This is a genomic window from Cupriavidus oxalaticus (assembly GCF_016894385.1).
Taxonomy (GTDB): domain Bacteria; phylum Pseudomonadota; class Gammaproteobacteria; order Burkholderiales; family Burkholderiaceae; genus Cupriavidus; species Cupriavidus oxalaticus.
Genome location: NZ_CP069811.1, coordinates 1125249 through 1238657, shown reverse-complemented (window position 1 = coordinate 1238657; position 113409 = coordinate 1125249). Strand labels below are relative to the sequence as shown.

Below are 113409 nucleotides of genomic sequence, written 5' to 3'. Positions count from 1 at the left end.
GCGGCGCCGAGCGCGACACCGCCGCCAGCGAGATCGACCAGGCGCTGGCTCGGCTCGACACGGCGCTGGCCGGCGTGCGCCAGGCCAATGCCACGCAGGCCGGGCCGCTGCTCGACGCGCGGCAACGCGCCGCCGAGCTGGTGCAAGGCTATGTCGCGCTGCTGCGCAAGCAGCCGCTCGATCCGCTGCAGTTCGACAGCGCGGTCTCGGTCGAGGGCCACTTTGTCACCGAGCAATTGCAGGCGCTGAGCCTGCGTATCGAGGCGGTGCGCGTGCGGCAGGAGCGGCAGGCCGCCGCCACCGTGGCAAGCGTCGCCAGCAGCCAGCTGCGCGCGCAAGCGTGGATGGTGGCCCTGCTCGGCGCCAGCCTGCTGGCCGCTGCAGGGCTGGCGTGGATCGCGGCACGCAGCCTGCGTGCCGAACTGGGCGGCGAGCCGCGTGACGCCGCCGAGATTGCGCGGCGCATTGCCGCCGGCGACCTGACCGCCACGATCGCGCTGCATCCCTCCGATCGCAGCAGCATGCTGCACCACGTGGCAGGCATGCGCGACCAGCTCGCCGGCGTGCTGGCACGCATTCATGGCTCCGCGCAGGAGATCGCCGCGGCCAGCCAGCAGATCGCCGCCGACAATCACGCCTTGTCGGCCCGGACACAACTGCAGGCCAGCGCACTCGATGCCGCGGGTGCCAGCATGGAGGCGCTGGCGGGGCGCGTTGCCGACGCACACGCCCAGGCGACCGAATCGAGCCTGCTGGCCGACCAGGCGCGCACCGCCACCGATGCCGGCGCAGACGTGGTGCGGCAGATGCGCGGCGCCATGGACGCGCTGCACGGGCACTCGCGCCACATCGCGGAAATCGTCAGCGTGATCGAGGGCATCGCGTTCCAGACCAATATCCTGGCGCTCAACGCCGCCGTCGAGGCCGCCCGGGCGGGCCCGGCCGGACGCGGCTTTGCCGTGGTCGCGCAGGAAGTGCGCGCGCTGGCCCAGCGCAGCGCCGATGCCGCGCGCGAGATCGGCGGCATCATCGGCACGGCCACGCATGAAATCGGCATGGGCGCGCGCCTGAGCGGCGACGTGGTGGCAGCCATGGAGCGTATCGCCACCGCGGTCCGGCACAGCCATGCGCTGGCCGGAACCCTGTGCGCGCTGGCCGACCAGCAGGCCGCCAGCGTGCAGGCGGCTGCAGGATCCGTCACACAGCTGCGCCAGACCGCCCAGCAGAATGCCGCGCTGGTCGACGAACTGGGTGGACAGGCCGGACGCCTCGATCACCAGGCCGCAGTCCTGGCCGACGATGTGGCGCGTTTCCGCTTCTGAGCGTCAAGTTTCAGCGCTTTCCGGTCTTGCGGATAAGACAGACAGATGTGTCTGCGCGAAACATTTGACATGACGAAGTAACCGGCATTTACGTCTTCCTCGACAAAGTTACAGATCTGTTTCAACTGAAGCGGTGCCAGTTACGTGCAGGCCGCCGGCTGCCTAGTAATCTTGCCGCACACCAACTGAACTGGCATCCGCCCAGGAAACCATGGCTGAACGACTGATCATGCTGGACGTACCCGGCGTCCTGTACTCCGACCGCTCCCGCGCCCGCCTCGGCGGCATTCCGGATTCAGGCACCCTGCGCGATGTCAGGTTCTTTGACCCGATTGCGCTCGGCTTCGTCCGCCGCCTGTTCGGTGTCGCCGGTGCGCGCGTGGTGGTGTCCGATGCCTGGCGTCGCGGCACGCCGGCCGCGATCCTGCAGCAGCTGGACCTGCAGATCGAAGCCATGGCCCCGGCCGCCACCGGCGGTCACGGCGCAGAGATCGCCGCTTACTTTGCGCAGGCCGCGGCGCCCGTCCATTACGTGATCCTGTCGTGCGCCGCGCCCGAATCCATGCCGGAAGCCATGCGCGATCACCTGGTCAGCGTCGATCCGGCGCTCGGCCTGACGCTTGAAAACTTCCAGCAGGCGCTCGGCATCCTTGGGGTGGCCTGCCCGTCGACCGTAATGCCCGCGCCCAAGCTCGATGCCGGGCTGAAGGCCAAGCTGGAACAACTGCAGCAGCTGGCGCGCGAGAACCCGGCGCGTTTCGCCACGGAGCAGGCTGCGCAAGTCATGCGCGAGTACGTCCACGCCTGATCCGCAGCCACCTTTGCGGCAAGCCAAGCGGGGCGCCTTCGGGCGCCCCGTTGCATTCCACGTGGCGCGCGATCCCCGCTTGTTCCCGTATCATGCTCGCTTTCGCCGGCATTCCCGCCGGCAACATCGCCAGGATCATCCAGGATACCGCCATGCCCCACCTCGTCATCGAACTCACGGAAAACACCCGCCTGAACTGCTCGCAGGAAGAGTTGCTCGATGAAGCCAACGCCGCGCTGCTGGCGTCGGGGCAGTTCCAGGAGGCCGATATCAAGTCGCGCTGCATCACGCTGTCGACCTACCGCCAGGGCGTGGATGCCGCAGATCGCGCGTTCGTCCATGCGCGCCTGTCGATCCTCGATGGCCGCGACACTGCCGTGCGGCAGGCGCTGGGCCAGGCCGTCTGCGACGTGATCGCCGATGCCGTGCGCACGGGCGTGGAGGGCGGGCAATCGGTGCAGGTATCGGTGGAAGTGTGCGAGATGCAGCGCGCGACCTACGCCAAGCAGGTCATTGCCTGAGCCGCGATTGCGCCCCAACACTACGCACCAACGATTGCCGAACCAATAAAAAACCCGCGACCTTCTCAGGCCGCGGGCACCAGCTTCGGGGAAGACGCCGAAGCCTGTCACGGGGAGCGCCCCCGCACCCATGACGTCTGGGATTCTAGGACGATGCCCGCGCTGGCGGATTGACCTGGATTAAATGCTCCGCATTGTCCGAGCCATGAAAAAAGGAGCCGCGAGCGGCTCCTTTTTTCATTGGGACAGGCTTTGGCGCAGATCAGGCCGCGGCGTCCTTCAGCTTCTTCAGCGGGCGCACCTTCACCTTGACGCTGGCCGGCTTGGCCGGGAACCAACGCTCTTCACCGGTGAACGGATCCTTGCCGAAGCGCTTCTTCTTTGCCGGAACTTGCTGCGCCGTCACCTTCAGCAGGCCCGGCAGCGTGAACTCACCAGCGCCCTTCTTGTTCAGCGCGCTGACGATGGTGTTTTCCAGATGGGCCAGAACCGTCTTCACGGTCTTGGCTTCCAGTTCCGTCTGGGCTACCAGGTGAGCGACCAGGCTCGACTTGTTGAAGGTGTCCTTCAGCGGGCGCGCAACGGGCGCAGCAGCGGAAGCAGCCTTCTTGGCCGGCGCGGCCTTCTTGGCGGCAGCCTTCACGGGTGCCTTGGTTGCCGCAGCCTTCTTGGCAGCGGGCTTGGTTGCAGTCTTCGCGGTCGGTTTCGCTTTGGTCGCCATATCGATATACGTAAGTTGAACGATGGATGCCGGCTCATCGTTTTGCATCGCTCAGCAGCGCTGCGCAAAACGCCTTGTCGGCGCCCACTGAATCATAGCGGAAACAGCCGTAAGTCAAGGGGTTTTCGTGCATGCGATGCGCAAAACCTCGTGAAAACCCCGTGAAAACCCCGGTTTTTGTCGCGGCTTTGCCTCAGTGAAAACGCGAAGAGGGCCTACGTACCCCCGTTTTGGCGCTTGCGCGCGCAGCACGACGCGATCACGCGGACCATTTTCCGTGCCTCAGTCGCGCACCGAAAACGCAAGCAACGGGCCCGCAAACAACGTGCCGAGTGCGTGCAGCGGCAGCGATGCATCGGCCTGCGCCCATGCATGCGACAGCGCCGACAGCCCGGCCTGCATGCCGAACACGCTGGCCACGCACAGCAGCGAAACCGGTACGACAGCGGCAAGCGCCAGGGCGCGCAGGCGCCTGCCGCGAAGGGTCGGCGAAAGGCTGGCGAGGGGCTTGAGTCGGGACATGTCCGGGTTCCTTGAATGGGATGAGGGCATTGTCGGCAGCGCCGTCTGAACCCGGGCTGAGCGTTTCGTTCAGCCCGCGTTCAGGCTTTTTGATGCAAACTTCGGGCCATGAAGCATGTTCCTGCGCCGCTGCCGCGCGCTGCCCGCCTGCTGTCCGCTGCCGCACTGGCTGCGCTGCTGGCGCTCGCGGCCATGCCTGCGGCGCATGCCGACAAGGATGCAGACCGAGCCCGCGCCGCGGTGCAGTCGGGCGAAATCCTGCCGCTGTCGCGCATCCTCGAGACCGTCTCGCGCCAGTATGCCGGCGACGTGATCGGCGTCGAGCTGGACCGCGACGACGGCATCTGGCAATACGAAGTCAAGCTGCTGCTGCCCGGCGGCTCGGTGGCCAAGCTCGAATACGATGCGCGCACGGCCGCGCTGATCAAGGCCAAGGGCCGCGGCCTGGAAGAGGCGCGCAAGAAGCCGTGAGGGCGCGCAAGAAGCCGTGAGCGCGCGCCGGCCGCCAACCTGCCCACCGGAAGACACTGATGCGCATCCTGCTGGTTGAAGACGAAGCTGCCCTGGCCGCGCAGGTCCGGGCCAGCCTGGCCGACGCGGGCTACGCGGTCGACGTCGCCACCGACGGCATCGATGCCTGCCACCTGGGCGAGCACGAACCGTACGACGCCGTCATCCTGGATCTGGGCCTGCCCCGGCTCGACGGCCTGACCGTGCTGCGACGCTGGCGCTCCGCGCAAGTCAATGTGCCGGTACTGATCCTGACCGCGCGCGACAGCTGGACCGAAAAGGTCGAAGGCATCGACGCGGGCGCCGACGACTACCTGGCCAAGCCGTTCCGCATGGAAGAACTGCTGGCGCGGATCCGCGCGCTGATCCGGCGCGCGCACGGCATGGCCGTGCCGGAGCTGCAATGCGGGCCGGTGCGGATGAACCCGCGCGCCGGCACCGTCTCCGTCGACGGCGCGACGGTGGTGCTGACCTCGCATGAATTCCGCGTGCTGGACTACCTGATGCACCACCCGGGCGCGATCGTCAGCAAGACCGCGCTGACCGAACACATCTACGCCCAGGATTTCGACCGCGACAGCAATACCATCGAGGTCTTCGTCGGCCGGCTGCGGCGCAAGCTGGGCGTGGACGTGATCGAGACGGTGCGCGGCCAGGGTTACCGGCTGCGGCCGCCGCCGGGCCCCGGCAACGCCGACGCGCCTTCGACCCGCGCGTAGATGCCCGCCCGCCTGCGCCGTTCGCTTGCGCTGCGCCTGCTGGCGCTGGCCGCGATCTGGCTGGCCGCGGCGCTGGGCGGCAGCGGCTGGCTGCTGTCGACCCTGTTCGAGCGCCATGTCAACGATACCTATGTGCGCCAGCTCGACCACCAGCTGGCCAGCCTGGCCGCCGCGCTGGACTGGAGTGCCAGCGGCAAGCTGGTGCTGACGCGCGCCCCCGCCGATCCCCGTTATGAATTGCCTTACTCCGGCGCCTACTGGCAGGCGCGCGCGCCGGGCGCATTGCTGCGCTCGCGCTCGCTGTGGGACACCGAAATGCCGGCGGCAGTGGAGCGGCGCCTGGCCGGCACACAGGCCGAAGTGCGCCCCGGTCCCAACGATCAGTCGCTGCTGGTGGTATCGCGCCGCCTGGTGCTGGCCTCGGCGGATACCCCGGTAGAAGTCTCGGTCGCGCTGGACCGCACCGAACTGCGCGCCGCCCGGCGCAGCTTCAACCGCATGCTGGCGTGGTCGCTGACCGCGCTGGGGCTGGGCCTGATGCTTGCCGTGGCGGCACAGGTGAAATTCGGCCTGGCGCCGCTGGCACGGCTGCGGCGCGCGCTGGCAACGATGCAGTCGCGCCGCGAGGCGCGCCTGGGCGGCGACTGGCCGACGGAGGTGGAACCGCTGGTCAGCGAAATCAACGCGCTGCTGGCGCGCAACGCGCAGGCGCTGGAGCGCTCGCGCCGCCAGGCGGCTGACCTTGCGCATGCGGTCAAGACGCCGCTGGCGGTGCTGGCCAATGAGTCCGCGGCGCTACCGGGCAGCGCCGCCTCGGCCGTCGCCGCGCAGGTGGAAGCGATGCGCCGCCAGGTCGACCGCCATCTGGCGCGCGCCCGTGCCGCGGGCGCGGCAGGCGCGCGCGGCATGCGTACCGAGGCCGGGCCCGCCGTGCGCGAGCTGGTGCGGGCACTGTCGCGGCTGCATGCCGCGCGCGCGCTGGCGCTGGAAGTCGAAGGCAACGGCCATTTTGCCGGCGACCGGCAGGACCTGGTCGAGATGCTCGGCAACCTGCTGGACAACGCCTGCCAGTGGGCGCGCACGCGCGTGCACATCACGCTGCGCGAGGCCGGCGGGGAACTGGAAATCCTGGTCGAGGACGACGGCCCGGGCATGCCGCCCGAGGTGCGCGAACTGGCCGCCGCCCGCTTCGGCAGGCTGGACGAGGCGGCTGCCGGCAGCGGGCTGGGCCTGGCGATCGTCACCGAGATCGCCGCCATGTACGAAGGCAGCCTGGCGCTGGCGACCAGTCCCCTGGGGGGACTGTCGGCGCGGCTGCGGCTGCCGGCGGGCCTGCCCTGACGCCCGTCGAATTCTCCTGTCAGTGCGCGCGTGCCGCCATCGCGTCGCGCGTGTCGCGCGCCAGTCCCAGCGCGAAGGCGGTCTCGGCGACCAGGAACAGCGGGCCGATCAGCAGGCCCGCCAGGTCGTCGACAAACGCCGGCTTGCGCCCTTCATAGTAATGGCCGATGAACTGGATAATCCACCCCGCCACGAACAGGCCGAGGCCGATGGCCAGCCACGCAGCGGTCGGCATGGCGGCGATGTGCGCCCCGGCATAGAGGAACAGCGCCAGGATCGACGCCATCACCACGCCGAAGCCCAGCGACAGGCGCAGGTAGAACAGGCACGACAGGATATACAGCAGCATCGCCGGCGTCAGGTGGGCGGAGCCGTCGCCCAGCGGCATGGCCGGACGCGCCAGCAGCGTGGTCACCGCCAGCACGATCATCGGGATGCCGATGAAATGGGTGACGATATTGCGCGGATCACGGTGGTAGGCGGCGTAGTTGGCCAGGTGCTCGATCAGGGTTTTCACGGGACGTCTCCTTGTGTGCGCAGGCATGCGCGGAAGCTGCCGCCTGCTGCTGTCCGCGCTCGGGTCGCGATGTGGATTTATAGTAGTGGGCGCGTACCGGCGGGTCTGTCTGGTTTTTGACAATCCGCCGGCACACCGGCTTTGACGACCTTTCGCCCCAACAGGAGACCGTCATGGAATCCGCGCCCCCGCCGCACCGCCGCGCCCCGCTGCCGGATGACGACCCGCTGGCCGCGGTGCGCGCCGGTGCCTGGTTCAGCCAGCTGCCGCCGGCGTTGCGCCAGGCGCTGCTCGACGACGGCTGCCTGCGCCGGCTGGTGCCCGGCCAGACGCTGTTTGCCCGTGGCGACCGCTTCGACGGCCTGTACTGCGTGGCCAGCGGCACCGTGCAGATCCATGCCAGCGGCGAATCGGGCAAGGCGGCGTTGCTGGGGCTGCTCGAGCCCGGCACCTGGTTCGGCGAGATCTGCCTGTTCGACCGCCTGCCGCGCACGCACGACGCGCGCGCAGTCAGCGCCGCAACGCTGTGGCACGTGCCGCGCGCGCCGCTGGAGCGGCGCCTCGCGCAGCATCCGGCTTGGTGGCAGGCGTTCGGCCGGCTGCTTGCGGCAAAGACGCGCCAGGCTTTCGACTATGTCGAGGAAACGCAGCTGTTGCCGCCCGCGGCACGCATTGCCCGGCGCCTGGCGGCGATCGCGCATGGCTACGGCAACCTGCCGGCGCATGCCGACGCGGTGCTGCGCGTGCGCATCCCGCAGGAACAGCTGGCGCAGATGCTCGGGCTGTCGCGCCAGACCGTCAATCACGCCCTGCGCGAACTCGAAGCGCGCGGCTTGCTGCGGCTGGAATACGGCGGCATCGAGCTGCTCGACCTGGCCGCGCTGGAAGCGCTCGACTGAATCCACCACCGGGGAGCCTTGCCTGCCATGATCACACTCGATGCCGCCCAACTCGATGCCTATTGCGCGCGGCTGGGCATCGCCGCCCCGCCCTCGCCCACGCTGGAGGCGCTCGACGCCGTGCTCGGCGCGCAATTGGCCAGCATTCCGTTCGAGAACATCGATCCGCTGCTGCGGCGGCCGGTCAGCATCGATCTCGACGCCGTCTTCGACAAGCTGGTCACGCGCGGGCGCGGCGGCTACTGCTTCGAACTCAATACGCTGCTGGCGGCAGCGCTGGGGGCCTTCGGCTTCAGCGTGACGCCGCTGGCCGCGCGCGTGCGCTGGGGCGTGCCCGATGGGGTCGAGACCGTGGCATCGCATATGCTGCTGCGCGTGGAAGTGGCGCATCGCAGCTATCTCGCCGACGTCGGCTTCGGCGGACCCACGCCGTTCCGCGCAATGGCGCTGTCCGCACCTGCCGACGACGACTTCCCCTACCGGCTCGCCAGCTCCCCGCCGGAAGCCGCCGGCAGCGCGTTCCACAGCTTTGACCTGGAGGCGCGCGGCGTTGCGGGCTGGATCAAGGTCTACCGCTTCGACCTGACGCCGCAGCCATGGATCGATTTCGGGCCGCGCAACTGGTATGTCTCGACGCATCCGGACAGCGTGTTCCTGCGCCGGCTGACGGCCGCGCGCACCGTTGGCGGCACGCGCGTGACGCTGGCCGATGGCGACCTGGGCGAACGCGCGCCGGACGGCAGCGTGCGGCGCCAGCGGCTGGAAACGCCAGAAGCCGTGGTGCAGGTCCTGGACGAACGCTTCGGCATACGGCTCGACGATGCCCTGCGGCACGGACTGATGGCCGCGCTGCCGCCCTTGCTCGCGGCTAGCGCGCACGCATGACCGCATGAAACGCGCGGCGTGCGCGCCACCTTGCAGTGTTGCCGTGCCGCGCTGCACCAGACCTCCATGCACGCCGCGCATTGCCCGCAGAAAGAATGCTGATATGGCCGCCATCCGGGCCGCGGCGCTGTGGACTCGGCCGCCGCGGCACCACCATAATGTCCTGGCGATGCAGCGCTTGCGCCGCATCGCCAGGACCACAGCGCGGCAGATCCGCCGCCTGCATGAAGCCGGCCGCTGACGCCGGCGCAGCTATACAGGAGACTCCATGTCATTGTTCGATCTGACGGGCAAGGTTGCCATCGTCACCGGCTCCTCGCGCGGCATCGGCCGCGCCATCGCCGAGCAGATGGCTGTCCAGGGCGCCAAGGTAGTGATTTCTTCGCGCAAGGCCGAGGCCTGCCAGGAAGTGGTTGATGCCCTCAATGCACGCCATGGCGCCGGCACCGCCATCGCGGTGCCCGCCAATATCTCGTCGAAGGAAGACCTGCAGCATCTGGTCGACGAAACCAACCGCACCTTCGGCAGGATCGACGTGCTGGTCTGCAATGCCGCGTCCAACCCGTACTACGGGCCGATGGGCGGCGTCTCGGACGACCAGTTCCGCAAGGTGCTGGACAACAACGTCATCTCCAACCACTGGCTGATCCAGATGGTGGCGCCGCAGATGATCGACCGCAAGGACGGCTCGATCATCATCGTGTCGTCGATCGGCGGCCTGCGCGGCTCGCCGACCATCGGCGTGTACAACATCTCCAAGGCCGCCGATTTCCAGCTGGCGCGCAACCTCGCGGTCGAATTCGGGCCGCACAACGTGCGCGTCAACTGCATTGCGCCGGGCCTGATCAAGACCGACTTCGCGCGCGCGCTGTGGGAAGACCCCGAGCGCTACAAGCAGTCCACGCAGGGCGCGCCGCTGCGCCGTATCGGCGAACCCATCGAGATCGCCGGCGCGGCCGTGTACCTGGCCTGCGCCGCCAGCAGCTTCATGACCGGCCAGGCGCTGGTGGTCGATGGCGGCGTGACGATCTGACCGGCATCCCGGGTCGTACCTGAGCTTCTGACGCAAGCGTTGCGCGTGCGCCGGCCTGTCCGGCGCACGCCGCTTTCTTTGCATTGCCCTCAACCTGCAGCGCAGTTACGGGAGGCAGTCATGTCAAGCAATCCGCAAGTGGCCGGCACCTGGCCGGTCATGTCCCTGGCCGAGGCCCACGCCCGGCTGACCGCGCCCGGCTCGCCGTTCGAGACCGAGTCGCGCGTGATCCGCGGCATCCCCACCACTGTCTGGAAGCACGCGCCCGCGACGCTGTGCGACCTGTTCCACGCGACCAGTGCCTTCGGCGAGCGCACCTTCGTGGTCTACGAGGACGAGCGCGTTTCCTACGATGCCTTCCGCCGCGCCGCCATCGCGCTGGCGCATGCGCTGGTGCGCGACGGCGTGCGCAAGGGCGACCGCGTGGCGCTGGCGATGCGCAACCTGCCGGAGTGGCCGGTGGCGTTCTACGGCGCGCTGCTCGCGGGCGCGATCGTGACGCCGCTGAACGCGTGGTGGACCGGCGCCGAGCTGGAATATGGCCTGGCCGATTCCGGCAGCCGTGTGGCCATCGTCGATGCCGAGCGGCTCGACCGCATCCTCGAGCATCTGCCCGGCTGCCCGGCGCTGGAGCGTGTCTATGTTTCGCGCACCGGCGCGGCCACCGGCGATGCCCGCGTCGCCGCGCTCGAAAGCGTGATCGGCACCAGCGCCGACTGGGCCGCGCTGCCGCAGCAATCGCCGCCGCAGGTCGGGATCGACCCGGAGGACGATGCCACCATCTTCTATACCTCGGGCACCACCGGCAAACCCAAGGGCGCGCTGGGCACGCATCGCAACGCCGCCACCGTCGCGGCCGCCGGCAGCTTCAGCCCGCTGCGCAACCTGCTGCGCCGCGGCGAGCCGGTTCCGGCGCCGGATCCCGCGGCGCCGCAGAAAGCCATGCTGCTGGCGGTGCCGTTTTTCCATGTCACCGGCTGCATGGCGGTGCTCAACGGCGCGCTCGCTGCCGGCGGCAAGGTCGTGCTGATGCACCGCTGGGACACACTGCGCGGCATGGCGCTGATCGAGCGCGAGCGCTGCACCGCCGCCGGCGGCGTGCCCACCATCGCCTGGCAGATCCTGGAGCATCCGGAGCGCACGCGCTTCGACCTGTCTTCGCTGGAGAACGTCAACTACGGCGGCGCGCCGGCGTCGCCCGAACTGGTGCGGCGCATCGTCGACGTGTTCCCCATGGCCGCGCCTGGCATCGGCTGGGGCATGACCGAGACCTCGTCGACTTTCACCAGCCACAGCGCCGAGGAATACGTGCTGCGCCCGGACAGCAGCGGCCCGGCGCTGCCGATCGGCGAAATGAAGGTGGTCGACGGAGGCGGCCAGGCACTGCCGCCGGGCGAGACCGGCGAACTGCTGGTACGCGGCGCCAACGTCGTGCGCGGCTACTGGAACAAGCCCGAAGCCACGGCGCAGACCTTTGTCGATGGCTGGCTGCGCACCGGTGACATCGCGCGCATGGACGAGGAAGGCTATGTCTATATCGTCGACCGCATGAAGGACATGCTGATCCGCGGCGGCGAGAACATCTACTGCATCGAGGTGGAAAGCACGCTGTACGAACATCCGGCGGTGATGGACGCAGCGGTGGTCGGCATCGCGCACAAGACGCTGGGCGAGGAACCGGCCGCCGTGGTCAGCCTGAAACCCGGCATGCAGGCAACCGAAGCCGGACTGCAGGATTTCGTGCGCGAGCGGCTGGCGGCGTTCAAGGTGCCGGTGCGCATCCTGCTGTACCAGGAGATGCTGCCGCGCAATGCCAATGGCAAGATCCTCAAGTCGAACCTGCGCAAGCTGTTCGACCCGGCGGCCTGACCGGCCGGCGGGCAAACCATCACAACAAGGAATAAGAATTGACGCACCAAGCAAAGCGGGAACCAAGCCTGTCCAATCCCTTGCGCCTTGGCGCCGCCATGGCCGCCGCCGCGCTGCTGGCCGGCTGCGCGGCCGGCGGCACCAATCTGTCCGCGGTGCCGGAATTCCGCCCGGGCGTGCCGGCCGGCTACCTGGCCGCCGAGGCGCGCCCCGACAGCCTGAAGCTGCTGCCCGCCCCGCCGGCCCAGGGCTCGCCCGCGCAGGCGCTGGATGACGATGCGGCGCGCCAGGCCGGCACGCTGCGCGGCTCGCCTCGCTGGCAGGTGGCCGCCACCGACGCCGTGCTCACCTTCCCGCAGGCGGCCAGCGCGTTTTCTTGTGCGCTGGGCGTCCCGGTCAGTGCCAAGGACACGCCTTACCTGAATATCCTGCTGCGCCGCAGCCTGGTCGATGCCGGCCTGTCCACCTACGGCGCCAAGGACCGCTACCAGCGCACGCGGCCCTTCGTCGCCAACAAGACCGCGATGTGCACGCCAGACGACGCTGCCAAGCTGGAGAAGGACGGATCCTATCCATCCGGCCACAGCGCCATCGGCTGGGCCTGGGCGCTGATCCTGGCCGAGGTGGAACCGGCCCGCGCGGACGCCATCCTGGCGCGCGGGCGCGCCTTCGGCCAGAGCCGGGTGGTGTGCAACGTGCACTGGCAGAGCGACGTCAACGAAGGCCGCATGATGGCCGCGGCGACCGTGGCACGCCTGCATGCCGATCCGACCTTCCGCGCGGATCTTGAACAGGCGCGCCGCGAAGTGGCCGCGGCGCGTGCCGCCGGCGCCCGTGCGCCGGGCAATTGCCAGGCCGAAGCCGCGGCCCTGGCACCCTGACCGGGCCGGCAGCGCCTTATTTGACGGGAATCGCCGTGCCGGCCGGCACCGGCACGGCGGTCACGCTGTTCTGCGGGCTGCCGCTGACGATGCGGTCCGAATAGGTCAGGTAGACCAGCGTATTGCGCTTGCGGTCGACCGCGCGCACCACATGCAGGGTCTTGAACAGCACCGACATGCGCTCGGAAAAGACATGGTCCTGCTGCTTCAGCGGCCCCTTGAAGGCGATGGTGCCCACCTGCCGGCAGGCGATCGAGGCTTCCGGCGGGTCTTCCGCCATGCCCAGCTGGCCCTTGATGCCGCCGGTGCGGGCACGCGACACATAGCAGGTGATGCCGTCGACCTGCGGGTCGTCATAGGCTTCGATCACGACCTTGTCGGAGCCGGTCATGCGGAAATTGGTGCTGACGCTGCCGATCTCCTCGGCATGCGCACCGCCCGCGGCCGCCGCGCAGGCGGCCACGGCCAGGATCGTGCAGGATCGCTTCATCATGGTGGATGGCAACGCGTCAGGTCACCGACGACTTGATGTCGCCGTGGCGCTTTTCCATTTCCTGGCGCAACGCACGGCGCTGCTGGGCGGCCGCAAAACGCTGGCGCTCGACCTCGTCGCGCGGCTGCAGCGGCGGCACTTCGGCCGGGGCACCGTTGTCGTCGACCGCCACCATGGTGAAGTAGCAGCTGTTGGTGTGGCGCACCAGCTTGCTGCGGATATTCTCGGTCACGACCTTGATGCCGATCTCCATCGAGCTGCGGCCGGTAAAGTTGACCGAGGCCAGGAAGGTCACCAGCTCGCCCACGTGGATCGGCTGGCGGAACACCACCTGGTCCACCGACAGGGTCACCACGTAGCGGCCGGCGTAGCGGCTGGCGCAGGCATAGGCGACCATGTCCAGGTACTTCAGGATGGTGCCGCCGTGGACGTTGCCGGAGAAATTGGCCATGTCCGGCGTCATCAGCACGGTCATGGAAAGCTGGTGGGACTGGTCGTTCATGATGCGGAGCGTCTGGATTGCGGGGGCGGTCGCCCGGGCCGGCTGGCGGCATCCGGGCGCCGGCAGTTTAACCCGGATCGGCCCTGCCGTTGCCGCTCATCGCGGTGTGGCACACAACAAAAAAGCGGCCTGCCTGGCCGCCTTTTCACGCTGTGGACGCAAACTGCTTACTTCTTCTTGTTCACCGCGTCCTTGAAACCCTGTCCGGCGGAAAACTTGACCGTCTTGGCGGCCGGAATCTTGATGGTTTCGCCGGTGCGCGGATTGCGGCCGGTGCGGGCGGCGCGCTTGCCGGCGCTGAAGCTGCCAAAACCTACCAGCGTGACCGAATCACCCTTTGCCACTGCCTTCTTGATGCTGTCCAGCGCTGCGTTGAGCGCGCGCTCTGCGGCGGCGTTGCTCAGTTCTGCTTCCGTGGCGATGGCCGATACCAGTTCACCTTTATTCATGGCTGATTTCCCTTGTTGGTCGTCGTCACCGATGTGCTTGCCTGGCGGCAAAACATCGGATCGGCGCAGTCTAATCTGCCCCTTGTGCGTTGAGCAATCCCCAGTGGCACCAATGCAACGAAAAAACCCGCAAATCCTTGCTTGAGGCCGGTTAGCGGGCAATTTCCCGCGCTTTTCGCGCTTGTCACGGGCCGGATTTGCTGGACTTGCGTCGTTGTGCCGCAAGGCGGTGCCGGCGCCGCCCGGATGGGACAAATGCCCGAAATTGGGGCGACGCACCATAACGGGTCAACCGAGCTGCCGCGGACGCGCCATTCTGGCGCATTTCCGGCACAACTGGTGGCGCCGGCCCCTTGACGTCCCGCGTGCCCGGTTCCCTGCGCGCGGCATTCCGGTGCGGATCCTGCCCACTCCGGTGCAGTCGGCACCAGGATGCAGCCGGCACTGGAATGCTTTTTGCGTGCCCATGCGCCCATTTTGAGCATGAGATCACTATGGACAACTGGAAGAGCGGCACCGACGCCATGTTTATCCTGCTTGGCGCCATCATGGTGCTGGCCATGCACGCCGGCTTTGCTTTCCTCGAGCTGGGCACGGTGCGCAAGAAGAACCAGGTCAATGCACTGGTAAAGATTCTGGTGGATTTCGCAGTTTCCACGATTGCCTATTTCTTTATCGGTTACACCATCGCCTACGGCGTGCAATTCATGTCCGGGGCGGAAACGCTGGCCCAGAAAAACGGTTACGACCTGGTCAAGTTCTTTTTCCTGACGACTTTTGCCGCCGCCATTCCGGCGATTATCTCGGGCGGTATTGCCGAACGCTCGCGCTTCAATCCGCAACTGGTGGCGACATTCGTGCTGGTCGGTTTTGTCTACCCGTTCTTCGAAGGCATTGCGTGGAACCAGCGCTACGGGGTCCAGGACTGGATCACGCAGGTTGCCGGCGCGCCATTCCATGACTTTGCCGGCTCGGTGGTCGTGCACGCGCTGGGCGGCTGGATCGCGCTGCCGGCGGTGCTGCTGCTCGGCGCGCGCCGCGGGCGCTACCAGAAGGACGGGCGCATCAGCGCCCATCCGCCCTCCAATATCCCGTTCCTCGCGCTGGGCGCGTGGATCCTGGCGGTGGGCTGGTTCGGCTTCAACGTGATGAGCGCACAGACCGTCGACAAGATCAGCGGCCTGGTCGCGATCAATTCGCTGATGGCGATGGCCGGCGGCACGCTGGCGGCCTGGGCCGCCGGGCGCAACGATCCGGGCTTTGCCTACAACGGCCCGCTGGCCGGGCTGGTGGCGGTATGCGCCGGCTCGGACCTGATGCACCCGCTGGGCGCGCTGATCACCGGCGGCATTGCGGGCGCGCTCTTCGTCTACATGTTTACGCTGGCGCAGAACAAGTGGCATATCGACGATGTGCTGGGCGTCTGGCCGCTGCACGGGCTGTGCGGCGCCTGGGGCGGCATCGCCGCGGGCATCTTCGGGGCCAGGGCACTGGGCGGGCTGGGCGGCGTGTCGCTCGGCGCGCAGCTGATCGGGACGGTGCTGGGGATCGTGGTGGCACTGGTGGGCGGCACGCTGGTATACGGTGCGCTCAGGAAGCTGGTCGGCATCCGGCTCGATGCCGAAGGGGAATTCAACGGCGCTGACCTGACGCTGCACCGCATCTCCGCCACGCCGGAGCGTGAAACCAACTGGTAAGGCGGATGCGCCGCCCCGCGGCGCCTGGGCAAGCTGGCCTGCCGGCCCGCTTGTCTTGACAATTATTTGCTTGCACTTCCAGGCACGGCATTCCAATAATTGCCGTGCCCACGTATTGCGCCGCGTCAGCGCGCAGGGCTTGCACCACTCACCCAAATCGAGAGGACACGCCAATGGATGCCACGACTTTCGACAACCTCAAGACCCTGGTGGTCGCCTATGCGACGCAGTTCGGGGTCAAGATCCTGGCAGCGCTAGCGTTCTGGGTCATCGGCCGATGGCTGATCCATTTCGTGGTACGGATGGTGCAGAATGCGCTCACCAGACAGAAGGTCGACCCGACACTGCTGCGCTATGTGGGTTCGATCGTCACGGTCACGCTGAACGTGGTGCTGGTGATCGGCATCCTCGGCTACTTCGGCATCCAGACCACCACCTTTGCCGCGCTGATTGCCGCGGCCGGCGTGGCCATCGGCATGGCATGGTCGGGGTTGATGTCGAATTTCGCGGCGGGCGCCTTCCTGGTGGTGCTGCGGCCGTTCAAGGTGGGGGATTTCGTTACCATCGGCGGCGTCACCGGCACGGTGCGTGAGATCGGGCTGTTCGCCACCACGCTCGACACGCCGGACAACGTCCAGACCGTGATCGGCAACAACAAGATTTTCAGCGACACGATCCAGAACTTTACCGCCAACCCGTTCCGGCGCGTGGAGCTGAAGGCGCAGCTCGCATCCAGCACCGACGTGGCCGATGCCGTGGCGCTGCTCAAGTCGCGCATCGCGCAGATCCCGAACGTGCTGCCCGAACCCGCGGTCGACGTGGAGATACTGGAGTTCACGCTGGTCGGGCCGGTGCTGGCGGTACGCCCGTATTGCCACAACGACGATTACTGGCAGGTCTACTTCGACACCAACCGCATCATCCGCGAGTGCTTCGGCCAGGCCGGCTATGCCGCGCCCATGCCGGCACACATGGTGGTCGTACAGCAGGCCGCTGCCTTGCAGCAGGCTGCCTGATTCGTCAGGCAGCCGCCCGGCCAGCGCCGGAGCGGCCGTAGTAACGCATCAGCACCGCGCCCGCGCCGCATAGCGCCATCACCACGGCCAGCGGCAGCGCGGTGCCGTCGCGCCACAGGCTGACGGCCGCCCCGCCGAGCGTGCCCAGCGAAAACTGCAGCGTACCCATCAGTGCCGAAGCCGTGCCGGCGCGATGCCCCTGGTGCGCCAGCGCCAGCGCGGAAGCATTGGGCGTGACGCAGCCCAGCGCGCCGATAAAGACGAAGAACGCCGCCAGCAGCATCGGCAGCGTCGCCAGCCCGGCCAGCGCCGCCACGGCCAGCACCACGCCGGCGGCACAAGGCGCCAGCAGCGCCCGCCCCAGGACCTGGTCGAGCGTGCGACCGTGCACTAGCCGGCTGTTGAGCTGCGACATGACGATCAGGCCCAACGCATTGGCGCCGAACACGAAGCCATAGTGCGACGGCGCAATGCCGTGCAGCTCGATCAGCACGAACGGCGAACCCGAGATATACGCGAACATCCCCGCCGACCCGAAGCCTGCCGACAGCGAGTAGCCGACGAATTCACGGTCGCGCAGCAGTTCGCCATAGCTCCTGGCCACGGTGCCAAGCCGCAGCGGTGCGGCCTGGCGCAGGTCCAGCGACTCCTCCATGCGCCAGTGCACCAGCAGCAGGATGGCCAGGCCGGCCGCCGCCAGCACCCAGAAAATCGTGCGCCAGCCGGCCGCCGTCAGGATCGCGCTGCCGATGACCGGCGCGAGGATCGGCGCCAGCCCCATCACCAGCATCAGCGACGAAAACGCGCGCGCCGACTCATGTGCCTCGAGCCGGTCGCGGATCACGGCGCGCGCCATCACCATGCCGGCGCAACCGCCCAGCGCCTGCAGGAAGCGCCACAGCATCAGCGTCTCGGCACTGCGCGCCAGCGCGCATCCGATCGCCGCAACCACATAGAGGCCCAGTCCCAGATACAGCGGCGGCTTGCGGCCAAAGCGGTCGCTGAACGGCCCGTAGAACGCCTGCCCCAGGGCAAGGCCGACCAGGAACGTGCCGAGGGTCAGCTGTACCTGGCCGATATCGACGCCAAGATCGCCCGCAAGCGCGGGAAAGCTTGGCAGGTACATGTCGATCGACAGCGGCGCGATCGCCATCAGCGAGCCGCAAATCAACAGCCAGGCAGGAAAGCGCGCGGTCGAGGCAGCGCTCGGGGAACGGGACATGGAAGAGATCCGGTACACAGGGTTGCGTGGCGCGCACCGCCGCGGGCGATGCCGGGGCGCAGTCGCAAGCCGTTGGAAAGGCGCAATTGTTGCATAGCATAACGAAAGCGATGGCGCCGCAGGTTGCACAGGTTTGAAACACTCGTTCAGGAATATTGGCCCGCCAAGGTCGGGTTCGATGAAGTTGGCAAGCCTGGCAAACTTGTCAGATAGTGCAATCAAGCGAGCGGCAGCCCGGCATGCATGGCGTGCGTAGCGCTGACGCAAACCAGGATGGCAAGTGTGGCGCGCCTTTCACGCCCGGCAAGGTGGAGAGTACAATGCCAGCCTGTCGGCGTGAGTGTCGCGTGACATGCGCCGCCGGCCACGCAGAGACGGACGACAGTACCGCTCCCCGGCAACGTTAGCCTGCATGAGAACACGACACACGCCGATTTCCGCTTCGCCTGGCCTGGCCTCCCTTGCATGGGTGGCCGCGCTGCTGTTGCCACTGCCTCTGCATGCGGCGCCGGGGCCGGTGCCGGCGCGCAATGCCGCCGCGGCGTCGGCGCCGGCTCCCGCGGTCGACGAAGCCGAATCGCTGTCGCGCATGCTCAAGGGGGCGGCCACGGGCCAGAATACCGGGGCCGCCGGCGTGCCGGAGCTGTTGCGCAGCACCACTCGTCCCGATAGCGTGCTGGCGCGCGCCTGCCGCCAGCTCAACGATGCCCTGCCGATCGAAATCGACGGCGAGACGCGGCTGCGCCGCTGCCAGTCGGTGCCCGGCAAGCACGTCCTGTTCCAGCTGGAACTGACCAATTACCGCGGGCCGATGCTGGACCTGGCCAGCTTCGAGGTCAACTATGCCGCGCCCTTGCAACGCAATATCTGCGCCAACCGCGATGTGGAAATCCTGACCAAGCTCGGTGTCAGCCTGATGTTCCGATACATGACCCGCAAGGACCGCGGCGAGCGCCGCATCGGCGATGTCTACATCAACGCGCCGATCTGCACCTCGGCGCTGCGCTGAAGCACGCAGGAAACAAGAATCGGTTGCAAATGGCGTAGCTGGCGCCGGCGCCCTGCAAAATGAAAACGGCCCGCATCTGGCGGGCCGCAGCGTTTTCTCGCAGACTTTTCAAATGCTGCCGATTTACTCCCCTCTCCCATAAATTGTATGGACCGGGGACAAAGGTAACAGGTGTGCCAGGACATGGGTAACACTTTTCCCGCTTAGTCAGCGGGAGGACAACGTTGCCCTGGAGCCAAATCACCGTGAAGCAGCAAAGAGAAGAGTTCGTCCGCCTGGCACGCCAGGCGGACGCCAATATTGCGGAGCTTTGCCGCCGCTTTTGCATCAGTCGCAAGACCGGTTACAAGTGGTTGAACCGAGAAGATCTGGACGACCGAACTCGGCGGCCACATAGCTCTCCCGGCCGAACTCCAGCGGCAGTCGAAGAGAGCGTGCTAGCGATACGAGCCGAACATTCGGCTTGGGGCGCCCGCAAGATCGCACGCGTGCTGGAACGTGACCACTGCGTCCAAATCGCTCCCAGCACAGTCAATTGGGTGCTGCGCCGCCATGGCTTGATCGATCCGGCCGCCAGTGCGGCCGCTACAGCATGGCAGCGCTTCGAGCACGACCGGCCCAATGCACTATGGCAAATTGACTTTAAAGGCCACTTCGCCACCGACACGCAGCGGTGCCATCCGCTCACAGTCTTGGACGATCACTCCCGCTTCAATGTGCTGCTCAGGGCCTTGGGCAACGAACAGTTTGAATCCGTACAGGAAGCGTTAGAGAACGCGTTCGCGCGCTACGGGCTGCCCGAGCGGATCAATGCAGACAATGGCCCACCTTGGGGTTCTCCGGTGCCCCGGGCACTTACCACGTTGGGCGCTTGGCTGATTCGCCTGGGCGTGCGGCTCAGTCATAGCCGACCTCGCCATCCTCAGACCAACGGTAAGGACGAGCGCTTCCATCGAACCATGCAGGCAGAGCTGCTGGCCAACCAGCGCTTCCGGGATCTGGATGATGCGCAGCATCACTTCAGCCATTGGCGCCACGTGTACAACTTCAAGCGCCCACACCACGCGCTGGATATGGAGACACCCGCAAGCCGCTATGCGCCTAGTCCACGGGCGATGCCGCACGAACTCCCGCCCATCGAGTACGGCAGCGATGACATCGTGCGAAAGGTAGGCGACGGTGGGCGCATCTGCTTCCGAGGAAAGACGTTCCGGGTCGGACGAGCCTTGATCGGAACGCCCGTAGCGTTGCGCCCTCGCGTGGATCTGGACGGCACCTTTGACGTCTACTTCTGCCATCAAAAGGTGGCCACAATAGACCTACAGCAGGCCGACTAAACTGATGACTGGACTGTTACCCATGTCCCGGCACATGTGTTACCCATGTCCCCGGTCTATACAATAAATGGAAGAGGGGAGTAAACATTCTCAGCCTTGACTGCGCCACCACCGTCACGCCGCGCGGGGACGCAATGGCAGCACGTTGGCCGCCCTGCGCACCAGCATGCGCGTATCCTTCCAGCCGGCATCGGCCAGCGGCGAACCCCACACCAGCTCATGCAGCCGGGCCAGCGCGAACGGGTTGCCCAGCAGCAGGTGCTTCTGCGCCGGCGTCAGCGCGCGCGGACCATTCGTCAGCGCATGCTCGACCAGCGTTTCGTGGCGCCGGCGTGCCGCTTCGGGCTGCACCGGCCGCGCCGTCGCGGTCGCGCACATCAGCGCATTGGTGACGGGGTCAACCACCGCATCGACAAAGTCAGGCGTGTCCGCGGCGTTCTCGACATGCTGCTGCGTCTCGACGATCTCGCGCGGCACCAGCGTTTCTTCCGGGATCATGAACAGGCCCGCATTGCGCGAGGCACGGCCCAGCGACACGCGCGACAGCATCACCGACAACGGGATCGACAATGCCAGCGACCCGACAATCGGCAGCAGCCACAGCACGTACCACGGGTTCAGCCAGTAGACCAGCCCGCCCCACGCAAGCCCCAGCGCGGTATGCCAGCCGTGGCGGCGGAACGCCTCGCCCCAGGAGGTTTCGGCGTCTTCGCGCGGCGGCGATTTCCACGAGATACCCCAGCCGCTGTAGGCGGCGATCACGAACTTGGTATGGAACAGCATCCGCGTCGGTGCCAGCAGCGCTGACAGCAGCACCTCGACCAGCATGCTGGCAAACAGCTGCACCGCGCCGCCGTAGCGCCGCGCCTGCTTCATCAGCAGCACCACGCTGGCGAGCTTGGGCAGGAACAGCAGCGTGGCGGTCGCCGAGAACAGCGCCAGCGCCTTCTCCGGATGCCACTCGGGCCAGGTCGGGAACATCTGGTACGGCTGCGTGAAGTACTCCGGCGGCACCAGTGCATGCTTGGCCAGCATTGCCGTGGACAGCAGCAGGAACAACAGCCACAGCGGCGCCGACAGGTAGGCCATGATGCCGGTCAGGAACACCGCGCGGTGCACCACGTGGAAGCCCTGCTTGAGCCACAGCCGGAAATTCATCAGGTTGCCCTGGCACCAGCGGCGGTCGCGCTTGACTTCGTCGAGCAGGTTCGGCGGCAGCTCTTCGTACGAGCCTTCGAGGTCATAGGCGATCCACACGCCCCAGCCGGCACGGCGCATCAGCGCCGCTTCGACGAAATCGTGCGACAGGATCTCGCCGGACAGCGGGCCGCGGCCGGGCAGCGGCGCCAGCGCGCAATGCTCGATGAACGGCTTGACACGGATGATGGCGTTGTGGCCCCAGTAGTGCGATTCGCCCAGCTGCCAGTAGTGCAGGCCCGCGGTAAACAGCGGCCCGTACACGCGCGTGGCGAACTGCTGCACACGCGCATACAGCGTCTCGCGGCCCACGGCCAGCGGCGCCGTCTGGATGATGCCGGCACCGGGGTTGGCCTCCATCAGCCGCACCAGCGTGGCCAGGCAGTCGCCGCTCATCACGCTGTCGGCATCGAGCACCACCATGTAGCGGTACTTGCTGCCCCAGCGGCGGCAGAAATCGGCGACGTTGCCGGTCTTGCGCTTGACGCGATGGCGGCGCCAGCGATAGAAGATGCGGCCAAAACCGCCCACCGCGCGGCACAGTTCCATCCACGCGTCGTGCTCGGCGGTGCGCAGGTCCGGGTTGCCGCTATCGGACAGCACGATGAAGTCGAAATTGGACAGGTGGCTGGTGCGCGCCAGCGATTCATAGGTCGCGCGCAATCCCGCGAACACCCGCGTCACGTCCTCATTGCAGATCGGCATGATGATCGCGGTGCGCGCCTCGGGCGCTAGCGGCCCGTCGGGTGCGGCGGAGCGCGAGATCAGATGCCGGTCGCCGCCCTTGGCCAGCACCAGGAAGCCCATCATCGCGGTCCAGAAGCCCGCCGACACCCACGAAAACAGGATGGCGAACAGGCCCAGCACCGCGATCTCGAGCGGGTCGGCCCCGTGGTATGGCAGCACGCTGGTCATGAAGTAGGTGGCCAGCACGGTCTGGATCACGACCAGCGCCAGCAGGAACCAGCGGCGGTGCGAGCCGGCCGGGTGCCACTTGCCTTCGGCATCGGGGCCGTCGTGCAGCGTGTCCCAGGTTTCGGGCACGGGCGGGCGGCCCAGCATGCGGCGCCAGGCATTGCGCAGCCAACCGGTAACGATATGCGGCGGCCACTGGCGCGGCACCATCGAGCTGCGCTCGGGCTCGGGGCCGGTGTCGACCTTGACGGTGCCGTCTTCGCGCCGCTGCAGCAGCGGCTCGCCACCAATCTGCGGGTTGCCGTAAGCGATGGTGAAACGGCGGCCGACCGAAGCGTAGGCGCCGCCGCCCTGCACGGCGGGCGCGTCCTTGGCGGCAAGGCGCGACTGCAGGCGCGAGATCGCTTCCTGCGCATCGCGGCCGTCGCCGACCACCGGGATGACAGGGCTTGCCGGACTCACCGGCGCCAGCGATGCCACCGGCGCCGCGGCCGCGCCGGGCATATCGGCCAGCAGTTCGCTGCGGATTTCAGGCGATACGGGCAGGCGGTCGACATAGCGTTCGCATGCCGCTGCCTGGGCCGGTCGCTGCTTTAGCCTGGGGGTAAGATGTAGCTCCACGTCTCGGATAGGGTTGTATTGCCGTTGCGAAGATAGCCGCGCAACTCTACCGGCTTGGTTTCATCCTTGCGGCGCATCACCATGGTCATGCGCCAGCCGCCGGTCGCTTCATTGCGCTGTACCGACGTCTTCAGCAGTTCACCGTTGGCATCGGCCGAAACCACCGGGTCGATGCGAACGTCCGCGGGCAGCTTGCGAAAGCCCGGGCCTTCGAAGTCCACCACCAGCGAAAAGCTCGTGTCCTCCTTGCTGGCCGACTGGCCCTGGCCCAGCCGGGTCTGGCTCACCCACGACAGCGGCGGCAGCTGTTCGCCGTCCTTCTGCCACAGCAACCGGTACTCGTAGTCGAAGGGCTGCTTGGGCTTGGGCGGGTTGTCCGGCACCCAGTACGCGACGATGTTGTCGTTGGTCTCGTCCGGCGTCGGGATCTGCACCAGCTCGACCCGGCCCGAGCCCCAGTTGCCGCGCGGCTGCACCCAGCCGCTCGGGCGGCGTTCATACCATGCGCCGAGCTCCTGGTAGCTGTTGAAGCTGCGGTCGCGCTGCATCAGCCCGAAGCCCTGCGGATTGGTCGCCGCAAAGGACGTCACCAGCAGGCGCTTGGGGTTGACCAGCGGCCGCCATACCCATTCGCCGGTACCCAGGTGGATCGACAGGCCGTCCGAGTCATGCACCTCGGGCCGGAAATCCCGCGCCGGCGCCGGCTGGTTCTCGCCGAACAGATACATGCTGGTCAGCGGCGCCAGGCCCAGCTTGGTCACGTTCTCGCGCAGGAACAGGCGCGACTTGACCTCCATCGCGGTCTCGGTGCCCGGCTTGATGGTGAAGCGGTAGGCGCCGCTCATGCGGCGCGAATCCATCAGCGCGTAGACGGTGATCTCCTTGGCATTGGGGCCAGGCCGCTCGATCCAGTATTCAACGAAGCGGGGGAATTCCTCGCCGGAATTGAGCGCGGTGTCCACCGCCAGGCCACGCGCCGACAGGCCGTACCACTGGTCCTTGCCGAGCGCACGGAAATAGCTGGCACCGAGGAACGACGCCAGTTCGTCCTTGCGCTTGCCCTGGTTCAGCGGATACAGGATGCGGAAGCCGGCGAAGCCCAGGCCCTTGAGCTTGGCGGCGTCCACCTTGTGCGGCCCGTAGTTGAACGCGGCGGGATCGAAGCGGAATTCACGCACGCTGTTGCCCACTATTTCATGGATGCGCACCGGCTGGTCGAACACCATGCCCTCATGGAAAAACGACAGCTCGAACGGCAAGCGCGTGCCGCGCCAGGCGAAACGCTCGGGCTTGTATTCGATCTCGCGATAGCGCTCGTACGAAAGTTCGCGCAGTTCGCGCGGCAGGTTTTGCTGCGGCGCCTTGTATGGCGAGGCCGCGAGCTGCTTGGCACGTGCGGCGACGGTATCGAAGTCGAACGCCTGCGCCGTCATGGCGCAAAATGCCAGGACGCCACCGCCCAGCCATGCCGCGATCCGTACGCCGGCGCGCGCGCTGCGGCGGGCCGGCTCGGGGACAGGCACGGTAAATATTGCGGACAAGCGTGGCGTGGCGATCTGTGACATGTATGCCAGGGGAACAGTTAAAACGGGGTGACCGGCATCGGCGGTCGGGACGAAGAGCCTTGCAGGCGGCGCAGCAAGGCACGACACAGCCAGGGACAGACCCGGCCAAACTGGCGTGGTCCGCACACGGGTCTCGGCGCCCGCGGGGAGCCATGTCCGGTTTGTTGCGATGCGCAATAAACCATAACAATTCGAGACGCGAAAGTCACGTTTCGATCACGCAAGGTTTGAAACAAAATGTTGGTGAGGTTGCCCGAAAGCCGCTCCGGGCAAGGCTTTGCGGGCGTTCAGGTCACACCGGCGCAGGCGCAGGCGAGCACTAAGCTCACCGGCCTCCCGATCAGCGCGGTTGGCCGGGGTGCCGTCCCGGCACCCCGCGCTCGACACGTTTAATACGGTGTTACTTTTTAGCCCCGTCGCTGTAGGGATCGAACTTGCCGCTCTTGGCGCCTTCGGAATAGGTATCGAACTTGCCGCTCTTCATGCCACCCTGGCTGAATGAATCGAATTTCTGCGCGCCACCCTGGATCGGTTCCATCTGATCAGGCCGCGCACCGGGGTTGAGCGAGGTCACGTTGTCGCTTTTTGCGCCATCCGAATAGGGACTGAACTTGTCCTGCCTGGCCCCGTCCGTGTACGTGCTGAACTTGTCCTGCCTGGCGCCGTCGGTGTAGGGGTTGAACTTGTCGGCCTTGCCGGTCTGGGCATGCAGTGTGCCGAAGGCGTAGGCACCAGCCAGGCCGATGATGAGATAGCGCAGCTTCATGGGGTCTCCTCTCGGGGGAAAGGCGCTTGCCTTTGCGGTTTGCACCGCTGACAGCCGCTGCGGAACAAGGGATGGCAAGCGTTGGGGCAGCAATCAACGCTAGGTCAGCGCTACGCCGGTGTCAACCGCGCCGGCGCCGCCGCAATGCGGCAAAGTGGTCGTCGCCAGCCCGGCATTGCGCTTACAATGCCACCCAAACGACCCATCCGGCTTGCCCGCGCAATGCCTTCCCCCGGCTCGCGGCACGCCAACATGAAGCCAAAGGAATCGTCATGCTGCCTCGGCAAACAGACCGCCCGTTCCGCCCTGCCGTCCGCGCCGTCACCCGTGCCGCCATCGCCGGCGTGCTCGGCTCCACGCTGCTGCTCGCCATGGCCGCGCCGGCCCACGCGTACTTCGACAACTACCTGAGCGGATCCATCATCGGCACGCTCAACGAGAAGGAAGGTGCCTCGCTGTCGCAGTCGGTGCGCAAGGCGCTGAACGATACCGCCGACGGCCAGTCGGTGACCTGGACCTATCCGGCCAACGGCCGGCGCCCGCAGGTCGATGGCACCATCACCCCTGTCGAAAGCAAGACCGACAAGGGCCAGCAGTGCCGGCGGCTGGAGTCGGAGCTCAAGCGCGGCAGCTCGCAGGAGCACTGGAAAGGCTGGTTCTGCAAGCAGCCCAGCGGGCAATGGAAGGCCCGCCACGTCGACGGCTGAGGCAGGCGCCCGGTGCGCGTACGAGCAGTGCGCCGGCCGTGCTCATGCGGCGCGCGACGGCGCCCGGTGCGGCCGTGCGGCCGGATCGATCTGTGCGCTGCCCGGCTGCGCGAACCATCTGGCTTCGGGCACGTAGACGGCCTGCTCCGGCTGCGCCATGAAGTGCGGCGACATGATCTGCACGCCGTGCGTGTTGAACTGGTCCTGGATCGCCGCGTGCAGCGCGGATAGCGCGAAGAACCGATTGCGCGGATCATCCAGCGCGGCAAACAGTTCGTATTCGACATAGAAATCCGACAAGCCACGCTGCAGCACGAACGGCGTCGGTGACGCCGCCACATGTTCGGCCTGCGCGGCGGCGGCCAGCAGCATGGCATGGACCTGCCGCCATGGCGTGTCGTAGCCGATGGTGACCGAGGTCGAAATCATCGCGGCCTGCCAGCCCTCTGTCGTGCCGGTATCGCGCACGCTGCCGTGGCGGGTGTAGTTGTGGATCGCGCTGCCGACCACCACCGCGTTCGGCAGCGTCACCTCTTCGTTGCGCAGGTTGATGACCTTGACCGACAGCGCGTCGAGCGAGGCCACCGTGCCGACGGTGTCGCCAATGCATACCATGTCCCCGCGCCGCAGCGCGCGCGAGTACACCACCACCATGCCGCTCATCAGCTGGTTGACCACGTTGGCCGAGCCGAGCGTCACCATAAAGCCGAGCAGCACCGACAGGCCCTTGAACACATCGCTGTCCGAGCCGGGGATATAGGGGTAGGCAAAGGTGAAGCCCAGCGCCCAGATCAACGCCGCGGCCAGGCGCCGCGTGGCACCGGCGGTCTCGGCATGCAGCCCTGGCACCGAGATCTGGCCCTTCTGCACCGCCTTGAAGATGTTCGATACCAGCCGCTGCACAGCACGGGTGATCAGCAGGATCACCACTGCCGTCACCAGCCCAGGCACCGCCCCAACCATCGACAAGGCAATGTCCGACAGCAGGTGAAGGATGAACGCGCCCATGCGGTCGCCCATCGGCTGCGTCAGCGGAAACTGTTCGAGCGCGAACTCCAGCCAGGCAAAGACCAGCACCAGCACCACGCCCACGGCAACGATCTGCACCAGGCGTGCAACCAGCTGGAAGAGCGTGCCGGTCCAGTCGAACTGGCCGGCCCGGCGTTCGAGGTGCAGCGCCACGTGGCGTTGCAATGCCGTGCGCAGGCGCGCGCGCAGCGCCGTGCTTGCGCGCGAGACGCCCCAGGCCAGCACGGCCAGCACGCCCAGGCCCAACAGGCTCAGTGCCATCCCGCGCACCAGGTTGGGCCAGTGCAGGTGCGCGCGCCGCGCGGCAATGGCCTGGCGCAGCGCCGCCGCGGCCTGCGCCCCCGCAGCCTCCAGCGTGAGGTTGTCTTCCGGGGAAAGATCTTGCACGGCCAGGGCGAACAACAGCCGGTCGCCGAGCCGGAACGCGATCATCGGCGCATCGCCGAGGGTGCCGCTGAGCTGCCCGAGCGGCTGGGCCAGTTCGGCTTCGGTAAGACCGTCGAACAACTGCTGGGCGCGCGCTACGCGCATGGCCGGCGTCGCGCCGCCAATTGCTGCGCGCAGCATGGCGATGGGACGGTCCATCAGCCGCAGTTCCGCGACCTCGCCGCTGGGCACGGCGATCGGTACCGGCGCTGGTGCTGGTGCAGTTGCCTGCGTGGCCGCCCATGCCGGCAGGCACGCCAGCGCCCACAGGATTGCGATTTGCCGCCACCATGCTGCAAGCGCTGCCATGGACGCCTCCTGTCCGAGGGTTGCTTTGCGCCGGCGCAGCGCCGCACGCCAGTGCCGGGCACGATGCCCGCTAGCATAACGTGCGCGGGTGCGCACGCAAAGCTGTCGTGCAAGAACCCCAAAAAAAGGAGGCCGAAGCCCTAATGCTGTTCAGTTAACCACAGTCGTTCCCGCGAAGGCGGGAACGCAGTGACTTCAAAAGACGCTGGATTCCCGCCTTCGCAGGAATGACGGTGGGGCTTGATACCTTAACTGAACGGCATTAAGGCCGAAGCCCCCTGTCTCGACCCGCCGCAACGACCCTGCCCTTCCCCCCGGGAAGGCACGGCATCGCGTGCCACAAGGCTGGCCGTCGTCCGGCGCGGCAGCGCGCTCAGGCGCCTTTCTTCGTCATCGGGTCCTTGGTACCGGCAGGCCTTGGCCTTGTGCTGGCTGTCGGCCCTGGCCGGTGCAGCCTTGTCGGCAGCCGGTGCCGCCGGGGCGCTGAGATCAACTCAGCGGCACAGCCTGCGCAGCAGTTCACCCGCGATCGTGCCGGGGCCGGCAGGCTGGAAGGTGCCGTACTGTGGCGCACGGATCGTATAGAGCGAATTGCCGCGCGCATAGCGCTTGCTGTACAGCGTCTGCTCGACCACCGCGAACATCGACGTGGCACAGTCGAGCACCATGCGCTTGAGCGACGAGCGGATCGGTTCGCCGTTGGCGGTGCGGATCACGCCCGCCGGTGAATTGCGCATCAGCACGACACCGACCTGCGCGCCCTGGCGCCGGATCGCGGACTGGTCGAAGTACGAGATCACGCCGTTGGCACCCATCAGCGGCAACCAGCGCTGCGGATCGGGCGCGCCAGGGTCGGGCGCAGCCACCAGGTGGCAGCCTTCCCGGGGCGTGGAGCGGAACACGGTGCCGGCGCCCTGCACCTGGCATTCATAAAGGCCGGCTGCCGCGGCCGGAGGCTGGGCCGGCATGGCACTGCCTTCGGCATGAGCAGTCGGCACGGCCAGGCCGAGCATGCAGCCGGCCAGCGCGGCAGCATGCCGAAAAATGCGGAACATCATTGAATTGCCCTCATATAGACGGGAAAAGCGAGCCGCATTGTCGCACACGACACGCATGATCTGGCGGCTCTGCACCGGTTGCGCATGCGCGCGAACGGCATCGCGCCACACTGCCGGCCAGCAATGTGCGGACCCGTGTACTACAAATAGGATATGGAGGCCGGCCATGCGTGGCGACGCCCGTTGCGGCGCCGCCCCATGCGCGGTCCGACAGCAACGCAGCATCCCAAGCCTTGCTTCCCATGCCACGACAAGACCAAGAAGCCAGACAAGACCGCCATGCAAGTTGTTGCGACCTCCCTCCCGCGCCGGCAGCGCGCACCAGGCATCGGCGACATCGACAGCGCCCCTTTGCAGCGCGCTTAATGCCGCTGGTCGTGCGGCACGCCGCCGCGAGCCTGCTGGCCCTTCCCCTTTGCCTCGGCATCTCCCACGCCGCGCCGGCCGTGCAGCTGGGCTACGGCTTCGACGAGACCCATCACGTACAGAAGGCCGAGGTCGCCATGCTGTGGGATTCGGGCTTTGCGTGGGGCAATCCGCAGGGCTGGCTGGTCGACCTCCAATGGGAAGTCAATATCGCGCGCTGGAACAGCAGCAGCGACAACAATCCGCATGACCTGTGGGAGTTCGGCGCCTCGCCGGTGGTCCGCATCGGCTGGTGGAAGCACGCGTGGGCGCCTTTCCTCGAGTTGTCGGTCGGCCCGCGCTTGCTGACGGGAACACGCACTTCGGACGACCATGTCATTTCCACGGCGTTCCAGTTCTCTGAATACGCCGGCCTGGGCGTGACCGTCGGCTCGGATCGGCGCTTTACCGCGGGCTACCGCTTCCAGCACCTGTCCAATGCTGGCATCAAGGAGCCCAACCCTGGCACCACCTTCCACGTCATCTACCTGCGCTACCGCTTCTGAGCGCCGCTGGCTGCGCGGCGCCCAGCGTTTCAAACAGGGCGCGCGTGGGTTCGTCGGCGGGAAAGAAGGACTCGATACGCAGCTCCTGCAGCGTGATGTCCTGCGGAATGCCGAGCGTGGTCAGCGTCGAGAACAGCGACGCACGGAACGCGCCGGCATGCAGCACCACCGGCAGCACCGGTGGCGGCGCGCTTTCCGCGCCGTCGTCCTCCGGGAGCAGCACGCCGCCGGGGCCGACCATGTCGGGATGCCACGCGGCGATGCGATGGAAGATCGCGCGCGCGGCCTGGTCGTGCGCCTGCACCTGCAATTCCTGCCAGACGCGCCGCAACAGGTAGCGTCCGACCTGGCGCGCGTTCTCGATCACCGGCCACAGCCCTTGCGGATCGAACACCGACAGCATCAGGTTGACCTGGCGCGGCCCGCCGCCCTGCCCGCCTTCGCCCTCCAGCGACGCGGGCGCGCGTCCGTCGAGCAGCGTATCGAGCATGCGCCGGTAAGCCTGGTTGGCGTCGACCAGGTTCCAGAACCGGTCCAGCACCACGGCCGGGTACGGCTCCTGCTTGGACAGGATCAGTGCGATCGCCTGCTGCACCATCTGCAACGGCGGCGAGGCCAGCGCATGCTCGCTGTAGGCCGGCGCGAAGCCGCCCGCCAGCAGCATGCGGTTGCGCTGGCGCAGCGGCACGCCCAGGCGCTCGGCCAGCGCCAGCACCATTTCGCGGCTGGGGCGGGCGCGGCCGGATTCCAGGAAGGAAATGTGGCGCTGCGACACCCCGGCGGCCAGCGACAGCGCGAGCTGGCTGTAGCCGCGCTTGCCGCGCCAGTAGCGCAGCAGGCCGGGGAAGTCGAGCGTGGCTTCGGAGGCGGGAGTCAGCGTTTCCATGCGCTTATTACAGCATGGCCGGGCGCCGGGAGCGACTACCTGCCAGGTAATAGCGGCAATTCCCTGCCGGCTGTCGGCCTTGCTGGCACTGCGACGCAGGCATCACTGCGACGACTTCCTGTAACAGCCGGATGGTATGCTTGACCTCTTTGAACACCCCGCGCGCAAAGGGCGCGCACTTTGATGGAAATTGCCATATTACTGGCGCTGATCCTGCTGAACGGCGTGTTCGCGATGTCCGAGATCGCGCTGGTCACCGCGCGCAAGGCGCGCCTGCAGCGGCAGATCGAGAACGGCGACCGGGGCGCGATCGAAGCCGTCAAGCTGGGCGAGGATCCCACACGCTTCCTGTCGACGGTGCAGATCGGCATCACGTCGATCGGCGTGCTCAACGGCGTGGTCGGCGAATCAACGCTGGCGCAGCCCTTCGGCGCCTGGCTGCACGGCAGCGTTGGCATGGCAGAGTCCACCGCCGGCTACGTCGCCTCCGCGATCGTGGTGGCGGGCCTGACCTACTTTTCCATCGTGCTGGGCGAACTGGTGCCCAAGCGCCTGGGCCAGATGGCCCCCGAAGCGATTGCCCGCCTGGTGGCGCGCCCGATCTCCTGGCTCGCGGTGGCGTCCACGCCCTTCGTCAAGCTGCTGTCAAGCTCCACCCGGCTGGTGCTGCGCCTGCTCGGCACCAAGACCGATAGCGGCCCCGGCGTGACCGAGGAAGAAATCCATGCACTGCTGGTCGAAGGCTCCGAGGCGGGCGTGATCGAGCAGCACGAGCACACCATGGTGCGCAACGTGTTCCGCCTTGACGATCGCCAGCTGGCCTCCCTGATGGTGCCGCGCGGGGACGTCGTCTACCTGGACGTGGACGCGCCACTGGAGGAAAACCTGCGCCGTATCGAGGAATCCGACCACTCCCGCTTCCCGGCGGTGCGCGGCGGCATGCACGACATCGTCGGCGTGGTCAGCGCGCGCCAGCTGCTGGCGCGCCGCCTGCGCGGCGAAGAGGCCGACCTGATGGCCGTGGTGCAGCCGGCGGTATTCGTGCCCGAAAGCGTGACCGGGATGGAGTTGCTGGAAAACTTCCGCGCCTCGGGCGGCCAGGTGGCCTTCGTCATCGACGAATACGGCGAGGTGCTGGGGCTGGTGACGCTGCAGGACCTGATCGAAGCCATCACCGGCGAATTCAAGGCCGCGGCCGCCGGCGAGGAATGGGCGGTGCAGCGCGACGATGGCTCGTGGCTGCTCGACGGCCTGATCCCCATCCCCGAACTGAAGGACCGCATCGGGCTGCGCCAGGTGCCGGAGGAAGAAAAGGAGCGCTATCACACGCTGTCCGGCATGCTGCTGTTGCTGCTCGGACGCCTGCCGCAGATCGCCGACAGCGTCCAATGGGGCGACTGGCGCTTCGAGATCATCGACATGGATGGCAAGCGCATCGACAAGGTGCTGGCCTCGCGCCTGCCGCCAGAAAACGGTCCAGAGGAAGAAACGACCGGCTGATGCCGCGCATCTGGCCGGTCACCCCCCCCCCCGTTGCCCGATGCCGCCTTGTTGATTCCCGTCAAGCGGCAGGTGCGCAGTCCGCAACGTGTCGCAACTTGCAAGCGCCTGCCGCCCGGCTTGGCTTATGATCGCGCCTTGCAGTCCGGTTTGCGGCTGCAGCAGGTATGCACCGCTACACCTGACGACAGGAGCCGGCCCGCGCCGGCGGTCCTGCCAGGCGTGGAACACTGACAACGGGGAGACGCGGGACAGCGCCGCCAGCACGGCACCGCCCGCAAGACGATTCATGCATCCAGATGCCGACGACCTCGGCGGAACGCCAACAGGCGCATCGGGAAGCCCACAAGCGCCGTCCGATGCGAAGGTCCCGGCGCGGCCGGCCGAACTGCTGTGCGCGCTGGCCGCGCGCCGTGCCGAGGGCGCGGCGCCAGCCGCTGTGCTGGCGCTCCGGCTCGACCGCTTTGCCAGCGCATGCGAGACCCTTGGCCCGCACCGCGCCGCCCGCCTGCGGGCGTTGGTGCAGGCCCGCATTGCAGCACTGCTGCCGCAGGGAGCGGTCATGCACTGGGTGGCGGCGTCTGACCTGGGCGCGGTCACGGCACTGGCGGCCGGCTGCACCGATGCCGGGCCCATTGCCGAGCGCATTGCCGAGCGCATTGCCGCCGACCTGTCCCGTCCGTTCCTCCTGGATGGCTTCGAGCTGTTTATCTCCAGCAGCATCGGCATGGCCACCGACCACCCCGACGTCCCCGCCGAGCGCAGCGTGCAGCAGGCCTTCGATGCCATGCTGCGTGTCGTCCGCCAGGGCGGCGCCGGCCTCGCGCGCGCCGACAAGCCCGCTGCCCCGCCCACCGCTCCGCTGCTGGCCGCCTTGCCCGAGGCGCTGGAGCGCGGCGAACTGAGCCTGCAACTGCAGCCGCACGCCAACTTTGCAGGCGCCCGTGTCAGCGGCTATACCGTGCGCCTGCGCTGGCACAGCCCCGTGCTGGGGCGGGTGGCGCCGCAGGACTTCCTGCCGGCGGCGGAAACACTCGGCTTGGCTGGACGCATCGGCGCCTGGCTGCTCGACAGCGTGCTGCCGCTGGTGCGCAGCGCCGAAGCGCTTGCGCCGCTGCAATTTACGCTGCTGGCCTCAAGCGCGCAGCTGCACCGCCCGCAGATGGTCGATGCGCTGGCGCAGGCCATCGGCACAGGCGGCATCGCCGCGGAGCGCCTGTGCATCGAGCTGCCTGCCAGCGCGGTGCCCCAGGACGGCGGCATCCTCGATCGGGTTGCCGACTTGCGCCGCCTGGGGGTACGGCTGGCGCTGGGCGATCTCGACGACAGCTCCGGCAGCCGGCTTGCCCTGGAGGCATTGCGGCCTGACAGCGTCTCGCTCGATGTACGCCGGCTGGGCCATGGCGGCGCGCGCGGCGGCGGCGCGGACCTGGCCGAGCGGCTGCATGGCGCCTGCGTCATGGCGCGCCGCGCCGGCGCGGCGGTTTGCGCCAAGGGCGTGGAAAGCCGGCAGCAACTGGACGTGGTGCGCGCCTGGGGCTGCCACAGCGTGCAGGGCTACCTGCTGGCACAGCCTTTCCCGGCGGCCTGGCTGATGCAGACACACGCCGCCGTTCAACAGCGCGCCCGCGAGCTGCTGGCGCCGGCCGGCTGAAGCGGTCAAGCCGGCCCGCGCCATGGCAACTGTTGCATCAACTGTTGCACTAACTGTTGCACCGATTGCACGATTTACAAATTGGCACATACCAGATATCAACCGCGCCGGCAGCGACGGTAAAATCTGCGTCAAACCCTCAACCGAATGGAAAGGAGCCCGGCGTGAAGAAAGGTTGGATCTGGTGCGTTCTGTTTGCCACCCTGTTGGCTGGCTGCAACACGATGGCAGGACTCGGACAAGACATTCAGCGCGGCGGCCAGAAGCTGGAAAGCTCGGCGGACCGGCACAAGTAAGCCGGACCGCCAAACCGCGCAACGATGCGGCCTGGCCGCGTCGGCAACCAGAAACGGCACGCCGAGGGGCGTGCCGTTTTGCTTTGCCGGGCCAGCCGGCGCGCTCAGCCCTTGCTGCGCAGCGCGCGTGCCTGCTCGGCCAGCGAACGGATGTGGCCCCAGTCCTTGCCCGCCACCGCGTCCTTGGGCACCACCCATGAGCCGCCCACGCACACCACGTTGGGCAAGGCCAGGTAGGTCGGCGCCAGCGCGACATCGATGCCGCCGGTCGGGCAGAAGCGCAGCTGCGGCAGCGGTCCGCCCAGCGACTTCAGCATCGGCACCCCGCCGGCCGCCTGCGCCGGGAAGAACTTCAGGAAGGTGAAGCCGGCTTCCAGCGCCAGCATGGCCTCGCTGGCGGTGGCCACCCCCGGCAACAGCGAGATCCCCGCGCCCTGCGCGCCCTCCGCCAGCGACGGCGTCAGGCCGGGCGACACGGCAAACTGAGCGCCGGCATCGCGCACGGCATGCAGCTGCTCCACCGTCAGGACCGTGCCCGCACCCACGCACGCCTGCGGCAGCGCGGCGGCCACGGCCTTGATGGCTTCCAGCGCGACCGGCGTGCGCAGTGTGATCTCCAGCAGCGGCAGGCCGCCGGTGACCAGCGCCTCGCTCACGTGCAGGGCCTCGTCGACCGACTGGAATTCCAGCACGGGGATCACCGGCACGTCGGCCAGCAGGGGAAGCAGCGGGGAAGTCTGGTTTTGCATATCTGTCTCGGGGTGAAGGGTTCAGGAAAGCAAAGTCAGGGAATGCAGCGGGCTCAGCGGTCAGTTCAGCGGCCGGTTCAGCCGCCGATCACGGAGACCGATTCGGCCAGCCGGGCCATCACGGCCTGCGCATCGGGGATCGGCGCCACCGCGCCATAGCCGGTGGTGGACAGCGCCGCGGCCACGTTGGCGTAGCGCGCGGCCTCGAACGGGTCGGCGCCCGCCGCCAGGCGCGCGACGAAGCTGCCGCCGAAGCAATCGCCGGCACCGGTGGCATCGACCGGCTTGACCGGATACGGTGCCACCAGCGTGCGCGACTCGGGCGTGGCCACGTAAGCGCCCTCCTCGCCCAGCTTCAGCGCCACCAGGCCGATGCCGCAGCCGAGCAGGTAATCGACGATGGCATCGCGGTCATCCAGCCCCGTCAGCACGGTGATGTCGTCCCAGCTGGGCAGGCACACGTCGGTCAGCGCGAGCGCTTCGCGCATGATGCCGCGCGCGCGCGCCAGCGACCACAGCCGCAGGCGCAGGTTGGTGTCGAGCGTGACCTTGGTGCCGGCCTTGCGCGCGTGCTCCATCGCCGCCAGGCCGGCATCGCAGGCACTGGTGCTGATGGCCAGGCTGATGCCCGACAGGTGCAGGTAGCGCGCCGCGGCGATCGCGCCCAGCGGTAGCTGCTCATGCTGGTAGCGGCTGGCGGCGGAGCCTTCGCGCAGGTAGTCGAAGCGGTGGCCGTGATTGTCGTGCGAGACAAAATAGACGCCGGTCGGCGCGGACGGGTCCACATGGACGTAGCGCGTATCGACCCGCTCCTGCGTCCACAGCGCGCGCAGGCGCTCGCCGAAGGTATCGGCGCCCACCGCGCTGACATAGCCGGTGCTCGCGCCCTGCCGTGCCGCGGCGATGCAGAAGTTGGAGGTATCGCCACCAAAGCCCTGCAGGTAGCGGTCGGGATCGTCGGGCTGCTGGTTGAACTCCACCAGCGGCTCGCCGTAGGCCAGGATATCGATGCTCATGGGGCGGCCCGCCTCAGAAGAAGGTTTGCACGATGTCGATCACGCGCAGGTCTCGATCCAGCACCGGGATATGGCGCCACTTGTCGAAAGTCAGGCACGGGTGCGAGATATCGAACGCGATCATGTCGCCGACCTGGATGTCGTCGCCCGGCTTGACCTGCAGGTAGGCGTGCTGGTCCATCATGCCGGTCACTTCCCAGTGCGCGGGTACGTCGACCGGCGCTTCGCTGCCCGGGCGGTACAGCCGCGCGGGGATCGGCATGCCGGCATCGAAGGCCGCGTCGCGCTTGCCCATGCCGATGATGACGCGGTCCGGCTCGGGGATCGACTGCACGTAGGCCCACAGCTGCAGCGCCGGCAGCAGGCCCTCGCGCATCTTTTGCGCGACCGGGTTGCTGGCCAGGATGCGTTGCTGCGCGGCGCGGTAGATGCCGACGTCATGGGTCAGGTAGCAGCCGGGGCGCAGCACGATGTCGATCGGCGTGCCGATGTCGGTGCGCGCGAATTCCTCGGCGACCACGTCATACCAGGCCGAGCCCGCGCCCGACATCACCACCGGGCTGCGGCCGAAGCGGCCCTGCTGCGCCAGTTGCCGCGTCACGGCCACGGTGCGCTGCAGGAAGGCGCGGATATCGGCCTCTTCCTTCAGCACGCCCTCATAGATCTCGACACCCGCCAGCGACAGCGCCCGCGGCCAGCGCGCCAGCGCGTCGAGCACGGCCTGTTGCTGCGCGTCGTCGCGCACGCCGGTGCGCCCGCCCGCCACGCCCAGTTCCAGCAGCACCTGCAGCGTCTGCCCGCGCGCCTGGAAGAACTTGCCGAGCTGGTCGACCAGCGCGGCGGAGTCCACCAGCGCAAAGAACTCGAAGGCCGGATCGTCGCGCAGCAGGTCCGCAATGATTTCCATGTTGCGGCGGCCCACCAGCTGGTTGGCCATCAGCACCCGCTTGACGCCGTGCGCATGCGCCGCGGCGGTCTGGTGCGCGGTCGCCAGCGTGATGCCCCACGCGCCGGCGCCGAGCTGGCGCGCGAACAGCTTGGGCGCCATGGTGGTCTTGCCATGCGGCGCAAGCTGCACGCCGTACTCGCCCATGAAGCGGCGCATCCATTCCAGGTTGTGCGCAAGCCGGTCTTCGTAAAGCACCGCGGCCGGCAGGCTCAGTTCTTCCTGCAGCAGGCTCCAGCCGGTGCGGGCGGCGCCGGGCGCCAGGGGGGCTTCGAGTCGCCCCAGCGCCTTGTTGAGCGGATCGATCACGCCGGCCTGATACTTTATTTCACGCATGCTTGCCATCACCCTGAAAAAATCTGATTGACGTAATGATAGCCCTGAAAATAAGATATTTCATCCTTGTTATAAAGTAACACGCTGACAGCACACAGGGAACTGCGGAGACAACGCCCAAGGCCGCGCCCGTCACTGTTATAGCCCTTTCGGACAGCGCCTGCCGCCTGCGTCACTTTGCCTCCGGGCCCTGCCCAGCCACCAGCCATGACCGCACCCTTCGACATCCTGACCCGCATCGCCGAGCGCGGCCCCGCGCTGCGCCTGGCCGAGCAGAAGGTCGCGCAGGTGGTGCTGGAAGACCTGGCCGGCGCCGCCGCGGCGAGCATCAATGAGCTGGCGCGCAAGGCCGGCGTCAGCGAGGCCAGCGTGACCCGCTTCGCCAAGGCCATCGGCTGCCGCGACGTGCGCGACCTGAAGCTGCGGCTGGCACAGGCCACCGCGGTGGGTGCGCGTTTCCTGCAACCCGGCGGCGCCGATGCGGCCGCCGAAGCCCCGGCGACGCTGGCCGACAGCATCCATGCCGACATCCTGACCGCGCTCGAAGTCAACCGCGGCCTGATGGATGCGCAGCGCATCGAAGACGCCGCGCGCCTGTTGCTGGGCGCACGCATGGTCTACGCTTTCGGCATGGGCGGCGGCTCGTCGTTCATGGCCGACGAGGCGCGCCACCGGCTGGCGCGGCTGGGCCAGCCGGTGGCGAGCTACCAGGACGGCCTGCTGCAGAAGATGGTGGCGGCCACGCTGAGCCGCGACGACGTGGTGCTGGCGTTCTCGGCCAGCGGGCGCGTGCCGGAGATGCTGGCCAGTTGCGAGATCGCGCGCGAATACGGCGCCAGGCTGGTCGCGGTGACCGCGCTGGGCTCGCCGCTGGCCGCGCGCGCCGACGTGCTGCTGCCGGTGCGCACGCTGGAGACGGATTTCATTTTCAAGCCGTCGGCGTCGCGCTACGCGATGCTGATGGTGCTGGACGTGCTGGCCACCCAGTGCGCGCTGCTGCAGCAGGACCAGAGCAAGGAGCGGCTGCGCCGGCTCAAGTACGTGCTGGACAGCCACCGGGGCGAGACCAGCCCCGGCCTGGGCCCTGACAGCCGCCAGCCGCTGGGAGACTGACCATGCCACACCTGTTCGATACCCTGATCCGCTTCGTCACGCTGATCGACGGCTCCGGCGCCGCCGCGCGCCTGGCCGACGTGGCGCTGCGCGACGGCCGCATTGCCCGCATCGATGAAGGCGGCGCGATCGATCCCGATGCCGCCGCGCACGTGGTCGAAGGCCACGGCCTGGTGCTGGCGCCGGGCTTTATCGACGTGCATACGCACGACGATACCAACGTGGTGCGCCAGCCCGAGATGACGCCCAAGCTGTCGCAGGGCGTGACCACCGTGATCGTCGGCAACTGCGGCATCAGCGCCGCGCCGGTGACGCTGTCGGGCGATCCGCCCGACCCGATGAATCTGCTCGGCCATGCCGACGCGTTCCGCTACCCCAGCTTCAAGGCCTACGTCGACGCCGTCGATGCCGCGCAGCCCGCGATCAACGTCGCCGCGCTGGTGGGCCATACCGCGCTGCGCAGCAACCATATGGACCGGCTCGACCGCGCCGCCACGCCCGCGGAAATCGCGGCCATGCGCGCGCAGCTGGAAGAATCGCTGCAGCACGGCGCGCTGGGCCTGTCCACCGGACTCGCCTACGCCAACGCCTTCCACGCGCCGACCGAGGAAGTGCTGGCGCTGGCCGAGCCGCTGGCCCATGCCGGCGCGCTCTACGCCACGCACCTGCGCAGCGAGTTCGCCGAGATCCTCGACGCGATGGACGAAGCCTTCCGCATCGGCCGCCATGCGCGCGTGCCGGTGGTGATCTCGCACCTGAAGTGCGCGGGCGTGGACAACTGGGGCCGCAGCACCGAGGTGCTCGACGCCCTCGACGGCGCGCAGCGCTGGCAGCCGGTCGGCTGCGACTGCTACCCCTATACCGCCAGCTCGTCGACGCTGGACCTGAAGCAGGTCACCAGCGACTTCGACATCATGGTGACGTGGTCCGAAGGCGCGCCCGAGATGGGCGGCCGGCTGCTGGCCGATATCGCCGCCGAATGGCAGGTCGACCTGCACGAGGCCGCGCGCCGGCTGATGCCCGCCGGCGCCGTCTACCACTGCATGGAAGATGCAGACGTCGACCGCATCCTGAGCCACCCCGCCACGGTAGTCGGCTCGGACGGCCTGCCCAACGACCCGCTGCCGCATCCGCGCCTGTGGGGCGCGTTCCCGCGCGTGCTGGGCCACTATGCGCGCGACCGCGAGCTGTTTCCGCTCACCGTTGCCGTGAACAAGATGACCGGCCTGTCAGCCGAGCGCTTCGGCCTGCATCGCCGCGGCTTCGTGCGCGATGGCTACTGGGCCGACCTGGTGCTGTTCGACGCCGCGACCATCCGCGACGCCGCCAGCTTCACCGACCCGATGCAGCCCGCCGAAGGCATTGCCGCGGTCTGGGTCAATGGCGAGCTGTCATGGCAGCAGCGCCAGTCGACCGGGATCCGCGCCGGACGCTTCCTGGCGCGCGGCGCGGACGGCGACACCTCTCCATCCACTACCGTCATTCCCGCGCAGGCGGGAATCCAGCGTCTTTGAAAGTCGCTGGGTCCCCGCCTTCGCGGGGACGACGAGCATTTGAAACCTTATTCTGAGGAGTACCCATGGACATCAAACGATTCGGCGTGGAAGGCGGCACCGGCCAGGGCGGCGCGCACATGCCCTTTGCCCGCGCCGTGGCGGCCGACGGCTGGCTCTACGTTTCCGGCCAGGTGCCGATGGTCGGCGGCGAGCTGATCGACGGCGGCATCGTGCCGCAGACCCACCAGGCCATCAAGAACGTGCTGGCGATCCTGGCCGAGGCCGGCTACGGCCCCGAGCACGTGGTCCGCTGCGGCGTGTGGCTGGACGATGCGCGCGACTTCGCCTCGTTCAACAAGATCTTCAAGGAATACTTCGGCGCCAACCCGCCGGCGCGCGCCTGCGTGCAATCGAGCATGGTGGTGGACTGCAAGGTCGAAGTGGACTGCATCGCGTACAAGAAGCCGGCGGCCTGAGCCAATCGCCGGCTGACGGTGTGCTCCCCTCTCCCATGAAATGGGAGAGGGGCCGGGGGTGAGGGCCGCGCGTATCAATCTTGCGCTGCCGGTCATTGAAACTCCCGCCCTCACCCCCTGCCCCTCTCCCGCGCGCGGGAGAGGGGAGAAAACAAACAACGAACATCTGCCGCACACAAGCGGCCCTTTCTTCCACACAAGGAGACAACATGGGTCCCGTCACAGGAACCACGCTCTTGGTGTATGCGCTGATCGCCGTGATCGCCCTGGTGGTGCTGATCGCGCGCTACAAGCTCAACCCTTTCATTACCCTGGTCGTCGTCTCGGTGCTGCTCGGCTTTGCCGTGGGCATGCCGATGGGCGACATCGTCAAGTCATTCGAAGCCGGTGTCGGCGGCACGCTCGGCCATATCGCGCTGGTGGTGGGCCTGGGCACCATGCTCGGCAAGATGATGGCCGAGTCCGGCGGTGCGGAACGTATCGCCAACACGCTGATCGATTTCTTCGGCGCGAAGAACGTGCACTGGGCCATGGCGACCATCGCCTTTATCGTCGGCCTGCCGGTGTTCTTCGAGGTCGGCTTCGTGCTGCTGGTGCCGATCGCCTTCAACGTCGCCAAGCGCACCGGCACGTCGATGGTGGTGGTCGGCATCCCGATGGTGGCCGGCCTGTCCGTAGTGCATGGCCTGATCCCGCCGCATCCGGCCGCGCTGCTGGCGGTGACCGCGTATGGCGCGGACATCGGCAAGACCATCATGTATGCGCTGATCGTGGGCATCCCCACGGCGGCCATCGCCGGCCCGATGTTTGCCAGGCTGATGGACCGCTACGTCAAGCTGCCCGACGTCAACCCGCTGGCTGACCAGTTCACCGAAGAGGATGAGCGCGTCAAGGAATCGCACCAGTTGCCGGGGTTCGGCATCACGGTGTTCACCATCCTGCTGCCTGTCGTGCTGATGCTGATCGGCAGCTGGGCCGACCTGTTCACCACGCCCAAGTCGTTTGCCAACGACTTCCTCAAGCTGATCGGCAACTCGGTGATGGCGCTGCTGATCGCCGCGCTGGTGAGCTTCTACACCTTCGGCAAGGCGCGCGGCTTCAATCGCGACACCATCCTCAAGTTCACCAACGAGTGCGTGGCGCCCACCGCCATCATCACGCTGGTGGTCGGCGCCGGCGGCGGCTTCGGCCGCATCCTGCGCGACTCGGGCATCTCCACCGCCATCGTCGACGTGGCCACCAGTGCGCAAGTGTCCGTGCTGGTGCTGGGCTGGCTGGTCGCCGTGATGATCCGCATCGCCACCGGCTCGGCCACGGTCGCCATGACGACGGCCGCCGGCATCGTCGCGCCGATCGCCGCCAGCGTGCCGGGCACCCGCCCCGAACTGCTGGTGCTGACCACCGGCGCCGGCTCGCTGATCCTGTCGCACGTGAACGACGGCGGCTTCTGGCTGGTCAAGGAGTACTTCAACATGACCGTGGCCCAGACCTTCAAGACCTGGTCGGTGTGCGAGACCATCATCTCGGTGGTGGCGCTGCTGCTGACGCTGGGGCTGGCCACGGTGATCTGAGGCGCGAAAGCCGTACCGCGCACCCCGTCCTCCGCAGGGTGCGCGCGGCGGTACCCGCGCCGCGCGGCGTGCGGGATAACGCACTGAAGCAACGGTTTACAAGGCTCCGGCCAGCGCCTAAGGTCAACCAGTGTATGACCCGCCTCGAACCGCTTCCATGCCAATCGACCGCCGCTCATTCCTGGCCCTGGCCGCCGGGCTGACCGCCACCGCCGCCGCCATCGCCCCACTGCGCGCCGGCGCCGCCACCGTGGCCGTCCCCATGCGCCGCAACATCCCCGGCACCACCGAGGCCCTGCCCGTTGTGGGCATGGGCACGGCCGACACCTTCAACGTCAGCAGCGAAGCCGCCGAGCGCAAGCCGCTGGCCGAAGTCATGGCAATGCTGTTGCGCACCGAAGGCTCGGTCATCGACACGGCGCCCAGCTATGGCAGCGCCGAGGCCGTGACCGGCGACCTGCTGCGCGCGGCCAACGCCCGGCAGCGCGTGTTCCTGGCGACCAAGATCTCGGCCCAGTCCGGCGCCCCGGCGCAGGCGCAGTGGGGGCGCTCGCTGGCAGACCTGCGCGTCGACAAGGTCGACCTGCTGCAGGTGCACAACCTGATCGACTGGCAAGGCAACCTGCGCTTCCTGCGGGAGTTGAAGGAACAAGGCCGCATCCGCTACCTGGGCATCACCCATTACCGCGACGACGCGCACGAGGCGCTGGAGCGGATCGTGCGCAACGAGCGCGTCGATTTCGTCCAGGTCAACTACTCGGTGGCCGAGCGCAATGCCGGGCGCGTGCTGCTGCCGCTGTGCCAGGAGCGCGGCGTGGCGGTACTGGTCAACCGCCCGTTCCAGGACGGCCGCCTGTTCCGCGCGGTCAAGGACCGGCCGCTGCCGCCGTGGGCCGGAGACATCGACTGCGGCTCGTGGGGCCAGCTGTTCCTGAAGTTCATCGTCAGCCATCCGGCGGTGACCGCTGCCATTCCCGCCACCTCCAAACCGCGCAACATGGCCGATAACCTCGGCGCCGCGCTGGGGCGCATGCCCGATCCGGGCCAGCGCGAGCGCATCGCCGCGCTGCTGGCCTGACGCGCGCCGGGCCGCATGGACGAACCCGAGCGCGACACGCCCGCCGGCGGCGGCCTGGCACGGCTGCGGCGCGGCTTCGGCATCCGCCCCGGCGAGGCCGGCGCGGTGGTGGCCGGCTTCCTGTTCTTCTTCTGCCTGTTCGCCAGCTATTTCATGCTGCGCCCGGTGCGCGAGACCATGGGCATCGCCGGCGGCGTGAAGAACCTGCAATGGCTGTTCACCGCGACCTTCGTCGTCATGCTGGCGGCGATCCCGCTGTACGGCGCGGTGTGCGCGCGGCTGCCGCGGCGGCGCTTCGTGCCGTGGGTCTATGCGTTCTTCATCGCCAACCTGCTCGCCTTTGCCTTCGCCACGCGCGCGTGGCCCGACAATGTCTGGCTGGCGCGCGTGTTCTACGTGTGGCTGTCGGTATTCAACCTGTTCGTGGTGTCCGTGGCATGGAGCCTGATGGCCGACGTGTTCCGGCCCGAGCAGGCGCGGCGCCTGTTCGCGCTGCTGGCCGCCGGCGCCAGCGCGGGCGGGCTGGCCGGGCCGGTGCTGGGCGGCTGGCTGGTGCCGCAGATCGGGCTGACCGGGCTGATGCTGCTGTCCGCCGCGCTGCTCGCCGCGACGCTGCCGGGCGTGGGCTGGCTGTTCGGCTGGCGCCGCCGCGCCGGCGCGGGCCATGAAGTGCCCGCAAATGCCGCCAGCGATCCCGCCAACCCGGTCGGCGGCGGCCTGTGGGCGGGGCTGGCGTTGTTGCTGCGTTCGCGCTACCTGCTCGGCATCGGGATGTTCGTGATCCTGCTGGCCACGGCCAGCACCTTTCTTTATTTCGAGCAGGCGCGGCTGGTGGCCGAGGTCTTCCCCGAGCGCACCCGGCAAACCCAGGTCTTCAGCGCGCTCGACGCCACGGTCCAGGCGCTGACCATCCTGGTCCAGCTGTTCTTCACCGGCCGCATGGCGCGGCGCTACGGCGTCACGCTGCTGCTGACCGCGGTGCCGCTGGCGGTCACGGCGGGCTTCGTCGTGCTGGCACTGGCGCCGACCTTCGGCGTGCTGGCCGGCGTGATGATCCTGCGGCGCGTGGGCGAATATGCGCTGCTGCGGCCCGGGCGCGAGATGCTGTTCACGGTGGTCGATCCCGAGACCAAGTACAAGGCCAAGAACGTGATCGACACCGCGGTCTATCGCGCCGGCGATGCGGTCAGCGCATGGGTCAAGACCGCCATCGACGCGATTTCCGGCCACCCTGCCACCGTCGCGCTGGCCGGTGCCGGCCTGGCGCTGGCATGGGCGGCGCTGGGATGGTGGCTGGGGCGGCGGCACGAAGCCGAGCTGGTGCCGCATGAGACAAGCCCGCGCGCCGGGGCGGCCGGCGCTACGACAACTTCGCGCTAGCCTCGCTTCAACTTTCATTCAATGAAATAAATTCTTCATTGTTTGACCGCATTTCCATGCTTGCCTAACATCTTCCACACAACAGTTTCATCCAACAAAATTTGCGCCGAGCCCACGGCGCCGCAGGAGACAGCCATGCAAGCATCCACCGTCCGGTGGCCGGCGGCGTTCGCCACCGCGTTCGCCACCGCCTACTCCCTGTTATCCGCCGCACCGGTGCACGCCGCGCGGTCCGCGGATGCGGAGGCAAGCTGGCCATCGCACCCGATCCGCCTGGTCGTCCCGTTCACGCCTGGCGGGACCACCGACATCCTTGCGCGCGTGGTCGGCCAGCGGCTCGGGCAAGTGCTGGGCCAGACCGTGGTGATCGACAACCGTCCCGGCGCCGGCGGCAATATCGGCGCCGAAGCGGTGGCCAGGGCCTCGCCTGATGGCTACACGCTCCTGATGGGCACGCTCGGCACCCAGGTCACCAACGCCTCCCTCTATGCGCGCATGCCCTACGATGCGGCGCGCGACTTCGCACCGGTCACGCTGGTGGCCAACTCGCCAAATGTGCTGCTGACCAACGCCACGCTGCCGGTGCGTTCGGTGGGCGAGCTGATTGCACTGGCGCGGCAACAGCCGGGGAAACTGAACTATGCGTCGACCAGCACCGGCGGCTCACCGCACTTGTCGGGCGAACTGTTGGACAGCATGGCGAGGGTCAAGATGCAGCATGTTCCATACAAGGGCGCCGCGCCAGCGATGACGGACCTGCTCGCCGGCCAGGTCAACCTCATGTACGACAACCTGCCCTCGGCGCTGGCGCAGATCCAGGCGGGCAAGGTGCGCGCACTGGCCGTGACCGGCCCGCAGCGCTCGCCGCTCCTGCCGGACGTGCCAACCGTGCAGGAATCCGGGCTGCCCGGTTATGTCGTCAACTCGTGGTTCGGCCTGCTGGCGCCGGCCGGAACGCCGGCTGCGGTGGTCGGCAAGCTGCAGCAGGCGGTGGCCGGCGTGCTGGCCGAGCCTGCAGTGCGCCAGCGCATCGAGCAGCTCGGCGCCGTGCCCGGCGGCGACAGCCCCGCTGCGTTTGCCGCCGTGATCCGCGAAGACACCGCCAAATGGTCGCGCGTAATCCGCGAGGCCGGGATCAAGCCGCAATGACATCGCATTCATTTCCATCAGGGCGTCCACACATGAACCTGTCCACGTCACGACCCACACTGCGCATCGGCTCCGGCTCCGGCTGGTGGGGCGACCGCGTCGAACCCGCGGCGCTCAGCGCGCGCGAAGGCCGCCTCGACTACCTGTGCTTCGAGACCATGGCAGAGGCCACCGTCTGCGCCGCGCAGGTACGGCGCAGGCGCGACCCCGCCTTTGCCGGCTACGATACTTACCTCGATGAACGCATGCGCGCCGTGCTGCCCCATTGCATCGCCAACGGCACGCGCATCATCAGCAACCAGGGCTGGATCAATCCGCTCGGTGCCGCGCGCCGCATTGCGCAGCTGTGCCAGGAACTGGGCCTGCCCGGTGTGAAGATCGCCGCCATCACCACCACCGACCTGACCGGCACCATCTGCGACCAGGACCTGCACCTGCTGGAGAGCGGCGCCCATGTGCGCACGCTGCGCGACACGCTGGTATCGGCCGAGCCGTACGAAGGGGCGCTGCCAATCGTGAAGGCGCTGGAGCAAGGCGCCCAGGTCGTCGTTACCGGGCGGGTGGCCGACCCGTCGCTGTTCCTCGCGCCGATGATCCACACCTTTGGCTGGCGCTATGACCATCCGCAGGACGTGCCGCTGCTGGCGCGCGGCAGCGCCATCGGGCATCTGCTGGAATGCGGCGCGCAAGTGACCGGCGGCTATTTCGGCGACCCGGGCTACAAGGACGTGCCCGAGCCCTGGAACCTGGCCTTCCCCATCGCCGAGGTCGAGCCCGATGGCAGCGCGGTGATCGGCAAGGTCGCCGGCACCGGCGGGCGCATCGACCTGCAGACCGTCAAGGAGCAGATGTTCTACGAGGTGCACGATCCCGCCCGCTACATCACGCCCGACGTGGTGGTCGACTTCACGACGGCGCAACTCGAGCAGCAGGATGCAGACCGCGTGCGCATCAGCGGCGTCACCGGTGCCCCGCGCACCGATACGTTGAAGATCTCGCTCGGCTGTACCGAGGGCTTTATCGGCGAGGACATGTTCTTCTATGCCGGCCCCGGCTGCCTGGCCAAGGCCGAGCTGGCGCGCACGATCCTGGAGCACCGCTTTGCCATGGCTGGCCTGCAGGCCGACGCGCTGCATATCGATTTTCTCGGCGTCAATGCGATCCACGGCCTGGCGTCGCTGGCGCCAACGGCCGAGCCCAACGAAATCGCGGTGCGCGTCGCCGCACGCGCGCGCACCCGCGAAGAAGCCGCCAAGGTCGGCCGCGAGATCGACAGCATGGCCGTGTGCGGCCTGGCCTCCACCGGCAAGCGCGTGCCGCACCAGGACCGCACGCGCGAAATCATCGGCGTGTGGTCTGCGCTGGTGCCGCGCACGCAGGTCCGCTCGCAGATCCACTTTCTCTGAGGCAGCCCACCATGATCGTTCCACTAAGGCGGCTGGCGCATACGCGCTCCGGCGACAAGGGCGACACGTCCAACACGGCCGTGATCGCGTATGACGCGGCTTTCTATCCCTACCTCCGCGAGCAACTGACCGCGGCTTCCTTCAAGGCGCTGTACGGCGGGCTGATCCGGGGCGAGGTCGAACGCTATGCCGTCGACGGGCTGCAGGTGCTCAACTTTGTCGCGCACGGCGCGCTCGGCGGCGGCGTCTCGCGCAGCCTGGCGTTGGACAATTACGGCAAAGCGCTGGCCAGTGCCGTACTGCGTTTCGAGGTCGAGATCCCCGACGCGCTCGCGCCCCTGCTGCGCGGCCCGGCGCAATAAGCCGCCGCGCGCTGCTCAGGACGGCACGGCGCGGCGCGTCCACGCCGCCGTGATGCGCCGCGCTTCTTCGCGCAGCCGGCGCGCCATGCGCGCCTCGCGCGCGAGGATGCGTTCGCTCAGCGCCGCGATACTGAGCGCGCCGATCGGGCGGCCTTCGTAGTCGAGCAACGGCACGGCGATGCCGCCCATTTTCTCCACCACCAGGTCCAGGAACAGCACGTAGCCGCGCTCGCGCGCCTGCGCAATCTGGGCGGCGATCACCTCGGGCGTGAGGCGCGGATAGCGTTGGCGCTGCTGCGGCGTCAGCCGTGCGCGCGCCGTACGTTCAGGTTCGGGCTTCCACGCCAGCACGGCCAGGCTGCCGGCACCGACGCCCAGCGGCCGGCGCGTGCCGATTTCCACGTAGTTGGCACGGATCGGGAACGTGCCGAGCTCGATATCCGAGCAGACCGACTCGCCGCGGCTGGCCTCGGTCAGGATCGCCGTATCCTCGAATTCCTCTACCAGCCGCTCCAGGCTCGGCCGGGCCAACGCGCGCAGGTCCACGCGGCGCTGCGCCACGTCCGCCAGCTGGAACACCTCCGGGCCGATGCCGAAGCGGCGCTTGTCGTCGCGCGTGACAAACCCCTCTTCCACCAGCACGTCGAGCAGCCGCGATGCCGTCGCCAGGTCCAGGCCGGTGGCGCGCGCCACGTCAGACAGGCGCCGCACCTGCGGGTCGGACAGCGCCCGCAGGATCCACAACGCGCGCTGCACGGGCGACGGACGCGCCGTCTTCCGCGCTTCGGGGTCAGCCTGTTCTTCGGCGGACATGGGGTAGCCTCACGACTGCGCAGGTTTTAGCGCGACTTCAGCGCCGCGGCTTGTTCGCGACGGGCAGCATCTCGCCGGAATCCGCCAGCGAGGACTTTGATCCGGGGGCGGAACGGATTGACTGTCATGCTCTTGTTCTGGGGTGGAGGCAAGGCCAGGGGCAATCCATCATGGCAATTGCCGCACAGCCGCGTCGGTGCACCGACGGATCTTACGGCAACGGATGGCGGGACTGAATACCTCCTTTTTGGTAATTGACCGTCCGATGCGGCTGGCCGAGGCCCTGCAGATGGCCGTATAGTCATGGCCTCGGGCGTTGAAGCATCGCCCAGGACATTCCTGACCCCGGAGGACCCCATGAAGACCAAAGCCGCCATCGCCTGGAAAGCCGGCGCCCCGCTGACCATCGAAGACGTGGACCTGGACGGCCCGCGTGCCGGGGAAGTGCTGGTGGAAGTGAAGGCCACCGGCATCTGCCATACCGATTACTACACGCTGTCCGGCGCCGATCCCGAAGGCATTTTCCCGGCGATCCTGGGCCATGAAGGCGCCGGCATTGTCACCGACGTCGGCCCCGGCGTGACCTCGCTGAAACCCGGCGACCACGTGATCCCGCTGTACACGCCGGAATGCCGCCAGTGCAAGTTCTGCCTGTCGCGCAAGACCAACCTGTGCCAGGCGATCCGCGCCACGCAGGGCAAGGGCCTGATGCCGGACGGCACCTCGCGCTTCTCGCTCGATGGCAAGCCGATCTTCCACTACATGGGCACCTCGACATTCGCCAACCACATCGTGGTGCCGGAGATCGCGCTCGCCAAGATCCGCCCGGACGCGCCCTTCGACAAGGTCTGCTACATCGGCTGCGGCGTCACCACCGGCGTGGGCGCGGTGCTGTTCACCGCCAAGGTGGAAGCCGGCGCCAACGTGGTGGTGTTCGGCCTGGGCGGCATCGGCCTGAACGTGATCCAGGCCGCGAAGATGGTCGGCGCCGACAAGATCATCGGCGTGGACCTGAACCCGGCGCGCGAGGCGATGGCGCGCAAGTTCGGCATGACGCATTTCATCAACCCGAAGCAGGTCGAGAACGTGGTCGACCACATCATCCAGCTGACCGACGGCGGCGCGGACTACTCGTTCGAATGCATCGGCAATACGCAGGTCATGCGCCAGGCGCTGGAGTGCTGCCACAAGGGCTGGGGCAAGTCGATCATCATCGGCGTGGCCGAGGCCGGCGCCGAGATTTCTACGCGCCCGTTCCAGCTGGTGACCGGCCGCGAATGGAAGGGCTCGGCCTTCGGCGGCGCGCGCGGCCGCACCGACGTGCCCAAGATCGTCGACTGGTACATGGAAGGCAAGCTCAATATCGACGACCTGATCACGCACACGCTGCCGCTGGAGCGCATCAACGAAGGCTTCGACCTGATGAAGCGCGGCGAGTCGATCCGCTCCGTGGTGCTGTACTGAGGACGGCGCCGAGATGGAACTGATCTCGCAACACGGCTGCCATGGCGGCGTGCAGCGCTTCTACCGGCATGATTCGGCAGCGGTCGGGCTGCCGATGCGCTTCTCGGTGTTCCTGCCGCCGCAGGCGCAGGGCGGCGCGAAGGTGCCGGTGCTGTTCTACCTGGCCGGCCTGACCTGCACCGAAGAAACCTTCATGATCAAGGCCGGCGCGCAGCGCTTTGCCGCCGAGCACGGCCTGATGCTGGTGGCGCCCGACACCAGCCCGCGCGGCGCGGGCGTGCCGGGCGAGGCCGATGCGTGGGACTTCGGCGTGGGGGCAGGCTTCTACGTCGACGCCACCGAGGCGCCCTGGAGCAGGCACTGGCGCATGGAAAGCTATGTTGCCGAGGAACTGTTCGACCTGGTCACCACCGCGCTGCCCGGCGAGGCGTCGCGCGTGGGGATCTTCGGGCATTCGATGGGCGGCCACGGCGCGCTGGTGCTGGCGCAGCGCCATCCGGAGCGCTTCCGCTCGGTGTCGGCGTTCGCGCCGATTGCCGCGCCGACGCGCTGCCCCTGGGGCGAGAAGGCCTTCACCGGCTATCTCGGCGGCGACCGGGGGGCGTGGGCGCAGTATGACGCCACCGAGCTGATGGTGCGCCAGCAAGGCGCGCCGTTCCCGGCCGGGATCCTGGTCGACCAGGGCCTGGACGACCAGTTCCTGCAGAGCCAGCTGCATCCGGACGCGTTCGAGGCCGCCTGCCAGGCCGTGGGCCAGCCGCTGACGCTGCGCCGGCACAGCGGCTACGACCACGGCTATTACTTCATCTCGACCTTTATTGCCGACCATATCCGGCACCACGCCGGGCAACTCTAGCGCCTGAGCGCCTGAGCGCACCCACGGCCCCGCACCGCCCCCCCCAAACAGGGGATGCCCGGTGCCGGGTCCGATCCCATAATTGTTGCTCGACCGGCCTCAGAGCCGGAACAAGAGGGGTCACATCATGAACCACGTCGTCTCTCTCGGCGGCTATATCCTCGGCTGCCTGGCAGCGCTGCTGATCGCGGTGCGATGGTTGTTGCGCAATGACCCGGTGCTGCGCACCGACGAGCCGCACGAACCGCCACGGCAGCCCGACTAGCCACGCGGCCGCGGCAGCCCCAATACCGGCGGCGGCAACCTCATATTCCACGGACAACGCGACGGCGCGCCCTTTTTTGGCACGCACAGGCGCTGCTCGCCCCGTATCATTACGGGCTGCGCCGGACCGGCGCATTCCCGTCACGCCGCAGCCAGTCCCGTCCGATGTCCGTCCCGTTTGCCCTGCTGACCATTACGGCCGCGCTCAGCGCCATGATGCTGGCCATCGTGTGGTCGCTGCGCCGCTGCGGGCTGCCCGGCGTGGGCGAATGGTGCAATGCCAACCTGACCGCGACCGCGGCGCTGGTGCTGTTCTCGCTGCGCGGCATGATCCCGGATCCGTTGTCGGTGGGCGTTGCCAACGCCGCGCTGGCGTGGTCGCTGGCGCTGTTCTACGCCGGCTGCGTCCGCTTCTGCGGCGGCGTGCCGCCGTGGCGGCGGCTGGTGGCGGCGACGGCAGTGACGGCTGCCGGCGTGATCGTCTGGCGCTATGCCGTCGACGTCTTCACCACGCGCGTCGTGATTGTCTCGGTCTTCCACGCGGTGCTGTGCGCGCTGGTCGGGCTAACCTTGCTGCGCCGCCGCCCGCGCGGACAATCGGCACGCTTCTTTATCACCACCGCCTGCTTTGCGCTGTTCTTCGCCACCGGCCATGCGGTGCGCGGCGCGCTGTCCGCGCTGCAGTGGCTGGGCAACCCCTACCTGCAGGAATCCATGTTGCTCAACACGGTGTTCCTGACCCTGGGCGCGCTGGTGATGCCCGCGATGACCATGGGCGCGGTGCTGATGATCCATGACGCCATCGTGCGCCGGCTCGAAGCGGTCGCCAATACCGACACGCTGACCGGCGTGCTGTCGCGCAAGGCATTCGAGGAAAGTGCCCGGCGCGAGCTGGCGCGCGCGGCCGGCGGCAAGCCGGCGCCCGCGCTGCTGATCGTCGACATCGACCATTTCAAGTCGGTCAACGACACCTACGGGCACGCGGCCGGCGATACCGTGCTGCAGGCGTTCGCAAGACTGGCGGCGGCGCAGCTGCGCCCCGGCGACCTGCTGGGCCGTCTTGGCGGCGAAGAGTTCATGGTGCTGTTGCCCGCGACCGGCGAGGCCGGCGCCAGCGCGGTCGCGGAGCGCATCCGGGCCAGCGTGCAGCGCCATGCGGTCACGGTCGCGTCGGACAGCGGCAGCCACACCGTGCGCTATACCGTCAGCGTCGGCACCGCGGGCTGGCATCCGGACCTGTCGCTGGCGCAGCTGAGCGCACGCGCCGATGCGGCGCTGTATCGCGCCAAGATGGGCGGGCGCAATCGCGTGATGGCGCACAGCGAGCCGCCCCCTGCGCAGGCGGTACCGGATACCATGCAGGCGCTTGACGCCTGAATCGCATCATTACCCGTCAGCCCCCCTCAGCCCCCCTCAGCACCGCTCAGCACCCCTCAGCCATCCTCGGCCACCCGCCGGTAGGCGCCGGGCCGCGAGCCGGTCCAGCGCCGGAATGCCCGGTGGAAAGCGCCCGGCTCGGCAAACCCGAGCTCCGCCGCAATATCCGCCACGGGACGCCCGGAGTGGCTCAGCGCCTCGATGGCAAGGTCGCGCCGCAGCCCGTCCTTCAGGTCCTGGTAGCTCACGCCCTCGTCCATCAGCCTGCGCCGCAGCGATGAGGCCGACAGGTTCAGGCTGACCGCCAGCGCCTCGAAGGTCGGCCACAGCTCGGGCCGCTGGTTGCGCAGCAGCCGGCGCACGCGCGCGCCGACGCTGCTGCGGTCGGAGTACTTCACCACCACGTTGTGCGGGGCATCGCGCAGGAAGGCCTTCAGGCTGCGCTCGTCCTGGCGCACCGCCTGGTCCAGCAGCGCGGCGTCGAACACCAGCGCCGTGGCGGGCTGGTCAAAGGCAAGCTGGCGCGAGTACATGACGCGGTATTCGGCGCTGTAAGGCGGCTCCGCGTAGTCGAACGCCGCCAGCCGTACCGGCACGCGCCGGCGCAGCAGCCAGCTCATCAGTCCATGCAGCATGATCAGCATGGTTTCCTTGGCGAACACGCCGGGCTGCCGCCCCAGCGCCGCATTGGGCGCGGTCAGCACCAGCGCGGCCTCGTCCCCATGCCGGTCCAGGCGCACGCCGATATCGTCCAGCAGCAGCCGGAAATACCGGGTAATGCGCTCCAGCCCCTGCCCCAGCGTGCGGCTGCCGACCACCGCGTGGCACAGCATGGCAAAGCTGCCGCACTTCATGCTGCGCGCATCCTGGCCGAAGAACTCGTCGTCCAGCGCCGCGGCCACCCCCAGCCACAGTTCGCTGTAGCTGGCCGCCGACACCCTGGCCTGCGGCACTGCCAGCAATTCGGGCGCGATGCCGGCGCTGCGCAGCACCGGCCCCGGGTCGATCCCGCGCGCCTGCAGCCCGGCGATGGCATGGTGGACAAAACAAAGCGCGACGCTGCCTTTTTCCATGGTCCGGCGGGTGGCAAACGAGTTCAGGAAGATTGGCGGATTTTGGCATAGGAGCCCGCCCCCGGCGTTCCTACACTGCCCGCAGGCCCAGACGCCGAGCGCGCATTCTGCCTCAGATGCCGCGCCGCGCCAACGCGCTTGACAGAAAGCCCCCCGCGGAACACCACCACGCCAACCTGCCATGCACAGCGACTACACCGAACAGCAACAGATGATCCGCGACAGCGCGCGCGCCTTTGCCAGCGAGCGCCTGGCCGCCGGCGCCGCCCAGTGGGACCGCGACGGCCGCCTGCCCGAAGAGGTGGTCGCCGAGATGGGCGCGCTGGGCCTGCTCGGCATGATCGTGCCGGAGGACTGGGGCGGCACCTATACCGACTATGTCGCGTACGCGCTCGCCATCGAAGAGATCGCCGCGGGCTGCGCGGCCTGCGCCACGCTGATGAGCGTGCACAACTCGGTCGGCTGCGGCCCGATCCTGCACTACGGCACCGATGCGCAGAAGGAACGCTACCTGGCGCGGCTGGCCAGCGGCGAACTGATCGGCGCCTTCTGCCTGACCGAGCCGCAGGCCGGCTCCGAAGCCCACAACCTGCGCACGCGCGCCCGCTTTACCGACAACGGCTGGGTGCTCAACGGCAGCAAGCAGTTCGTCACCAACGGCCAGCGCGCCGGTGTGGCCGTGGTCTTTGCCTCGACCGAGCCCGAGCGCGGCAAGAAAGGCATCTCCGCCTTCCTGGTGCCGACCGACACGCCGGGCTTTGTCGTCCACGCCCCGGAGAAAAAGCTCGGCATCCGCGCCTCGGACACCTGCGCCATCACGCTGGAAGACTGCACCGTGCCGCACGACGCGCTGCTGGGCGAGCCTGGCGAGGGGCTGCGCATCGCGCTGTCCAACCTCGAAGGCGGCCGCATCGGCATTGCGGCGCAGGCGATCGGCATTGCGCGCTCGGCCTTTGAAGCCGCATGCCGCTATGCGTCGGAGCGCATCCAGTTCGGCCGCCCGCTGCGCGAGCATCCGCCCATCGCCAACATGCTGGCCGACATGGCCACCGAGCTGAACGCCGCGCGCCTGCTGGTGCACCGCGCCGCGCGCATGCGCAGCGAGGGCCTGCCGTGCCTGTCCGAAGCCTCGCAGGCCAAGCTGTACGCGTCAGAGCTGGCCGAGCGCGTCTGCTCCAAGGCGCTGCAGATCCACGGCGGCTATGGCTACCTGGAAGACTACCCGGTCGAGCGCCACTACCGCGACGCCCGCATCACCCAGATCTACGAAGGCACCAGCGAGATCCAGCGCATGCTGATCGCGCGCAGCCTGTAAGCCCACCCTTGCTTCCCATACAACCACACCGTCCGGAGACAACCATGAGCGCAGTGCCCAAGACCGACAACGCCGTGCCGACCGTACCGCTGCTGATCAACGGCGAATGGGTGGAATCGTCCGCCACCGAGTTCCGCCAGGTGGTCAACCCCGCCACCCAGGAAGTGCTGGCGCGCGTGCCGCTGGCCACCGCCAGCGAAGTCGCCGCCGCCGTCGGCGCCGCGCACCGCGCCTTTGCCACGTGGCGCCACACCCCCATCGGCGCGCGGCTGCGCATCATGCTGCGCTACCAGGCGCTGATCCGCGAGCACAGCAAGCGCATCGCCGCCATCCTGACCGCCGAGCAGGGCAAGACCCTGGCCGATGCCGAGGGCGACATTTTCCGCGGCCTGGAAGTGGTCGAGCATGCCTGCTCGATCGGCACGCTGCAGCAAGGCGGCTTTGCCGAGAACGTTGCCGCGACCGTCGACACCTACACGCTGCAGCAGCCGATCGGCGTCTGCGCCGGCATCACGCCGTTCAACTTCCCCGCGATGATCCCGCTGTGGATGTTCCCGATGGCGATCGTGTGCGGCAATACCTTCGTGCTCAAGCCGTCGGAACAGGATCCGCTGTCGACCATGGAACTGGTCAAGCTGGCGCTGGAAGCCGGCGTGCCGCCGGGCGTGCTGAACGTGGTGCACGGCGCCAAGGACGTGGTCGATGCGTTGTGCACGCACCCGGACATCAAGGCGGTGTCGTTCGTCGGCTCGACCGCGGTTGGCACGCACGTCTACAACCTGGCCGGCACGCATGGCAAGCGCGTGCAGTCGATGATGGGCGCCAAGAACCACGCCGTGGTGCTGCCCGACGCGCACAAGGAGCAGACCCTGAACGCGCTGGCGGGTGCGGGCTTCGGCGCGGCGGGCCAGCGTTGCATGGCCACCTCCGTGGTGGTGCTGGTCGGCGCGGCGCGCGACTGGGTGCCCGACCTGGTCGAGCGCGCCAGGACCCTGAAAATCGGCGCCGGCGTGGAGCCCGGCACCGATGTCGGCCCGGTGGTCTCGGTGGCGGCAAAGGAACGCATCCTCGGCCTGATCGCCGCCGGCGAGCGCGAAGGCGCAAAGCTGGTGCTTGACGGCCGCAACGTGCAGGTAGCGGGCTATCCGCAAGGCAACTTCATCGGGCCGACCATCTTCACCGAGGTCGGCACCGACATGACGATCTACACCGAGGAAATCTTCGGGCCGGTGCTGGTGGTGATCGGCGTCGAGACGCTGGATGACGCCATCGCGCTGGTCAACCGCAACCCGTTCGGCAACGGCACCGGCGTGTTCACGCAGAGCGGCGCCGCCGCGCGCAAGTTCCAGAGCGAGATCGACGTCGGCCAGGTCGGCATCAATATCCCGATCCCGGTGCCGGTGCCCTACTTCAGCTTCACCGGCTCGCGCGGCTCCAAGCTGGGCGACCTGGGGCCGTATGGCAAGCAGGTCGTGCAGTTCTATACGCAGACCAAGACGGTAACGGCGCGGTGGTTTGACGATGCGACGGTGAATGACGGGGTGAATACGACGATCAGTTTGAAGTGAGGCGTGGCACGTCGCAACGGCCGACGGTCTGCTCCCCTCTCCCGCAAGCGGGAGAGGGGAGAAAACAAACGTTGTTCAAATACCTTCGCTGAAGGAGACACCCCATGCATATCGCCTTCATCGGCCTGGGCAACATGGGCGCGCCCATGGCGCGCAACCTGCTCAAGGCCGGCCATACCCTGACCGTGTTCGACCTCAACGCCGCCACCGTCGCCGCGCTGTGCGCCGAAGGCGCGGCCAGCGCGGATACCGCGCGCAAGGCCGTGGCGGAAGCGGATTTCGTCATCACCATGCTGCCCGCTGCCGCACACGTGCGCAGCGCCTACCTTGGCGAAGACGGCGTGCTCGCCGGCGTGCGCCCCGGCGTGCCGCTGGTCGACTCCAGCACCATCGATCCTGCCACCGTGCGCGAGCTTGCTGCCGCCGCGCAGGCCCAGGGCAATGCGCTGGCCGACGCCCCGGTCTCCGGCGGCACCGTCGGCGCGCAGGCCGGCACGCTGACCTTCATGGTCGGCGCCACCGAAGCGCTGTTCGAGCAGGTGCGCCCGGTGCTGGCCGGCATGGGCCGCAACCTGGTCCATTGCGGCGGCACCGGCACCGGCCAGGTCGCCAAGATCTGCAACAACCTGATCCTCGGCATCTCGATGATCGGCGTGTCCGAGGCGATGGCGCTGGGCGTGAAGCTGGGCATCGACGCCAATGTGCTAGCCGGCATCGTCAATACCTCGACCGGCCGCTGCTGGGCCTCGGATACCTGCAACCCCTGGCCCGGCGTGATCGAAACCGCCCCGGCCGGCCGCGGCTACAGCGGTGGCTTCGGCGCTGACCTGATGCTCAAGGACCTGGGCCTGGCCGCCGATGCCGCGCGCAGCGTGAAGCAGCCGCTGTTCCTCGGCGCGCTGGCGCAGCAGGTCTACCAGGCCATGAGCCACGCCGGCGAAGGCCAGCTCGATTTCTCCGGCGTGATCCGCCAGTACCTGTCCGCCACCGACAAGGAGCGCCAGCCATGATCGAATTCGCCCTCGATGGCCACGTCGCCACGCTGACGCTGAGCCGCCCGCCCGCCAATGCGTTTACCGCCGACGGCCTGCAGCAGCTGCGCGATCTGGTGGCAAAGATCGATGCCAACCCCGAGATCCGCGCCGTCGTCGTAACCGGAGCCGGCGAGAAATTCTTCAGCGCCGGCGCCGACCTGAACGGCTTCGCCGACGGCGACCGTGCCCATGCGCGCGCCATGGCGCAGCAGTTCGGCAGCGCCTTCGAAGCGCTGCAGAACGCGCGCCCCGTGGTCATCGCCGCCATCAACGGCTATGCCATGGGTGGCGGCCTGGAATGCGCGCTGGCCTGCGATATCCGCATCGCCGAGGAACACGCGCAGATGGCGCTGCCCGAAGCCGCCGTCGGCCTGCTGCCGTGCGGCTGCGGCACGCAGACGCTGCCGTGGCTGGTCGGCGAAGGCTGGGCCAAGCGCATGATCCTGACCAACGAACGCGTCGACGCGGCCACCGCGCTGCGCATCGGGCTGGTCGAGCAAGTGGTGCCGCGCGGACAGGCGCTGGCCACTGCGCTGGAGATGGCGCAACGCGCCGGCAAGGTCAGCCCGCGCGCCGCCGCCTACAGCAAGCAACTGGTGCACCTGGCACGCCAGGGCGTGCCGCGCCAGGCGGCGCTGGCGCTGGAGCGCGAGCGCTTTGTCGACCTGTTCGACGGCGCCGACCAGCGCGAAGGCGTCAACGCCTTCCTCGAGAAACGCGCGCCGCAATGGCGCAACGCCTAGGAGCCCGCCATGCGCCTGACCGAATCGGCCATCTCGCCGCACCATGCCGGCACGCAGGATGCCGCCGAGCCAGAGGCCCTGTTCGACGTCGTCAACGGCGTCGGCATTGCCACGCTGAACCGGCCGCGCCAGCTCAATGCGCTGTCGTACCCGATGATCGTCGCGCTGGGCGCGCAGCTAGAAGCCTGGGCGCAGGACGACGCCATCCGCGCCGTTGTGCTGCGCGGCGCCGGCCCCAAGGCGTTCTGCGCCGGCGGCGATATCCGCGCGCTGTACGACAGCTATCGCGACGGCACGCCGCTGCACCGGCGCTTCTTTATCGACGAATACACGCTGGACTACCGCCTGCACCGCTATCCCAAGCCGCTGGTGGCGCTGATGGACGGCGTAGTCATGGGCGGCGGCATGGGCCTTGCGCAGGCCGCGCACCTGCGCATCGTCACCGAGCGCTCGCGCGTGGCCATGCCGGAGACCGGCATCGGGCTGGTGCCGGACGTCGGGGCCAGCCATTTCCTGTCGAAGCTGCCGGTGCAGCTGGCGCTGTATCTCGGCCTGACCGGCGTCACCATCGGCGCCGCCGACACACTGCTGTGTGGCCTGGCCGATGCCGCCGTCGACAGCGGCACGCTGGCCGGGCTGGAGCAGACACTGGCCGGCATCGCCTGGGGCGACGACGTGCTCGCCGACCTGCGCCATGCGCTGGTGCGCGAACCCGTGGCAAGCGCCGCTGACGCACCGCTGCTTGAGGTACTGCCCGCGCTGCTGCGCCACTTCCCCGCGCACGCCACCCTGCCGGAAATCCTGGCCGGCCTCGCCTGCCAGGACGACCCGCGCTACACCGAGTGGGCCACGCGCACCATCGACGTGCTGCGCACGCGCTCGCCGCTGTCGGCGTGCGCCACGCGCGAACTGCTGCTGCGCGGCCGGCGCATGGACCTCGCCGACTGCTTCCGCATGGAACTGGCGGTGGTCGTCAACAGCTTCTCGCAAGGGGATTTCATCGAAGGCGTGCGCGCGCTGATCGTCGACAAGGACAACGCGCCGCGCTGGCGCACGACCAGCTATGAGGCTGTGGCGCCGCAAGATGTGCACGCACTGTTCCGGCCATGGTGGGCGCCTGGCGAGCAACCGTTGCCGCTGGTCCTTCCGGACTGAACGCAAGAAGCGCTGACCTGCGCCGAAATGCCGTTCAGCTAGCCACTGTCATTCCCGCGCAGGCGGGAATCCAGCGTCGTTAAAGTCGCTGGGTTCCCGCCTGCGCGGGAACGACAAGCAAAAAGCATTGTCGTGAATTCCGGAAACATCAATAGGACCTGCACCACCTGTGGCGCGGGTCACCGCTGCATCAGGCCTTGACCAGCCCGTCAGCCCGGAACATCGCCTTGATGCCCCGCACCGCCTGCCGGATGCGCGATTCGTTCTCGATCAGCGCAAAGCGCACATACTCGTCGCCGTAGTCGCCAAAGCCGATGCCCGGTGACACCGACACCTTGGCCTTTGCCAGCAACTGCTTGGCGAACTCCAGCGAGCCCAGCGCGCGGTATGGCTCGGGAATGCGCGCCCAGATATACATCGACGCCTTCGGGATCTCCACCGGCCAGCCTGCCTCGATCAGCCCCTTCGCCAGCACGTCGCGGCGCGACTGGTATTGCACGGCAATTTCATGCACGCATTGCTGGTCGCCTTCCAGCGCGGCGATGGCCGCGATCTGCACCGGCGTGAAGGTGCCGTAGTCGTGATAGCTCTTGATGCGCGTCAGCGCCGCCACCAGGTCGGGGTTGCCGACCATGAAGCCGATGCGCCAGCCCGCCATGTTGTAGCTCTTGGACAGCGTGAAAAATTCTACCGCGATATCCTTGGCGCCCGGCACCTGCATGATCGAAGGCGCCTGGTAGCCGTCGAAGACGATGTCCGCATACGCCAGGTCATGCACGACAAAGATATCGTGCTTGCGCGCCAGCGCGATCACCCGCTCGAAGAAATCCAGCTCGACGCATTGCGCGGTCGGGTTCGACGGGAAGCCCAGCACGATCATCTTGGGCTTGGGATAGCTGCCCCGAATCGCGCGCTCCAGCTCGGCAAAGAAATCGATGCCCGGCACCAGCGGCACCGAACGAATATCCGCCCCAGCAATCACCGCGCCGTAGATGTGGATCGGGTAGCTGGGATCGGGCACCAGCACCGTGTCGCCGCGATCGAGCGTGGCCAGCATCAGGTGCGCCAGGCCTTCCTTCGAGCCGATGGTGACGATGGCCTCGGTATCCGGATCGATCTCCACGTCATAGCGCTCGCGGTACCAGCGCGAGATCGCGCGCCGCAGCCGCGGGATGCCCTTGGACGCCGAATAGCCGTGCGTGTCGGGCCGCTGTGCCGCCTCGGTTAGCTTGGCCACGATATGCGCCGGCGTGGCGCCATCCGGGTTGCCCATGCTCATGTCGATGATGTCCTCGCCACGGCGGCGGGCGGCCATCTTCAGCTCGGCGGTGATGTTGAAAACGTACGGGGGAAGACGATCGATGCGCGCGAAGCGGCGCTTGCCGGAGGAAGCGGCAGTCATGTGGAGTCCTTTACGTAAGCGCCCGGAACCGTCCGAGCGACGTTGGCAGCCGCTGTTTCGGCTGCCAGGGACTCATGTTAGCGGGGATGCCACCGTTGCACAACGGGTGTGTGTGCTGATGACTAGAGCCTGCCACCCGGCAATCCGGTCGGCCGGTTAGCGGGCAGATGGCGCACGATGCAGTCCAGCGCGGGAGAATCGGAGCGCCCGCCCAGCGCCGCGCTGACCGAATCGCGGTACTGCTGCGCAGAGATGCGCTGGTAGTACAGGCGCGAGGTCTGGTCCAGCCAGTAGACGTAGTCGTCGTCGCTGCGGCTGCCGCTGCTGCGCAGCCACTCGCTGATATTGTTCGTCCCGACGATCATGTTGGGGCACGCTGTCTTCAGCGAATCGAGATAGGCATTGAAGTCGGTGGCCTGGCGGCTGCGCACGGCGTCCGGCGCACAGGCGGCGAGCAAAGCCACGGATGCCGCCGCGGCGCAGGCAGCGCGCAACGGTCTGGATGCAGTCAGCACGGCAGTCCCCTTGGGCAGTAGCGATGCGTGCCCTCTTATGGCAACGCATCGCCCGCGTACACCGTGCCGCCGCCGTGGCTCAGTCGTCCAGCGTCTCGTGCACCGCCGCGTCGCCGCGCTTCCAGTAGGCCGAGGCGCGGATGCGCTTCTTGTCGATGCCGCGCTCGTTGACCAGGTACTGGCGCACCGCCTTCATCGCCGCCGCCTCTCCCGCCGCCCAGACATAGCCTTCGCCCTGCGGCAGGGTGACCTGGCGCAGCGCCGCTTCCAGCAGGCTGCCCTCGGCGGCGTCGCCGCGATGCAGCCAGTGGACATCGAGTTGAGCCCGGCCAGGCAGCGCGATCTGCGCAGCGGCATCGGCCACCTCCAGCACAACGATGGCGCGCGACTCCGCACCCAGCTCTTCCAGCCTGCGTCCCACCGCGGGCAGCGCCGTATCGTCGCCGATCAGCAGGTGCCAGTCGAAGCCCGTCGGCACCACGAACGAGCCGCGCGGACCGCCCACGCCCAGATACTGTCCCGGCCGCGCCTGCGCCGCCCAGGTCGACGCAGGGCCGTCACCGTGCAGCACGAATTCGATATCCAGTTCCTGCGCCGCGGCGTCATGGCGGCGCGGCGTGTAGTCGCGCGCGGCCGGACGCGGCTGGCCCTCGGGAAAGCTGATGCCGTCCGGGCCCACCTGCGGCAGCACCGGCTTGTCGGCACCATCCACTGGGAAAAACACCTTCACATGGTCGTCGAACGAGGCCGAGACAAAGTCCTCCAGCTCCGCGCCGCCCAGCGTGACGCGCAGCAGCTGCGGCGTGACCTGCGTGGTGCGCACCACTTGCAGCAGGCGCATCCTGAGCGGATGGCGCAAGCGCTGCACGGATAGATCGCGATGGGATTCGGTAGCGTTTGATGTCATAGAGGAATTCCTTGGTTGCAGACCCGGCGCTTGCCGGGCCCGGGTGCCGATCGCAGAGGCCAGCGTCAGCGCCACGGCTCAGGCCTTGGGACCGGCTTCGATCTCGGCCGCGGCGCGCATCAGGATCTCGGCAATGCGGCGCTGCTCGTCGGCGCCGGCTTCGCTGCGCATCACCATGGCGCGCTTGAGCGCGGCACGCGCCTGCATCAGCTCGGGCAGCCAGCCGCCCTGCTCCGGTTCCGGCTGCGGCTCGCCGCTCATGGCCCGGCGCATCCATTCCATCTTGCGGGCGACGTGGCGCAACTTGGCCACCATCACCTCGACGCGCTCGCGATTGGCGACGAGGTGCGCCTTGCCGGTTTCAGACAGCTGGTAGCGCTTCTTGTTGCCTTCGGTATCGACGGTGGCGTAGCCGACTTCTTCCAGGTAAGTCAGCGCGGGGTAGACCACGCCGGGGCTCGGTTTGTAGAAGCCGTTGGTGCGGATTTCAAGCGCCTTGATCAGCTCGTAGCCGTGGCTGGGCTTTTCTTCGAGCAGGCTGAGCAGCAGCAGTTGCAGGTCGTCGGCGCTGAACTTGCGGCCGCGGCGCCAGGGTTCGTTGTCGAAGCCGCCGGGTTCATCCGGCCCGCCCCGGCCAAAGCCATCCGTTGGGCCGCCGCCCCAGAAGCCACCTGGTTGGTGCCTGCCCATGGCATGGCGCGCGAGGTGTGGGGACAGCCGCATCAGGATGTGACGGCCGTGCCGAGACAGGAATGACGGATGGTAATGATGCCGCATGGCCGTTTTCCATATATCGCAAAACATATCTTACGATACAAAGGTAGACTTTAACTGTCAAGAACAGTACTGCTTCTACCGCAATATATTACTGATAAGGCACTTTATGAGACTCACCCAACGACCATCTGCGCCAGCCAGTCCAGCATGCCCCCGAGGCTCCAGACGCGCCCGCTGTAGGCATCGGCCATCAGCAGGCACAAGACGGAGAGCACGCGCACCGGCAAATGCCGGAACTGCCTGGGACCGGCCGCCGGCATGTTGGGCGGGGATACAGGATGATCCGCATAGAACGATGCGTTGATCTGCGACACGCGAATCAGGTAGTGCCGAAATCGCGAAAACTCCCGCATGTCCACCGCCGGCGGCCCACTCCAGAACGCGTCGAGCGAGCCCTGGAAGGTCAGTCCCGGCTTCGCATAGAAGCAACGCCCCAGCGCGATCACCGGTACGCGATGGAAAAGCGCCTGCAGGCCCGTGGTCGAATTGACTGTCACCAGTCCTATGCAGCGATGCAGCAGCGACGGCAGCCGTGCGTCGTGCAGGTAGGACACCCTACCCGCCACGCCATATCGTGCGCAGCTCGCGGCAATCGTCGCGGCGTAGTTGGTATGGCCCCGGTCCATCGGGTGGTGCTTGATCACCAACTGGCTGTCTGGCGGCGCGTGCGAGGCAAACGACTGGATCGTCGCCTCGATGAAGTCTTCGATACGCCTCCATGGGCTATGCTGCCGGATCTGGCTGTCGCCGCTGACCTGCAGCGCGACCATGAAGAAATGCGGATGGTCGCTGGCCAGCAGCTGGCGGCGCAATCCACGTTCCTGCCAGTGAAACCGGATCTTGCGGTAGCCTGCGCGCAGCCACCGGCCTAGCTCGGGCACGCTGAATGGCTTGTGGTGCCGATAGTGCGGATACCGGCCCTGCGCGATCCAGCCGGCAACGAAGTACCAGAACGAATGCCACGCCATCAGCCCGAAGGCATGCCGGAACCGGCACGGCCGCGTTGTGCGCTCGGCGTGCGGGATCGAGTCGAGCGGCAGGCTCGCCAGCGGCGACTCCGCGTTGACCCCGCCAGCTTCCAGCGTAATGTAGTCCGGACGGATATAGCCTTCTTCGAACACCCAATAGGCAATGCCCAGCTCACGCGCCACACGCGCAGCTATGCGATGCTGCCGCCGGGCCGAGCCGAACACCACGATGGCATCGATCCGGCGCGGTTGCAGCAGCATACGCAACCGTGCCTCCCACGCCGGCATGGGATCGGAAAAGCGAACCGTATCGCCGCCGCGGTAATACAAGTCGTCGCCGCCGTTGAAATTAACCTTGGTGACGTGGCACCCATGGCCAAGCAACAGGTCGCGCAGACGAGCGAAAAACGGCCCGTTGGGGCCCTGGAGCAACAGGATGCGCCGGTGACCGGCAATGCGCTCAAGGCTGGCCTGCACGGGCATGGCGGATTGAGGATCTGTCTCCTCGTCATTGAATGGCAACAGCATTCCTGCCCTTCGCTTACTTTGGTCGATGACTTGCATCGCGCCACCAGTGCCAGCACTGCCAGAACGGGTGGGCGGCCTTGCGCAGCAACCGCTGCCCGCGCGCGGCTGGTTCCTGCCGCCAGGACAACAGGTGCTCGATGGCGTCCTCTGGCGTCGCAAAACCCGTGTCGGCATCCCGCAGGAGATAGCGCGGATACAGGATCAGGGCCGCCGCGACCAGCATGTCCAGCGACAGAGTGCGGCAGCGCCTCGGCAGGGCGCAGCGGTCCTCGGTAAGTCCCCAGCCGGCATAGAACGGCGCGCCATGCGCGGTGACCCGCTTGCCGCGCAGCAGCGCCTCGAAGCCGGCCAGCGAGGTCATCACATGGACCTGGTCGACCTCACCGATGAGCTGCTGCATGGGGTAGCCGGATACCATCTCATCGCACCATGCGCGCAGACACGCCTCGGCGGTACGTTCGCCGCGCAGGCCGCCGTGTACGTCGGGATGGGCCTTGTAGGCAAGGTAAGCGTTGGGGGCATGCGCGCGAACCGCTTCCAGCAGGTCGCGGTTGGTGCGGATGCCCGGCGCACCACAGCGCAATGAGGCATCCGCCTCCACCTGTCCTACCACGAGGATGACCTCGCGCTCACCCGCGGGACGTCGCCAGTCGCCTTGCCCGACGTTGTACTTGGTCAATCCGCCCCGGACGATGGCCTCGCGCAGGCGCGCCGCACGCATCAGGACTGCGTCATCGAATTCCGCCTCATTCAGCAGCCGTTCCAGCTCCGATGGCATCGAGGCATCGTAGTAGATGCCGCTGCGATCGAATACCCACGAGATCGGACGCACGCACTGCGCGCCAAGCCCAACCGAGCGCAGGAAGCCATCCTCCACCGTGATGGCGGACAAGTCGCGCCGGCCTGCCAGGTCGTGTGTACGGCCCCAGCGAAGTACCTGTGCACCGTACGGCACCGTACGGATGCTGCGATGGAACCGCACCTGGCTGCCTTGCACGAAGGCACGCAGGATGGGCCGCTTCCAGCGGGAAAAGCCCACGGCGTGCAGATGCGCGGGAAACTGCTGGCGCATCCGGCGTTGCAGCGCCATGTAATCGATAATGTCCTCGGCTTCGCACCGAACCGCGGTGTGCGGATGGACATAGCGGGGATATCGCACCAAGGCGGCATAGCTCAACTGGTCCAGCGATACAGGCCGACGCCGCCACGGGGGCGGCAGGCTGTCTGCGGTCAGCCCCCATCCGGCGTAGAACGGCATGCCAAAGGTATGGACGGGCTTCCCATGCAGCAATGCCTCGAAGCCGACCTGGGAAGTCACGGTGAACACCGCCGTGGCCGCGCGCAGCAATGGCACCACGTGGAGGTCCTCGGACAAGCGCTGCACGCGCGCATTCGGACAGTCCAGCAACTCGCCAAGATAGCCGCGCTTGCGGCCTGAAAATACTTCCGGATGCTCCTTGACCACGATCCGGCAGGTGGGATAGCGCTCGATCGCTGCGTGCAACATGCGTTGAAAGCTGCCTGCATCGGCTAGCCCATAGCGAACCGAGGCGTCGTCGAGCGTCTGGTCCACCACCAGTATGTATGGCAACTGCGGCAGCGTGGCGGGAGCCGGCGCATGGTTGTACTTTGAAACGTCAGCTTCGCGCCATCGCGCGATCAACTGGCGGGCCCGTGCATGCTCCCGCCCTGACAGCGGCATCGCCGCCATGTACTCAAACCGGGATGGACCCGCGGCATCATAGTAGATGCCGAGATCGTCGATGACCATCGAGCAAGCCGGAAAACCTTGCCCCGGGCCGACCGAACGGATAAAGCCATCTTCCAGCCGCAGCACTCGTGCGATGCCATGCCGGGCGGCATACGACTCGGCGCTGCACGCGCTCGGGCGCCGGCCCCAGGCCACCACACCGTCGACGCCCGCTGGCCTGGCTCCGGAACGGAGGAAGACAACTTCCTCGCCCAGGAAGGCGCGCAGGTGCGGCGTACGCAATATTCCCCTTGACAGGATCGCGAGCATTCTTCTCTCTGTTGGTAACTGGACCGGATGCCTGTCCGCCGGCATCCGCGATCTCAGCCAACCCGATTCCGTACGGCATCCACAAAGAATCGGCGAGGATCGCGAATCAGCTTCGACAGCTTGCGGGCGGTTGTGCCCGGCATTCGCCTGGCGGCGGGTACGTTGCTGGCAGGCCCGGCCTTCTGCACGTCGGGAACCGCGGCCTTGATCGGCGCCCGCGTTGTCGCGGACTTCGATGCGGCGACCTTTGTCGGCGTCGCGACAGGCTTGCCCATCCTGGCGATGTACTCCCGGTAAAAGTCATAGACTGGCGAGTTCTTCCTGGCAGGTTCGGTGCGCCAGAGGAAAGTACGCGGCGTCTGTCCCGGAAGCCTCAGCTCGGTAAAGTCGAGGTTCACTGCGACATTGCGAGTGGCCCCGCCCTCGTTGACCTTGCGGCATTGCGTATCGGCGAAGGAATAGAACACATCGGTGAGGTAATGCACAAACCGCAGCACGTGCTCCTGCGATGGCGCCCGCAGTTCCACCACCCTGTTCACGATGTCCTCCAGCCCGCACACCTGCGTGGATAACCCGGCATGGCAATAGAATGCGGATCCGAAGTTGTAGGTCGGCTTGCCGAACAGCAACGACAGCAGCCCGACGCCGGAATTCACCGTCAGCACCGCGTCGCACGCTGACAATGCATCGTAGACATGGGTCGCGGGAGCCAGTTCGATCGCGCCGGGAACCGGCGGCATCGTCGTTTCAAGCGGATGCCGCTTCACCACGACCCGCCAGTCTGGTGGAAGCCGCAGCGACAACTGGGACAATACGAAACAGAAGTTCTCCACGCTTTCCGCGTGACCGGCAAAGTGACGGATTACCGAATCCCCCGGGCGCTGCATCGGCACAAACAACACCTTCTTGCCATGCAGGTTATATTTCGCGCGCAAGTTCTCCGCGCCGATCCGGTCGCCGTTCTCTTCCAGCGTTTCTTCGGATGAGACCAGCGCATCGATATAGCGCTCGGCAGCCTCCTTCGCCTCTGCCGACAACGGGAAATTCCATTTCGGCGGCGCATAGGACGCGCTGTCGGCATTGAAACCGCAAGGGTCGAAGAACCAGGAGCCGGGCAATGCGCCACGGTCGAAAACGAGAAACGGGATGCCATCAGCCTTGCAGGCATGATAGAGCGCCAGCCGCTGTTCGTTCCCATAGGGCGTCAGGAAGAGAACACGGTTGAAGCGGTTCTCGCGCACATAGCTGACGAAAGTCTGCGCATCGGCAAAGTCGCCGGGCTCCATGTACACCACGTTGCCCAGATGCGCGATCGCCATGCGGATGCTCTTCATCGGTATTGTGTTCCGGCCTGACAACGCCAGCGTCCGTTGCGTCGAGGCGCCGTCGCACAGCGCGGGCGGCAGTTCCAGGTCCGTATCGAGCGCCTTGACGAAGCGTTCGAACAGCATGCGGTTGGCGGCATTGCGCTTTGCATAGCCGGGAAGCGCCGGCGTCGGGTGATACAGATGGCAGAAGAACATGCCCGAGGCCATGTTCTGGCGCCCGAACAGGGAAAAGAAGCTGCGATAGCCCCTGTACTCCAGCGCGCCGTACTTGTAATCGTGGGAATAGTAGTCGTGCGACCGGATAAAGCGCCGGGCTTTCCACGCAAGCCGGTTCATCAGCTCGAAATCTTCGTAGCCATGACCGAAGAATTCCTGGCGCATGCCGCCCATCGAAAGATAGAAGGACCGCCGCAGGACGATGGCGGACGTGGCCGGGGCATACATCTGGATGCGTTCGACATCCCCTTCGGCGAAGTACTCCTGGAAGCGCGCCTTGGCCGCTTCGGGCTCCATCGATTCGTATTCCAGGGTACCCGCCGGCGTCAGGTAGAGGCACGGAAGGCATTCCAGATGATTGAAGTTGGGTGATGCGAGCCTCAGGCTCCGCGCCAGCCGCTGGTACACGGATGGCGGCGCCGTCAGGTCGACGTCCTGGAACGCAATGAATTCGGTCGATGCCACCTGCGCCCCGTGATTGCGGCAGGCGCCGGCAGAAAACGGCTCGCCCCGCCGGCCCAGGCTCAACAGACGAATATCCGCCGCCTGGCAGTACGCCGCAAGGTCATCGACGACATGCTGTGGCGATCCGAAGTCCACTATCAACCGATGGATGCCTTCAACCAGCGGCTCCTGGGCAACGAAGCGTCGCATCCGTTCATAGAGGTAGTCATCGCGTTGCCTGGCATAGAAGGGGGTGATGATGGTCAGCATGGATCCGCTCTTATCGTTCACAGGCCGAGGACAACCTTGGCGCTGATAGCAATCTGGTAAAGAATCTGGAAAACATCCTTGGTGAACTGCCGCGTCTTGAAGTCCACCTTGGGCAGCACCATGATTTCGTCGCCCGGGTGCACTGTGTCGTCGCGCTTGCCGTCGGAGAAGCTGCCATCCCGGTGCGAGATCAACACGCGGGAGGTGTCGGCATTCTGTGAGAAGCCACCCGCCTGCCGGATGAAATCGTCGAGATCCATGCCTTTGTCATAGGCGACCGCGTTGGGAAACAGGACCTCCCCGCTGATCAACACAAGGCCGTCCTTGACCGGCACACGCAGGATGTCGCCGTTCTCCAGTAGCAGGCCGTCACGGCCCGACGCCTGCCCGATCAATGTCTGGCCGCTGGGCTCGATCTTGCGGGCGCGCTCCACCCATTGCAGCACCAGGGCGGCCTCTTCGCGCCTCAGTTGCGCCTCTTCCGCGGTACCGGCGCGGGCGGTCAGCACGCTCGCTTCCAGGCTTTGCAGGGTGGCGTTCAGCAGCAACTTCTGGCGCGCCTTGACGCTCTGCCGGAACAACTGGATGCTGTCCGCATCCGACTCAGCAGTGAAACGCAATCGGCCAACCAGCTGGCCCATGCGGCTGCCGTAAGGCAGGACATACTCCTGCGGACCGTCGTGCGCGCCTTCCACCCGCACGGTGATAGTGCCCGGGCGCTTGTCGGCCGTGAACTCGATCTCGTCGCCGTCGAACAGGGCGACCTGGGTTTCCTGCATGATGGGGAAATACTCTACATCCCTGACGGTGCCGGTGTTGCGCACCACGCGCACATTGGTCGCTTGCGGTAGCGGCCGCGCCAGCCGTACCAGGTCGGCCAGCCGCGTCTGCTCCCCGGGAAACTCGAAACGCCTGGCGTTCTCGGCCAGGCCAGTAACCTTGACCGTCTTCTTGCGCGACTGGACCAGGATGACGTCGCCATTGTTCAGCTGGCGCGCGGGCAACTCGCCCCGCAACAGAAAGTCATAGAGGTTGACCACCTCCAGGGTCTGGTTGCCGCGCCGGATGGCAACGTCCAGGAACGAACCGCGCTCCGGGTCGACGCCGCCGGCCTGATCCAGGTAGCGCAGCACGCTATCGCTGGACGTGCCGTCGTACAGGCCTGGCCGCCGCACCGCCCCTGTCACGTAGACCCGCACCGGCTGGGCCGCGAGCAAGCTGGCGTAAATCGACACCTTGCTGGCGAAGACGCGGCGCAACGCGTTGCTGACAGTAGCCTGCAACGCGCCATTGGTCGTGCCCTGGACGTGGAATGGCCCCACTTCCGGCAGCAGGATGTTGCCGCCGGCATCGACCGCCAGCACGGTATCAACGTTGTAGCCGTTCCAGATGCGCAGCTGGATGCGGTCGCCTACGGCGATCACGTGGCTCGGATTGAATACCGCGGCGCTGTCGCGGCTGAACGCGCCGGTGAACAGTTGCGCGCCAAAGGCGTCGCTGGCCATGTTCGCAGCGTAGTCATTGTTCTGCGGCGCGTTGTCGGGCAGCGGCGGTTCCGTCTTCGCCGGCAATACCGGCGCCGCCACGGTCCCAGCCTGTGACGCCGGCGCGGCCAGTTCCATTGGGACGAGAGCCGTGGCACGTGGGATACCAGGCAGGCCTGTGCCGCCCTGCGCATGGACAACCCCGGCACAGGAGATGGCCATAGCGGCGCATGCGAGAAAGTCTATAAGGCGTCTTGCAAGCATCACTAGTCCCGGTGGTCGCGAATGATGGCGCGCAACAGTTCGACCACCCCCGCAGCCATCAGCGCCGCCAGCACGAAAACCACGATGTTGTAGAGGCGGCGGGGTAGCAGTGGGTATTCGGGCCGGGTCGGGCTCTGGACCACCGCCACGTTCTTGAGCTTGCGCGTCGATTCGATCCGTGCCTTTTCCAGGGCACCCAGCGCGGTCTTGTAGAGATCCTGCGCAAACTCGGCGGCGGCCTGCAGCCGTTCATGCTCCTCGAGCACCTTGTTCAGCCCCCGCCCACGGGTCGACACCATACGCCCGCGCTGCTCGGCAATCTGCCGCTGCACGGCGCCGATCCGCGCATCTATCTGCTGGATCGCGGACGATTCCGGCGTGAAGACATCCCTGAGCGCATTGCGCTTGACCTGCAGATCCGCCAGCGTCGCCTCCGCATTGGCCACCACGTTCGACAGGCTCTCTACCTCCCCGCGCGGCGACACCAGCCCGTTGGCATCCTGATAGGCGACCAGTCCCTGGCGCGCGCCAATCAGCCGCTCGCCCTGGTCGTGCACCTGTCTTTCGATGAACACCACCTGCTCGGCCGCGATCCGGTGCGTCATCTCGTTCATGAAGCGCTCGCCCTCGCTGACCAGCGCGCCGGCGATGGCGTGTGCCATCCCGGCGCTGTAGGCCTGGGCGCTGACCACCAGCACGTGCGAGAAATCGTCATACTCGACGCTGACGCGACTGAGGTAGTAGGCATGGAACCGCTCCAGCGGGGCATCCTCGAACCAGAGGCGCGACAGCGGGTCGCGGCGGCTATCGGCATAGTGCTTGCGCAGACCCAGCCTGGCTTCCAGCTTGCCGAGCATGTCGGTGGAAAGCAGGTATTCACGCAACAGCAGCAAGTCCTGTGACGCCGTACTACCGATCAGCAAAGAGGAAAAATCCGAGGCATTGCCGCCGATGCCGTCGCTGCGCTCGATCACCACGCGCGCCTCGGACACGTACAGGTCCGAGGCGATTGCTCCCCAATACAGAACCGCCAGCAGGCAGGCTCCGAGCGCAGCACGCCAGACAGGACTGAGACGGAAGAACTTGCCGGGCATCGCCAGGGCCGCGGACCTGAACGTCGTGGTCATGCCGCAATGCTTTCCCTGTAGCGCCGTAAGGCTTCATCGACGGAGTCGAACCAATGCGCGCGGCCACGGTGCAGCCATACCGCGGCGTCGCAGAAATTGCGCAGGGTCGATTCGCTGTGCGACACCATGACCAGCCCTGCACGCCCGGCAAGGTCCTCGAACGCCTTCTGTGATTTGCGCCGGAAGGCCGTGTCGCCGACCGCGGTCAGCTCGTCGACAAGATACATGTCGAAATCGAACGCGAGCGAGAGCGCGAACGCCAGCCGGGAACGCATGCCCGACGAATAGGTCTTCACGGGGGCATCGAACGCGCCGTCCAGACCGGAGTATTCGCGCACGAACGCCTGCTTGGCGGCAATGCTGGCGCCGGCACCATGGATCCTGCACACGAACTTGGTGTTCTGGCGGCCGCTGAGCGACCCCTGGAAGCCGCCGGCCAGACCCAGCGGCCAGGACACCCGGCAATGGCGCGCAATGTCCCCGTGATCAGGCTGGTCGATACCGCCGATCAGGCGCAGCAGCGTGGACTTGCCGGCACCATTGGCGCCGATCAGCGCCACCCTGCTCTTCGCCGGGATGCTGAACGACACGCCCTCCAGTACCCATCCGGCGCTGGCCGCCGAGCGATAGCGTTTATATACGTCCCGGACTTCGATCATCGCAATCAAGGCGGTCATTGCGCGCGCAGCCTCGAAGCAAAGCGCGCATGCAGCGCCAGTCCGAGACAGGTGCCGGCCAGTGCCCAGAATGCCAGGTACCCCAGGCAGACGTGCGAATCGCCGTGATACCCCGCGAAGTAGCCGCTGCGCATGGCTTCAAGCCCATGCGGGATCGGGTTCAGCAGCACAGCCTGGCGCAAGCCGTGCGGCAGTGTCGACGCCGGATACATGACGGCCGACAGGAAATAGAGCGGTGTGAAGGCCAGCCGTACCAGCCTGGCGCCCTCCGGCAGCAGCGTGCCAACGGCCGAAAGTACCAGGCCAAGACCCAGGCCGAAGGCCCATAACGTGCATGCCGAACGGAACACCCGGAGGGGGTCGGCCGGACGCACTGCGATCCCGCACAACCCCAGTGCGGCCAGCAGCGCCGCGCCGACCATCAGGTAGAGAAACGCCTCGAGCGCTGCACGTACCAGCACGGTATCGACCGGGCGCACCTGCCGATAGGCAAACAGCGCCTGGTTGGCGTTGACGGCCTCCATGCAGCGCATGGCCACGTTGCGCACCAGGAAGAAGCCCCACACGCCGAGCAGGATAAAGATCTCGATGTTCGCACCTGCCATCACCCGGTGGCGGATCATGCCGAACATCACCATCAGGAAGACGATGTGCGCGGCGGGCTCCAGCAGTATCCACAGCCAGGCGGCACGGCTGGCGGCCAGGCGGGCACCGGCCTCGCGCAGGAACAGCGCGCGCCAGACCGACAGCGCCACCGAAACTTCGGGCCGAACCACTGCGAACCGGCTCATTGCTGCAAGTCGTCCTGGCGATCGAATACGTCGAGGATGCCGGCCACTTGCCCTTGCGCATCCAGCACCACCAGCGCTCGGATGCCGCGCGCGTGCATCACCTGCTCGGCTTCGGCCAGGCGCGCATCGGCACGGATCGTCACGGGATGCGGGCTCATGAAATCCGCCACCGGCCGCTCCAGTGCCTGCCTGTCGCGCTCGATCGCGCGCCGCAGGTCGCCGTCGGTGAACAGACCGCGCAAGCGGCCATCCTCCAGGACCACGGTCAGCCCGAGCCGGCCGGTCGTCATGGCGTCAATAGCCTCGCACAGCGGCGTCGCCGGCGCCACCGCCGGCACGCGCCGGTGCATGGCGTCGCGCACGCGCGCCAGCAGCTTTCGGCCGAGGCTGCCGCCGGGATGGAAGCGGGCGAAATCCAGCGGCTGGAAGCCGCGCAGGGTGATCAGGCTCACTGCCAGCGCGTCGCCCAGCGCCATGGTCAGCAGTGTGGACGTGGTCGGCGCCAGGTTGTTGGGGCAGGCCTCGCGCTCCATGGGCAGGTGCAAGAACACCGTGCTGTGGCGCGCCAGCGTCGACGACCTCGCGCTGCCAATGCCGATGATGCGGTTGCCGAACTCCTGCAGCGAAGGCAACAGCCGCAGGATTTCTTCGGTTTCGCCACTGTTGGAGATCAGGACCAGGATGTCCTGGGGCCTGACCACGCCGAGGTCGCCATGCAGGGCCTCGGCGGGGTGGAGGAAATAGCTGGGCGTACCGGTGGAACTGAAGGTCGCGGCCATCTTGCGGCCAACCAGGCCCGACTTGCCCATGCCGCAGACAATGACGTTGCCGCGGCATTCGAGCAGCAACGCAACGGCCGCATCCAGCTCCGGACCGACCGCCTGGGCCATGGCCGCGACTGCACCGGCCTGTTGGCAGAGTACCGACCGGGCGATGGCTGAGGGGTGTTCTCCGCCGATTTTGAGCGCACCCGCAATTTCGTCCCGAAAACCTGTTTCCATCATGCCCTTACTATTCGACCCGCCGCGATGCCACGGCTGGGCGCATTTTTGCGAGCGCAAATAATAAGGTTGGACGGTGGGGAGTGACTACTGGCCGCGATGGCCCCCAGTGGTAGCGTCTAAACGGGGGCACATGCGCGCTTTCTTTCGCTTTTCACAAGCCTGTGACGCACTTCCGGGGTTAATCCAAGGTTTTCCCTGGATTTATCGATTTATTTGATTCGAAAATATTGCAATCGAACAGCAATGATGAAAATAGAAACCGCACCGTGTCCGGGCATTTACATGCTGCCGCAACAAAATTCGGAATATTCCCAAGGGCGATGAGAAGCTTCACAGCAACTATCCGCAACTTCCCCGTACCGCCGATAGCGTCCATTGCACGGGGTGTGAGCAAATGCGCCCTACTTCAGTCGATACCGGTAGCAGTTGTCGCTGCCAAGCTCACGCACGACCTCGTTGCGTTCAAGCAGGTAATTCAGGTGTGCAAGGCTTTCCCCGGTGGCCATGCCAAGCAAGCCGCCGCTGCCGGTGATCGGACGCGAGAACAGCTCGCCGAACACATCGACCGCCCGCTTCGGCTCGGTCAGCGCCACACGCAGCCGCTCCAACGCCTGCAACTGGCTGGCGCGCAGGTAGTCCAGCCGGGCATGCAGGCCGCGGAATGGCTCGTTATGCGCGGGCAACACCAGCACATCATCCGGCACGGCCGCCTTGACCTTGTCCAGGGAAGCCAGCCAGTCCTGCATCGGATCCGCATCAGGCTCGGTTGGGAACACCGAAACGTTGGAGGAAATGCGCGGCAGCACCTGGTCGCCCGACACCAGCACTTTCAGCTCGGGGCAGTACAGGCAGGCGTGCTCGGGCGAGTGGCCGGTGCCGACGACGACCTGCCAGTCATGCGCGCCGATGCAAACGATGTCACCGTCGGTCAGCCTGCGGAAGCTCTCCGGCAAGGCATGCACATATTTGCCGAATCCGCCAAAGCGCGCGCGATAGACCTCGATGGCCTCGTCGTCCCAGCCGGCGCGCCGGTAGAACTCGATCGCGTCGGCCGGGGCCGCCCTGCCGGTGTCGGCGGCAAGAACCCGGCACATCAGGTATTCCAGCCGCGTCATCCACAGCTGGCAGCCAAACTTGCTGGTCAGCCAGCCGGCCATGCCGACGTGATCTGGGTGCATGTGGGTGACAAACAGCCGCGTCAGGCCGCCGGCCAGCGCCCCGTCCGCGCCAAACAGCGTGCGCCAGGCTTGCGCCGTTTCGGGGGTCTGCAGCCCGGAATCGACCGCGGCCCAGCCGCCTTCGTCGCGGATCGCCCACAGGTTGATATGGTTCAGCCCGAGCGGCATCGGCATCCGCAGCCACATGACGCCGGGCGCGACTTCGATGGCGCGTCCTGGTTCGGGCGGTTCGCCACAGGGATACTGGAGTTCGGGCTTCTCGATGGCGGGGACGCTGGGGCTGGCGTGGGCGCTCATGGTGGTTGGGGCGATGTGGTGCGGGCCGGCCTCTCGCAGCGGGCCGACCCTTGTCAATAGGACACACCTTAGCCGAGATGGACGATTCTTGCCACGCCCACCTTCCGTCGCTGCAAAGGCTTGCGTTGCGGCGCCTTATGTGCGAGGCGCCGGCAGCACCTTCCCCGGATTCAGCAGATTCATCGGATCCAGCGCCCGCTTGACCTGCCACATCAGCTCCAGCTCCACCTGCGACTTGTACCGCACCAGGTCGTCCCGCTTGGCCACGCCGATGCCATGCTCGGCCGACACCGAGCCGTTGCCCGCATAAGCCAGGCCATCGACCAGGGTCGACACCGGCTCATACCACTGCGCCAGGAAATCCTTCGCTGCCTGGTCTTTGGGCCGCAGCGGGTTGAAGTGGACATTGCCGTCGCCCATATGCCCGTAGATCACCATGCGCGTGTCCGGCACCAGCTCCAGCACCCTGGCCGAAGCCTCTTCGACAAACGCCGCGATGCGCGACAGCGGTACCGAGACATCGCACTTGATGCTGCCACCGGTGCGCGTCTGCGCGTCGGAGATCTCTTCGCGGATGCGCCAGAAGGTCTGCACGTCGGACAGGCTGGAGGCGACGGCGGCGTCGAGCACCAGCCCCTGGCCAAAGCCGGACTCCAGGATTTCCATCAGCGTGGCGTTGAGGCTTTCGGCGTCGGTGCCGGAAGTCAGTTCGACCAGCACCATCCAGTCATGGCGTTCCTGCAGCGGCGCGGCGACGTTGCCGAGGTATTCCAGCACCAGTTCCAGTGCGGGCCGCGAGATCAGCTCGAAGGCGCTGACGGCCTGGCCGGAGAGGCGCTTGGCTTCGCCGAGCAGCGCCACCGCGGCGGCCGGGTCCTTGACCGCGACCAGGGCCACGGCCGTGCTGCGCGGCTGCGGCATCAGCTTGAGCACGGCGCCGGTGATGATGCCGAGCGTGCCTTCGGCGCCGATGAACAGTTGCTTGAGGTCGTAGCCGGTGTTGTCCTTGCGCAGGCCGCGCAGCGACGAGAAGATGCGCCCGTCGGGCAGCACCGCTTCGATGCCGAGCACGAGATCGCGCATGTTGCCGTAGCGCAGCACCGCGGTGCCGCCGGCATTGGTCGACAGGTTGCCGCCGATCTGGCAAGAGCCTTCGGAACCGATGCGCAGCGGGAACAGGCGCCCTTCCGCTTCGGCCGCGCCGCGTGTGGCGCTCAGCGTGACGCCGGCCTGCACGGTCATGGTGTCGTTGATGGTGTCGACCTCCAGCACGCGGTTCATGCGGGTCAGGTTGACGACCACCGCGGTGCCGCTGTCGTCGGGCACGGCGCCGCCCATCAGCGAGGTGTTGCCGCCCTGCGGCACCACCGGCACGCGGTTGGCATGGCACCACTGCAGCACCTGGCTGACCTGTTCGGTCGAGGACGGCAGCACCACCACCTGCGCCTGGCCGCGGTAGATGCCGCGGTAGTCGGTGACGTAGGCCTGGGTATCGGCTTCGCCGGTGCGGCACGCGTTGGCGCCGACGATGGCTTCCATCGCGCGCAGCGTGGATTCGTGGGTCTGGGGGACGGCTTGCATGGTTTGTCCTGGAGCGGGTCAGTACGCGGCGGAAGGCTTGTCGGCGGCAACGGCGGCAGCGTCGCCCGGCTGCTCGCGGAACGATGCCGCCAGCTTGCGTGCGGCGTTGGCATAGACCAGCACGTCGACGCCGGTGGCGACGAAGGTGCAGCCGAGGTCGAGGTAGCGGCGCGCCAGTGCGGGATCGGAGGTCAGCGTGCCGGCGGCCTTGCCGCTGGCGATGATGGTGCGCATCGCGCCTTCGATCGCGGCCTGCACTTCGGGATGGCCGGGTCGGCCGCGATGGCCCATCGATGCGGCGAGGTCTGCGGGGCCGATGAAAACGCCGTCGACGCCGTCCACCGCGCAGATGGCTTCCAGGTTCTGCAGCGCGGTGACGGTCTCGGCCTGCACCAGCAGGCAGACCTCGTCATCGGCCACGTCGAGGTAATCGGTGCGGGAACTCCAGCGCGAGGCCCGTGCCACCGCGCTGCCTACGCCGCGGATGCCCTGCGGCGGGTAGCGCGTGGCGCCGACCAGCGCGCGCGCCTGCTCGGCGGTGTCGACCATCGGCACCAGCAAAGTCTTGGCGCCGATATCGAGCAATTGCTTGATCAGGGCCACGTCGCCGGACACGGCGCGAACCACCGGCTGCGATGGGTAGGCGTTCACTGCCTGCAGCGCCTGCAGCGTGGTTTGCAGGTCGTTGGGCGCGTGCTCGCCGTCGATCAGCAGCCAGTCGAAGCCGGCGGTGGCCGAGACCTCCGCCAGGTATGGCGTGGCCATCGACAGCCACAGGCCGATCTGCGGCTGGCGCGCGGCCAGCGCGGTCTTAAAGGGGTTGTCTGCGGGCATGGGATTGTTCCTGTTCGATCTGGCGTTTGCCCGGCGCTTCAGCCGAGCTGGCCCTGGCAAAGGTACTTGGTGTGCATGTAGTCGTCCAGCCCGTGGCGCGAGCCTTCGCGGCCGTAGCCGGATTCCTTGACGCCGCCGAACGGCGCCGCCTCGGCGGCGATCGCGCCTTCGTTGATGCCGACCATGCCGGTTTCCAGCGCCTGCGCCACGCGCCAGATGCGGCGCACATCGTTGGAATAGAAATACGCTGCCAGCCCGAACGGTGTGTCGTTGGCGTCGCGAATGACTTCAGCTTCGTCGCGGAAACGGAAGATCGGTGCGACCGGGCCGAAGGTCTCTTCGCACGACAGTTCCATTGCCGGCGTGGCATCGACCAGCACGGTCGGCGCGTAGTAGTGCGGGCCGTCTTCCGTGCGCACGCGCTTGCCGCCGGTGACCACGCGCGCGCCGCGGGCTACGGCATCGTCGACATGGCGGGCGATCTTGTCGACGGCGCGCGCATTGATCATCGGGCCGATCTGCGCGGCGTCTTCCGTTGCGGGGCCGACATGGAGCGCGCCGACGCGCTGCGCCAGCCGCTCGACAAAGTCGTCGTGGACCGCCTCATGCACGTAGACGCGGTTCGGGCAGACGCAGGTCTGGCCGCCGTTGCGGAACTTGGACGCCATCAGGCCGTCGACCGCGGCGTCAAGGTCTGCGTCCTCGAACACGATGAACGGTGCGTTGCCGCCCAGCTCCAGCGACAGCTTTTTCAGCGTGGCCGCGGACTCGCGCGCCAGGTGCTTGCCCACCGGCGTGGAGCCGGTGAAGGTGACCTTGCGCACGCGGGTGTCGGCCAGCCAGGCATCGACCACGGCGGGCGTATGCTCGCGCGAGGCGCTGACCATGTTGAGCACGCCCGCCGGAATACCGGCCTGCTGTGCCAGCCATGCCAGCGCCAGCGCCGTCAGCGGCGTGTCTTCGGCGGGCTTGGCCACCACGGTGCAGCCGGCGGCCAGCGCGGGAGCGATCTTGCGGGCGATCATCGCCAGCGGGAAATTCCACGGCGTGATCGCGGCGACCACGCCTGCCGGTTCCTTGATGACCAGTAGCTTGCGGCCCGGCACCGCTTCCGCGACGATGTCGCCGCAGATGCGGGTCGCTTCCTCGGCGAACCATTCGACGTAGGAGGCGCCGTACTGCACCTCGCCGCGCGCTTCCTTGAGCGGCTTGCCTTGTTCGGTGGAGATGATGCGCGCCAGGTCTTCCTGGTGCTGCAGGATCAGCGCGTGCCAGCGCTTGATCAGCTGCGCACGCTCGCGCGCGGTGCGCCGGCTCCATGCCGGGAATGCCGCGGCGGCGGCGTCCACCGCCAGGCGCGCATCGCCGGCGTCGCTGTCGGGCACGCAGGCAAAGGCCTCGCCGGTGGCGGGATCGGACACGGACAGGCGAGCGCCGAGGCCGGCATCGCGCCATTGGTCGTCGATCAGGTTCTGGGTGCGCAGCAGCGCGGGCTCGGCAAGGTTCAGGGCCATCGGAAATCGATTCAAGAAATGGTGGGACAGCCGGCGATCAGCTGACGATGCCGAGGTGCCAGGGTACGAACTCGTTGTCGCCCAAACCCAGCATCTCGCTCTTGGTCGGCTCGCCGGAGGCGGCGCGCAGGATATGCCGGAAGATGCGCTCGCCCATCTCTGGCACGGTCAGTTCGCCGTCGAGCACGAGCCCGCAGTTGATGTCCATGTCCTCTTCCAGCCGCTGGTACATGGCGGAGTTGGAGGCGAGCTTGATCGTCGGGGCGGGCTTGGAGCCGAACATCGAACCGCGCCCGGTGGTGAAGCAGATCAGGTTGGCGCCGCTGGCAATCTGGCCGGTCACGGCGACCGGGTCATAGCCGGGCGAGTCCATGAAGACAAAGCCGGCCTGGTCGATCGGCTCGGCATACTCGTACACCGCCTGCAGCGGCGTGGTGCCGCCCTTCATCGCCGAGCCCAGCGACTTCTCGAAGATATTGGCCAGCCCGCCCTGCTGGTTGCCGTGGCCGACCACGCCGTTGAACTGCGCGTTGTGGCCGGCGGTGTAGCGCTCCCACCAGGCCAGCCGGTCGAGCAGCTTCTGCCCCACTTCCGGCGTGACGGCGCGGCGCGTCAGCATGAATTCGACGCCGTGGATCTCCGGCGTCTCCGACAGGATGGCGGTGCCGCCGTGGCGCACCAGCAGGTCCATGGCCGCGCCCAGCGCCGGGTTGGCACTGATGCCCGAGAAGCCGTCCGAGCCGCCGCACTCCAGGCCGATCTTGAGATGGCTGGCCGGCACCGGCTGGCGCACTGCGGCATTGGCCGCGGGCAGCATCGCCTCGATCGCGCGGATGCCCGCCGCGATGGTGGCGCGCGTGCCGCCGGTGTCCTGCATCACCAGCGTGTGCACCGCGGGTCCGGGCTCCAGGCCCTGCGACTCGACCAGCGATGCGACCTGGTTGCGCTCGCAGCCCAGCCCGACGATCAGCACGCCAGCCAGGTTGGGATGGCGCGCATAGCCCGCCAGCGTGCGCCGCAGCACATCGAAATGCTCGCTCGGCGACGACATGCCGCAGCCGCTGGTCTGCGCAAACGCGACCACGCCATCGACATTGGGATAGGCCGCCAGCCGTTCCGGCGTGAAATGCGCGGCAATCTGCCGGATCACCGTCGACGAGCAATTGACCGAAGACAGGATGCCGATGAAATTGCGCGTGCCCACGCGGCCATCGGCGCGCACGAAGCCGTTGAACGTGGCGCGCTGCGCCTCGGGCACATAGTCGACCGGCCGCACGTCCTGGCAGAACGCGGGGTCGCGATAGAAATCGACCAGCGTCAGGTTGTGCGAATGCACGTGCTCGCCGGGCACGATATCGCGCGCGGCCACGCCGATCACGGTATCGAACTTGCGCACCGGCGTGCCGGCGGCAATGGCGCACGCCGCGATCTTGTGGCCGGCCGGCACCTGCGCGCGCACGCGCACCGGGGGTTCGGCAAGCTGCTGGCCCAGCGACAGTTCATGCCGGGCGACCAGCACGTTGTCGTTGGCGTGCAGGCGGATAACGGGATTGGACTTCACTTGGAATTCGCTTTGGTGGACGGCTGGTGGTGCAACTGCGCTCAGCTTTGCTGCAGCAGTTCCTTGAGCTTCAGGCGCTTGATCAGCTCGGTTTCCTGCGCATAGACGCTGGCCACGTACTTCTTGTAGTCGGGGCCGTCCAGGTACATCAGCGGCGCATCCAGCCGCGCCGCGACCTGCTTGAATTCATTGCTCGCCACCGCGGCGCGGAAGGCATCGCGCAGCGTCTTCTCGACCGCAGGCGGCAGGCCCTTGGGCGCACCGATGCCGTTGGGCGCTTCCACCACCACGTTGTAGCCGAGCTCCTTCAGCGTGGGCGTGTCCTTGAAGCGCGATGCGCGCTGCTCGCCCCAGGTCGCCAGCAGGCGCAGCTTGCCGGCTTCCACATGCGGTGCCCACGAGCTGGAATCCGCCAGCAGCTCCACCTGGCCCGCCAGCACGTCCTGCAGCGCGGCGGCACCGCCCTTGTAGGCGATCGCGTTGAATTGCACGCCCGCGGCCAGCGCAAACTGCTCCATGCCGACATGGGTCGCGCCGCCGATGCCGGCATGCGCATAGGTGATCTTGCCGGGGTTCGCCTTGGCTGCCGCGACCACGTCCTGCAGCGTCTTGTAGGGCGAGCCGGTCGGCACGGCGATGCCGAAGGTCTGGCCCGAGGTGCGCGCCAGGTAGGTCAGCTCGGTGCGCGGATCCAGCTGCAGCATGCCGAGCTGGGCAAAGCGCGTGACCGAGATCGGGATCTGGCCGATGGTGTAGCCGTCCGGCGTGGCGCGCGCCAGCGCCTTGGTGCCGATCATGCCGGAAGCGCCCGCGCGGTTTTCCACCACGATCGACTGCTTGAGGATGCCGCCGGCCACCTGGCACAGCGCGCGCATCGACTGGTCCGCCGTGCCGCCGACCGGCCACGGGCAGATAAAGGTGATCGGACGTTCTGGATACGCGGAGGCCAGCGCGCGCGAGCCCGGCAGCAGCACGCCGGCCGCACCGGCAGCCACGCCGGCGGCGGCGCCGATGAGCAGGTTGCGGCGCTTCAGGTCGATGGGGAGTCCTTGGGTCATTTGCGGGTGTCTCCGTGTTTTGATTATGGGCGACCGGTGCAGGCCCGGCGTCGTCATGCCAGCATTCTGTCGCCGCCAAACATAACAATCCAATCAAAAACTGGCATTGCTTCATAACGTTTTCGTTAGGTAGACTGCCGGCATGGTCAAGATCGATCGCGCGCTGCGCTCCAACATCAAGCTGCGCCACCTGCAATTGCTGGTGGCGCTGGACGAATTCCGCCACCTCGGGCGCACCGCGGAATTCCTGTCGGTGAGCCAGCCCGCGGTGTCGCGGGTGCTGACCGAAGTCGAGAAGATGCTGGGGCTTACGCTGTTTACGCGCTCGACGCGCGGCACCGAGCCGACCCCCGCCGGCGAATCGCTGGTGCGTTTCGCGCGCTCGGTGCTGGCGCAATACGAGCAGACCCGCGGCGAGATCGCAGCGGTGCAGAGCGGCGCGTCGGGGCGGGTGCAGGTGGGCTCGATGGGCGCCGCCCTGCCGGTTCTGCTGGCGCGCGCGGTGGGGCTGCTCAAGGAGCGCCATGCGCATGCCACCGTGCTGGTGGAGGAAGGCGACCTGACACACCTGCTGCCCAAGCTGCGCCTGCGCGAACTGGACCTGATCGTCGGCCGGCTGGAGCCCGGCTACGCTGCGCCTGATCTCGTGACAGAGGCTTTGTATGACGAGCCGATGGTGGTGGTAGTCAAACGCGGCCACAAGCTCGCGCGCAAGACCCGCCCTGGCTGGGCCGACCTGGCGGCAATGCCGTGCGTGCTGCCGCCGCCGTGGGCGTCGCTGCGGGTGAAGATCGAGCAGGCGTTCTACCGTTACGGGCTGCATCCACCGCAGGACGTGATCGAGACGTCGTCTTACCTGGCGATGGCGACCTTTGTCGCCCAGCGCAGCGCGGCAGGGTTCATGGCGCAATCGGTGGCGCGTGCGATGCAGGCAGAAGGCAGGCTGCAGGTGCTGTCGATGGAGGTGCCGGTGGAACTGCCGCCGGTGGGCATCATTACGCTGCGCGAGCGCGCGCCTTCGCTCAGCGCGGAGCAGATGCTTGCCTGCCTGCGCCAGGCCGCCGCGGAAGGCGCCTAGCCGCGCACCTTCTGCACCGCGCAAAACTGATACGGTATTTTTTCGTGGAGGTGATGCTGTTATTCCTCGCGGCCGATCGGTAGGATGACCTCCGGCAGTCGGCCAAGACTGTGCCCGCGCCACCCGCTGCGGCGAAATGTCACCCGCCCGGCCTGCTGCCCATCGCGCTGCACGCGTCGTACACTACGCCTACCGCACGCGCCTACGGCCCGCGCCCCCGGCGCGCCCCGCCGGCTGGCCGGCCTGCCCCCGCAGTGCCGCGCCGTCCCGCAGGCGTGCGCCAGGCCAGCGCCACGGAGAACAACTATGTTTGGTTTGACCGCGCTCGACCTCGCCCGCATCCAGTTTGCCTTTACCATTTCCTTCCACATCGTCTTTCCCGCGATCACCATCGGCCTGGCCGCCTACCTGGCGGTGCTGGAAGGCTGCTGGCTGCGCACCAAGCGCCCGCATTACCGCGACCTCTACCACTTCTGGTCCAAGATCTTTGCCGTCAACTTCGGCATGGGGGTCGTCTCCGGGCTGGTGATGGCCTACCAGTTCGGCACCAACTGGAGCTTCTTCTCCGAGTTCGCCGGCAGCATCACCGGGCCGTTGCTGACCTATGAAGTGCTGACCGCCTTCTTCCTGGAGGCCGGCTTCCTGGGCGTGATGCTGTTCGGCTGGAACCGCGTCGGGCCCGGGCTGCATTTCTTCTCCACCGTGATGGTGGCACTGGGCACGCTGATTTCCGCCACCTGGATCCTCGCGTCGAACAGCTGGATGCAGACACCGGCCGGCTTCGAGATCATCGACGGCCGCGTGGTCCCCACCGACTGGTTCGCGGTGATCTTCAACCCGTCCTTCCCCTACCGCCTGCTGCATATGAGCGTGGCGGCGTTCCTGGCCACCGCGCTGTTCGTCGGCGCCTCCGCCGCGTGGCACCTGCTGCGCGGCCGCGACAACCAGGCCATCCGCAAGATGCTGTCGATGGCGATGTGGATGCTGCTGATCGTCGCGCCGATCCAGGCCGTGATCGGCGATTTGCACGGCCTGAACACGCTCAAGCACCAGCCCGCCAAGATCGCCGCGCTGGAGGGTCACTGGGAGAACCACGGCAATGAGGGGCTGCCGCTGCTGCTGTTCGGCTGGCCCGACATGGAGCGCGAGGAAACCCGCTTCGCGGTGGAAGTGCCGCGCCTGGGCAGCCTGATCCTGACGCACAGCTGGGACGGCCAGATCCAGGGACTGAAGGAATTCCCCCGGGAGGACCGGCCCAATTCGACCATCCTGTTCTGGTCCTTCCGCGTGATGGTGGGACTGGGGCTGCTGATGATCGCGCTGGGCGCCTGGAGCCTGCTGCTGCGCCGCGGCGAACGGCTGTACCGCGCCCGCGCCTTCCTGCATATGGCGCTGTGGATGGGCCCGGCCGGCGTGATCGCGATCCTGGCCGGCTGGTACACCACCGAAGTCGGCCGCCAGCCGTGGGTGGTCTACGGGCTGCAGCGCACCGCCGACGCAGTCTCGCCGCATGGCGTGCCCGAGCTGGCGCTGACGCTGGGGATCTTCGTGATCGCGTACTTCTTTGTGTTCGGCGTCGGCATCGCCTACATGATGCGGCTGGTGCGCAAGGGGCCGGTGCAGGAAGCGCCAAGGCCGGAAGGCGGCCCGGGACGCGGCCATACGCCGGCTCGCCCGCTCTCCGCCGTGGACGACGAAGTCCTTGCCCCCAACCCCGCCGCGCGCACCCGGAGCTGACACCATGGGCATCGATCTCTCCCTTCTCTGGATCGTCATCATCTTCTTTGGCGTGATGATGTACGTGGTGATGGACGGCTTTGACCTGGGCATCGGCATGCTCTTCCCGTTCATCCCCGACCGCCATGACCGCGACGTGATGATGAACACGGTGGCGCCGGTCTGGGACGGCAATGAAACCTGGCTGGTGCTGGGCGGCGCCGGGCTGCTGGCGGCGTTCCCGCTGGCGTACTCGGTCGTGCTGAGCGCGCTCTACCTGCCGCTGATGCTGATGCTGCTGGGACTGATCTTCCGCGGCGTGGCGTTCGAATTCCGCTTCAAGGCCAACGACCGCGAACGCCCGGTGTGGGACGCATCCTTTATCCTGGGCTCTGCCACTGCCAGTTTCTTCCAGGGCGTGGCGCTGGGCGCCTATATCGACGGCATCAAGATGGAAGGCCACCGCTTTGCCGGCGGCCCGCTGGACTGGCTGGCGCCGTTCCCGCTGTTCTGCGGCCTCGGGCTGGTAGTGGCGTACACCGTGCTGGGCAGCACCTGGCTGATCATGAAGACCGAAGGCGGCCTGCAGCAGCGCATGATCAGGCTGACCCGGGCGCTGGCGTGGCTGCTGCTGGCGGTGATCGCGGTGATCAGCCTGTGGACGCCGCTGACGCACGCGGAGATCGCCGAGCGCTGGTTCAGCCTGCCGAACCTGTTCTGGTTCGCGCCGGTGCCGATCCTGGTGGCGCTGTGCATGCTGATGCTGATGCGCGCGCTGCGGGGCGAGCCGGACATGGCGCCGTTCCTGTACGCGCTGGGGCTGGTGTTCCTGGGCTACAGCGGGCTGGCGATCAGCGTCTGGCCCAATATCATCCCCCCCGGGATCTCGATCTGGGATGCCGCCGGGCCGCCGCAGAGCCAGGGCTTTGCGCTGGTCGGGGCACTGTTCATCATCCCCTTCATCCTGATGTACACGGTGTGGGCCTACTACGTGTTCCGCGGCAAGGTCCGCCACGGCGAGGGCTATCACTGATGGGCGCGCCGTTGTGGCTGCGCCGGCTGGGCTGGCTGGTGCTGATCTGGCTGGCGAGCGTGGCGGCGCTGGGGGTGGCCGCCTGGGTGCTGCGCATCATCATGCAGGGCGTCGGCTTTCGTAGCTGAAGGTCCTTCTTCTCCCCGGTCCCCGATGCCGCGCGAAGTTCCTGTGCCCCCGCGCGGCATTGTCACGCCTGCCTTGTCTGCAATGCCCGAAAGAATCTGAATAACCGCATCAGCATTCTTTCCCCCTCTGTCACCACGGTGACAACCCCTGTTCTTACTCTGCGAGCGCATTGCGGGAAGCGCAATCCGCCACGCGGCACCGGCCGCCGGCGCAGAACAGCAGACAGGGGAATGACAGATGGCAGCAAACCATGCAGCGCGTGGCGCACACGGCAACGGGCGCGCGCTGGCCCGCGCGGCGCTGAGCGCGCTGACGGCGGCAATGGCCGCGACACTTTCGGCTTGCGGCGGCGATGACACCACGGCCCCCGGGCCCGCACCCGCCGACACCGTGACCGCCGCGCCGGCGCCCGCCGGCCAGGGCGGCCCGCGCGTGCTGCTGGTGGGCATCGACGGCGCCACCTATGCGCAGGTCCAGGGCGCGATCCTGCGCCGCGAGCTGCCCAACCTGGCGCAGCTGAACGTGGTGCCCGCCGCCACCGGCGGCGTGCCGGGCACCGTCACCGCGCAACCGGCGCTGGACGCGCCCAGCTGGGCCACGGTGCTGACCGGCACCTGGGCCAACCGCCACGGCATCGACGACGACACCGGCAGCACGCCGCTGCAGGCGCCCACCGTCTTCCGCCATCTGCGCGACGCCGGCAAGCCCGGCCTGCAGCAAGGCGCCGTGACCAGCTCGGCGGTGTTGCCGGCCCTGCTCAGGGCCGCACAGGGAACCGGCGCGCTCGATACGCTGGTCGACTGTGCCGGCGTGGACAGCTGCGTCACGCAGAACGCGCTGCGCCAGCTGCAATCCGGGTATGGCGTGGTGTTCGCCCAGTACAGTGCCCCGGCTGCCGCGGCGGAGGCCGGCGGGTTCGGCGGCGGCGCCTATGCGCGCGGCCTCGCCGACACCGACAAGGCGCTGGGTGAGCTGCTGGCCGCCGTCGCCGCGCGCCGACAGGCGCAGCCGGGCGAAGACTGGCTGGTGCTGGTCACCACCAGCCACGGGCTCGATGCCACCGGCGCCACCACCACGGCACCGACCGTGGAGAACCGCACCGCATTCCTCGCCACCAACAAGACGCTGAATGCCGCACTGGCCCGGCCTGGTGCAGCCGCGCCCGTCACCGCGGCGGAACTGTCGGCACTGCCGACCGAGGCCGATCTCGTGCCGACCATGCTCGCGCACGCCGGCGTGGCCGCCGACCCCGCCGCCAGCCGGCTCGACGGCGCACCGCTGCAGGCGGCCGCTGCCGGCGTGCGGGCGATCGGCGCCAGCGTCGGCCGCTACAGCGACACCATCACGCTGAGCTGGCAGAACCCCACGGAATCCTTCGGCACCACGCGCGTGCTGCGCGACGGCGTGGTGGTGGCTTCGCTGGCGCCGTACGCGCGCGAATTTACCGACAGCGCCTTCGACATGCCCACCGGCCTGTACCGCTTCAACTACACGCTGGTACGCAACGACGTGCCGGTGTCGTACCTGGCGCAGATCCACTACGTCAGGCCCGTCACGCTGGCGCCCACGCTGCGCGATGGCCTGGCCACGTACTTCAGCATGGACAGCAAGCCGTTTGCCGACAGCAAGGGCGGCGCCACGCTCGGCCCGTGGGTGGCCGGCACCGACGGCGGCTCGCTGGCCGATGACAACTTCACCGGCAAGTCGCTGCGGGTTGATTCCAATGTCGACGCCTACAAGCTGGTGCACAACGGCGCCGACATCGCGCTGAGTCCGCAATTCACCATCGGCTTCTGGTTCCGCACCGACTGCACCCAGGGCAACGGCACCGGTGCACCGGTACTGGCCAACAAGAACTACTTCTCGGGCAACAACGCGGGCATCGCCATCGGCCTGTTCGGCAGCTGCGAACTCCGCTTCAACCTCGGCAGCGGCAACAAGCGCGACGATATCAACGGCATGAAGGTATCGGCCAACCAGTGGGCCTACCTGGCGTTGTCGGTCGATGCCGCCGCCAGGCGCTTCAGCGCCTACGTCATCGATCCGGTGCTGGGCCTGCAGAAGACCGAGAACAAGGCCATCGCCAACACCGATGTCACCCAGCTGGCCGGGCTCGGCACCGGCTGGGGCGTCAACGACGACGCCACGCACAACTACGTGGGCAACAACCCCGGCGCGCTCAAGGGCGTGATGGGCTTCAACGACCTGGCGATGTGGACGCGGGTGCTGACGCTCGACGAACTGAAGACCATCACCGGCGCACGCCAGCCGCTGTCCACGCTGAACCCCTGATCCGCCGACCCGCCGCCGATAACTCTTCGGGGCGCCACGCGTCCCGTCCCTGCAGGAGCACGACACCATGACTCTCCGATCTTCCACGCTGGCCGCCCTGCTGCTGTGCCTGGCGCTTGCCGCCTGCGGCGGCGACTCCGGCGACAGCCCGGCCACCGGCACGCCGGGCGGCACCCCAGGCGGCACCCCGGACGGTGGCGGCAACGAACCCGGCCAGCCGCCCGCGGTCACGCCGCAACTGCGCTGCGCGCCCTGAGCCGACGCAGGCAGCTGCCCGCCTCGCCTCCCGCTCCACCTCACTCTTCGCCGCCTATCCTGAACCCATCCGGCCCAGAACCCAATGAATTCGCATAGCAGACGCAACTTCCTCAAGCTCGCCGGCGGCAGCGCCGCCGCGACCGCCGCGCTGGCCGCGTTCCCGCCGGCCATCCGCCGCGCGCTGGCGATCCCCGCCAACAACGCCACCGGCACCATCCGCGACGTCGAGCACGTGGTCATCCTGATGCAGGAGAACCGCTCGTTCGACAACTACTTCGGCACGCTGCGCGGCGTGCGCGGCTTCGGCGACCGCTTCACGATCCCGCTGGCAGGCGGCCTCAACGTCTGGCAGCAGACCTATGCCAACGGCGGCACCACGCGCACCGTGCTGCCCTACCACCTCGACAGCAGTGCCGGCAATGCGCAGCGTGTCAGCGGCACGCCGCACTCCTATCCCGATGCGCAGGCCGCCTGGGACCTGGGCCGCATGAACAAGTGGCCCACCTACAAGCAGACCCAGTCGATGGGCTACTACACCGAAGCCGAGCTGGACTTCCAGATGGCGCTGGCCAATGCCTTTACGCTGTGCGATGCCTACCACTGCGGCTTCCACGGCGGCACCAACCCGAACCGGCTGTTCCACTGGACCGGCACCAACGATCCGGCCGGCACGCATGGCGGGCCGGTGATCGACAACAGCGGCGACTCCTTCACCGGCTCGAACACGCCCTACACCTGGACCACCTACCCTGAGCGGCTGAACGCGGCCGGCGTCAGCTGGAAGGTCTACCAGAACATGCCGGACAACTTCACCGACAACCCGCTCGCGGGTTTCAGGCAATATCGCGACGCCAACGCCGCGCGCGGCAACCTGCCCAACGGCAGCCCCTACCCGCCGTACACCACCGCCGACGACGCCATCAGCCCGCTGCTCAAGGGCGTGGCCAACACGATGCCGGACGGCGGCTTCCTGCAGGCATTGCGCGACGACGTTGCCGCCGGCACGCTGCCGCAAGTGTCGTGGATCGTGGCCCCGGCCACCTATTCCGAGCACCCCGGGCCGTCCAGCCCGGTGCAGGGCGCGTGGTACACGCAAGAGGTGCTCAACGCGCTCACCGCCAATCCGGCGATCTGGAGCAAGACCGTACTGCTGATCAATTTCGACGAGAACGACGGCTACTTCGACCACGTGCCGCCGCCGTGCGCCCCCGCCTACGACGGCGACACGCTGGCCGGCGCGACCACGCTGCCCACCGGCGAACTCGCGACTGAATACCACGTCGACAAGCGCCCGTACGGCCCCGGTCCGCGCGTGCCGATGTATGTGGTGTCGCCCTGGAGCCGCGGTGGCTGGGTCAACTCGCAGGTGTTCGACCACACTTCGGTGCTGCGCTTCCTGGAGGCCCGCTTCGGCGTCGCGGAGGACAATATCAGCCGCTTCCGCCGCGCGGTGGCAGGGGACCTGACCTCGGCCTTCAACTTCGTCAGCCCCAACGCCAACCCGCTGCCCTCGCTGCCCAGCCGCGACAAGGCCAGCGCCGATGCCATCCGCACGGCGCAGGGCGTGCTGCCGCAGGTGCCGCTGCCCCCGGCAGGCACCCAGCCGATGCCGCCGCAGGAACGCGGCACGCGTCCGTCGCGCGCATTGCCGTACGAGCTGCATGTCAGCGCCCGCGAAGACGCGCGCGAACGCGTGGTGCGGCTGCTGTTCGCCAACACCGGCAAGGCCGCCGCGGTATTCCATGTCTACGACCGCCTGCACCTGGACCGCGTGCCGCGCCGCTATATGGTCGAGCCGGGCAAGGAGCTGCACGGCAGCTGGGATGTCTTCGCCAGCGACGCCGGCAAGTACGACCTGTGGGTGCTGGGTCCGAACGGCTTCCATCGCGCCTTCAGCGGCGACGTTGCCGCCGCCGGCGCCGCGGGCGCCAGCGCGCCCGAGATCCGCGTCTGCTATGACATCGCCAACGCAGCGGTCTACCTGGACCTGATCAACACCGGCAGCGCCGCCTGTACCTTCACTGTCCGGCCCAATGCGTACCGCAATGACGGCCCGTGGCGCTTCGAGGTGCCGGCCGGCAAGCAGTTGCAGCAGCACTGGCCCGTGGGACTGCAGGGCAACTGGTACGACTTTACCGTGACTGCGCCGCAAGGCGGCTTCACGCGGCGCTTTGCCGGGCGTATCGAGACCGGCAAGGACAGCGTGTCGGATCCGGCCATGGGCGTGACCGGCTGACGCGAGGCCTGGGCGGTCAGCAGCGCGCTTTCCACGCGGGCCGCCCTCCTTGACAAGACAACCCTCCAGAGAGGCCGCGTTATCAAGCGGCCTGCGCCGTTACGGTGGCGTTTTTTGTATGCCTGCGCACAAAACAGGCAGAACAAACCCCCGTTTGCGCTTTGATTGCGGCGACCACATGACGAACAATGGCTGCAAGGGAGGAAGGTCGCATGCAAGAAATCGCCACAGAAATCGACGTGATGCATACGGAATCCGATTTGGTTCGCGAGCCGACGACGGGCAATACCCGGAGCGTGAGCCAGGTGTCAGGCGCTGCCGTGTTGCCCCTCATTGTTTTCGTGCTCAAGTCACGCGATCCGGCGTCCTGGGAGCACGAGTTGGTGAATCGGATTCAGGCGTCCGGCATCTGCGAGACCCTTGTCTGGCAGCCGGAACCGTCCAATGGCAGCGGCACACGCCCGACGCGACCTGGTCGCGCTGACCCTGCAGCCAGGTTACGCGAGGTCACTGCAATCGTCGATCTCACTGGCCGCCTCGGTGCACACTGCCAGGGTCATGCCGTCGAGGGTGTATGGCGCATTTGCGATCGGCGTGGTGTGGTGCTGGGGGAAGAACACCACGGGCTCGAAACCATCGCGGCGGGGGTTGGCATTCATCTGCACCTGGTTGCGAGCACGTCATCGGGAACAACCCTGATCGACAAGGCGGGCGCATTTGCATGTCCGGGCGAGTGCGTATCGGTGCAGCGATTGTGCAGCTATGCGGCGACGTTGTTGCTTTCGGCCGTGCGCGAGATTGCTGCGCTCGGCACCCTGGAGCCGCGTCCCGCGTGGAAGCCAGACGGCAAGCGTGCGAGTCTGTTGCAGCGGATGATGTGGAAATTGCGAGAACTGGGCCACCGCTTGTTGCGATTGCTTAAGGGCTGCCTGCTGGTCGACTATTGGATGGTGGGCATCGTCGACATGCGGCTGACCGAAGCCATGCGTTCGCAACACTTGCCGATACGATGGATCGGCAAGCGCAAGGGATCCCGGTATTGGGCTGATCCGTTTGGCGTGCCCGGCAGCAAGGATGAGATCTATTGCGAGGAATTCGATCTCAAGCGGAACGTTGGCCGTATTGTCAGGCTGAAGCTTGACGGGTCTGTCGAACCAGATCTGCCGGAGCATGTCGATCTCGGGCTGGCGGGGCACCTGTCATACCCTTACCTGTTTCCTCATGAGGGCGCGTTGTATTGCGTCGCGGAATCAGCGCAAAGCCGTCGCTGCGTGCTGAACCGGCTCGACGAGGGCGGACGCTGGGCACAGGTCGCGGTGCTCCTTGACGATGCCGAGGTCGCCGACCCCACGATCTTCAGGCACCAGGGATACTTCTGGCTGGCGTACACCGACGTATCACTGGGTGCATTCGACAATCTTTGCCTGCGCTATGCATCCGATCTTCTCGGGCCATGGCACGCCCATCCACAGAATCCGGTGAAGTTCGATCACCAGTCATCTCGCTCCGCGGGCGCCGTCGTCAAAGACGGCGATCAGCTATTGCGCGTGGCGCAGGTATGCAAGAGCGGATATGGGCAGGCAATCGCTGTCAATCGAATACTCCATTGCACGCCTCACCTCTATCGAGAGGAGGTGATTCGAATCGTCAGCCCGGAAAGAGACCGTTTGAATCCACGCGGCATCCACACGATGTCGGCCTGGGGAGATCGCACCCTGGTGGACGGCAAGCACTCCGTCATCAACTATTGGGTCCTGCGACGCAGGATCATGTCCCGGATTGCCCTCGCGGCGCAGCGATTGCTTTGCCTTGGCATCTACCCGCATTGCAACGAACCCTTGCTGCATTTCGTCCTGGACGTGTAGTCGCCGTATTGTCATATTGCCCCGCTAGACTGCGCGGTCGTCCGGACCTGTCCGGTCCGGCCCCCAACCACTGCGGATGACCATGCTCGGCGACCTGCTGATGACTTTTTTTGAAGTGGCGCGCCAGGGCAGCATCACCATGGCAGCCCGGCAGTTGCGGGTAAGCCAGCCCACCGTCACCGGCCGCATCCGCCAGCTCGAAGAGTCGTATGGCGTCGAGCTGTTCCACCGCCGCGCCAGCCGGGTCGACCTGAGCGACGTGGGGCTGGCTCTGATGCCGGTGGTCGAGCAGCTGATGCAGCAAGAAGGCCAGGCCGACTACCTGCTGCGCAACGCCGGCGACCTGCGCTTCGGCAACCTGCGCCTCGGTGCCACGGGCCCCTATTACATCCTGCGCGCGATGGCCGCGTTCCGGCAGCGCTATCCGGCGATCGAGGTGAGCCTGGATATCGGCAATTCACAGCAGATGCTGGAGGCACTGTTCGAGTACCGGATCGACGCGGCGGTGTCGTCGCACCCGGTGGAAGACGACCGCCTTGCGCGCATCCGCCTGGCCTCGGCGCCGATGGTGCTGGTCGTGCATCCGGACCATGCGCTGGCGCGCCTGCCGCAGGTGGACCTGGCCCAGCTGCGCGGCTGCCACCTGCTGGTGCGCGAGCACGGCTCGATGACGCGCAAGGCGACCGAGGACGCGCTCGCCGCCTGCGCGCAGCCACTGCCGCGGCATACCGTGATCGGCAGCCGCGAGGCCATCTACGAAGCGATCCGCCAGAACCTCGGCGCGAGCGTGGTGCCGCTGGGCGAAGTGCCGCAAGACCCGCTGCTGCGGGTGGTGCCGTTCGCGCGCGGTGCGCCGGTGCTGAACGAATACCTGTATTGCCTGCAGAGCCGGCGCGGCACGCGCCTGGTGGGTGCCTTCCTGGCCTGCCTGACGGCGACCGATGCGACGACCGATGCGGAAACCGATGCCGCCGCCGAGCCGCAGGCGGCATGATCGCGCGCGCCGACGCCTTTCCCGAATACGACCAGTTGCTGGCGCTGCTCGACGCCGCCAGCCATGTGCTCGACTGCCGCGTGGTGTGCGAAGCCGCGGTGCAGGGACACCGCTTTGGCGTGCATGTGGCCAGCCTCGGCAGCCGCGACCCGCTGGCGCCGGCCATCGGCATCTTCGGCGGCATCCACGGGCTGGAGCGGATCGGCACGCAGCTGGTGCTGGACTACCTGCGCTCCGTGCTGGGCCGGCTGGCATGGGACGAACTGCTGCATCGCGAACTGCAGGCCGTGCGGCTGGTGTTCATGCCGATCGTCAATCCCGGCGGCATGTGGGCCGGCACCCGGGCCAATCCGAACGGCGTCGACCTGATGCGCAACGGCCCGCAGGACGCCGACGCGCGCGTGCCGTTCCTGGCCGGCGGGCAGCGCCTTGGCGCCTGGCTGCCGTGGTATCGCGGCCCGGAAGGCGCGCCGATGGAGCTGGAGAGCCGCGCGCTGCTGCGCGTGGTGCAGGAAGAACTGCTGCCGCGTCCGCTCAGCTTTGCGGTGGACTGCCACTCCGGCTACGGCTGGCGCGACAGCATCTGGTTCCCGTATGCGCGCACGCGCCGGCCGATGGCGCACCTGCCCGAGATGTACCTGCTCAAGACCCTGTTCGAGCAGGCGCACCCGCACCACGGCTACACCTTCGAGCCGCAAAGCCACCAGTACCTGCTGCATGGCGACCTGTGGGACCATGCGTATGACCTCGCGCCGGCGGGCAGCCTGTTCCTGCCGATGACGCTGGAGCTGGGCTCGTGGCTGTGGATCAAGAAGAACCCGCGCCAGCTGTTCTCGCGCGAGGGGATCTTCAACCCGATCAAGGCGCACCGCACCGCGCGCGTGCTGCGCCGCCACGTGAGCCTGTTCGATTTCCTCGGGCGCGTCGCGTTTGCGCCGGACCGCTGGCTGCCGCGCGGGTCCCAGCGCGAGGCGTTGCTGCAGCAGGCGCGCGCGCACTGGCAGACAGAATCGTTGCCGTGAACTGTTGGGGATGGCATGAGCCGATGGGTATTCCTGCGGGGACTGACGCGCGAGACGCGCCATTGGGGGCACCTGCCCGCGCAATGGGAAGCGGCCGGGCTGGGCCGGCCGCTGCTGCCCGACCTGCCGGGCAATGGCGCGCTGTCGGTGCAACCCGCGCCCTGGTGCGTGCGCGACATGGTCAGCGCGGTGCGCCGGCAGCTGTCGACGGCCGGCGCGCGCGGGCCGTACCGCGTGCTGGCGATGTCGCTGGGCGCGATGGTCGCCACCGAGTGGGCCAGCAGCTATCCGGACGAAGTCGCAGCGCTGGTGCTGGTCAATACCAGCATGCGACCCTTCTGCACGCCGATGCAGCGGCTGCGTCCGCGCAACTGGGGCAGGCTGCTGCGCATGGCGCAGCGCTGGCACGACCGTGCCTACTGCGAGCGCACCATCCACGCCATCACCTGCGCGCGCGCGGATACGCTCGCGGCCGACATCGTGGCCTGGCAGGCGATCGCTGCCGATGCGCCCGTCAGCCGCAGCGCCGCGCTGGCGCAACTGGTGGCGGCGGCACGCTATCGCGCGCCCGCGAGCGCGCCGGGCTGCCCGGTGCTGCTGATCGCGTCGGCGTCAGACCGGCTGGTCGACCCGGCCTGTTCCGCCAAAATCGGACAGGCCTGGGATGCACCGGTGCTGACGCACCACTGGGCCGGCCACGACCTGCCCCACGACGATCCGCAATGGTTGTGCGGGGCCGTGACCGGCTTTCCGTCAGGCGACCGCTAGCGCCTGCTCCGCCGGCATCAGGCTCGACAGCATGGCCGCCGCGGCATCGAGCCGGTCGGTGGTGCCGAACAGCCGCGCACTGATCAGGCCGTTCTGCAACGCGCCGAACACCACCTGCGCCAGTTGCTGCGGCGATGCGGGGTAAGGCGCCTGCCGCTGCGCGGCCGCGCGCTCGAACAGCCGCGCGAGCCACTGCTCATGGATGCGGACAAAGTCGCGCATCACGCTGCGCACGGATTCCGGCAGCATCAGCACATCGGCCGCCAGCATGCCGACCAGGCAGGCCTGGTCGGTGCCGGCCCCGGCGCACAGCAGCGCCAGGTACTGGCGCACCTGCTCGGCAGGCGGCAGGCTGGCGTCGATAGCGTCCAGGCGCGCCTGCTTGCGGGCGCGGTATTCGCGCACCGCTTCCAGCACCAGGTCGTCCTTGGATGGGAAGTAGTAGTGGATGCTCGAGGTCTTGACCCCGACCAGTTCGGCGAGGTCGCGGTAGCTGAACCCGTTGAAGCCCCGACGGCGGATCAGCACCAGTGCATGTTCGACCAGCTCTTCACGTACAGACCGGGTTTTCATCGTTCCAGCTCCTGCTTGCGGCAGCGCGCGGCTCAGGCCTGCAGCGCGCGGGCGATGAGCGTGATGAGGGACCCGCTTGCAAGGCAAAGCCCTACCCATCCGCCCAGAATCAGCGCAGTGTCACGCCAACGCATGATCGACTCCATAAGCCGGGCCGCACGATGGCGGCCCGATGGTTTCAGGAGGCCGGCAAAGCTGCCGGCCAGTATCAGGCGAGTGCGCCGTCGGTGTACGGGTCAGCGTTGCCGACGCGCGCGCCATCGGTGTACGGGTCGACGCTGCGCGCCGGCGACGCCGATACGCCGCTGCGGTCCAGTCCGGCAACGATGCGGGCGCCGTCGGTGTACGGGTCAGCCTTGCCGACGCGCGCGCCATCGGTGTACGGGTCGACGCTGCGTGCCGGCGACGCCGAGACGCCGCTGCGGTCCAGGCCGGCAACGATGCGGGCGCCGTCGGTGTACGGGTCGGCCTTGCCGACGCGCGCGCCTTCCGTGAACGGGTCGAACTGGCCGCCGCGGTAGTTGTAGCCGTAGGTGTCAGCCGGGACGTTGGCGGCAATGGTGCGGGCACCGTCGGTGTAGGGGTCGGCCTTGCCGACGCGCGCACCGTCAGTGAACGGGTCGAACGTGCCAACGCGGGCGCCTTCGGTGAACGGATCGAACTTGCCGGTGCGGGCGCCGTCGGTAAAGGCATCGGCCTGGCCGACGCGGAACTGGTAGCCGTACTTGTCACCGGCAAAGGCGCTGTCCTGCACGCCAGCGGCGTGGGCGGCGCCACCAACGAAGGCGGCTGCAAGGGTGGCGGCAGTGATCAGGGTCTTGGCGAACTTGGTCATGATGGGCTCCTGGGGGCGATGTTTCGGATCGCGTCAATCGGTGTCAGTGGCTTTGCGGCTTTTTCTTCGGTTCGGTTATCTACTAGTAGATAGATAGCCTGTCCCGAAAAAATGACCGCCTCCGGTCATGCAATGGGATCGTCGCTGGGCCCTGCTTCTTGCTTGCTGCTGGCGCTGCGGCGCTTCCATGAGTCAAATACTATCTACTACTAGGTAGATAGTCAAGGAAGAATATTTCTATCGGGCCGATAGGCAATGAAATCCCCCTCGTAAGCATTTGATTTTCAAGGAGTTACGGACAAACGATAAAGCATGCCGCAAGCCTGGTCCCGCCAATCGGCATAGGGGGCAGCCATACTGGCTACGCCCCTGCCACACCACCCGGCATGCGGGTCCGCACCGGGCGGTTCGAGAGGTTGAGGTTAAGCAAGGCGAGGCATCCCCAGTCGGTCGAAGAAGGCGATATTCAGCACGCGGTTTAGCTCGCCGTCGCTGTTGCGCCACCAGCGGCGGCTGTTGGCCGCCACCCGATAGGCTGTCGCATGCGCGGCCCCCAGCGCCCTTAATTCCCGGTAGATCGTAGTGCCGCGGCGCCAATGCTTGAGTTGGATCGCTCGTAACCGGTGACGCATCCACTCGTCCAGCTTCCGCCAGACCTGGGGTGTTTGCGCCAGCCGGAAGTAGGCCTTCCAACCCTGTACATATGGCTTCAGCCGCTCCACGACCTCCCGTAGACTCCGGCCGCCTGAGCGACCGGTCAGTTCGCGGATGCGTTGCTTGAACGTCAGCAGCGGCTTGACTGCCACTTTGCGCTTGACCACACCACCTGCGGCCACCCAGAAGCTGTAGCCGAGGAACTTACGGCCAAACGCGCTCGCCACCGCGCTTTTCGCCTCATTTACCTTCAGGCGCAATCTGCCGTACAACCGCCGCAGCAGCCCCATCACCCGCTCGCCCGCCCGACGACTGCGCACATACACGTTCGCATCGTCGGCGTAGCGCACGAAGCAATGGCCTCGGCACTCCAACTCCTTGTCCACCTCATCGAGCAGCACGTTGGCCAGCAGCGGTGACAGGGGACCGCCCTGCGGCGTGCCCTCGTCTCGTTGCAGCACCACCCCGCCATCCATCAGCCCGCTGTTCAGATATGCACGGATCAGACGGATGACTCCGGCGTCCCCGAGGCGCTTCTGTAGACGGTCAATCAGAATGTCGTGGTTGACCCGGTCAAAGAACTGCGCCAAGTCAACGTCCACCACGACCCGCCGCCCGGACTGCACGTACGACTGTGCGGCAAGCACCGCATCGTGCGCACGCCTGCCGGGACGGAAGCCGTAGCTGTGCTCGCTGAAGGTAGGGTCCAGAATCGGCTGCAACACCTGCAGCAGCGCTTGCTGGATCAGCCGATCTGTCACCGTCGGGATACCGAGCTCGCGCTCGCCTCCGTCCGGCTTCGGAATCGTTACCCGCCGTACCGGACTCGGCCGGTACGTCCCCTTGAGCAATTGCTGGCGAATCTCCGGCCACGCCGACACCAGGTAGCGAGTAGTCTGATCAATATCCAGACCATCCACGCCAGCGGCACCTTTGTTGCGTCTGACCCGCCTGAACGCCTGCTTCAGGTTCTCTCGCGTCAGCGCCGCTGCCAGCAGCGCCGACCCTGTGTCCTCCGGCTCGCGTCGCGGGCCACAGGCTTCGTCGCGAGCAAGTTCCCGGCCGGCTTCACCGCCCACTACCCCCTCCCGCCCCGCTCGCGCGGGCTTCTGACGCAATGCCTGTTGCATCGACATGGCTTCGAACACTCCCTCTCGTTCGGTCCTTCGTCGGCGGACTTGAGCCTTCCCGGCGCTACCCCGACTACTATGACCTCTGCTGAGACCCCACTCCGGCTCGACGCCGTCGCCCTTTCAGGCGCAAGGCGGGGCGTCCCCAGGTAAGAACGCACTCCTTCGCTGCACAGCCGCCGGATTTACGCCACCGCCCCTTGATCACGAGAACTTCGCGGCTTCATGCCCGCTCGTCCTGGTCGGCACCGCCTTCTATCCGGTTCGTGTACCTCGGCTCGCAGCTTCGCTCCACGCTTCCTCCCCACGCTCGGTTACCCTCACGCAGTTGCGCTTCACTTCGTTCGCTGTGATCAACTTACGGTGGGACTTGCACCCACAAGAGTGCGCCCATGCTGGGCGCACATGAAAAGAGCCGCCGCGCAGCTTACGCCACACGACGGCTCCGGACGCGCCACTGACTGCGCGAAAAAACGAGCCGAAACCCTTAGCCGGCCACCGCTGCCATCAGCGTGTCGGCCGCGGCCTCGACCCGGTCGGACGTGCCGAACAGGCGCGCCGCGATCAGGCCGCTTTGCAGCGAACCGAACACCACCTGCGCCAGGCGCGCGGGGGGCACCGGGAACGGCGTGCTGCGCAGCGGCTGCGCACGCTCCAGCAGTCCCGTCAGCCATTGCTCGTGCATCAGGTAGAAGCCCTGCAGCAGCTTGTGCACGGACTCAGGCAGGCACAGGGTTTCTGTCGACAGCATGCCGCACAGGCAGATCTGGTCGGAGCCGCAGCTGTTGCGGAACGGCGCCAGGTAGATCGCGGCCTGCTCGGTCACCGGCAGCGTCGTGTCGATGGCGCGCAGGTGCTCGCCCAGGCGCGCGCTGTATTCCTTCACCGCCTCCAGAACAAGGTCGTCCTTGGACGGGAAGTAATAGTGGATGCTGGATGTTTTCACCCCCACCAGCTCGGCCAGGTCGCGATAGCTGAAGCCATTGAAGCCGCGCCGCCGGATCAGAACCAGGGTGTGCTCGAGCAGTTGCTCGCGTACGGATTGCGTTTTCATGAAAGCAGTTTATCTACGCGAAGATAGACGCTCAAGTCGAAATGCCCCGGCGCGCGGGTAATCCCCTAGCGCCGGGGCATCGGCTTTTAGCCAGGCAGGACCTGCGCGGCGAAGGTGATCATCGAGCCACTCGTCACGCAGAGCACCAGCCATCCGCCAAGCAGCAGGATGCTGTCACGCAAACTCATGATGGACTCCATCGGGCAGCGGTCCTGGTTGCCGCCGCCGTAAAGGTGGTAAAGCCGCCGGCCCAGTGGCCGGCAGCGATCAGGCGAGCGCGCCGTCGGTGTATGGATCGGCCTTGCCCACGCGCGCACCGTCCGTGTACGGGTCGAAGCTGCGCGACGGCTCGGACGACACACCGCTGCGATCCAGGCCCGCTACCGTGCGGAAGCCGTCGGTGTAGGGATCGGCCTTGCCAACGCGGGCGCCGTCAGTGAACGGGTCAAACTTGCCAACGCGGGCGCCTTCGGTGAACGGATCGAACTTGCCGGTGCGGGCGCCGTCGGTAAAGGCATCGGCCTGGCCGACGCGGAACTGGTAGCCGTACTTGTCACCGGCAAAGGCGCTGTCCTGCACGCCAGCGGCGTGGGCGGCGCCACCAACGAAGGCGGCTGCAAGGGTAGCGGCGGTGATCAGGGTCTTGGCGAACTTGGTCATGATGGGCTCCTGGGGGCGATGTTGCGGATCGCGTCAATCGGTGTCAGTGGCTGCCTGGAGGTCTCTTCCACGGCTCACATCTACTAGTAGATAGATAGTCAGTGCCAAAAAAAGACCGCGTAGCGGTATTGCGATGGGATCGCCACTTCTCCGCCCTTCCTGCTTTATGCCCGGCGGTGCAGCGCTTCCATGGAGAGAATGCTATCTACTACTAGGTAGATAGTCAAGCCAAAACTTTTCTATCGGCGCGATAGCGCTAATCCTACGTTGCATCCGTCCGCCGCATGGACATTTCTTAACATGTTCATGGGAGCCTGCTAGCCTGAATAGCACGCACCCCTATACGGCACGGCAAAGGCGCGCCGCCCTCGCATGTTCGACACGCCGCATCCTGACCCTGTCACAACCGTCCCCGCTCCGGCGGCGCCGGGCACGCTGCGCTGGCTTGCGGTGGCGGCTGGCGTGGCGCTGGCCGCCGGCGTTGCGCGCCACCTGCTGTTTCGTGCGGTGGAGCGCAATGCATTTGTCACGCGAACGGATGAAACAAGCACCGAGATTCCCGTGCCCTGGTCATCCATGCCTGTGCGGCATACCACGTTCGCCAGCGGCGATCGGGAACTGCATGCCCGCTTCGTTCCCGCCGCGCGGCCCGATGCGCCCGCGCTGATGGTCTGCCATGGCGACAACGAAACCCTGGGCGACTGGCTGCCGGTACAGGCCATGCTGGCCGAGTCCGGCATTGCTTCCTACGTGTTCGACTACAGTGGCTATGGCCGCAGCAGCGGACGCCCTTCCGTGCGTCATCTGCGCCAGGACGCCATGACCGCATACCGGCAGTTTCTTGCGGCCGCGCCCGCGGCGTCGCGCCGCGTGGTGCTGGGCCACTCGCTGGGCTCGGGCATCCTGCTTGACGTGGCGCGGCACTTCGCGCCGCAGCCCGACGGCTACGTCATCGCCGCGGGCTTCAGCTCGGCGCGACGCGCCGCGGTGCAGACCGGTCGCGTACCGGCATGGGCCGCGTGGCTGCTGCCCGATCCCTGGGACAACGCCGCGCGTGCCAGCCGCCTCGAACGCCCGCTGCTGGTGGTGCACAGCCGTGCCGATGCCGTGATCGCGCACGGCCATGCGGAGCGCGTGGCCGCTGCCGCGCGACACTTGCACCGCTTGGTGATGCACGACGCCATGCCGCATGACGCAGCCATCGAGCCGGATCATCTCGCGGCATTCTGGGCGCCGATCGTGCGTTACGTGCAGGATATGGACAGCTGCACGCAACCAGAAACCGGCGCGCGCGTGGACGTGGTGGAAGCAGGTAGGGAAAGCAGCCAGGGCCGGCATTCGCACCAGAACCTGTCCGAAAATCCGCGCAGAAACGGCGGCTCGATGCGAATGCCAGGCAAGCAGTGAGGGGCGGTCCGAAGCCGGCGAACAATCTACCGCAGACTTCCGCAAGCGGCAATCATCCTTGTGGGCGAGGCACCACGGCAAGTTGGCCAAGAGGCCTTTTGCCGATTTCTTGTCTATATTTGTCCTCGTGACACAAGCATCGCAATTTCGCTTTGACAGCACTGGAGGTACTGCCATGCGTTGGCTTGCAAACTTGTTCAGTCCGCCGACCCCGGAAAAAATCGCCGAAAGGGAACTGCAAGACATGAGGCTGACGCTATTCCAGGCCGAGCGGAAGATGCTGGAGGCGCAGATGCAGGTGGCCTACTACCGCGACATGGTCGCGTTCCTGGAAGATGTCTCGGCCAAGGGCGTGGAAGACGTGGTGGACAAGCGCCGCGCCACCACGCCTGCAATGCCGGAGTTGCCTGCCGCCGCGCAAAACGCGCGCGCGCCGGGCCTGACCACTGTGCCGATCGTTCCGTCCGCTGCCTGAACCGGCAGCCACGCCGTCCTGCTCGCGCAGCGGACGTGCGGCATCAGCGGGCCTGACCTGTGCGATACTCGCGCTGCCTGCCGCGCCCATCGGCGCGCGGGCATGCCGTCACACAGGAACCTGCCCCATGAGCGAACTGCTGCCCGCCATTGAAATCGAAACCGCGCCCGATCCCCGCTGCGCCGTGATCTGGATGCATGGGCTGGGCGCCGACGGCAGCGACTTTGCACCGGTGGTGCCGGAATTGCGGCTGCCCGCCACGCCCGGTGTGCGCTTTGTTTTCCCGCACGCGCCGGCAATTCCGGTGACCTGCAACGGCGGCTATGTCATGCCGGCCTGGTATGACATTTATTCCCTCGATGAGGCCGGCCGCCGTGCCGATGAAGCCGGCATCCAGGCCTCGTGCGACGCCATCCGCGCACTGGTCGCGCGCGAGAATGCGCGCGGCATCCCCTGCAGCCGCATCGTGCTGGCCGGGTTTTCACAGGGCGGTGCCATCGCCTATACCGCGGGCCTGACGCATCCGGAGCCGCTCGCCGGCATCGTGGCGCTGTCCACCTATATTCCCGCGCCGGCCGCGCTGGCAGCGCAAGCCAATGCCGCGAATGCCGCCACGCCGGTGTTTGCCGCGCACGGCACGCAAGACGATGTGGTGCCGTTGCAGCTGGGCGTTGCGGCACGCGACTTTATCCAGGCGCGCCAGCATCCGCTGACATGGCAGACCTACCCGATGGGGCATTCGGTCTGCCTGGAAGAGATCGTTGCCATTGGCGCATGGCTGGCGGAACGCTTCGGCGCTGCCGATGCCTGACGCCACCAAACACTGACATCCTGACCACATCGCTGCCGGCGCCACGCCCGCGCAGCAAGCCGTACCCATGAGCCTCGCCCCACTGCCCCGCATCGATTTCAACACCCGCAAGGCGCTGCTGTTCGCGCTGGCCGCCGAGCGCCTGTCGGCCTTTTACGAGCACCGCAAGTGGATGACGGACGCACAAGGCGCGACGCTTGCGGGCGAGTGGCTGTCGCGCTCGCGGCTGCAGCTGCCGCTGTCCGAGCGGCGCCTGCTGTCCGAGCTCAGCGACCAGTTCGCACGCCAGCTGGCCGAGACGCTGTCGCGCGAAGCGGGCTTGTATGCCGCGCATGAAATGATGGAAGCGCTCGATCCCAACTACCAGTCTGCCTTTGCGCACGACATGCTCGATGAATGCGAACGGCTGCTGCGCGAGAACGGCGTGATGGAATAAGCGAACAGGCCCTTCTCGCCAGCATTGCTGGAACTGGCGAAAACGCCAAAGCGGTGAACGGAGGCCCGAGTTGCCAAGTATTTGCCAGCAATTGCCAACGACTCCAAACGTGTCATAACCACTGCGTTTGCAAAGGTTGACAATCGCTTTGCGGCTGGGCATTTACACTGCGCGCTCCGATAATGCCCCCACCATTCCACCATGGAACGCAAGCACTGCCTCGCCTGGATCGCGCTGAGCATGATCGCAGCAGCCTTGCTGACGCTGCTGTGCCTGATCCTCAATGACCACGCGGAAGCTGGCGCCGCCAACCGGATACGGCAAATGGAGGCCCGCGCAGGCACGCAGGCGTCGCCGCAGGCAGGTGCGCCCCGGCCCGCGACTTCAGAACGACGACCAGGTAGTTAAGAAGGACAACGCACGGGCGGAGCGCGGGCTTGAGTTTAGTCGCGCGTCCCGGCCGCGACTGCAAAGAATTGATAACGATTGGGCCGCCTCATCGGGTCGGCCATGACTGGCCGGCGGCTTGTGCCAGCGCCAGGTAGGACGTCGCCAGGTGGTACGGCGAAGTCGACGGCATCTCGGCACGCACCACGTCGCCGGACGGCGCAAGGCATTCGTGCCATCCCTGTGCATGCAGGAAGCGGCTGCGGAACTGCCCGGCCCAGGCTTCCAGCGTGGCCAGCGATTCAGGCTGTCCGTGCAGCGCCAGCGCGCGTGCATACTCGGTCTGCGCCCAGATGCGCTGGGTACCATCCAGCAGCCCACCCTGCGCGTCCAGCGCCGCGCTGACGCCCAGCGTGCCTGGCGCGACGCCGTGGCGTTGCGCAAAGTCGAAGGCCTGGCGCAGCGCGCCTTCCAGCGGCAGGTCGCCGAACAGCTGCGGCCGGCTTGCGACCAGCGAGAACCATTCGAACTGATGGCCCGGCTCGATGCGGTTGGCCGCGGTGCCCTGCGGCAGCTCGGCAATGCAGCCGGTGGCCGGATCGACGAAGCGCTCGTACACCGCCATCGCGATTTCGCGCAGCCGCTCGGCATACCATTCGTCGCCGGTGGCATCCAGCGCCGCCAGATAGGCTTCGGTCAGGTGCATCACGGGGTTCTGCAGCACACCCGCGCCGTTCGGGCGGAAATGCTCGTCGAGCGCTGCATGGTAGAGCCCGCCATCCTCGGCGAAGCGGTCTTCGACGATGTCGACGGTTTCGTCGAGCACTTCCAGCGCATCGGGATTGCCGCGCAGCGCGTGGTAGCTGGCGCAGGCGAAGATGACGAAGGCGTGCGTATAGAGGTCGCGCGTGGTGTCCAGCGGCGAGCCGTCCGGACCGACACTGTAGATCCAGGCGCCGCCGCCATCGCCGAAATACGCCTGCAGCGAGCCGAACAGCGTATCGGCATGCGCCTGCTGGCCCGCCACCGAAAACACATACAGCTGCCGCGCGCAGGCCATGGCACGGTAGCGCGACGCCGGCAGCGGCGCGGCCGTGGCGCCGTCGAGGGCCTCATAGGGCAGGAACAGGCCGGCATTCCAGCCGCTGGCGGTCCACAGCGGCAACACCGTGGCGTCGTAGTGCGCCGTCAGGGCGGCGACCTGTTGGTTAAGCGCGGGCGAATTGAGCATGGTCGGTGGCGAGAAGCAGGCGCCGCGTGGCGCCAGGCGCAGAAGGTTACTGGATCCGGCGCAGCGGGGGAAGCGGCGGCATGCATATCTTGCCATGACGCGGTTGCAATTCTCTGATGGCACCATGCGCTCGCAGTTGCTAGCATCAATGCGTCCCACCTGCCAACGGGAGGCGCCAATGTCGACCCTGCCCCTTACGCTTTCGGACCATCACCGCACGCTGGTATTGCACGTGCTGGAGGAGCCATCCGGCCAGTACACCTGGCGCATCGTCATGGAAGAACTTTGCGGCGCGGCCGACGCGGACTGCACCGTCGAAGCGCCTTCCACCTACAGTTCGCATGCCGAGGCCGAGGCGGCCTGCTGGGCCGCCGGCAATGGCATCCTGGATGGCCCGCGCGCGGCGAGCGAACTGCGCACCACCTGAAGCACGCCGCCCGCGCTGCAATGTGAAGGCGCGGGCGTCCGGGCGGCACGAATCCTTGCGCGCTGCCGCGCATGTCCTAGTCTGGAATCGTGGCAGTGGCAACGCGGGCTGGCTGTTTGCCCGCGATTCTCCGTTCCGGCCACGCCCGGCGCCATCCCGCTGCCTGGGTGCTTCCCTGCCACCTGCCTGTCATCTTCCTGGCCTTAACTGACCTGGTCGCCTCGCCGCGCTTGCCATCGGTGCGGTGGGCAGGGCCGCAGGAGCATGAAATGGAAAAGCCGGTCGTCTCTCCGCAGCGCTTCGTCGAGTTGATGAACGAGCGCCTGAGCAAGCATCCCTTGTACCAGGAGGGCATGCGTGTCTATGCCCTTCCACAGCATACCGACCATCCGCGCAGCCTTGTGTGCGTGGGACCACGCGGCACCGAATGCGTGTGCGCCACCATCGAGAACATCGTGCGTGGCGAATGCGAGGTGTTCCCCGACATTGACCAGGACTGGCATCGTCCCCGCGACCACGGCCACGGAAGTCCACACGAGGCGCGGGCACGCTAACGCCCGACCAGCACATGCCCAGCGGATGGCACGACGAGAACGCCAGCTACCGCGGCTATCGCATCCATGTCGCGGCGCTGCGCTATGGCAGCCAGCATGACGGCTGGTGGACGCTGCGTGCCGAAGTCTGGCATCACGGCACGCGGCTGCCATGGCCGTGCCCCGTGATGCAGACGCGCTTTGGCTGTGCCAGCGACGCCGCGCGTGCGGGCATGGCGTGGGGCCGCGAGGCCATCGATTCGCATATCGCCGGCCCGCACGATGCCGAGGAAGCCGTGCAGCCCTAGCAACTGGCAACCGCCGCGTTCAGACGTCGATGGCCGAGTCCGACTTCACCTTGCGGCGCAATTCGAACTTCTGGATCTTGCCGGTCGACGTCTTGGGCAACGGCCCGAAATACACCGCCTTGGGCACCTTGAAGCCGGCCAGCAGCGTGCGGCAATGCGCGATCAGGTCTTCCGCGGTGGCACTGGCACCATCCTTCAGTTCGACAAAGGCGCACGGCGTCTCGCCCCACTTGGCATCGGGCTGTGCCACCACCGCCGCGGCAAGCACCGCGGGATGCCGGTAGAGCGCGTCCTCCACTTCCACGCTGGAGATGTTCTCGCCGCCGGAAATGATGATGTCCTTGCTGCGGTCCCTGATCTTGATATAGCCGTCGGGCATGCACACGCCGAGATCGCCGGTATGGAACCAGCCGCCCGCGAAGGCCTCGCGCGTGGCCTTCTCGTTCTTCAGGTAGCCCTTCATGCAGATATTGCCGCGGAACATGATCTCGCCGATGGTCTCGCCGTCGGCGGGAACGGGCTGCATCGAATCCGGATCGAGCACGGCGACCTGCGACTGCAGGTGGTAGCGCACACCCTGGCGCGCCTTGCGCACGGCGCGGTCCTGTTCCGACAGCGCACGCCAGTCATCCTGCTCGGCACAGACCGCGGCCGGGCCATAGACTTCGGTCAGCCCGTATACGTGGGTGAGTTCGAAGCCCATCGCCTCCATCTGCGCGAGCACCGCTGCCGGCGGCGGCGCGCCGGCGACCATGCCGCGCACCGGACCGCGCACGCCTTCGCGCCACGAAGCGGGCGCATTGACCAGCGCGGTGTGCATGATCGGCGCGGCACAGTAGTGCGTCACGCCTTCCGCGCGCATCAGGTCGAACACGAGCCCGGGCTCGAACTTGCGCAGGCACACGTTGACGCCCGCGCGCGCGGCGATGGTCCACGGGAAGCACCAGCCATTGCAGTGGAACATCGGCAGCGTCCACAGGTAGACCGGATGCTTGGGCAGGTCCCATTCCAGGATGTTGGAGATCGCGTTGATGGCCGCGCCGCGGTGGTGATAGACCACGCCCTTGGGATCGCCGGTGGTGCCGGAGGTGTAGTTCAGCGCGATCGCTTCCCACTCGTCGGCGGGCATGGGCCACGCGTAGTCCGGGTCGCCGGCGGCCAGGAAGGATTCGTAGTCGGTCTCGCCGAACGGCTCGGCCTGCGGCCCCAGCGCATCATGGACCGCGATCACCTTGAGCCCGGGGATTTCCAGCGCGACCTGCCGCGCCAGTTCGGCAAACTCGGTGTCGGCGAGCAGCACGCGGGCCTCGCCATGGCGCAGCATGAAGACGAGGTTGGCGGCATCGAGGCGGATATTGAGCGCATTGAGCACCGCGCCCGCCATCGGCACGCCGAAATGCGCCTCGACCATGGCCGGCGTGTTGGGCAGCAGCGCGGCCACGGTGTCGCCCTTGCCCACGCCGGCACGCGCCAGCGCGCTGGCCATGCGGCGCGCGCGCACATAGGTGTCGCGCCAGTTCTGCCGCACCGGGCCGTGCACGATGGCCAGGCGGTCGCCGTACACCTCGGCGGCGCGCACCAGGAAGTCGATGGGAGTAAGCGGTACGAAATTGGCCGCATTGCGGGCCAGGCCGCTGTCGAAATCAGTTGGCATTGCTGTGTCTCCGCGTGTCGCACTTTTTCTGGGGCAAGGCTATCATCGCAGATGCCCGGCGCACTGTCGCCCGGATGACAAACTCCCCGCAAACGCGCGCCAGCCAAGGCTTACGCGAATCTTACAAAGTGCCGCGCAGCCGCTCGCGCCGATGTCATGACCGCATCCCAGAACCCTGCCCACGCCCCTGAAAGCATGCTGGCCAGCCACGCGTGGTACGCCGCGCTGGCGGCGCAACACCAGGCGCTGGCCGCGCGCGAAACGCTGCTGCAGTCCTTTGCCGCGGGCGCCTTCATTGCCCGGCGCGGCGAGCCTTCGCGCTACTGGATCGGGGTCGACAGCGGCCTGATCAAGCTGGCGGTGTACACGCCTGACGGGCGCGGTTGCACGTTTTCCGGCGTGCCGGCCGGCGGCTGGTGCGGCGAAGGCAGCGTGATCAAGCGCGAAGACCGCCGCTACGACGTGATCGCCATCCGCGATTCGCAAGTGCTGCTGGTGCCAGAGCCGGTCTTCAACACGCTGCTGGCACAGAGCCTGCCGTTTGCAAGCTTTGTCGTACGCCAGCTTAATGAGCGCATGGGCCAGTTCATCGCCACGGTGCAGAACGACCGCCTGCTCGGCGCCGAGGCGCGCGTGGCGCAGGCGATCGCGCAGCTGTTCCATCCCGACCTGTATCCGCGCACCAGCCCCGTGCTGGAACTGTCGCAGGAAGAGATCGGCCTGCTTACCGGGCTGTCGCGGCAGCGCGTCAACCAGGCGCTGCGCCGGCTGGCCGACGCGGGCATGGTGCACCTGTCCTACCAGAGCATCCGCGTGACCGACTTGCAGCGCCTACGCGGCGTGGGGCTTTCGGAACTGTAGCGGCCACGGTTTGGCGCCGCCGCCAAACCATATGTCTTATTTGTGTGTCAATCACCAGAACGCGGGTTACCCTGAACCCCACCGTTCGCGCACACTCGCGCCCGCAGGGTGGGCCAGCCGCCCTGTTGGCAAGGCCTGCATGAGCCACGGGTCGAACAGCGCAGTCCCTGCCATAACCAGAACCATATAAAGCCAAACACAGGGATGAAAACCACAAACTTGTTTCTGACGGGTCTGGCTGCTGCCGTGCTGACAGCATGCGGCGGCGGCGGCGATAGCGAAGCTCCTGCCTCTTCGGCTCCCTCCACAAAGATCAGCGGCACTGCCGCGGTGGGCGCGGCGCTGGGCAATGCCAGCGTGCAGGCCAAATGCGCCTCGGGCAGCGGCACCGCCACCACGGCAGCGGACGGCACCTTCACCATCAATATCCCGAACGCCACGCGCCCGTGCGTGCTGAGCGTCAAGACGCCCGACGGCACCACGCTGCATTCGGTGGTGGAAGCCGGCAGCGGCACCAGCGCAACGGCCAATATCACGCCGCTGACCGAACTGATTACCGCATCGCTGGCACAGGGAGACACCGATGCCTTCTTCGAACAGTTCGACGCCGGCGCGCAGGCCAAACTGACCGCCAGCGGCCTGAGCACCGCCACCGAGGCAGTAAAGCTGGTACTGACCGGCGTGGTCGACCTGACCGGCATCGACCCGATCAAGGGCACGCTGGTGGCGGCCAATGGCAGCACTGCGGGCAACGCGCAGGACCAGCTGCTCGACCAACTGGGCGAGCGGCTGGAATCGTCGAAGACCACGCTGGATGAGCTGTCTTCGGCAGTGGCTGCCAATGCGGGCGCCACGGCGATCCAGACGGCGCTGCAACCGGCGGCGGCAAGCTGCGCGGGGCTGCGCACGGGCAAGTACCACCTGGTGGGCCTGAGCTATCCGTCCGGCACCGTTGCCGAGGTCGATGCCAGCGCGCTGACGATCACGCAGAAGTCCGGCTTCGGCGCGGATGCCTCCTCCGGTTCGTCGGTGACGCTGACCCCGGATGCCGCCGAAGCGTGCCGCTTCACCGTTTCGTCCGGCGGCAGCATCACGACCGTGCTGATGTCGAAGTCCGGCGTTGGCCTGGTCGTGCCGGCAGCGGCTACCACCAACGTGGCCGTTGGCATGATGATTCCCGCGCAGTCCCTCACCATTGCCGAGCTTGCCGGCAACTGGAACGGCCTCGGTTACGAGCGTGAGGACACCAACGCGCAGTACCAGCCGAGCCGCGTGACCTTCAGCCTGGATGGAGCAGGCAAGGCAAGCGCCGGCGCGGACTGCACCGGCGTCAACAGTTGCGAGAACTGGCCAGAGGCAGAACTGCCGACCTTTACCACGATCGGCAACGGCATTTTCGGCTTCAACGACCTCTATACCACCACCGCGCAGCCCTTCTACACGTTCAAGGGCACCGACGGCCAGGTGATGGCGGTGCTCCCTTACGAAGACGGCTTCATGGTCTTCAACAAGCAGTCCGACCGGGCGCTGCCGGCAGTCGGCACCACCAACGCCTATTGGGATAACGCAGTGATGTACATGCCGCCCGTGGGCGGTGGCACGCCTGTGCTGAAGTTCACCGGTACCGAGAAATGGAGCACGGTGGTCGAATCGGCCGACACGCAAACCGGCATCTATACCCGCAAGCGCGTCGAGGATGGCCGCCTGGACAGCTGGAAGCAGAACGTGCCCGCGCCTGGCCTGCGCTATCGCGAAGCGAGCACCGCCGCAACCGAGTCGATCGCGATGTTGCTGGGCAACACCGGCCTGAACGTTTCCATCGGCGTGAATAACGCCAACTTCTACAGCATTTCGGTCAATCGTCCGTAATTGGCTGTATGGCGGTGATGCATTGCGCTTCGGGGCACCACGGTGCCACATCGTGCTGATTGCGTGCTCCCTCTCCCGCTCGCGGGAGAGGGTTGGGGTGAGGGCCCGGCATGTCCACGGAGTGAAGCGCTGCACTTCGTCGATGCTCCGGCCCTCACCCCCGGCCCCTCTCCCGCGAGCGGGAGAGGGGAGCAAACAGGCAGGAATGCACACCAGCCAAAAAAATACCCACAGCCGGGTGGTAGTGGGTAACGAAAAGTGGTTGTGGACACGTCGCGGAACTGTCCACGCCAAAGATCTTCGCACCGCCGCCGCGCACGGCCAATAATCCTTCCGGACTAGTCGCGCGCAAGCGTCGGGTACATGGACAAGCGCGGCGGATTCTTGTCCAATGACTGGCGCCCGTGCCCGCCGCGACGGCATCCAGACTGTCCCGCACCGACTGCGCGCGGTGCCTGTTCTCCATGCCACAAGCCCGCCTGCTCCTGATCGACGACCATACCCTGTTCCGCACCGGCCTGCGCCTGGTCCTGGCCGACAGCCCGAGCGTCGGGCAGATCGCCGAAGCCGGTTCTGTCATGCAGGCGGTACAGGACCACGCCGGCGCCGCGGTCGATATCGTGCTGCTCGATATCCAGATGCCCGGCCTGAACGGCCTTGAAGGTGTCAAGGTATTGCGGCGGCATTTCCCGGCGGCGCGCATCCTGATCGTGTCCGGCACCTCCGGCCTGGAAACCATTCCGGCCGAGGTACGGCGCGAGATCGCCGGCTTCCTGCCCAAGTCGGCCGATGCGCGCGAGATCGAGGAAGCGATCGCCTGCTGCCTCGCCGGCGGCACGCATTTCTCCGATGACGCCGGTTCGCCCGGCCATGCCGCCGCGCAAGCACCGTATGCCGCCAGCACACTGACACCGCGCCAGCTGGAGGTGCTGCACCAGCTGACGCTGGGCCGCTCCAACAAGGTCATTGCCTACCATCTCGGCCTGTCCGAAAACACCGTGCGCGTCCATGTGGCAGCGATCCTCGACCATCTCGGCGTGGTCAGCCGTGTCGAAGCCATCCTTGAAGCGCAGCGCCGCGGGCTGGTGCAGGCGGTGCGATGACCGCGGACCAGGCGCCGCCGCGCGTAAGGGAAGATCGCTCCCAAGGCCTGCGGCTGCTGCCGCGCTTCGACGAGCCGCGGCTGCTGGCCGCGCAGATGGCACTGATCGACCAGAGCTTCGGCATCGCCATGCTGGGCTGCTCGCTGGCGGCCTTCATCCTCGCCGCAGGCCTGACGCTGTCGGGCGACCGTCCTGGCGCCCTGCCCTGGGCCTGCGCCATGGCTGTAGCCTGCGCGGTGGCGTACTTCGGACGGCTGGCGCTGACCGGGCGGCTGACCGAAGCCGGTGCGGCCCGCTATGCGCGCGGCATGACTGCCATGCTTGTGCTGATCGGCGCGCTGTGGGGACTGGTGGCATGGCTGTACCTGGACGTGCGCACGCCGGCGGTGGTGATCTGCGTGCTGTCGCTGATCGCCGGCATGAGCGCGGCGGCGCTGGCGGTGTTCTCGGCCTGCCTGCCGGTGGCGATCGGCTTCTTCGTCCCGTCGATCGTGCCGGTCTGGATCGCGTTCCTCGCCACCGGCGATATCGAATACCTGCCGATGTTCCTGGGCACGCCGCTGTACCTGTTCGTGCTGATCATGTTCGCGCGCAACTATTCGCGCGTGGCGCGGCATGCGATCGCGCTGCGCTTCGAGAACGTCGAGCTGATCTCGCAGCTGCGCGAACAGACCGCGCGCGCCGAGGCGGCGCAGCACGAGGCCGAGCAGGCGAGCCGCGCCAAGTCGGTGTTCCTGGCCTCGGCCAGCCATGACCTGCGCCAGCCGCTGCATGCCATGGGGCTGTTCCTGGTGTCGCTGGGCCGCACCGCGCTGGATGAACGCCAGCGCCAGTTGCTGGCGCACATCGAGGCATCGTCCGGCGCCGCGCGCGAGATGCTGAACTCGCTGCTGGACTTCTCCAAGCTCGAAGCCGGCGTGATCACGCCGCGGCCGCGGCCGTTCCGGCTGCAGCCGCTGCTGCACAAGCTGGAGAACGAATTCGCGCCGCAGGCCGACGCGCGCGGGCTGGTGTACCGCACGCGCGACACCACCACGACGCTATACGGCGATCCCACGCTGGTCGAACTGGTGCTGCGCAACCTGATCGCCAATGCGATCCGCTATACCCGGCACGGTGGCGTGCTGGTTGCCTGCCGCCAGCGCCGGCTGCATGCCGTGATCGAGGTGTGGGACACCGGCATCGGCATTCCCGCCGCGCAGCATCGCGAGATCTTCCGCGAGTTCCACCAGCTCGGCAATCCGGAACGCGACCAGCGCAAGGGGCTGGGACTGGGGCTCGCCATCGTCGACGGGCTGGCGCGGACGATGCGCACGCGCGTCACGCTGGGCTCCCGGCCGGGGCGCGGCTCGGTGTTCCGCTTCGGCATGCCGCTGGCGTGGAACACGCCGGAAGACACGCCGCGCCAGCTGGCACCGCGCGGCCTCGACGGACTGCGCGTGCTGGTGATCGACGACGACGAAGCGATCCGCACCGCGATGTCGGAACTGCTGGGGGCATGGCAATGCGAGTGCCGCACGGCGGAATCCGAGGACGAGGCACTGGCCATGCTTGCGGCGTTCCAGCCCGCGCTGGTGCTTGCCGACTACCGCCTGCGCGGCCACCGCACCGGCCAGGAAGCACTGGACGCGATCCGGCAGCAGCTGGGCCGCCATGTGCCGGCGATCATCATCACGGGAGATACGGCGGCCGACCGCCTGCGCAGCGCCCATGCGGCAGGCACGTTGCTGCTGCACAAGCCGGTGGTTCCGCAGGAGTTGCACGCCGCGATCGACTCGCTGCTGCGGGAGGCGATCGCACAGGGCGAGACACGCCACGGCCAGCCACAGGCCGAGGCTGAATAGCAAGGCCCTCCCGCATCACGCCGGAAGGCCGCGCACGCTGCGGGCGTCAGCCGCCCGAATGCAGCGGGGACAGCGAATAGGCGAGCACCAGTCCCGCCACGATCGCCGGTGAGCCCAGGCGAATCGCAGTGCTGCGCGACAGCACGCCCAGGTACACATACAAGCACA

At 67.4% G+C, this 113409-nt stretch carries 104 protein-coding genes and 1 pseudogene (2 of these 105 running past the window's edge); 61 read left to right on the top strand and 44 right to left on the bottom strand.

Going from position 1 to position 113409, the window contains the following annotated elements; all coding sequences use genetic code 11:
• From JTE92_RS05520 to JTE92_RS05510, 3 genes are all read left to right on the top strand, one after another.
• Window positions 1-1322, top strand: partial view of a methyl-accepting chemotaxis protein gene (locus JTE92_RS05520; RefSeq protein WP_063241381.1) — the 3' portion only. Its footprint begins 298 nt before the window's first position; 1322 of the gene's 1620 nt are visible here — the last part of the coding sequence; its start codon lies beyond the left edge, outside the window; it ends in the stop codon at window positions 1320-1322.
• Window positions 1323-1533: 211 nt separating this feature from the next.
• On the top strand, window positions 1534-2130 hold the full coding sequence (locus JTE92_RS05515; protein WP_063241380.1) for an HAD domain-containing protein: 597 nt from the start codon (window positions 1534-1536) through the stop codon (window positions 2128-2130).
• 152 nt (window positions 2131-2282) lie between these two features.
• Window positions 2283-2651, top strand: coding sequence for a 5-carboxymethyl-2-hydroxymuconate Delta-isomerase (locus JTE92_RS05510; protein ID WP_063241435.1), 369 nt, complete (start codon window positions 2283-2285; stop codon window positions 2649-2651).
• 262 nt (window positions 2652-2913) lie between these two features.
• On the opposite strand, the gene JTE92_RS05505 is transcribed toward JTE92_RS05510, so the two are convergent.
• Both JTE92_RS05505 and JTE92_RS05500 read right to left on the bottom strand, forming a co-directional pair.
• The gene (locus tag JTE92_RS05505; protein WP_063241379.1) at window positions 2914-3372 is read right to left on the bottom strand and encodes an HU family DNA-binding protein; all 459 of its coding nucleotides are present in this window, start codon (window positions 3370-3372) and stop codon (window positions 2914-2916) included.
• A gap of 282 nt (window positions 3373-3654) precedes the next feature.
• Complete coding sequence (locus JTE92_RS05500; RefSeq protein ID WP_063241378.1) at window positions 3655-3894, bottom strand: hypothetical protein; 240 nt, start codon at window positions 3892-3894, stop codon at window positions 3655-3657.
• A 108-nt stretch (window positions 3895-4002) separates the two neighbouring features.
• Here JTE92_RS05500 and JTE92_RS05495 point away from each other — a divergent pair, with 108 nt between their 5' ends.
• From JTE92_RS05495 to JTE92_RS05485, 3 genes are read left to right on the top strand one after another with little or no spacing between them, the layout of a single operon-like run.
• A complete protein-coding gene (locus JTE92_RS05495; protein WP_063241377.1) occupies window positions 4003-4365 on the top strand; it encodes a PepSY domain-containing protein in 363 nt (120 codons plus the stop codon).
• Window positions 4366-4424: 59 nt separating this feature from the next.
• Entirely contained in the window at window positions 4425-5123 is a 699-nt protein-coding gene (locus JTE92_RS05490; RefSeq protein ID WP_063241376.1) for a response regulator transcription factor, read from the top strand.
• On the top strand, window positions 5124-6464 hold the full coding sequence (locus JTE92_RS05485; protein WP_063241375.1) for a sensor histidine kinase: 1341 nt from the start codon (window positions 5124-5126) through the stop codon (window positions 6462-6464).
• Window positions 6465-6483: 19 nt separating this feature from the next.
• On the opposite strand, the gene JTE92_RS05480 is transcribed toward JTE92_RS05485, so the two are convergent.
• Window positions 6484-6981, bottom strand: coding sequence for an Mpo1 family 2-hydroxy fatty acid dioxygenase (locus tag JTE92_RS05480; protein WP_063241374.1), 498 nt, complete (start codon window positions 6979-6981; stop codon window positions 6484-6486).
• A 173-nt stretch (window positions 6982-7154) separates the two neighbouring features.
• Here JTE92_RS05480 and JTE92_RS05475 point away from each other — a divergent pair, with 173 nt between their 5' ends.
• From JTE92_RS05475 to JTE92_RS05455, 5 genes are all read left to right on the top strand, one after another.
• Window positions 7155-7880 carry a Crp/Fnr family transcriptional regulator gene (locus tag JTE92_RS05475; RefSeq protein WP_063241373.1) on the top strand — a complete coding sequence of 242 codons (726 nt, stop codon included), beginning with the start codon at window positions 7155-7157 and terminating at the stop codon, window positions 7878-7880.
• 27 nt (window positions 7881-7907) lie between these two features.
• On the top strand, window positions 7908-8765 hold the full coding sequence (locus tag JTE92_RS05470; protein WP_063241372.1) for an arylamine N-acetyltransferase family protein: 858 nt from the start codon (window positions 7908-7910) through the stop codon (window positions 8763-8765).
• 268 nt (window positions 8766-9033) lie between these two features.
• Window positions 9034-9798 carry an SDR family oxidoreductase gene (locus JTE92_RS05465; protein WP_063241371.1) on the top strand — a complete coding sequence of 255 codons (765 nt, stop codon included), beginning with the start codon at window positions 9034-9036 and terminating at the stop codon, window positions 9796-9798.
• A 120-nt stretch (window positions 9799-9918) separates the two neighbouring features.
• Entirely contained in the window at window positions 9919-11667 is a 1749-nt protein-coding gene (locus JTE92_RS05460) for a class I adenylate-forming enzyme family protein (protein WP_063241370.1), read from the top strand.
• Between the two features lie 38 nt (window positions 11668-11705).
• Entirely contained in the window at window positions 11706-12548 is an 843-nt protein-coding gene (locus JTE92_RS05455; protein WP_327015693.1) for an acid phosphatase, read from the top strand.
• 16 nt (window positions 12549-12564) lie between these two features.
• Here JTE92_RS05455 and JTE92_RS05450 read toward each other — a convergent pair whose 3' ends face one another.
• The 3 genes from JTE92_RS05450 to JTE92_RS05440 form a co-directional block, all read right to left on the bottom strand.
• The gene (locus tag JTE92_RS05450) at window positions 12565-13041 is read right to left on the bottom strand and encodes a CreA family protein (RefSeq protein WP_371136905.1); all 477 of its coding nucleotides are present in this window, start codon (window positions 13039-13041) and stop codon (window positions 12565-12567) included.
• A 16-nt stretch (window positions 13042-13057) separates the two neighbouring features.
• Window positions 13058-13543: an acyl-CoA thioesterase gene (locus JTE92_RS05445; RefSeq protein ID WP_063241369.1), complete on the bottom strand. Its 486-nt coding sequence runs from the start codon at window positions 13541-13543 to the stop codon at window positions 13058-13060.
• A gap of 167 nt (window positions 13544-13710) precedes the next feature.
• On the bottom strand, window positions 13711-13992 hold the full coding sequence (locus JTE92_RS05440; protein ID WP_029047409.1) for an HU family DNA-binding protein: 282 nt from the start codon (window positions 13990-13992) through the stop codon (window positions 13711-13713).
• 494 nt (window positions 13993-14486) lie between these two features.
• Here JTE92_RS05440 and JTE92_RS05435 point away from each other — a divergent pair, with 494 nt between their 5' ends.
• Both JTE92_RS05435 and JTE92_RS05430 read left to right on the top strand, forming a co-directional pair.
• Window positions 14487-15689, top strand: coding sequence for an ammonium transporter (locus JTE92_RS05435; RefSeq protein WP_063241368.1), 1203 nt, complete (start codon window positions 14487-14489; stop codon window positions 15687-15689).
• A 173-nt stretch (window positions 15690-15862) separates the two neighbouring features.
• Window positions 15863-16705, top strand: a complete 843-nt coding sequence (locus JTE92_RS05430; protein ID WP_063241367.1) for a mechanosensitive ion channel family protein — start codon at window positions 15863-15865, stop codon at window positions 16703-16705.
• A 4-nt stretch (window positions 16706-16709) separates the two neighbouring features.
• On the opposite strand, the gene JTE92_RS05425 is transcribed toward JTE92_RS05430, so the two are convergent.
• Window positions 16710-17927 carry a Bcr/CflA family multidrug efflux MFS transporter gene (locus tag JTE92_RS05425; protein WP_063241366.1) on the bottom strand — a complete coding sequence of 406 codons (1218 nt, stop codon included), beginning with the start codon at window positions 17925-17927 and terminating at the stop codon, window positions 16710-16712.
• A 412-nt stretch (window positions 17928-18339) separates the two neighbouring features.
• Here JTE92_RS05425 and JTE92_RS05420 point away from each other — a divergent pair, with 412 nt between their 5' ends.
• Both JTE92_RS05420 and JTE92_RS05415 read left to right on the top strand, forming a co-directional pair.
• Window positions 18340-18936 carry a hypothetical protein gene (locus JTE92_RS05420; RefSeq protein WP_063241365.1) on the top strand — a complete coding sequence of 199 codons (597 nt, stop codon included), beginning with the start codon at window positions 18340-18342 and terminating at the stop codon, window positions 18934-18936.
• Between the two features lie 224 nt (window positions 18937-19160).
• Window positions 19161-20273, top strand: coding sequence for an IS481 family transposase (locus JTE92_RS05415; RefSeq protein ID WP_116386808.1), 1113 nt, complete (start codon window positions 19161-19163; stop codon window positions 20271-20273).
• Between the two features lie 114 nt (window positions 20274-20387).
• On the opposite strand, the gene mdoH is transcribed toward JTE92_RS05415, so the two are convergent.
• The 3 genes from mdoH to JTE92_RS05400 form a co-directional block, all read right to left on the bottom strand.
• On the bottom strand, window positions 20388-23006 hold the full coding sequence (mdoH, locus tag JTE92_RS05410) for a glucans biosynthesis glucosyltransferase MdoH (protein WP_084254691.1): 2619 nt from the start codon (window positions 23004-23006) through the stop codon (window positions 20388-20390).
• Window positions 22979-24571 (bottom strand): glucan biosynthesis protein G, encoded by a 1593-nt coding sequence (locus JTE92_RS05405; RefSeq protein ID WP_063240259.1) that lies wholly within the window; start codon window positions 24569-24571, stop codon window positions 22979-22981. The genes mdoH and JTE92_RS05405 overlap by 28 nt, the downstream gene beginning before the upstream one ends.
• A 400-nt stretch (window positions 24572-24971) precedes the next feature.
• Window positions 24972-25337, bottom strand: coding sequence for a hypothetical protein (locus tag JTE92_RS05400; protein WP_063240260.1), 366 nt, complete (start codon window positions 25335-25337; stop codon window positions 24972-24974).
• A gap of 272 nt (window positions 25338-25609) precedes the next feature.
• Here JTE92_RS05400 and JTE92_RS05395 point away from each other — a divergent pair, with 272 nt between their 5' ends.
• Window positions 25610-26044 carry an RT0821/Lpp0805 family surface protein gene (locus JTE92_RS05395; RefSeq protein WP_063240261.1) on the top strand — a complete coding sequence of 145 codons (435 nt, stop codon included), beginning with the start codon at window positions 25610-25612 and terminating at the stop codon, window positions 26042-26044.
• A gap of 42 nt (window positions 26045-26086) precedes the next feature.
• Here JTE92_RS05395 and JTE92_RS05390 read toward each other — a convergent pair whose 3' ends face one another.
• Together JTE92_RS05390 and JTE92_RS05385 are read right to left on the bottom strand one after the other, a co-directional pair.
• Window positions 26087-27808 (bottom strand): mechanosensitive ion channel family protein, encoded by a 1722-nt coding sequence (locus JTE92_RS05390; protein WP_116386942.1) that lies wholly within the window; start codon window positions 27806-27808, stop codon window positions 26087-26089.
• Between the two features lie 494 nt (window positions 27809-28302).
• On the bottom strand, window positions 28303-28866 hold the full coding sequence (locus tag JTE92_RS05385; RefSeq protein WP_063240262.1) for a surface-adhesin E family protein: 564 nt from the start codon (window positions 28864-28866) through the stop codon (window positions 28303-28305).
• A 365-nt stretch (window positions 28867-29231) separates the two neighbouring features.
• Here JTE92_RS05385 and JTE92_RS05380 point away from each other — a divergent pair, with 365 nt between their 5' ends.
• Window positions 29232-29777 (top strand): acyloxyacyl hydrolase, encoded by a 546-nt coding sequence (locus JTE92_RS05380; RefSeq protein WP_063240263.1) that lies wholly within the window; start codon window positions 29232-29234, stop codon window positions 29775-29777.
• On the opposite strand, the gene JTE92_RS05375 is transcribed toward JTE92_RS05380, so the two are convergent.
• Window positions 29752-30663, bottom strand: a complete 912-nt coding sequence (locus JTE92_RS05375) for a helix-turn-helix domain-containing protein (RefSeq protein ID WP_063240264.1) — start codon at window positions 30661-30663, stop codon at window positions 29752-29754. The two genes, JTE92_RS05380 and JTE92_RS05375, sit on opposite strands and share 26 nt — an antisense overlap.
• Before the next feature lie 183 nt (window positions 30664-30846).
• Between JTE92_RS05375 and JTE92_RS05370 the strand changes: the two genes are divergently transcribed.
• The 3 genes from JTE92_RS05370 (at window position 30847) to JTE92_RS05360 (ending at window position 34113) form a co-directional block, all read left to right on the top strand.
• Window positions 30847-32163: a hemolysin family protein gene (locus tag JTE92_RS05370; protein WP_063240265.1), complete on the top strand. Its 1317-nt coding sequence runs from the start codon at window positions 30847-30849 to the stop codon at window positions 32161-32163.
• A 289-nt stretch (window positions 32164-32452) separates the two neighbouring features.
• Window positions 32453-33817 carry a GGDEF domain-containing protein gene (locus tag JTE92_RS05365; protein WP_063240266.1) on the top strand — a complete coding sequence of 455 codons (1365 nt, stop codon included), beginning with the start codon at window positions 32453-32455 and terminating at the stop codon, window positions 33815-33817.
• 164 nt (window positions 33818-33981) lie between these two features.
• The gene (locus tag JTE92_RS05360) at window positions 33982-34113 is read left to right on the top strand and encodes an entericidin A/B family lipoprotein (RefSeq protein ID WP_010814145.1); all 132 of its coding nucleotides are present in this window, start codon (window positions 33982-33984) and stop codon (window positions 34111-34113) included.
• Window positions 34114-34217: 104 nt separating this feature from the next.
• Here JTE92_RS05360 and JTE92_RS05355 read toward each other — a convergent pair whose 3' ends face one another.
• The 3 genes from JTE92_RS05355 to JTE92_RS05345 all read right to left on the bottom strand — a co-directional run bounded on the left by JTE92_RS05355 (window position 34218) and on the right by JTE92_RS05345 (window position 37160).
• Window positions 34218-34862 (bottom strand): bifunctional 4-hydroxy-2-oxoglutarate aldolase/2-dehydro-3-deoxy-phosphogluconate aldolase, encoded by a 645-nt coding sequence (locus tag JTE92_RS05355; protein ID WP_063240267.1) that lies wholly within the window; start codon window positions 34860-34862, stop codon window positions 34218-34220.
• 77 nt (window positions 34863-34939) lie between these two features.
• A complete protein-coding gene (locus JTE92_RS05350; protein ID WP_063240268.1) occupies window positions 34940-35878 on the bottom strand; it encodes a sugar kinase in 939 nt (312 codons plus the stop codon).
• Between the two features lie 13 nt (window positions 35879-35891).
• Window positions 35892-37160, bottom strand: a complete 1269-nt coding sequence (locus JTE92_RS05345) for an amino acid deaminase (RefSeq protein ID WP_063240414.1) — start codon at window positions 37158-37160, stop codon at window positions 35892-35894.
• Window positions 37161-37367: 207 nt separating this feature from the next.
• Here JTE92_RS05345 and JTE92_RS05340 point away from each other — a divergent pair, with 207 nt between their 5' ends.
• The 9 genes from JTE92_RS05340 to JTE92_RS05300 all read left to right on the top strand — a co-directional run bounded on the left by JTE92_RS05340 (window position 37368) and on the right by JTE92_RS05300 (window position 47191).
• Window positions 37368-38273 carry a MurR/RpiR family transcriptional regulator gene (locus tag JTE92_RS05340; RefSeq protein WP_063240269.1) on the top strand — a complete coding sequence of 302 codons (906 nt, stop codon included), beginning with the start codon at window positions 37368-37370 and terminating at the stop codon, window positions 38271-38273.
• 2 nt (window positions 38274-38275) lie between these two features.
• Window positions 38276-39787, top strand: coding sequence for an N-acyl-D-amino-acid deacylase family protein (locus JTE92_RS05335; protein WP_063240270.1), 1512 nt, complete (start codon window positions 38276-38278; stop codon window positions 39785-39787).
• 65 nt (window positions 39788-39852) lie between these two features.
• Window positions 39853-40245 carry a RidA family protein gene (locus JTE92_RS05330; protein ID WP_063240271.1) on the top strand — a complete coding sequence of 131 codons (393 nt, stop codon included), beginning with the start codon at window positions 39853-39855 and terminating at the stop codon, window positions 40243-40245.
• A gap of 209 nt (window positions 40246-40454) precedes the next feature.
• Window positions 40455-41816, top strand: coding sequence for a GntP family permease (locus JTE92_RS05325; protein ID WP_063240272.1), 1362 nt, complete (start codon window positions 40455-40457; stop codon window positions 41814-41816).
• 157 nt (window positions 41817-41973) lie between these two features.
• Window positions 41974-42894: an aldo/keto reductase gene (locus JTE92_RS05320; protein ID WP_063240273.1), complete on the top strand. Its 921-nt coding sequence runs from the start codon at window positions 41974-41976 to the stop codon at window positions 42892-42894.
• Window positions 42895-42909: 15 nt separating this feature from the next.
• Complete coding sequence (locus tag JTE92_RS05315) at window positions 42910-44274, top strand: NTP/NDP exchange transporter (protein ID WP_063240274.1); 1365 nt, start codon at window positions 42910-42912, stop codon at window positions 44272-44274.
• Window positions 44275-44409: 135 nt separating this feature from the next.
• Window positions 44410-45423, top strand: a complete 1014-nt coding sequence (locus tag JTE92_RS05310; protein WP_084254693.1) for a Bug family tripartite tricarboxylate transporter substrate binding protein — start codon at window positions 44410-44412, stop codon at window positions 45421-45423.
• 32 nt (window positions 45424-45455) lie between these two features.
• Window positions 45456-46829, top strand: coding sequence for an acyclic terpene utilization AtuA family protein (locus JTE92_RS05305; protein WP_063240275.1), 1374 nt, complete (start codon window positions 45456-45458; stop codon window positions 46827-46829).
• Window positions 46830-46840: 11 nt separating this feature from the next.
• Entirely contained in the window at window positions 46841-47191 is a 351-nt protein-coding gene (locus tag JTE92_RS05300; protein WP_063240276.1) for an AtuA-related protein, read from the top strand.
• Here JTE92_RS05300 and JTE92_RS05295 read toward each other — a convergent pair.
• Window positions 47101-48004, bottom strand: a pseudogene (locus JTE92_RS05295) (IclR family transcriptional regulator). The gene JTE92_RS05300 and the pseudogene JTE92_RS05295 overlap by 91 nt on opposite strands.
• A 357-nt stretch (window positions 48005-48361) precedes the next feature.
• On the opposite strand from JTE92_RS05295, the gene JTE92_RS05290 reads away from it, so the two are divergent.
• The 4 genes from JTE92_RS05290 to JTE92_RS05275 all read left to right on the top strand — a co-directional run bounded on the left by JTE92_RS05290 (window position 48362) and on the right by JTE92_RS05275 (window position 51965).
• Complete coding sequence (locus tag JTE92_RS05290) at window positions 48362-49468, top strand: S-(hydroxymethyl)glutathione dehydrogenase/class III alcohol dehydrogenase (RefSeq protein ID WP_063240278.1); 1107 nt, start codon at window positions 48362-48364, stop codon at window positions 49466-49468.
• Window positions 49469-49481: 13 nt separating this feature from the next.
• Window positions 49482-50324: an S-formylglutathione hydrolase gene (gene fghA / locus JTE92_RS05285; protein WP_063240279.1), complete on the top strand. Its 843-nt coding sequence runs from the start codon at window positions 49482-49484 to the stop codon at window positions 50322-50324.
• Window positions 50325-50451: 127 nt separating this feature from the next.
• Window positions 50452-50589, top strand: coding sequence for a hypothetical protein (locus tag JTE92_RS05280; RefSeq protein ID WP_157096928.1), 138 nt, complete (start codon window positions 50452-50454; stop codon window positions 50587-50589).
• A gap of 164 nt (window positions 50590-50753) precedes the next feature.
• On the top strand, window positions 50754-51965 hold the full coding sequence (locus JTE92_RS05275; RefSeq protein ID WP_063240280.1) for a GGDEF domain-containing protein: 1212 nt from the start codon (window positions 50754-50756) through the stop codon (window positions 51963-51965).
• A gap of 56 nt (window positions 51966-52021) precedes the next feature.
• On the opposite strand, the gene JTE92_RS05270 is transcribed toward JTE92_RS05275, so the two are convergent.
• Window positions 52022-53038 (bottom strand): AraC family transcriptional regulator, encoded by a 1017-nt coding sequence (locus JTE92_RS05270; RefSeq protein ID WP_063240281.1) that lies wholly within the window; start codon window positions 53036-53038, stop codon window positions 52022-52024.
• 181 nt (window positions 53039-53219) lie between these two features.
• On the opposite strand from JTE92_RS05270, the gene JTE92_RS05265 reads away from it, so the two are divergent.
• From JTE92_RS05265 to JTE92_RS05245, 5 genes are all read left to right on the top strand, one after another.
• A complete protein-coding gene (locus tag JTE92_RS05265; protein ID WP_063240282.1) occupies window positions 53220-54353 on the top strand; it encodes an acyl-CoA dehydrogenase family protein in 1134 nt (377 codons plus the stop codon).
• 44 nt (window positions 54354-54397) lie between these two features.
• Complete coding sequence (locus tag JTE92_RS05260) at window positions 54398-55921, top strand: CoA-acylating methylmalonate-semialdehyde dehydrogenase (protein WP_063240283.1); 1524 nt, start codon at window positions 54398-54400, stop codon at window positions 55919-55921.
• Window positions 55922-56025: 104 nt separating this feature from the next.
• Window positions 56026-56931, top strand: coding sequence for a 3-hydroxyisobutyrate dehydrogenase (gene mmsB / locus JTE92_RS05255; protein WP_029049551.1), 906 nt, complete (start codon window positions 56026-56028; stop codon window positions 56929-56931).
• Window positions 56928-57698: an enoyl-CoA hydratase gene (locus JTE92_RS05250; protein ID WP_063240284.1), complete on the top strand. Its 771-nt coding sequence runs from the start codon at window positions 56928-56930 to the stop codon at window positions 57696-57698. Before mmsB ends, JTE92_RS05250 begins: the two co-directional genes overlap by 4 nt.
• Window positions 57699-57707: 9 nt before the next feature.
• On the top strand, window positions 57708-58853 hold the full coding sequence (locus tag JTE92_RS05245) for an enoyl-CoA hydratase/isomerase family protein (protein WP_063240285.1): 1146 nt from the start codon (window positions 57708-57710) through the stop codon (window positions 58851-58853).
• A 190-nt stretch (window positions 58854-59043) separates the two neighbouring features.
• On the opposite strand, the gene alaC is transcribed toward JTE92_RS05245, so the two are convergent.
• The 18 genes from alaC to JTE92_RS05155 form a co-directional block, all read right to left on the bottom strand.
• Window positions 59044-60255 (bottom strand): alanine transaminase, encoded by a 1212-nt coding sequence (gene alaC / locus JTE92_RS05240; RefSeq protein ID WP_063240286.1) that lies wholly within the window; start codon window positions 60253-60255, stop codon window positions 59044-59046.
• Between the two features lie 122 nt (window positions 60256-60377).
• A complete protein-coding gene (locus tag JTE92_RS05235; RefSeq protein WP_063240287.1) occupies window positions 60378-60770 on the bottom strand; it encodes a hypothetical protein in 393 nt (130 codons plus the stop codon).
• Between the two features lie 79 nt (window positions 60771-60849).
• A complete protein-coding gene (locus JTE92_RS05230; protein WP_063240288.1) occupies window positions 60850-61677 on the bottom strand; it encodes a siderophore-interacting protein in 828 nt (275 codons plus the stop codon).
• A gap of 78 nt (window positions 61678-61755) precedes the next feature.
• On the bottom strand, window positions 61756-62454 hold the full coding sequence (locus tag JTE92_RS05225) for a PadR family transcriptional regulator (RefSeq protein ID WP_063240289.1): 699 nt from the start codon (window positions 62452-62454) through the stop codon (window positions 61756-61758).
• 113 nt (window positions 62455-62567) lie between these two features.
• Entirely contained in the window at window positions 62568-63986 is a 1419-nt protein-coding gene (locus tag JTE92_RS05220; RefSeq protein WP_239477798.1) for a capsule polysaccharide biogenesis protein, read from the bottom strand.
• Complete coding sequence (locus JTE92_RS05215) at window positions 63964-65970, bottom strand: capsule polysaccharide biogenesis protein (RefSeq protein ID WP_169834838.1); 2007 nt, start codon at window positions 65968-65970, stop codon at window positions 63964-63966. Before JTE92_RS05215 ends, JTE92_RS05220 begins: the two co-directional genes overlap by 23 nt.
• A 53-nt stretch (window positions 65971-66023) precedes the next feature.
• Window positions 66024-68228 carry a capsular polysaccharide export protein, LipB/KpsS family gene (locus JTE92_RS05210; RefSeq protein ID WP_063240291.1) on the bottom strand — a complete coding sequence of 735 codons (2205 nt, stop codon included), beginning with the start codon at window positions 68226-68228 and terminating at the stop codon, window positions 66024-66026.
• Window positions 68229-68245: 17 nt separating this feature from the next.
• Window positions 68246-69934, bottom strand: coding sequence for a polysaccharide biosynthesis/export family protein (locus tag JTE92_RS05205; RefSeq protein ID WP_371136904.1), 1689 nt, complete (start codon window positions 69932-69934; stop codon window positions 68246-68248).
• Between the two features lie 44 nt (window positions 69935-69978).
• Window positions 69979-71103, bottom strand: a complete 1125-nt coding sequence (locus JTE92_RS05200; RefSeq protein ID WP_063240293.1) for a KpsE/RkpR family capsule polysaccharide export protein — start codon at window positions 71101-71103, stop codon at window positions 69979-69981.
• Window positions 71100-71762 carry an ABC transporter ATP-binding protein gene (locus JTE92_RS05195; protein WP_063240416.1) on the bottom strand — a complete coding sequence of 221 codons (663 nt, stop codon included), beginning with the start codon at window positions 71760-71762 and terminating at the stop codon, window positions 71100-71102. Before JTE92_RS05195 ends, JTE92_RS05200 begins: the two co-directional genes overlap by 4 nt.
• 14 nt (window positions 71763-71776) lie before the next feature.
• A complete protein-coding gene (locus JTE92_RS05190; protein ID WP_063240294.1) occupies window positions 71777-72571 on the bottom strand; it encodes an ABC transporter permease in 795 nt (264 codons plus the stop codon).
• Window positions 72568-73461, bottom strand: coding sequence for a KpsF/GutQ family sugar-phosphate isomerase (locus tag JTE92_RS05185; RefSeq protein ID WP_063240295.1), 894 nt, complete (start codon window positions 73459-73461; stop codon window positions 72568-72570). The genes JTE92_RS05190 and JTE92_RS05185 overlap by 4 nt, the downstream gene beginning before the upstream one ends.
• 515 nt (window positions 73462-73976) lie before the next feature.
• Entirely contained in the window at window positions 73977-75050 is a 1074-nt protein-coding gene (locus JTE92_RS05180; RefSeq protein WP_063240296.1) for an MBL fold metallo-hydrolase, read from the bottom strand.
• A 135-nt stretch (window positions 75051-75185) separates the two neighbouring features.
• Window positions 75186-76589 carry an FAD-binding oxidoreductase gene (locus JTE92_RS05175; RefSeq protein WP_116386988.1) on the bottom strand — a complete coding sequence of 468 codons (1404 nt, stop codon included), beginning with the start codon at window positions 76587-76589 and terminating at the stop codon, window positions 75186-75188.
• A 60-nt stretch (window positions 76590-76649) separates the two neighbouring features.
• The gene (gene hpaI, locus JTE92_RS05170) at window positions 76650-77465 is read right to left on the bottom strand and encodes a 4-hydroxy-2-oxoheptanedioate aldolase (protein WP_063240298.1); all 816 of its coding nucleotides are present in this window, start codon (window positions 77463-77465) and stop codon (window positions 76650-76652) included.
• 38 nt (window positions 77466-77503) lie between these two features.
• A complete protein-coding gene (locus tag JTE92_RS05165; RefSeq protein ID WP_063240299.1) occupies window positions 77504-78979 on the bottom strand; it encodes an NAD-dependent succinate-semialdehyde dehydrogenase in 1476 nt (491 codons plus the stop codon).
• Window positions 78980-79016: 37 nt separating this feature from the next.
• Complete coding sequence (locus tag JTE92_RS05160; protein WP_063240300.1) at window positions 79017-80540, bottom strand: UxaA family hydrolase; 1524 nt, start codon at window positions 80538-80540, stop codon at window positions 79017-79019.
• Window positions 80541-80581: 41 nt separating this feature from the next.
• A complete protein-coding gene (locus JTE92_RS05155) occupies window positions 80582-81598 on the bottom strand; it encodes a tripartite tricarboxylate transporter substrate binding protein (RefSeq protein ID WP_063240301.1) in 1017 nt (338 codons plus the stop codon).
• Between the two features lie 142 nt (window positions 81599-81740).
• Here JTE92_RS05155 and JTE92_RS05150 point away from each other — a divergent pair, with 142 nt between their 5' ends.
• The 11 genes from JTE92_RS05150 to JTE92_RS05100 all read left to right on the top strand — a co-directional run bounded on the left by JTE92_RS05150 (window position 81741) and on the right by JTE92_RS05100 (window position 94989).
• Window positions 81741-82676: a LysR substrate-binding domain-containing protein gene (locus JTE92_RS05150; protein WP_063240302.1), complete on the top strand. Its 936-nt coding sequence runs from the start codon at window positions 81741-81743 to the stop codon at window positions 82674-82676.
• 306 nt (window positions 82677-82982) lie between these two features.
• Window positions 82983-84413, top strand: coding sequence for a cytochrome ubiquinol oxidase subunit I (locus JTE92_RS05145; RefSeq protein WP_063240303.1), 1431 nt, complete (start codon window positions 82983-82985; stop codon window positions 84411-84413).
• 4 nt (window positions 84414-84417) lie between these two features.
• On the top strand, window positions 84418-85425 hold the full coding sequence (gene cydB, locus JTE92_RS05140; RefSeq protein WP_063240304.1) for a cytochrome d ubiquinol oxidase subunit II: 1008 nt from the start codon (window positions 84418-84420) through the stop codon (window positions 85423-85425).
• On the top strand, window positions 85425-85553 hold the full coding sequence (locus JTE92_RS05135) for a DUF2474 domain-containing protein (RefSeq protein WP_084254696.1): 129 nt from the start codon (window positions 85425-85427) through the stop codon (window positions 85551-85553). The genes cydB and JTE92_RS05135 overlap by 1 nt, the downstream gene beginning before the upstream one ends.
• A gap of 238 nt (window positions 85554-85791) precedes the next feature.
• On the top strand, window positions 85792-87846 hold the full coding sequence (locus JTE92_RS05130) for a LamG-like jellyroll fold domain-containing protein (protein ID WP_063240305.1): 2055 nt from the start codon (window positions 85792-85794) through the stop codon (window positions 87844-87846).
• Window positions 87847-87913: 67 nt separating this feature from the next.
• On the top strand, window positions 87914-88102 hold the full coding sequence (locus JTE92_RS05125) for a hypothetical protein (RefSeq protein ID WP_063240306.1): 189 nt from the start codon (window positions 87914-87916) through the stop codon (window positions 88100-88102).
• A gap of 84 nt (window positions 88103-88186) precedes the next feature.
• Window positions 88187-90340, top strand: a complete 2154-nt coding sequence (locus JTE92_RS05120) for a phosphocholine-specific phospholipase C (RefSeq protein WP_063240307.1) — start codon at window positions 88187-88189, stop codon at window positions 90338-90340.
• Window positions 90341-90552: 212 nt separating this feature from the next.
• The gene (locus JTE92_RS05115; RefSeq protein ID WP_116386943.1) at window positions 90553-92205 is read left to right on the top strand and encodes a glucosamine inositolphosphorylceramide transferase family protein; all 1653 of its coding nucleotides are present in this window, start codon (window positions 90553-90555) and stop codon (window positions 92203-92205) included.
• Between the two features lie 82 nt (window positions 92206-92287).
• Window positions 92288-93199 carry a LysR substrate-binding domain-containing protein gene (locus JTE92_RS05110; RefSeq protein WP_063240417.1) on the top strand — a complete coding sequence of 304 codons (912 nt, stop codon included), beginning with the start codon at window positions 92288-92290 and terminating at the stop codon, window positions 93197-93199.
• Window positions 93196-94221, top strand: a complete 1026-nt coding sequence (locus JTE92_RS05105) for a M14 family zinc carboxypeptidase (protein ID WP_063240308.1) — start codon at window positions 93196-93198, stop codon at window positions 94219-94221. The genes JTE92_RS05110 and JTE92_RS05105 overlap by 4 nt, the downstream gene beginning before the upstream one ends.
• Window positions 94222-94236: 15 nt before the next feature.
• Window positions 94237-94989, top strand: coding sequence for an alpha/beta fold hydrolase (locus JTE92_RS05100; protein ID WP_063240309.1), 753 nt, complete (start codon window positions 94237-94239; stop codon window positions 94987-94989).
• On the opposite strand, the gene JTE92_RS05095 is transcribed toward JTE92_RS05100, so the two are convergent.
• From JTE92_RS05095 to JTE92_RS05075, 5 genes are all read right to left on the bottom strand, one after another.
• On the bottom strand, window positions 94975-95562 hold the full coding sequence (locus JTE92_RS05095; protein ID WP_063240310.1) for a TetR/AcrR family transcriptional regulator: 588 nt from the start codon (window positions 95560-95562) through the stop codon (window positions 94975-94977). The genes JTE92_RS05100 and JTE92_RS05095 overlap by 15 nt on opposite strands.
• 208 nt (window positions 95563-95770) lie before the next feature.
• The gene (locus JTE92_RS05090; RefSeq protein WP_063240311.1) at window positions 95771-96397 is read right to left on the bottom strand and encodes a hypothetical protein; all 627 of its coding nucleotides are present in this window, start codon (window positions 96395-96397) and stop codon (window positions 95771-95773) included.
• A gap of 422 nt (window positions 96398-96819) precedes the next feature.
• Entirely contained in the window at window positions 96820-98187 is a 1368-nt protein-coding gene (gene ltrA, locus JTE92_RS05085) for a group II intron reverse transcriptase/maturase (RefSeq protein ID WP_063240418.1), read from the bottom strand.
• 481 nt (window positions 98188-98668) lie between these two features.
• On the bottom strand, window positions 98669-99235 hold the full coding sequence (locus tag JTE92_RS05080) for a TetR/AcrR family transcriptional regulator (RefSeq protein ID WP_063240312.1): 567 nt from the start codon (window positions 99233-99235) through the stop codon (window positions 98669-98671).
• A 267-nt stretch (window positions 99236-99502) separates the two neighbouring features.
• Complete coding sequence (locus tag JTE92_RS05075; protein ID WP_063240313.1) at window positions 99503-99895, bottom strand: hypothetical protein; 393 nt, start codon at window positions 99893-99895, stop codon at window positions 99503-99505.
• Window positions 99896-100267: 372 nt separating this feature from the next.
• Here JTE92_RS05075 and JTE92_RS05070 point away from each other — a divergent pair, with 372 nt between their 5' ends.
• From JTE92_RS05070 to JTE92_RS05050, 5 genes are all read left to right on the top strand, one after another.
• Window positions 100268-101302 carry an alpha/beta hydrolase gene (locus JTE92_RS05070; protein ID WP_084254697.1) on the top strand — a complete coding sequence of 345 codons (1035 nt, stop codon included), beginning with the start codon at window positions 100268-100270 and terminating at the stop codon, window positions 101300-101302.
• A 175-nt stretch (window positions 101303-101477) separates the two neighbouring features.
• Window positions 101478-101777, top strand: coding sequence for a hypothetical protein (locus JTE92_RS05065; protein ID WP_063240314.1), 300 nt, complete (start codon window positions 101478-101480; stop codon window positions 101775-101777).
• 127 nt (window positions 101778-101904) lie between these two features.
• The gene (locus JTE92_RS05060) at window positions 101905-102588 is read left to right on the top strand and encodes an alpha/beta hydrolase (protein WP_063240315.1); all 684 of its coding nucleotides are present in this window, start codon (window positions 101905-101907) and stop codon (window positions 102586-102588) included.
• Between the two features lie 67 nt (window positions 102589-102655).
• The gene (locus JTE92_RS05055; RefSeq protein WP_063240316.1) at window positions 102656-103024 is read left to right on the top strand and encodes a hypothetical protein; all 369 of its coding nucleotides are present in this window, start codon (window positions 102656-102658) and stop codon (window positions 103022-103024) included.
• A 201-nt stretch (window positions 103025-103225) separates the two neighbouring features.
• Entirely contained in the window at window positions 103226-103432 is a 207-nt protein-coding gene (locus JTE92_RS05050; RefSeq protein WP_084254698.1) for a hypothetical protein, read from the top strand.
• An 88-nt stretch (window positions 103433-103520) separates the two neighbouring features.
• Here the strand turns inward: JTE92_RS05050 and JTE92_RS05045 are convergent, their stop codons facing one another.
• The gene (locus JTE92_RS05045) at window positions 103521-104642 is read right to left on the bottom strand and encodes an AGE family epimerase/isomerase (protein ID WP_063240317.1); all 1122 of its coding nucleotides are present in this window, start codon (window positions 104640-104642) and stop codon (window positions 103521-103523) included.
• A 178-nt stretch (window positions 104643-104820) separates the two neighbouring features.
• Here JTE92_RS05045 and JTE92_RS05040 point away from each other — a divergent pair, with 178 nt between their 5' ends.
• The 3 genes from JTE92_RS05040 to JTE92_RS05030 all read left to right on the top strand — a co-directional run bounded on the left by JTE92_RS05040 (window position 104821) and on the right by JTE92_RS05030 (window position 105910).
• On the top strand, window positions 104821-105069 hold the full coding sequence (locus JTE92_RS05040; protein WP_063240318.1) for a hypothetical protein: 249 nt from the start codon (window positions 104821-104823) through the stop codon (window positions 105067-105069).
• Between the two features lie 269 nt (window positions 105070-105338).
• Window positions 105339-105623 (top strand): hypothetical protein, encoded by a 285-nt coding sequence (locus JTE92_RS05035; RefSeq protein ID WP_063240319.1) that lies wholly within the window; start codon window positions 105339-105341, stop codon window positions 105621-105623.
• Between the two features lie 14 nt (window positions 105624-105637).
• Window positions 105638-105910 carry a DUF6566 family protein gene (locus JTE92_RS05030; protein WP_063240320.1) on the top strand — a complete coding sequence of 91 codons (273 nt, stop codon included), beginning with the start codon at window positions 105638-105640 and terminating at the stop codon, window positions 105908-105910.
• 19 nt (window positions 105911-105929) lie between these two features.
• Here the strand turns inward: JTE92_RS05030 and JTE92_RS05025 are convergent, their stop codons facing one another.
• Window positions 105930-107564 carry an acyl-CoA synthetase gene (locus JTE92_RS05025; protein ID WP_063240321.1) on the bottom strand — a complete coding sequence of 545 codons (1635 nt, stop codon included), beginning with the start codon at window positions 107562-107564 and terminating at the stop codon, window positions 105930-105932.
• A gap of 156 nt (window positions 107565-107720) precedes the next feature.
• Here JTE92_RS05025 and JTE92_RS05020 point away from each other — a divergent pair, with 156 nt between their 5' ends.
• The 4 genes from JTE92_RS05020 (at window position 107721) to JTE92_RS05005 (ending at window position 113241) form a co-directional block, all read left to right on the top strand.
• Window positions 107721-108425 (top strand): Crp/Fnr family transcriptional regulator, encoded by a 705-nt coding sequence (locus JTE92_RS05020; RefSeq protein ID WP_063240322.1) that lies wholly within the window; start codon window positions 107721-107723, stop codon window positions 108423-108425.
• 246 nt (window positions 108426-108671) lie between these two features.
• Window positions 108672-110294, top strand: a complete 1623-nt coding sequence (locus tag JTE92_RS05015; RefSeq protein WP_306431089.1) for a hypothetical protein — start codon at window positions 108672-108674, stop codon at window positions 110292-110294.
• A gap of 464 nt (window positions 110295-110758) precedes the next feature.
• Window positions 110759-111397 (top strand): response regulator, encoded by a 639-nt coding sequence (locus tag JTE92_RS05010; RefSeq protein WP_063240324.1) that lies wholly within the window; start codon window positions 110759-110761, stop codon window positions 111395-111397.
• Window positions 111394-113241 (top strand): ATP-binding response regulator, encoded by a 1848-nt coding sequence (locus JTE92_RS05005; RefSeq protein ID WP_063240325.1) that lies wholly within the window; start codon window positions 111394-111396, stop codon window positions 113239-113241. The genes JTE92_RS05010 and JTE92_RS05005 overlap by 4 nt, the downstream gene beginning before the upstream one ends.
• 46 nt (window positions 113242-113287) lie before the next feature.
• Here the strand turns inward: JTE92_RS05005 and JTE92_RS05000 are convergent, their stop codons facing one another.
• Window positions 113288-113409, bottom strand: partial view of a hypothetical protein gene (locus JTE92_RS05000; protein ID WP_010812488.1) — the 3' portion only. 46 nt of this gene lie beyond the right edge of the window; 122 of the gene's 168 nt are visible here — the last part of the coding sequence; the start codon falls outside the window, past its right edge — the gene reads right to left on this strand; its stop codon occupies window positions 113288-113290.

Excerpts from the sequence above, each read along its gene's own strand:
- JTE92_RS05515 (WP_063241380.1), top strand. The coding sequence starts at position 1,534 with ATGGCTGAACGACTGATCATGCTGGACGTACCCGGCGTCCTGTACTCC.
- JTE92_RS05510 (WP_063241435.1), top strand. The coding sequence starts at position 2,283 with ATGCCCCACCTCGTCATCGAACTCACGGAAAACACCCGCCTGAACTGC.
- JTE92_RS05505 (WP_063241379.1), bottom strand. The coding sequence starts at position 3,372 with ATGGCGACCAAAGCGAAACCGACCGCGAAGACTGCAACCAAGCCCGCT.
- JTE92_RS05500 (WP_063241378.1), bottom strand. The coding sequence starts at position 3,894 with ATGTCCCGACTCAAGCCCCTCGCCAGCCTTTCGCCGACCCTTCGCGGC.
- JTE92_RS05495 (WP_063241377.1), top strand. The coding sequence starts at position 4,003 with ATGAAGCATGTTCCTGCGCCGCTGCCGCGCGCTGCCCGCCTGCTGTCC.
- JTE92_RS05490 (WP_063241376.1), top strand. The coding sequence starts at position 4,425 with ATGCGCATCCTGCTGGTTGAAGACGAAGCTGCCCTGGCCGCGCAGGTC.
- JTE92_RS05485 (WP_063241375.1), top strand. The coding sequence starts at position 5,124 with ATGCCCGCCCGCCTGCGCCGTTCGCTTGCGCTGCGCCTGCTGGCGCTG.
- JTE92_RS05475 (WP_063241373.1), top strand. The coding sequence starts at position 7,155 with ATGGAATCCGCGCCCCCGCCGCACCGCCGCGCCCCGCTGCCGGATGAC.
- JTE92_RS05470 (WP_063241372.1), top strand. The coding sequence starts at position 7,908 with ATGATCACACTCGATGCCGCCCAACTCGATGCCTATTGCGCGCGGCTG.
- JTE92_RS05465 (WP_063241371.1), top strand. The coding sequence starts at position 9,034 with ATGTCATTGTTCGATCTGACGGGCAAGGTTGCCATCGTCACCGGCTCC.
- JTE92_RS05460 (WP_063241370.1), top strand. The coding sequence starts at position 9,919 with ATGTCAAGCAATCCGCAAGTGGCCGGCACCTGGCCGGTCATGTCCCTG.
- JTE92_RS05450 (WP_371136905.1), bottom strand. The coding sequence starts at position 13,041 with ATGATGAAGCGATCCTGCACGATCCTGGCCGTGGCCGCCTGCGCGGCG.
- JTE92_RS05445 (WP_063241369.1), bottom strand. The coding sequence starts at position 13,543 with ATGAACGACCAGTCCCACCAGCTTTCCATGACCGTGCTGATGACGCCG.
- JTE92_RS05440 (WP_029047409.1), bottom strand. The coding sequence starts at position 13,992 with ATGAATAAAGGTGAACTGGTATCGGCCATCGCCACGGAAGCAGAACTG.
- JTE92_RS05435 (WP_063241368.1), top strand. The coding sequence starts at position 14,487 with ATGGACAACTGGAAGAGCGGCACCGACGCCATGTTTATCCTGCTTGGC.
- JTE92_RS05430 (WP_063241367.1), top strand. The coding sequence starts at position 15,863 with ATGGATGCCACGACTTTCGACAACCTCAAGACCCTGGTGGTCGCCTAT.
- JTE92_RS05425 (WP_063241366.1), bottom strand. The coding sequence starts at position 17,927 with ATGTCCCGTTCCCCGAGCGCTGCCTCGACCGCGCGCTTTCCTGCCTGG.
- JTE92_RS05420 (WP_063241365.1), top strand. The coding sequence starts at position 18,340 with ATGAGAACACGACACACGCCGATTTCCGCTTCGCCTGGCCTGGCCTCC.
- JTE92_RS05405 (WP_063240259.1), bottom strand. The coding sequence starts at position 24,571 with ATGTCACAGATCGCCACGCCACGCTTGTCCGCAATATTTACCGTGCCT.
- JTE92_RS05400 (WP_063240260.1), bottom strand. The coding sequence starts at position 25,337 with ATGAAGCTGCGCTATCTCATCATCGGCCTGGCTGGTGCCTACGCCTTC.
- JTE92_RS05395 (WP_063240261.1), top strand. The coding sequence starts at position 25,610 with ATGCTGCCTCGGCAAACAGACCGCCCGTTCCGCCCTGCCGTCCGCGCC.
- JTE92_RS05390 (WP_116386942.1), bottom strand. The coding sequence starts at position 27,808 with ATGGCAGCGCTTGCAGCATGGTGGCGGCAAATCGCAATCCTGTGGGCG.
- JTE92_RS05385 (WP_063240262.1), bottom strand. The coding sequence starts at position 28,866 with ATGATGTTCCGCATTTTTCGGCATGCTGCCGCGCTGGCCGGCTGCATG.
- JTE92_RS05380 (WP_063240263.1), top strand. The coding sequence starts at position 29,232 with ATGCCGCTGGTCGTGCGGCACGCCGCCGCGAGCCTGCTGGCCCTTCCC.
- JTE92_RS05375 (WP_063240264.1), bottom strand. The coding sequence starts at position 30,663 with ATGGAAACGCTGACTCCCGCCTCCGAAGCCACGCTCGACTTCCCCGGC.
- JTE92_RS05370 (WP_063240265.1), top strand. The coding sequence starts at position 30,847 with ATGGAAATTGCCATATTACTGGCGCTGATCCTGCTGAACGGCGTGTTC.
- JTE92_RS05365 (WP_063240266.1), top strand. The coding sequence starts at position 32,453 with ATGCATCCAGATGCCGACGACCTCGGCGGAACGCCAACAGGCGCATCG.
- JTE92_RS05355 (WP_063240267.1), bottom strand. The coding sequence starts at position 34,862 with ATGCAAAACCAGACTTCCCCGCTGCTTCCCCTGCTGGCCGACGTGCCG.
- JTE92_RS05350 (WP_063240268.1), bottom strand. The coding sequence starts at position 35,878 with ATGAGCATCGATATCCTGGCCTACGGCGAGCCGCTGGTGGAGTTCAAC.
- JTE92_RS05345 (WP_063240414.1), bottom strand. The coding sequence starts at position 37,160 with ATGCGTGAAATAAAGTATCAGGCCGGCGTGATCGATCCGCTCAACAAG.
- JTE92_RS05340 (WP_063240269.1), top strand. The coding sequence starts at position 37,368 with ATGACCGCACCCTTCGACATCCTGACCCGCATCGCCGAGCGCGGCCCC.
- JTE92_RS05335 (WP_063240270.1), top strand. The coding sequence starts at position 38,276 with ATGCCACACCTGTTCGATACCCTGATCCGCTTCGTCACGCTGATCGAC.
- JTE92_RS05330 (WP_063240271.1), top strand. The coding sequence starts at position 39,853 with ATGGACATCAAACGATTCGGCGTGGAAGGCGGCACCGGCCAGGGCGGC.
- JTE92_RS05325 (WP_063240272.1), top strand. The coding sequence starts at position 40,455 with ATGGGTCCCGTCACAGGAACCACGCTCTTGGTGTATGCGCTGATCGCC.
- JTE92_RS05320 (WP_063240273.1), top strand. The coding sequence starts at position 41,974 with ATGCCAATCGACCGCCGCTCATTCCTGGCCCTGGCCGCCGGGCTGACC.
- JTE92_RS05315 (WP_063240274.1), top strand. The coding sequence starts at position 42,910 with ATGGACGAACCCGAGCGCGACACGCCCGCCGGCGGCGGCCTGGCACGG.
- JTE92_RS05310 (WP_084254693.1), top strand. The coding sequence starts at position 44,410 with ATGCAAGCATCCACCGTCCGGTGGCCGGCGGCGTTCGCCACCGCGTTC.
- JTE92_RS05305 (WP_063240275.1), top strand. The coding sequence starts at position 45,456 with ATGAACCTGTCCACGTCACGACCCACACTGCGCATCGGCTCCGGCTCC.
- JTE92_RS05300 (WP_063240276.1), top strand. The coding sequence starts at position 46,841 with ATGATCGTTCCACTAAGGCGGCTGGCGCATACGCGCTCCGGCGACAAG.
- JTE92_RS05290 (WP_063240278.1), top strand. The coding sequence starts at position 48,362 with ATGAAGACCAAAGCCGCCATCGCCTGGAAAGCCGGCGCCCCGCTGACC.
- fghA (WP_063240279.1), top strand. The coding sequence starts at position 49,482 with ATGGAACTGATCTCGCAACACGGCTGCCATGGCGGCGTGCAGCGCTTC.
- JTE92_RS05280 (WP_157096928.1), top strand. The coding sequence starts at position 50,452 with ATGAACCACGTCGTCTCTCTCGGCGGCTATATCCTCGGCTGCCTGGCA.
- JTE92_RS05275 (WP_063240280.1), top strand. The coding sequence starts at position 50,754 with ATGTCCGTCCCGTTTGCCCTGCTGACCATTACGGCCGCGCTCAGCGCC.
- JTE92_RS05270 (WP_063240281.1), bottom strand. The coding sequence starts at position 53,038 with ATGGAAAAAGGCAGCGTCGCGCTTTGTTTTGTCCACCATGCCATCGCC.
- JTE92_RS05265 (WP_063240282.1), top strand. The coding sequence starts at position 53,220 with ATGCACAGCGACTACACCGAACAGCAACAGATGATCCGCGACAGCGCG.
- JTE92_RS05260 (WP_063240283.1), top strand. The coding sequence starts at position 54,398 with ATGAGCGCAGTGCCCAAGACCGACAACGCCGTGCCGACCGTACCGCTG.
- mmsB (WP_029049551.1), top strand. The coding sequence starts at position 56,026 with ATGCATATCGCCTTCATCGGCCTGGGCAACATGGGCGCGCCCATGGCG.
- JTE92_RS05250 (WP_063240284.1), top strand. The coding sequence starts at position 56,928 with ATGATCGAATTCGCCCTCGATGGCCACGTCGCCACGCTGACGCTGAGC.
- JTE92_RS05245 (WP_063240285.1), top strand. The coding sequence starts at position 57,708 with ATGCGCCTGACCGAATCGGCCATCTCGCCGCACCATGCCGGCACGCAG.
- alaC (WP_063240286.1), bottom strand. The coding sequence starts at position 60,255 with ATGACTGCCGCTTCCTCCGGCAAGCGCCGCTTCGCGCGCATCGATCGT.
- JTE92_RS05230 (WP_063240288.1), bottom strand. The coding sequence starts at position 61,677 with ATGACATCAAACGCTACCGAATCCCATCGCGATCTATCCGTGCAGCGC.
- JTE92_RS05225 (WP_063240289.1), bottom strand. The coding sequence starts at position 62,454 with ATGCGGCATCATTACCATCCGTCATTCCTGTCTCGGCACGGCCGTCAC.
- JTE92_RS05220 (WP_239477798.1), bottom strand. The coding sequence starts at position 63,986 with ATGCAAGTCATCGACCAAAGTAAGCGAAGGGCAGGAATGCTGTTGCCA.
- JTE92_RS05215 (WP_169834838.1), bottom strand. The coding sequence starts at position 65,970 with ATGCTCGCGATCCTGTCAAGGGGAATATTGCGTACGCCGCACCTGCGC.
- JTE92_RS05210 (WP_063240291.1), bottom strand. The coding sequence starts at position 68,228 with ATGCTGACCATCATCACCCCCTTCTATGCCAGGCAACGCGATGACTAC.
- JTE92_RS05205 (WP_371136904.1), bottom strand. The coding sequence starts at position 69,934 with ATGGCCATCTCCTGTGCCGGGGTTGTCCATGCGCAGGGCGGCACAGGC.
- JTE92_RS05200 (WP_063240293.1), bottom strand. The coding sequence starts at position 71,103 with ATGACCACGACGTTCAGGTCCGCGGCCCTGGCGATGCCCGGCAAGTTC.
- JTE92_RS05195 (WP_063240416.1), bottom strand. The coding sequence starts at position 71,762 with ATGATCGAAGTCCGGGACGTATATAAACGCTATCGCTCGGCGGCCAGC.
- JTE92_RS05190 (WP_063240294.1), bottom strand. The coding sequence starts at position 72,571 with ATGAGCCGGTTCGCAGTGGTTCGGCCCGAAGTTTCGGTGGCGCTGTCG.
- JTE92_RS05185 (WP_063240295.1), bottom strand. The coding sequence starts at position 73,461 with ATGGCCCAGGCGGTCGGTCCGGAGCTGGATGCGGCCGTTGCGTTGCTG.
- JTE92_RS05180 (WP_063240296.1), bottom strand. The coding sequence starts at position 75,050 with ATGAGCGCCCACGCCAGCCCCAGCGTCCCCGCCATCGAGAAGCCCGAA.
- JTE92_RS05175 (WP_116386988.1), bottom strand. The coding sequence starts at position 76,589 with ATGGAAGCCATCGTCGGCGCCAACGCGTGCCGCACCGGCGAAGCCGAT.
- hpaI (WP_063240298.1), bottom strand. The coding sequence starts at position 77,465 with ATGCCCGCAGACAACCCCTTTAAGACCGCGCTGGCCGCGCGCCAGCCG.
- JTE92_RS05165 (WP_063240299.1), bottom strand. The coding sequence starts at position 78,979 with ATGGCCCTGAACCTTGCCGAGCCCGCGCTGCTGCGCACCCAGAACCTG.
- JTE92_RS05155 (WP_063240301.1), bottom strand. The coding sequence starts at position 81,598 with ATGACCCAAGGACTCCCCATCGACCTGAAGCGCCGCAACCTGCTCATC.
- JTE92_RS05150 (WP_063240302.1), top strand. The coding sequence starts at position 81,741 with ATGGTCAAGATCGATCGCGCGCTGCGCTCCAACATCAAGCTGCGCCAC.
- JTE92_RS05145 (WP_063240303.1), top strand. The coding sequence starts at position 82,983 with ATGTTTGGTTTGACCGCGCTCGACCTCGCCCGCATCCAGTTTGCCTTT.
- cydB (WP_063240304.1), top strand. The coding sequence starts at position 84,418 with ATGGGCATCGATCTCTCCCTTCTCTGGATCGTCATCATCTTCTTTGGC.
- JTE92_RS05135 (WP_084254696.1), top strand. The coding sequence starts at position 85,425 with ATGGGCGCGCCGTTGTGGCTGCGCCGGCTGGGCTGGCTGGTGCTGATC.
- JTE92_RS05130 (WP_063240305.1), top strand. The coding sequence starts at position 85,792 with ATGGCAGCAAACCATGCAGCGCGTGGCGCACACGGCAACGGGCGCGCG.
- JTE92_RS05125 (WP_063240306.1), top strand. The coding sequence starts at position 87,914 with ATGACTCTCCGATCTTCCACGCTGGCCGCCCTGCTGCTGTGCCTGGCG.
- JTE92_RS05120 (WP_063240307.1), top strand. The coding sequence starts at position 88,187 with ATGAATTCGCATAGCAGACGCAACTTCCTCAAGCTCGCCGGCGGCAGC.
- JTE92_RS05115 (WP_116386943.1), top strand. The coding sequence starts at position 90,553 with ATGCAAGAAATCGCCACAGAAATCGACGTGATGCATACGGAATCCGAT.
- JTE92_RS05110 (WP_063240417.1), top strand. The coding sequence starts at position 92,288 with ATGCTCGGCGACCTGCTGATGACTTTTTTTGAAGTGGCGCGCCAGGGC.
- JTE92_RS05105 (WP_063240308.1), top strand. The coding sequence starts at position 93,196 with ATGATCGCGCGCGCCGACGCCTTTCCCGAATACGACCAGTTGCTGGCG.
- JTE92_RS05100 (WP_063240309.1), top strand. The coding sequence starts at position 94,237 with ATGAGCCGATGGGTATTCCTGCGGGGACTGACGCGCGAGACGCGCCAT.
- JTE92_RS05095 (WP_063240310.1), bottom strand. The coding sequence starts at position 95,562 with ATGAAAACCCGGTCTGTACGTGAAGAGCTGGTCGAACATGCACTGGTG.
- JTE92_RS05090 (WP_063240311.1), bottom strand. The coding sequence starts at position 96,397 with ATGACCAAGTTCGCCAAGACCCTGATCACTGCCGCCACCCTTGCAGCC.
- ltrA (WP_063240418.1), bottom strand. The coding sequence starts at position 98,187 with ATGTCGATGCAACAGGCATTGCGTCAGAAGCCCGCGCGAGCGGGGCGG.
- JTE92_RS05080 (WP_063240312.1), bottom strand. The coding sequence starts at position 99,235 with ATGAAAACGCAATCCGTACGCGAGCAACTGCTCGAGCACACCCTGGTT.
- JTE92_RS05075 (WP_063240313.1), bottom strand. The coding sequence starts at position 99,895 with ATGACCAAGTTCGCCAAGACCCTGATCACCGCCGCTACCCTTGCAGCC.
- JTE92_RS05070 (WP_084254697.1), top strand. The coding sequence starts at position 100,268 with ATGTTCGACACGCCGCATCCTGACCCTGTCACAACCGTCCCCGCTCCG.
- JTE92_RS05065 (WP_063240314.1), top strand. The coding sequence starts at position 101,478 with ATGCGTTGGCTTGCAAACTTGTTCAGTCCGCCGACCCCGGAAAAAATC.
- JTE92_RS05060 (WP_063240315.1), top strand. The coding sequence starts at position 101,905 with ATGAGCGAACTGCTGCCCGCCATTGAAATCGAAACCGCGCCCGATCCC.
- JTE92_RS05055 (WP_063240316.1), top strand. The coding sequence starts at position 102,656 with ATGAGCCTCGCCCCACTGCCCCGCATCGATTTCAACACCCGCAAGGCG.
- JTE92_RS05050 (WP_084254698.1), top strand. The coding sequence starts at position 103,226 with ATGGAACGCAAGCACTGCCTCGCCTGGATCGCGCTGAGCATGATCGCA.
- JTE92_RS05045 (WP_063240317.1), bottom strand. The coding sequence starts at position 104,642 with ATGCTCAATTCGCCCGCGCTTAACCAACAGGTCGCCGCCCTGACGGCG.
- JTE92_RS05040 (WP_063240318.1), top strand. The coding sequence starts at position 104,821 with ATGTCGACCCTGCCCCTTACGCTTTCGGACCATCACCGCACGCTGGTA.
- JTE92_RS05035 (WP_063240319.1), top strand. The coding sequence starts at position 105,339 with ATGGAAAAGCCGGTCGTCTCTCCGCAGCGCTTCGTCGAGTTGATGAAC.
- JTE92_RS05030 (WP_063240320.1), top strand. The coding sequence starts at position 105,638 with ATGCCCAGCGGATGGCACGACGAGAACGCCAGCTACCGCGGCTATCGC.
- JTE92_RS05025 (WP_063240321.1), bottom strand. The coding sequence starts at position 107,564 with ATGCCAACTGATTTCGACAGCGGCCTGGCCCGCAATGCGGCCAATTTC.
- JTE92_RS05020 (WP_063240322.1), top strand. The coding sequence starts at position 107,721 with ATGACCGCATCCCAGAACCCTGCCCACGCCCCTGAAAGCATGCTGGCC.
- JTE92_RS05010 (WP_063240324.1), top strand. The coding sequence starts at position 110,759 with ATGCCACAAGCCCGCCTGCTCCTGATCGACGACCATACCCTGTTCCGC.
- JTE92_RS05005 (WP_063240325.1), top strand. The coding sequence starts at position 111,394 with ATGACCGCGGACCAGGCGCCGCCGCGCGTAAGGGAAGATCGCTCCCAA.